The 93,700-nt window shown below is 47.9% G+C and carries 77 protein-coding genes and 1 tRNA gene; 42 read left to right on the forward strand and 36 right to left on the reverse strand.

What is annotated here, in order from left to right; genetic code table 11:
• Positions 1-773: 773 nt before the first annotated feature.
• The 12 genes from POREN0001_RS07010 to POREN0001_RS07065 all read right to left on the reverse strand — a co-directional run bounded on the left by POREN0001_RS07010 (position 774) and on the right by POREN0001_RS07065 (position 11,010).
• Positions 774-1,055, reverse strand: a complete 282-nt coding sequence (locus POREN0001_RS07010) for an HU family DNA-binding protein (protein ID WP_262501044.1) — start codon at positions 1,053-1,055, stop codon at positions 774-776.
• 227 nt (positions 1,056-1,282) lie between these two features.
• On the reverse strand, positions 1,283-2,212 hold the full coding sequence (miaA, locus tag POREN0001_RS07015) for a tRNA (adenosine(37)-N6)-dimethylallyltransferase MiaA (RefSeq protein WP_169307835.1): 930 nt from the start codon (positions 2,210-2,212) through the stop codon (positions 1,283-1,285).
• Positions 2,193-2,735 carry an IS1096 element passenger TnpR family protein gene (locus POREN0001_RS07020; protein WP_004334617.1) on the reverse strand — a complete coding sequence of 181 codons (543 nt, stop codon included), beginning with the start codon at positions 2,733-2,735 and terminating at the stop codon, positions 2,193-2,195. Before POREN0001_RS07020 ends, miaA begins: the two co-directional genes overlap by 20 nt.
• Before the next feature lie 8 nt (positions 2,736-2,743).
• Positions 2,744-3,301 (reverse strand): GTP cyclohydrolase I FolE, encoded by a 558-nt coding sequence (folE, locus tag POREN0001_RS07025; RefSeq protein ID WP_040581283.1) that lies wholly within the window; start codon positions 3,299-3,301, stop codon positions 2,744-2,746.
• A gap of 44 nt (positions 3,302-3,345) precedes the next feature.
• A complete protein-coding gene (locus POREN0001_RS07030; protein WP_169307836.1) occupies positions 3,346-3,840 on the reverse strand; it encodes an SPOR domain-containing protein in 495 nt (164 codons plus the stop codon).
• A 122-nt stretch (positions 3,841-3,962) separates the two neighbouring features.
• Positions 3,963-4,724, reverse strand: a complete 762-nt coding sequence (gene tpiA, locus POREN0001_RS07035) for a triose-phosphate isomerase (RefSeq protein ID WP_004334456.1) — start codon at positions 4,722-4,724, stop codon at positions 3,963-3,965.
• Between the two features lie 40 nt (positions 4,725-4,764).
• Positions 4,765-6,042, reverse strand: coding sequence for a BT_3928 family protein (locus POREN0001_RS07040; protein ID WP_004334445.1), 1,278 nt, complete (start codon positions 6,040-6,042; stop codon positions 4,765-4,767).
• Positions 6,039-6,590, reverse strand: coding sequence for a DUF1599 domain-containing protein (locus tag POREN0001_RS07045; protein ID WP_004334604.1), 552 nt, complete (start codon positions 6,588-6,590; stop codon positions 6,039-6,041). Before POREN0001_RS07045 ends, POREN0001_RS07040 begins: the two co-directional genes overlap by 4 nt.
• 32 nt (positions 6,591-6,622) lie before the next feature.
• Positions 6,623-9,103, reverse strand: a complete 2,481-nt coding sequence (gene lon / locus POREN0001_RS07050; RefSeq protein WP_004334607.1) for an endopeptidase La — start codon at positions 9,101-9,103, stop codon at positions 6,623-6,625.
• Between the two features lie 181 nt (positions 9,104-9,284).
• Complete coding sequence (locus tag POREN0001_RS07055) at positions 9,285-9,839, reverse strand: nitroreductase family protein (protein WP_004334458.1); 555 nt, start codon at positions 9,837-9,839, stop codon at positions 9,285-9,287.
• A 14-nt stretch (positions 9,840-9,853) separates the two neighbouring features.
• Positions 9,854-10,456 carry a riboflavin synthase gene (locus POREN0001_RS07060; RefSeq protein ID WP_004334450.1) on the reverse strand — a complete coding sequence of 201 codons (603 nt, stop codon included), beginning with the start codon at positions 10,454-10,456 and terminating at the stop codon, positions 9,854-9,856.
• Positions 10,457-10,695: 239 nt separating this feature from the next.
• Positions 10,696-11,010 carry a winged helix-turn-helix transcriptional regulator gene (locus POREN0001_RS07065; protein WP_004334513.1) on the reverse strand — a complete coding sequence of 105 codons (315 nt, stop codon included), beginning with the start codon at positions 11,008-11,010 and terminating at the stop codon, positions 10,696-10,698.
• 130 nt (positions 11,011-11,140) lie between these two features.
• On the opposite strand from POREN0001_RS07065, the gene POREN0001_RS07070 reads away from it, so the two are divergent.
• Complete coding sequence (locus tag POREN0001_RS07070) at positions 11,141-11,545, forward strand: nuclear transport factor 2 family protein (RefSeq protein ID WP_004334444.1); 405 nt, start codon at positions 11,141-11,143, stop codon at positions 11,543-11,545.
• 45 nt (positions 11,546-11,590) lie between these two features.
• Here POREN0001_RS07070 and POREN0001_RS07075 read toward each other — a convergent pair whose 3' ends face one another.
• Positions 11,591-11,836: a site-specific integrase gene (locus POREN0001_RS07075; RefSeq protein ID WP_052296702.1), complete on the reverse strand. Its 246-nt coding sequence runs from the start codon at positions 11,834-11,836 to the stop codon at positions 11,591-11,593.
• Between the two features lie 389 nt (positions 11,837-12,225).
• On the opposite strand from POREN0001_RS07075, the gene cysS reads away from it, so the two are divergent.
• The 14 genes from cysS to POREN0001_RS07145 all read left to right on the forward strand — a co-directional run bounded on the left by cysS (position 12,226) and on the right by POREN0001_RS07145 (position 32,563).
• Positions 12,226-13,701 (forward strand): cysteine--tRNA ligase, encoded by a 1,476-nt coding sequence (cysS, locus tag POREN0001_RS07080; RefSeq protein WP_004334543.1) that lies wholly within the window; start codon positions 12,226-12,228, stop codon positions 13,699-13,701.
• Between the two features lie 43 nt (positions 13,702-13,744).
• Positions 13,745-14,785 (forward strand): glycosyltransferase, encoded by a 1,041-nt coding sequence (locus POREN0001_RS07085; RefSeq protein WP_004334569.1) that lies wholly within the window; start codon positions 13,745-13,747, stop codon positions 14,783-14,785.
• A 3-nt stretch (positions 14,786-14,788) separates the two neighbouring features.
• Positions 14,789-17,329, forward strand: a complete 2,541-nt coding sequence (locus POREN0001_RS07090) for a glycosyltransferase family protein (RefSeq protein WP_004334507.1) — start codon at positions 14,789-14,791, stop codon at positions 17,327-17,329.
• 29 nt (positions 17,330-17,358) lie between these two features.
• Positions 17,359-19,044, forward strand: coding sequence for a tetratricopeptide repeat protein (locus tag POREN0001_RS07095; protein ID WP_004334481.1), 1,686 nt, complete (start codon positions 17,359-17,361; stop codon positions 19,042-19,044).
• Positions 19,041-19,601 carry an isochorismatase family protein gene (locus tag POREN0001_RS07100; protein ID WP_004334525.1) on the forward strand — a complete coding sequence of 187 codons (561 nt, stop codon included), beginning with the start codon at positions 19,041-19,043 and terminating at the stop codon, positions 19,599-19,601. Before POREN0001_RS07095 ends, POREN0001_RS07100 begins: the two co-directional genes overlap by 4 nt.
• Before the next feature lie 15 nt (positions 19,602-19,616).
• Entirely contained in the window at positions 19,617-20,462 is an 846-nt protein-coding gene (locus POREN0001_RS07105; RefSeq protein WP_004334466.1) for a cation efflux transmembrane domain-containing protein, read from the forward strand.
• A gap of 43 nt (positions 20,463-20,505) precedes the next feature.
• A complete protein-coding gene (locus POREN0001_RS07110; protein WP_004334549.1) occupies positions 20,506-22,551 on the forward strand; it encodes a M3 family metallopeptidase in 2,046 nt (681 codons plus the stop codon).
• Between the two features lie 29 nt (positions 22,552-22,580).
• Positions 22,581-24,038 carry a bifunctional metallophosphatase/5'-nucleotidase gene (locus tag POREN0001_RS07115; RefSeq protein ID WP_040581245.1) on the forward strand — a complete coding sequence of 486 codons (1,458 nt, stop codon included), beginning with the start codon at positions 22,581-22,583 and terminating at the stop codon, positions 24,036-24,038.
• Positions 24,039-24,166: 128 nt separating this feature from the next.
• Positions 24,167-26,281: a TonB-dependent receptor plug domain-containing protein gene (locus tag POREN0001_RS07120; RefSeq protein ID WP_147286661.1), complete on the forward strand. Its 2,115-nt coding sequence runs from the start codon at positions 24,167-24,169 to the stop codon at positions 26,279-26,281.
• 192 nt (positions 26,282-26,473) lie between these two features.
• The gene (gene proS, locus POREN0001_RS07125; RefSeq protein WP_040581248.1) at positions 26,474-27,955 is read left to right on the forward strand and encodes a proline--tRNA ligase; all 1,482 of its coding nucleotides are present in this window, start codon (positions 26,474-26,476) and stop codon (positions 27,953-27,955) included.
• A 78-nt stretch (positions 27,956-28,033) separates the two neighbouring features.
• Positions 28,034-28,711 (forward strand): 7-cyano-7-deazaguanine synthase QueC, encoded by a 678-nt coding sequence (gene queC, locus POREN0001_RS07130; protein ID WP_004334440.1) that lies wholly within the window; start codon positions 28,034-28,036, stop codon positions 28,709-28,711.
• A gap of 66 nt (positions 28,712-28,777) precedes the next feature.
• Positions 28,778-30,769, forward strand: a complete 1,992-nt coding sequence (locus POREN0001_RS09620) for an AAA family ATPase (RefSeq protein WP_004334579.1) — start codon at positions 28,778-28,780, stop codon at positions 30,767-30,769.
• Between the two features lie 371 nt (positions 30,770-31,140).
• Positions 31,141-31,620, forward strand: a complete 480-nt coding sequence (locus tag POREN0001_RS07140) for an HU family DNA-binding protein (protein ID WP_040581252.1) — start codon at positions 31,141-31,143, stop codon at positions 31,618-31,620.
• Between the two features lie 103 nt (positions 31,621-31,723).
• The gene (locus POREN0001_RS07145) at positions 31,724-32,563 is read left to right on the forward strand and encodes a hypothetical protein (RefSeq protein ID WP_004334436.1); all 840 of its coding nucleotides are present in this window, start codon (positions 31,724-31,726) and stop codon (positions 32,561-32,563) included.
• Between the two features lie 98 nt (positions 32,564-32,661).
• On the opposite strand, the gene POREN0001_RS07150 is transcribed toward POREN0001_RS07145, so the two are convergent.
• The 7 genes from POREN0001_RS07150 to POREN0001_RS07180 all read right to left on the reverse strand — a co-directional run bounded on the left by POREN0001_RS07150 (position 32,662) and on the right by POREN0001_RS07180 (position 42,770).
• Complete coding sequence (locus POREN0001_RS07150) at positions 32,662-32,994, reverse strand: DUF2149 domain-containing protein (RefSeq protein WP_004334439.1); 333 nt, start codon at positions 32,992-32,994, stop codon at positions 32,662-32,664.
• Positions 32,995-33,001: 7 nt separating this feature from the next.
• Complete coding sequence (locus POREN0001_RS07155) at positions 33,002-33,586, reverse strand: MotA/TolQ/ExbB proton channel family protein (RefSeq protein WP_004334552.1); 585 nt, start codon at positions 33,584-33,586, stop codon at positions 33,002-33,004.
• Positions 33,587-33,590: 4 nt separating this feature from the next.
• Positions 33,591-34,367, reverse strand: a complete 777-nt coding sequence (locus tag POREN0001_RS07160) for a hypothetical protein (RefSeq protein WP_004334463.1) — start codon at positions 34,365-34,367, stop codon at positions 33,591-33,593.
• Positions 34,360-38,685 carry a cobaltochelatase subunit CobN gene (locus tag POREN0001_RS07165; RefSeq protein ID WP_004334473.1) on the reverse strand — a complete coding sequence of 1,442 codons (4,326 nt, stop codon included), beginning with the start codon at positions 38,683-38,685 and terminating at the stop codon, positions 34,360-34,362. The genes POREN0001_RS07160 and POREN0001_RS07165 overlap by 8 nt, the downstream gene beginning before the upstream one ends.
• Before the next feature lie 74 nt (positions 38,686-38,759).
• The gene (locus POREN0001_RS07170; protein WP_004334615.1) at positions 38,760-40,769 is read right to left on the reverse strand and encodes a TonB-dependent receptor plug domain-containing protein; all 2,010 of its coding nucleotides are present in this window, start codon (positions 40,767-40,769) and stop codon (positions 38,760-38,762) included.
• A 42-nt stretch (positions 40,770-40,811) separates the two neighbouring features.
• Positions 40,812-41,492, reverse strand: coding sequence for an HmuY family protein (locus POREN0001_RS07175; protein WP_040581261.1), 681 nt, complete (start codon positions 41,490-41,492; stop codon positions 40,812-40,814).
• 54 nt (positions 41,493-41,546) lie between these two features.
• Positions 41,547-42,770 carry a hypothetical protein gene (locus POREN0001_RS07180; RefSeq protein WP_004334432.1) on the reverse strand — a complete coding sequence of 408 codons (1,224 nt, stop codon included), beginning with the start codon at positions 42,768-42,770 and terminating at the stop codon, positions 41,547-41,549.
• A 258-nt stretch (positions 42,771-43,028) separates the two neighbouring features.
• Here POREN0001_RS07180 and POREN0001_RS07185 point away from each other — a divergent pair, with 258 nt between their 5' ends.
• Positions 43,029-45,707, forward strand: a complete 2,679-nt coding sequence (locus POREN0001_RS07185) for a thiol protease/hemagglutinin PrtT (RefSeq protein WP_004334484.1) — start codon at positions 43,029-43,031, stop codon at positions 45,705-45,707.
• Positions 45,708-45,795: 88 nt separating this feature from the next.
• On the opposite strand, the gene POREN0001_RS07190 is transcribed toward POREN0001_RS07185, so the two are convergent.
• A complete protein-coding gene (locus tag POREN0001_RS07190; protein ID WP_004334516.1) occupies positions 45,796-46,335 on the reverse strand; it encodes a shikimate kinase in 540 nt (179 codons plus the stop codon).
• On the reverse strand, positions 46,332-48,458 hold the full coding sequence (locus tag POREN0001_RS07195) for an HD family phosphohydrolase (RefSeq protein ID WP_004334555.1): 2,127 nt from the start codon (positions 48,456-48,458) through the stop codon (positions 46,332-46,334). The genes POREN0001_RS07190 and POREN0001_RS07195 overlap by 4 nt, the downstream gene beginning before the upstream one ends.
• 128 nt (positions 48,459-48,586) lie before the next feature.
• Between POREN0001_RS07195 and POREN0001_RS07200 the strand changes: the two genes are divergently transcribed.
• The 18 genes from POREN0001_RS07200 to POREN0001_RS07285 all read left to right on the forward strand — a co-directional run bounded on the left by POREN0001_RS07200 (position 48,587) and on the right by POREN0001_RS07285 (position 72,588).
• A complete protein-coding gene (locus tag POREN0001_RS07200; protein WP_004334443.1) occupies positions 48,587-51,208 on the forward strand; it encodes a valine--tRNA ligase in 2,622 nt (873 codons plus the stop codon).
• A 42-nt stretch (positions 51,209-51,250) separates the two neighbouring features.
• Positions 51,251-51,706, forward strand: a complete 456-nt coding sequence (locus tag POREN0001_RS09095) for a hypothetical protein (protein WP_004334447.1) — start codon at positions 51,251-51,253, stop codon at positions 51,704-51,706.
• Positions 51,707-51,796: 90 nt separating this feature from the next.
• Positions 51,797-51,869, forward strand: a tRNA-Thr gene (locus POREN0001_RS07210).
• Between the two features lie 145 nt (positions 51,870-52,014).
• A complete protein-coding gene (locus POREN0001_RS07215) occupies positions 52,015-53,763 on the forward strand; it encodes a phospho-sugar mutase (RefSeq protein ID WP_004334471.1) in 1,749 nt (582 codons plus the stop codon).
• Between the two features lie 36 nt (positions 53,764-53,799).
• On the forward strand, positions 53,800-55,092 hold the full coding sequence (locus tag POREN0001_RS09100; protein WP_004334532.1) for a DUF5715 family protein: 1,293 nt from the start codon (positions 53,800-53,802) through the stop codon (positions 55,090-55,092).
• Positions 55,093-55,320: 228 nt separating this feature from the next.
• Positions 55,321-57,096, forward strand: a complete 1,776-nt coding sequence (locus POREN0001_RS07225) for a DUF4365 domain-containing protein (RefSeq protein WP_004334494.1) — start codon at positions 55,321-55,323, stop codon at positions 57,094-57,096.
• Positions 57,097-57,322: 226 nt separating this feature from the next.
• Positions 57,323-58,804, forward strand: a complete 1,482-nt coding sequence (locus POREN0001_RS07230; protein WP_004334460.1) for a THUMP domain-containing class I SAM-dependent RNA methyltransferase — start codon at positions 57,323-57,325, stop codon at positions 58,802-58,804.
• A 26-nt stretch (positions 58,805-58,830) separates the two neighbouring features.
• Positions 58,831-61,047, forward strand: coding sequence for a S9 family peptidase (locus POREN0001_RS07235; RefSeq protein WP_004334479.1), 2,217 nt, complete (start codon positions 58,831-58,833; stop codon positions 61,045-61,047).
• A 62-nt stretch (positions 61,048-61,109) separates the two neighbouring features.
• The gene (gene purD, locus POREN0001_RS07240) at positions 61,110-62,414 is read left to right on the forward strand and encodes a phosphoribosylamine--glycine ligase (RefSeq protein ID WP_224208874.1); all 1,305 of its coding nucleotides are present in this window, start codon (positions 61,110-61,112) and stop codon (positions 62,412-62,414) included.
• A gap of 158 nt (positions 62,415-62,572) precedes the next feature.
• Positions 62,573-63,553, forward strand: coding sequence for a DUF6427 family protein (locus tag POREN0001_RS07245; RefSeq protein ID WP_004334563.1), 981 nt, complete (start codon positions 62,573-62,575; stop codon positions 63,551-63,553).
• A gap of 118 nt (positions 63,554-63,671) precedes the next feature.
• On the forward strand, positions 63,672-64,625 hold the full coding sequence (locus POREN0001_RS07250; RefSeq protein WP_040581266.1) for a glucosaminidase domain-containing protein: 954 nt from the start codon (positions 63,672-63,674) through the stop codon (positions 64,623-64,625).
• Between the two features lie 16 nt (positions 64,626-64,641).
• Positions 64,642-65,808: an AIR synthase related protein gene (locus tag POREN0001_RS07255; protein ID WP_040581304.1), complete on the forward strand. Its 1,167-nt coding sequence runs from the start codon at positions 64,642-64,644 to the stop codon at positions 65,806-65,808.
• Positions 65,809-66,897, forward strand: coding sequence for a peptide chain release factor 1 (prfA, locus tag POREN0001_RS07260; RefSeq protein WP_004334461.1), 1,089 nt, complete (start codon positions 65,809-65,811; stop codon positions 66,895-66,897). It begins immediately after the preceding gene.
• Between the two features lie 44 nt (positions 66,898-66,941).
• A complete protein-coding gene (gene pyrF / locus POREN0001_RS07265) occupies positions 66,942-67,772 on the forward strand; it encodes an orotidine-5'-phosphate decarboxylase (RefSeq protein WP_004334597.1) in 831 nt (276 codons plus the stop codon).
• Between the two features lie 28 nt (positions 67,773-67,800).
• Positions 67,801-68,853, forward strand: a complete 1,053-nt coding sequence (gene lpxD / locus POREN0001_RS07270; RefSeq protein WP_004334452.1) for a UDP-3-O-(3-hydroxymyristoyl)glucosamine N-acyltransferase — start codon at positions 67,801-67,803, stop codon at positions 68,851-68,853.
• Positions 68,835-70,214: a bifunctional UDP-3-O-[3-hydroxymyristoyl] N-acetylglucosamine deacetylase/3-hydroxyacyl-ACP dehydratase gene (locus tag POREN0001_RS07275; RefSeq protein WP_004334624.1), complete on the forward strand. Its 1,380-nt coding sequence runs from the start codon at positions 68,835-68,837 to the stop codon at positions 70,212-70,214. Before lpxD ends, POREN0001_RS07275 begins: the two co-directional genes overlap by 19 nt.
• A 16-nt stretch (positions 70,215-70,230) precedes the next feature.
• The gene (lpxA, locus tag POREN0001_RS07280; protein ID WP_004334601.1) at positions 70,231-71,022 is read left to right on the forward strand and encodes an acyl-ACP--UDP-N-acetylglucosamine O-acyltransferase; all 792 of its coding nucleotides are present in this window, start codon (positions 70,231-70,233) and stop codon (positions 71,020-71,022) included.
• Between the two features lie 39 nt (positions 71,023-71,061).
• Positions 71,062-72,588, forward strand: coding sequence for a bifunctional ADP-dependent NAD(P)H-hydrate dehydratase/NAD(P)H-hydrate epimerase (locus tag POREN0001_RS07285; protein ID WP_004334610.1), 1,527 nt, complete (start codon positions 71,062-71,064; stop codon positions 72,586-72,588).
• Here the strand turns inward: POREN0001_RS07285 and POREN0001_RS07290 are convergent.
• The 11 genes from POREN0001_RS07290 to POREN0001_RS07340 all read right to left on the reverse strand — a co-directional run bounded on the left by POREN0001_RS07290 (position 72,585) and on the right by POREN0001_RS07340 (position 83,114).
• Complete coding sequence (locus tag POREN0001_RS07290; protein WP_004334558.1) at positions 72,585-72,914, reverse strand: hypothetical protein; 330 nt, start codon at positions 72,912-72,914, stop codon at positions 72,585-72,587. The genes POREN0001_RS07285 and POREN0001_RS07290 overlap by 4 nt on opposite strands.
• A gap of 366 nt (positions 72,915-73,280) precedes the next feature.
• On the reverse strand, positions 73,281-73,874 hold the full coding sequence (locus POREN0001_RS09105) for a hypothetical protein (RefSeq protein ID WP_004334528.1): 594 nt from the start codon (positions 73,872-73,874) through the stop codon (positions 73,281-73,283).
• A gap of 129 nt (positions 73,875-74,003) precedes the next feature.
• A complete protein-coding gene (locus tag POREN0001_RS09110; RefSeq protein WP_004334537.1) occupies positions 74,004-74,600 on the reverse strand; it encodes a hypothetical protein in 597 nt (198 codons plus the stop codon).
• Positions 74,601-74,753: 153 nt separating this feature from the next.
• The gene (locus tag POREN0001_RS09115) at positions 74,754-75,350 is read right to left on the reverse strand and encodes a hypothetical protein (protein WP_052296705.1); all 597 of its coding nucleotides are present in this window, start codon (positions 75,348-75,350) and stop codon (positions 74,754-74,756) included.
• Between the two features lie 153 nt (positions 75,351-75,503).
• Positions 75,504-76,103, reverse strand: coding sequence for a hypothetical protein (locus POREN0001_RS09120; protein ID WP_004334534.1), 600 nt, complete (start codon positions 76,101-76,103; stop codon positions 75,504-75,506).
• Between the two features lie 154 nt (positions 76,104-76,257).
• Positions 76,258-76,851, reverse strand: a complete 594-nt coding sequence (locus POREN0001_RS09125; RefSeq protein WP_052296706.1) for a hypothetical protein — start codon at positions 76,849-76,851, stop codon at positions 76,258-76,260.
• A gap of 154 nt (positions 76,852-77,005) precedes the next feature.
• Positions 77,006-77,599 (reverse strand): hypothetical protein, encoded by a 594-nt coding sequence (locus tag POREN0001_RS09130; protein ID WP_115321353.1) that lies wholly within the window; start codon positions 77,597-77,599, stop codon positions 77,006-77,008.
• 106 nt (positions 77,600-77,705) lie between these two features.
• Positions 77,706-80,042, reverse strand: a complete 2,337-nt coding sequence (locus POREN0001_RS07325; protein ID WP_040581275.1) for a zinc-dependent metalloprotease — start codon at positions 80,040-80,042, stop codon at positions 77,706-77,708.
• 60 nt (positions 80,043-80,102) lie between these two features.
• Entirely contained in the window at positions 80,103-80,570 is a 468-nt protein-coding gene (locus POREN0001_RS07330; protein ID WP_052296707.1) for a PAAR-like protein, read from the reverse strand.
• An 18-nt stretch (positions 80,571-80,588) separates the two neighbouring features.
• The gene (locus POREN0001_RS07335; RefSeq protein WP_040581277.1) at positions 80,589-81,227 is read right to left on the reverse strand and encodes a hypothetical protein; all 639 of its coding nucleotides are present in this window, start codon (positions 81,225-81,227) and stop codon (positions 80,589-80,591) included.
• A gap of 105 nt (positions 81,228-81,332) precedes the next feature.
• On the reverse strand, positions 81,333-83,114 hold the full coding sequence (locus POREN0001_RS07340; protein ID WP_224208839.1) for a phage baseplate assembly protein V: 1,782 nt from the start codon (positions 83,112-83,114) through the stop codon (positions 81,333-81,335).
• A gap of 590 nt (positions 83,115-83,704) precedes the next feature.
• Between POREN0001_RS07340 and POREN0001_RS07345 the strand changes: the two genes are divergently transcribed.
• From POREN0001_RS07345 to POREN0001_RS07360, 4 genes are read left to right on the forward strand one after another with little or no spacing between them, the layout of a single operon-like run.
• Positions 83,705-84,271 carry a hypothetical protein gene (locus POREN0001_RS07345; protein WP_004334435.1) on the forward strand — a complete coding sequence of 189 codons (567 nt, stop codon included), beginning with the start codon at positions 83,705-83,707 and terminating at the stop codon, positions 84,269-84,271.
• Positions 84,272-84,306: 35 nt separating this feature from the next.
• Positions 84,307-84,816 (forward strand): RNA polymerase sigma factor, encoded by a 510-nt coding sequence (locus POREN0001_RS07350; protein WP_004334431.1) that lies wholly within the window; start codon positions 84,307-84,309, stop codon positions 84,814-84,816.
• A gap of 23 nt (positions 84,817-84,839) precedes the next feature.
• Positions 84,840-85,388, forward strand: a complete 549-nt coding sequence (locus POREN0001_RS07355; protein ID WP_004334540.1) for a hypothetical protein — start codon at positions 84,840-84,842, stop codon at positions 85,386-85,388.
• A gap of 26 nt (positions 85,389-85,414) precedes the next feature.
• Positions 85,415-85,939 (forward strand): DUF4252 domain-containing protein, encoded by a 525-nt coding sequence (locus POREN0001_RS07360; protein WP_004334434.1) that lies wholly within the window; start codon positions 85,415-85,417, stop codon positions 85,937-85,939.
• A gap of 277 nt (positions 85,940-86,216) precedes the next feature.
• Here POREN0001_RS07360 and POREN0001_RS07365 read toward each other — a convergent pair whose 3' ends face one another.
• The 3 genes from POREN0001_RS07365 to POREN0001_RS07375 form a co-directional block, all read right to left on the reverse strand.
• A complete protein-coding gene (locus tag POREN0001_RS07365; protein WP_004334438.1) occupies positions 86,217-88,742 on the reverse strand; it encodes an NAD(P)(+) transhydrogenase (Re/Si-specific) subunit beta in 2,526 nt (841 codons plus the stop codon).
• Positions 88,743-88,745: 3 nt separating this feature from the next.
• Positions 88,746-89,042 carry an NAD(P) transhydrogenase subunit alpha part 2 gene (locus tag POREN0001_RS07370; RefSeq protein WP_004334446.1) on the reverse strand — a complete coding sequence of 99 codons (297 nt, stop codon included), beginning with the start codon at positions 89,040-89,042 and terminating at the stop codon, positions 88,746-88,748.
• Positions 89,043-89,185: 143 nt separating this feature from the next.
• A complete protein-coding gene (locus POREN0001_RS07375; RefSeq protein ID WP_004334483.1) occupies positions 89,186-90,346 on the reverse strand; it encodes an NAD(P) transhydrogenase subunit alpha in 1,161 nt (386 codons plus the stop codon).
• A 359-nt stretch (positions 90,347-90,705) separates the two neighbouring features.
• On the opposite strand from POREN0001_RS07375, the gene POREN0001_RS07380 reads away from it, so the two are divergent.
• From POREN0001_RS07380 to POREN0001_RS07395, 4 genes are all read left to right on the forward strand, one after another.
• Positions 90,706-92,073: a C10 family peptidase gene (locus tag POREN0001_RS07380; RefSeq protein ID WP_004334451.1), complete on the forward strand. Its 1,368-nt coding sequence runs from the start codon at positions 90,706-90,708 to the stop codon at positions 92,071-92,073.
• Between the two features lie 12 nt (positions 92,074-92,085).
• On the forward strand, positions 92,086-92,322 hold the full coding sequence (locus POREN0001_RS07385; RefSeq protein WP_004334497.1) for a hypothetical protein: 237 nt from the start codon (positions 92,086-92,088) through the stop codon (positions 92,320-92,322).
• A gap of 100 nt (positions 92,323-92,422) precedes the next feature.
• Complete coding sequence (locus POREN0001_RS07390) at positions 92,423-92,782, forward strand: hypothetical protein (protein WP_004334477.1); 360 nt, start codon at positions 92,423-92,425, stop codon at positions 92,780-92,782.
• Positions 92,783-92,794: 12 nt separating this feature from the next.
• Complete coding sequence (locus tag POREN0001_RS07395; RefSeq protein ID WP_004334546.1) at positions 92,795-93,505, forward strand: hypothetical protein; 711 nt, start codon at positions 92,795-92,797, stop codon at positions 93,503-93,505.
• Positions 93,506-93,700: the final 195 nt, after the last annotated feature.

Raw genomic sequence — 93,700 nt, forward strand, 5'->3', positions numbered from 1 at the left:
GCAGATTCCAGATTCCATGTATTTTCCAGTTGTAAGTACAATGCTTAGATAAACAAAAACCACCCTGGGGCTAGCCCTAGGGTGGTTGAAGTCGAAAAGTTTATATTTGCGTTGTTATGAAAAAATACAACTCCCTTTCTTATCCCCAGATATCTCCAAAGTGCAGAGTTAATAGGAAAAGGGGGTATTCGCCATAGGTAGAAAATCGGAAAGAGAAAAAAGGGGTTCCGTTGCGGGGCATGGTGCTCGGGAATTACACGAAAGCCGAATTTGTGGAGCATCTAGGGCTTTGTAAGGTTTGGGGCTAAACGAAAATATTTCTTAGGCAGTACTCCACCCTCTTATTGCCCTAAAAATAAAAAGAAATCAGCCTACACGGCAGATCAAAATAGGCCAAAAGGGGAAAGAAAATCAGGGAGAAAAGATTTTGGATCTGCCATCCTCCTGATAAACGTGAAGTCCCGGACAAGAAAGTTCCCAATGAGGGTTCTATCAAAGAGAGGCTTAGAAGCTCAAAAACAGCCCTTTCTTCGCCCCCTTAATATCAGTAAGAGAAAGGTAAAAATAATGAGCGAAAATTGACATTTCCCTCAGCAAACAATCACACCCCATCCCGCTCATCTAAAAAAAGAAAACACCCCGAGGCAAATAGCTATTGCCTCGGGGTGTCTCTATAAAAAGAGAAGTTTTCTTCAATTGCCTTGGTAGCGGACTACACGACTTTTGGGGTTCCTCAAATCAATTCGTAGCTGCGAAAGGCAACGAAACAACTTTTACTTAAGATCAAGATTAGCACCCGGCTTAAAATGTACTACCTTGCGAGCAGCAATCTTGATAGTTTCTCCTGTGCGAGGATTCTTTCCTTCACGAGCCTTTCTCTGAGAAACAGAGAATGTACCAAAGCCCACGAGAGGAAGTCTATCCCCCTTTTCCATCGTTTCTTTTACAACTTCAGTAAAAGCGTTGACAGCTCTTTGAGCATCAGCCTTAGTAAGGCCGGCCTTTTCTGCAACAGCAGCGATAAATTCAGTCTTGTTCATTGTCTTCGTATTAATCTTATTCTGTATTTCAATCTTTATCTCCCCTACCTCTTTGGCTAAATTACCCTGTACAAAAGAGAGTTACAGAGTCCTTCAGTCCAAAAGAAGAGAAGACTACTCTCGCCCCCAAAAGTACTAATAAATATGATTCACACCACCTTTTCCATGGAAATATTTGTCTAAAAACAGCAATTTGCCCCTAAATAGACTTTTACAATCCCCATCAAAGGGATTTTCTAGGACTAAAAAGGTAGAAGGGTAAGGATATCAGCAAGAGAAGACATAGAAGCATCCACTCGATGATAGTCGTGCTGTTTCTTAAACCACGTCATCTGTTTTCTTGCATATATACGCGTATTGCGCTGTATTTTATGGATAGCTTCGTCGAGGGAAATTGTCCCATCAAAATAGCAAAATAGCTCCTTATAGCCGATTGTGTTTAGAGCATTTAAGGCTCGATGAGGGTAGACGGCTCGAGCTTCGTCTAGCCAACCTTGTGCGATCATCTGCTCTGTACGAGCATTGATCCGTTGGTATAACTCTTCCCGAGGAGAGGTCAATTCAAAGGGGATAATGGTAAAGGGACGCTCTTTGCTCGTATTGGTTCGGAAAGAAGATAGGGGTTGCCCCGTAGTGCGGAAGACCTCCAATCCATGAATTACCCGTTTGGGATTACAGCGGTCTACTATGTGATAATACTCAGGATCCACAAGTAATAGCTCCCGGAGCATACCCTCCAAACCCTCTGCAGCGTAGCGTTCGTTGAGCTCTTCTCTAATGGCACCATCTACATCCGGCATATTGTCTATACCCTGAGTAATAGCGCTAATATAGAGCATTGACCCACCCACCAAAATAACTATGGGATGCGCCTTGAGAAGGTCTTGAATAAGGGGAATAACTTCACTCTCGTAGCGCGCCGCATTGTAGGGATCATGTATAGTAGCATTCCCCACCATATAGTGTGGGATAGCGGCTCGCTCCTCCATAGAGGGAGCCGCGGTGCCAATAGGTAACTCCCGATAGATCTGCCGAGAGTCTACAGATACAATGGGAGCGGAAAAGTGATGTGCCAGAGCAAGAGAGAGACGCGTCTTACCAACGCCCGTAGGGCCCGCCAAAAGCAGGACGTGCCCCCTCTTTGTGGCAGTATCAGTAGTCCGGATTATCACTATAGAAATCGCTATCGTCGAAAGAGGCGTCTTCACCAAAATCCTCTTCGTCCTCATCACAAGAGAAGTCTTCAAAAGAAGATTCATCTAGCGGATTTTCGAAGAGAAGAGCATCCATCTCGGCGTCAGACAGAATCGGGCTGGGGGCATTCCCATTGCTCTTCACAACCTTAGCCTCCTCATCACATGAGGGAGAAGTCCCCACGTACTTGACAAAGAAACAACGCTCCGTAAGAGTATCGAAGATATAGACAAGCTGCCGGTCTTCCTGATTTATTACCTCACCGAGTGATGTAGTCTGCATGCTACTCGGCTCCTCTTCGGAGGTCGAATCGTTGGTAATCTCTTGCAGCACGTTGTAATCCTCGTCACACAACATAAAGGAGGTAAAGAGGTTGGAGGGATAGTCCACAGCCTGCAAGATCAGCTGATGAAGATCAAACAAAGTTGCCGATTCGGGGATCTCTAGAAGGCGCTCGAAGTCCTCTATTTCAGGAGAAAGGAGAAGTAGTCTAAAAGCCATCTCTACTATTAATTGCGACGAATTCGAATAAGATTCATAAACTCTTCTCGAGTGCTAGCCTCTTCAAAAGCTCCCGTAAAGTCACTCGTTGTAGTAAGCGAATTTTGCTTCTCTACCCCACGCATTTGCATACACATGTGCTGCGCCTCTATAACCACGATAGTACCAAGCGGATTGAGAGTGGCTTGTATGCAATCTTTTATTTGCGTAGTAAGGCGCTCCTGCACCTGCAAACGACGAGCAAAGACATCCACGACACGAGGGATCTTGCTGAGTCCCGTTATATATTTATTGGGGATATAACCAACATGAGCCTTGCCAAAGAAAGGCAGCATATGATGCTCACACATGGAAAAGAAGTCAATATCTTTTACAATCACCATCTGCCGATATTCCTCACGGAACATGGCAGAGCGCAATATCTCCTCGGGGTCTTCTCGGTATCCTTTAGTAAGGAATCGGAGAGACTTTGCTACCCGTTCGGGTGTTTTAATCAAACCTTCTCGGTCGGGATCTTCGCCGATCAGTTCAAGGATACGACGCTGAAGATTTTTCATCTCAGCCATCTCTTCGGGAGAGAGCTGAGGATCAAATGTAGATTGTCTGTTCACTAGTTTGAAACTCTAATGTTGTCTCGTACAATGTATAGCTCCGGAGCAATAGCAGGGATCGCTCTCTTGAGATCTTGCATAGCCTTCTGAGCCTCTTCTCGGGTTCTGAAGTCGCCTACCGATAAGCGCCAAAAGGGTGACTTGTAGGTTACATAGCAACCCAATGCAGGATTGGCAGCATTTACAACCTTAGCTCGGCGGTAGGCTTCTTCTTTCGATTTTGCAAGATTGCCCGTATAGGCTTGTATGCGGAATCCCTGCTGAGTGTGGACTCCACTTCTCTCGCCCTCTGAGTGTCGGGCTTGCTTTTGATGTACTAGACCAACTTGGTTTTTGATGTCTTCGGGCTGAGTAATATCAATTGTTCCCTGCCCTTCTCGTTGGGCAGAAAGAGCCTCAAAAATACCGTTAGCACCATGGCTCAAAGATTCTTTTTCTGTCTGAGCATATCCTTGGATACAAGATACTAAGGAGATGAATAGCACTAGTGCCATACCCCTAAAGAGGGTACGGCCACTAGTTGTATTTGAGATCGAATAACGAACCATCTTACATTGTATTTATTGGGAGAAAAGCGACTCTTCCCGCCCTACTGCCGGAGAGGGGAGAGTATGTATTATTTATCAAAAGCCCGGATGATGGGGAGGAATGTATCTGCGGCAAGAGCAGCACCTCCAATCAAACCGCCATCTACGTCGGGGTTGGCAAAAAGCTCCTTTGCATTAGAAGCCTTACAGCTACCACCGTAGAGGATTGAACAATTATCGGCTACCTCTTGACCATACTTTGAGGCAACAAAAGAGCGGATACGAGCGTGCATCTCTTGAGCTTGTTCGGGAGTTGCCGTACGACCGGTACCGATAGCCCAAACAGGTTCGTAAGCAAGGATTAACTTAGAGAAGTCCTCTGATGAGAGATGGAATAGAGCTTCTTTGATCTGCTTTTCAACCACATCAAAATGGCGATCTGCATCCCGATCCTCAAGCTGTTCCCCAACACAGAAGATGGGTGTAAGCCCTTCTGCAAGAGCCAAATTAACCTTTGTTGCGAGAGTTTCGCTATCCTCGTGGTAGTAAGCACGACGCTCAGAGTGGCCTATAATTACGTAACGAACACCACTAGCCGATAGCATGGGGGCAGCTACTTCTCCCGTATAAGCTCCACTTGTATGATCGGCACAATTTTGAGCGCCTATACCTATTATGGATTGGTCTACACGCTCAACCATAGGTACAAGATGCAAGAAGGGAGGTGCAACAATAACACGACAATTCGGACGCTGTTCCTTCAGCTCCTTTTGGAGAGTTTCTACTAGTTCGAGACCTTCGGCAACGCTCTTATTCATTTTCCAATTGCCTGCTACAATTTTTGTTCTCATAATGGTGTTGTACGTATTTTAGGTAAAACAATATTCTTTGCTATGCTGAGGGGGGAATAGGTAGTGTGCGAGACTTGGTAATCTCACGACGCGTAGAAGTAATGATCAAGGAGACAAGGGTATATAAAAACCAAATAATCAAAAGAAGGGAACGCAGTAAATACCCCTCGTGACGTACCCCTTGTGCATATGTATTCTCGAGCAATGCACCCATTTCTTCCCTACTACTGGGGAGGTCGTGTCCATTCATCTTTCGATAGATCACGCCATCCTTTATAAAGATGATAGAAGGCACCCCTCGTGCCATTGTCTTGATGGTTGTGGCATCAAGGAATAGGCACTCATAAGAAGCTCCGGTGCTCTCTCTCCAATCCCTTTCTTCTTCAAGCGTAGAGCTAGAGAGGGCATACAACGTAGCAGAACGCTCCTCAACGGCTTCCTGTAAGAGGTTTAGTTCCTGCCCCAATGACCTTGAAACCTTCTCCCAATTAGGAGTGGTTATAAAGATAACTTCTCCCTCGCCGGCAAGTACATCGTTCGTGACATCTTCAGTCCCGGAGAAGAGAATAAAGTCCGTGATAGGAGGTGTATAGCCTTTGGATATAAGCTTGTCGTGCCTATCTACATAGCTCCAAGAGCTATCGGGGAGATTGTCCATATCAAACGTTTTTTGCACCCCATCCTTTTCGTAGATAAACTCATAGGCGTACTCATCTTGAGGAGCATCCTCGGGCACAAGCACCAAGGAGCGAAGATTTTCTCCCACCTTATAGGGGCGGAAGTCAAGCATCGGGAGGTGCCTATAATTAGCAAAAGTAAAAACCAGAATACCCAATAAGGCAAACAAACTAGGGATCCATACCGCCTTGTATGTAAAGGCTCCGGATATCTGTTTCGAACCCAAAAGGAAGACAAGAGCCGCAGAGAAGAGGACTACATTCTTCTCAAAGGTTTGCCAGTTCGTTAGCTTAAAAGCATCCCCAAAACAGCCGCAATCTGCAACCGGATTGTAGAGGGCAAGGTAGAGTGTAAGCAGCGTCATAAAGCCCATAAGCAACACCGTTCCCCAGGCTGCGAGTTTGCGCCACACCCCCATAAGAAGCAATGCCCCCAACATGAATTCGAGGGTGGAGAGAGCAATAGCAACAGGCATTGCAAAGGAGGTCATAAAGGGCATTTGGAAGGAGGTAAAATACTCTCCCACCTTGATACCTGCCCCCACAGGATCTATTGCCTTTACCACCCCCGAAAAAAGGAAGGTAAGGGCGAGAAGGTATCTTGCGACCTCTATCAGAATATGTTTTGTAGCTGATTTCATTCTACCATGAGCCTTATGAGGGCGAAGATAGCATAATTTACTATATCCATATAATTCGCCTCAATGCCTTCGGATACCAGCGTAGCTCCATTATTATCCTCAATCTGTTTGGTACGTAATACCTTAGACAAAATCATATCGGTAAAGGAGGTCGTACGCATGGAACGCCAGGCCTCTCCATAATCATGGTTTTTGTCCATCATGAGACGGAAAGTGCGCTGGGCAACCGCATCGTAGAGGCGCAAAGCATCCTCCACCTCGAGATCGACGCTATCAGCTTCTCCCAGCTCTAACTGTATCTGTCCCATAATGGCGTAATTGACAAGCCCGATAAACTCAGGAATAATCCCCTCGTCCACCCTAGCCTCACCCGTTCTCTCAATGCTACGGATACGCATCACCTTGATATACAATTGATCCGTAAGCGACTCGTGACGGAGGATACGCCATGCCACTCCGTAGTCTTGTAACTTTTTGCTGTAGAGTGTACGGCATACGTTAAGCACCTCTTGGTACTGACGAGTGGTAAGGTCTACATCTTGTATCATAACTAGGAATGGTTGTATGAGTTAGGACTAAATCATTTCTGTTTCTTTCCCTTGGGCAACAAAGCAAAGTCTAGGACTTGGCGTATATCATCCACGTAGTGGAATGTTATCCCCTTGGTGTATATCTCGTTAATCTCGTCGATGTCTTTTTTATTTTCCGACGAGAGTACAATATCGGTAATGCCGGCACGCTTAGCGGCGAGGATCTTTTCCTTCACACCACCCACGGGCAATACCTTCCCACGTAGGGTAATCTCCCCGGTCATGGCAATGCGCTCCCGTACAAGACGCTGAGTAAATGCCGAAACAATAGAGGTGACCATCGTGATACCTGCCGAGGGACCATCTTTGGGGATTGCCCCTTCGGGCACGTGGATATGCAACTCATTGCTGGCAAATAGCTCCGGGTCAATATCCAACTCCGCAGCATGCGCCCGTGTGTAGTTAAGGGCTATAATGGCGGACTCCTTCATTACATCGCCAAGATTTCCCGTAAGGGTGGGACGACTATCCTTCCCCTTATGCAGACTCGACTCTATAAAAAGAATCTCTCCACCCACACGCGTCCATGCAAGCCCGGTTACCACACCAACATACTTATTACCTTGGTACATATCGCGAGAGAAAGGCGCAGGGCCGAGATACTCTTTGAGTTCACTCTCTTTGATAGAGACATTGTAAGGCTCCTCTGCAACTACCTTTTTTGCAATTTTACGCATGGCAGCGGCAAGTTGCTTCTCAAGCGCACGCACACCACTCTCACGAGTATATTGCTCGATGATCTTCTCTAGAAGGCGATTACTAAACTTGGCTTGCGTCTTCTTCAATCCATGCTCCTCTAGTTGGTGAGGCACGAGGTGTCGCTTAGCAATCTCTATCTTCTCTTCGGTAATATATCCGGATAGTTCTAGCAATTCCATTCTATCCAAAAGAGGGCGAGAGATGGTGCTAAGAGTATTTGCCGTAGCTATAAACAAGACATTGCTGAGGTCGAAGTCTAGGTCAATATAGTTGTCGTGGAATGTATTGTTCTGCTCGGGGTCTAACACCTCTAAGAGGGCAGCCGAGGGATCTCCCTTGTAATCGCTGCTAACCTTATCTATCTCGTCAAGCACGATCACCGGATTCGCAGTTCCTGCCTTCTTGACGGCTTGGATAATACGCCCCGGCATAGCCCCTATATAGGTACGTCTGTGGCCTCGTATCTCAGCCTCGTCGTGTACCCCACCAAGGGAGATACGTACATATTTCCTCCCCAAACTCTCGGCAATACTCTTACCTAAAGAAGTTTTCCCTACTCCGGGAGGACCCCAGAGGCAAAGGATGGGAGACTTCATATTTTTCTTTAAACGAAGCACAGCCAAATGCTCTATGATGCGCTCCTTTATTTTCTCAAGACCAAAGTGATCTCGATCTAGTATTTTTTGCGCCTGAACGAGATCGAAATGATCTTCGGAGTACTCGTTCCAGGGGAGCTCCAGCAACGTCTGTAAGTATTGGTACTGAACGGCATAGTCGGGGCTCTGCGGATTATAGTTATCGAGTTTGCGTAGCTCCTTTGCAAAAACTTGGGCCGTCTCCTCGCTCCACTTCTTATCTTTTGCCGCCTCTATCAGCTCGTAGAAGGGAGAGTCCATTGCGTCTCCGCCCCCCAATTCTTGCTGCATGGCACTAATCTGCTGCTGCAAAAAGAAATCCTTTTGGTTGCGATCTATAGCCTTGCGAGCCGTTCTACGAATGTCTTCTCGAATAGAAAGGAACTGACTCTCTTTGTCAAGAATCTCAAAGATACGCTCCCCCCTTGCCTTGATAGACCTTAGCTCGAGTAGCTCCTGCTTAACGTAGGGAGTGAGCGATGAGCTCTGAACGGCAAAATTGATGATGAACTGCAGATCATTGCTATCCTTTAGGTTTTTGAAAATCTCCTTGGATAGGTTATCGAATGCCTTAGATACATTCTTTTGCGAAGCGACAAGGATATTATCTACAAGCCCCATCAGATAGACATTCTCCCTTTCATTGCTAGAAGCAAGCGCCTCTTGGTAACTATTTACCTCTGCAAAGGAGAAGGGCGATTGGCTATTTATCGTATGGATACGTACTCGTCTCAAACCCAAAACTATGGTTTGAGTACTATCTTCGTCCATGGCAATGACGCGCACAAGACGGCATAGCACGCCCACTTTGTAGCAAAACTTGTCGTATTCGTGCTCTTCGTGCCCCTTTACATCGGGGGTAGTAGCGGTTGCGATAAAGTAACCATCGCCATCATGCAGGTGCTTAAGCAAAGCCTGCTCGCGTGGAGTGGAAAACTCCATCGGCATAGTCACGTGTGGAAACATCACGGCCCCACGCAATGGAAGAAAGGGTAAAGGCTCTGAAAGGACCTTGGTATTGTGGGCATCTTCCAAAAACTCTTCCATGATTTGGTACGGGAGAGGGAATGGAATCGTTATTGTTGATAAAAAGTCGAAATAGCTCGACCAGTGCAGAAGGTTATCTTCTTTTTTCATGCTTTGTCAGTACAATCTCTATCTCTATAATAGGATGTAATAAATAATCGTTTGTCTCTTTTGTAAGGGGAATGCGCCACTGTAGAATACCTCTAAAAGGAGGGGCAGAGGATAAAACCCTGAGGTCTGTATCTACAAAAACATTCTCTAAAATGATTTGTTCACCGGATACTCTAAAGCCCTACCACCCATTATAGTGAATGCAATCTTCGGGCTTCTTTCTCTTCTTAGGACGCTTGGAGTCTAGGGAGTACCCTACGGAGATATCAAAGAGCACCTTTTTAGTCTTTGGGATACCCAACACCTTTGCCACCTTGCGCCCATTAAGCCACCCCACAATACAAGACCCAAGCCCCTCAGCCTCCACGGCGAGCACCAAGTGCGCAATGAGAATGCCAAGATCGTAGGGCACATAATTGATGTCGCGAAACGTCTTCCCCATTGTCGCGGCTAAGGCTCCGGGTCTATCACCTATGATCAGGATATGAACAGGAGCCTGGAGTAGAAATTTATTCTGACCCAACATCCCCGAACGCGCCGCCGAAGCTACCTTCTGAGACAAGTCCGGAGTATCTACTACCACAATCTGCCAAGGTTGCTGATTGGTAGCTGAGGGAGCAAGAAGAGCATTCTCTACAATACGCTGTAGCACCTCTCGAGGGATAGTGCGCGTCGTATCGTAGTGCCGGTCGCTCTGCCTTGAGCGAAATAGATCATAAAGCGCCTGAGCATCCATGTAGAGACTCGCCTTTAGTCAAAGTTTTTTAGCTTGGCAAGATACTTGCCAATGATGTCGAACTCAAGGTTTACCACACTCCCCTTTTCTATACGGCAGAAGTTGGTATGCTCTAGAGTATAGGGGATAATGGCCACTTCGAAACTCGTATCGGTGGAGTTACATACGGTCAGGCTCACACCATTGACGCACACAGACCCCTTTTCTACCGTAGTGTATCCCTTACGAGCCATCTCTTTGGGGACGCTATACTCGAAGCGGAAGTAATGGCTACCATTGGCTTCGCGGCGGTCGACACAGCGAGCCGTACAATCTACATGCCCCTGCACGATATGCCCATCGAGGCGGCTATCCAGCAACATGCTACGCTCTACATTCACGAGGTCACCCTCATGCAAAAGACCTAAGTTTGAGCGATCCAACGTTTCTCGGATAGCTGTTACCGTATAATTATTCCCCTCAAGGGCAACTACCGTGAGACAAACTCCGTTATGCGCTACACTCTGATCGATAGTCAGAGCCTCCTTAAAAGGAGAAGTGAGTGTAAGGTGGATATTGTCTCCATCTTGACGAATATTTTTGACCTGGGCAGTGCCCTCTACGATTCCTGAAAACATACGATTAGTCTCTATATAATCTACTTATTCAAGTACAAAGGTAACGAATCTGGCGCAATGCCATCCGGATTCACTTTAACAAAGAGGCTCCGCCACGAGGACAATCATGCACAACGCCTCTTTACTTACGCCCCCTCCTTGAGAGAAGCCCCCCTACCCAAAAATCCTCTTATCCGGGAGGCGGACAAATCTCAGGCCTATTTTTTCTCAGGAGGTTCACAGAAAAAGTAATTGACGGATTATAAATTCTCTATGCCAAACTTGGCTATCTCATCTATAATCGGCAGTACTTTCTCCCCTAATGGTGTAAGGGAGTATTCCACTCTTGGAGGGACTTCGGCATACTGCTTCTTTTTAATCAGCCCTTTAGCACACAGGAATTTCAACTCGTCAATAAGCATCTTCTCACTGATGCCGGGGATAGCACGTTTGAGTTCTCCGTAACGGATTATTCTTCGGTTGATTTGAAAAATAATGAGCAGTGTCCATTTACCAGCAAAAATCTGCATTGACTTTCGTACGGGACATTCTGTATCTGAAATTTTCCTTTCCATATAAAACTTTTCTTATTGACAATCAGCATTTCTAACAATATAGTATGTATCATACAATATTGTATGTACTTGTTATTTGTAGTGCGAAGGTATAACTTTGCAGTGATTTAGACAATTAAAATACCGATTTATGGAAAAGAAAACAGAAAAAGTGAGCCAGTTCTATGCAGCTTTGGCACAAGGTGATTTTGAAACGGTGGGAGCATTGCTCTCCGATGATTTGGTATGGCATCAGCCGGGAAAGGGTGCATTATCGGGCATCTACAATGGTAAGCAGAGTGTCTTTACCCATTTGGGAAAGATGGCTCAATTAAGTAATGGGACATTCGCTATTGACCAAGTGGATTACGTAACGGAAAATGGAGATTTAGTTGTGGCTGCAATTGGATTCGCAGTGTCGGCAAGTGGGCATTCGATGGAAATGAAAGGAGTAGACCTTTTCCGCTTTGAGAATGGTTTAATAAAAGAAGTTTGGCTCTTCTCCGAGCGAATTGACGAAGAAGACCGTTTTTGGACAGCTCTAGCACAAGGCTGATTGTTTATCAAACTCACTAAAGACAGACAGTAAGACGCATTTATCTTACTGCCTGTTCTCATATTCAGTTGTACCATCCGCCTTTGTTATAACACACAAGAGTCTGTCCAGGTATCTTGGAAAAGTTTCGATGGCCACGCCATTGATCAAGCAGACTTCCGTCGCCATAGTATGGTGGCTGGTATGCCATGTAACCTCCTTTTCAACACCGCAATACCCGATGATTTTCTTGATGTTTTTACAAGCAGTAATATACCTCGGAATGGGCAGAAGGAAATTGTCTTTCGCCATACCATCGTACTCTTCTCGATAATCTACTTCAGAATATCCAAAGGCGTGATGTTGGACCCTACACCTATTTTATCCCTTGGTCATAAGCCAGAAAAATTCCGGGAATCAGCCAGTTTTCCCTCCCCTTTCTAGCCAAAACTTTTTGAAAAATCAGCCTGTTTTACACCTCTATTCTGCCCAAGAAAAAGAAAAATTCCAGCCAACGATTTTCCGCGCTCTACACGCAGGCTGTAAAGTGTACAGAGATAGAGGGGGGCTCCCGAGGTCATCCTCTCCCCCTTTGCCGGCTGATAACGAAGCAGATCCTGCCCACAAAGAGAATGGAGGGTTGCTGGGTATTCGTTACCTTTGTGACTAGAATTGTAATATACTTAAGCGAAAGAAATAGAATGGAACACCCTTTTTACCTCTACAATACACTCTCACGCAAGAAGGAACAATTTATCCCGGTGGCTGCTCCCCATGTAGGCATGTACGTTTGCGGCCCTACGGTATACGGAGATGCACATCTCGGTCATGCTCGCCCTGCCATTACCTTTGATATACTATACCGCTACCTAACGCACCTTGGCTACAAAGTGCGCTATGTACGCAACATCACAGACGTGGGGCACCTCGAAGCCGATGCCGACGATGGCGAAGATAAGGTGGCAAAAAAAGCTCGTCTAGAGCAACTTGAGCCTATGGAGGTGGTGCAATTTTACCTTACTCGCTACCGCCATGCCATGGAGGCTCTCAATGTGCTCCCCCCAAGCATTGAGCCAATGGCAAGTGGTCATATCATCGAACAAATCCGATTGGTAGAGGAGATCCTCAAAGCCGGATATGCCTACGAGAGCAAAGGCTCTGTCTACTTCGATGTGGAAAAGTTTAACCGAGAAAAAGGGTACGGAAAGCTCAGCGGACGTAACATTGAAGACATGCTCTCCAACACCCGTACGCTAGATGGGCAAGACGAAAAGCGGAACCCCTTGGATTTTGCTCTCTGGAAGTGTGCCAAGCCTGAGCACCTGATGCACTGGCCAAGCCCTTGGAGCGAAGGATTCCCCGGCTGGCACTGCGAATGTACAGCCATGGGGCGTAAGTACCTAGGAGACCTATTCGACATACACGGGGGAGGGATGGATCTCGTATTCCCCCACCACGAGTGCGAGATAGCCCAAGCCGAAGCCGCTATGGGGCACGAGCTGGTACGCTACTGGATGCACAATAATATGATCACCATTGAGGGTAAAAAGATGGGCAAAAGCTATGGCAACTTTATCACGCTCGACGAGTTTTTTGCCGGTAGTCACCCCAAGCTTACAGAGGCTTATTCGCCCATGACCATTCGCTTCTTTATCCTAGGGGCACACTACAGAGGAACGGTAGACTTTAGCAACGAAGCTCTACAAGCAGCTCGCAAAGGGCTGATGCGTTTGCTCGATGCGAATGCCCTTCTTGATAAACTCACCCCCGGGGCAACAAGCACTTTTGATCCAAAGGAAATCGAGAAGTCGGCTCAAGAGGCGATGAACGACGACCTAAATACCCCCATCGTGATAGCAACCCTCTTCGACGCAGCCACCAAGATTAACCGACTACGCAACGGAGAAGAGAGCCTTACCCAAGACGACCTCGCAGAACTTAAGCGCGTATTCCGTCTCTACCTCTTCGATATACTCGGGCTGCAAGATGAGCGCGAATCCTCGTCTTCGGGGGCAGAAGCCTACAAGGGAGCTATGGACCTCCTGATGGAAATCCGCAAGACAGCCAAAGACAATAAAGACTGGGCAACAAGCGATAAGATACGCGACCGCCTTGCCGAACTAGGGTTCATCGTAAAGGACACCAAACAGGGGGCTGAGTGGTCTCTCGGGGAGTAAATATCCCCACCTCGGACTAGAAGCAACATACGCAAGAGGTGCTATGGAGGATTTTTTACTCTCGATAGTTGTACCGGTCTACAATCGCCCCGACGAGATTGAGGAGCTACTAGCCTCTCTCGTTGGGCAGAAACCTTTCTGTTATGAGGTTATTATTGTGGAAGATGGATCGGCTATTCCTTGTAAAGAGGTGGTAGAGCGTTACGAGGGTGCATTCCCTGTTCAATATATTGCCATCTCCAACGGCGGACCTTCCAATGCCCGCAATGTGGGAAGCTCCCAAGCCCAAGGGCGTTACCTTGTGATACTAGACTCGGATGTTGTCCTCCCCCCGGATTACATCAAAAACGTTGTAGCGGCTATCAACTACTACGATGGCATAGGCAAGCCTTTGGATGCCTTCGGAGGGCCCGATGCTGCCCACGAGCATTTCTCCAGTGTACAAAAAGCTATCAACTATTCGATGACAAGTTTCCTAACAACCGGGGGAATACGTGGGGGGAAACGCCGAGTCAGTCACTACTTCCCTCGGAGCTTCAATCTCGGTTGTAGGCGAGCTCTCTACCAAGAGGTACACGGCTTCGATACCGGCATGCGCTTTGGCGAGGACCTCGACTTTAGTATGCGACTCCATGAGCGCGGAGCCCATGTACGTCTAGTAGAAGATGCCAAGGTGTACCACAAGCGGCGTGTGGACTTTCGCAAGTTCTTCCGCCAAGTATTCAATAGTGGCATAGCTCGTATTCACCTAAGCAAGAGGCATCCCAATAGCCTAAGGCTAATTCATTTGCTTCCCTCCATAGCTACCCTAGGGATTGTCGCCCTGTTGCTTTTGGGGCTTATCCTCCTACCCTTATTGGGAGCTTGGGCTACTCTTGCCTGGTTACCCATCCTGTTACTTGCTCTACTCTTCTTTGTAGACGCCCTTCTCAAGACCCATTCTTTCACCATCGCCCTACTTGCCATCAGGGCTTCGTTTACCCAGATAATTGGCTACGGCTCGGGGCTTCTTATTGCCGCTTGGCGTTGCGTAGTGCTCCGCCGCCCCGAATTCTCTGCCTTCAATCAAACATTTTACAAATAAACTATGGCTCTCTCACTACCCCATTGGCTTCGTAAAGCCCTCCCCTACATAGGTATTATACTGCTTTTTGCGGCTATTACCTTTGTCTATTTCGCCCCTGCCAATCTAGAGGGAAGAGGGCTTTTCCAACAAGACATTGCAGGAGCCTCGGGCACCGCCCAAGACGTACGAGACTTTGAGGCGGCCACCGGAGAGCATTCCTACTGGACCAATAGTCTCTTTGGGGGAATGCCTATGTACCAAATAGCCCCCTCGTACCCCTCCACACGCCCCTGGATGAATCTGGAGAAACTATATGGTTTGAGGGCATTCTTGGGTAGCCTAGGGTGGCTTCTCTTTGCCCTAATGGTCGGTTTTTTCATCTTCCTAAAATCGTTGCGAGTTCGCAACCTTCTTGCTGCCATTGGGGGGATAATGTGGGCATTCTCCAGCTACTTTGTAATCCTAATTGCCGCCGGGCATATTTGGAAGCTCACCGCCCTAGCCTATATCCCACCCACTATCGCAGGTCTTGTTTGGATATACAGAGGCAAGTGGCTCTCAGGGGGTGTTACGATGGCTTTCTTTACGGCGATGCAAATCCTCGCCAACCACGTACAAATGACCTATTACTTCCTGTTCGTTATGGCAGCACTGGTCATAGCGTGGGGTGTAGAGGCAATACGCACGAAAAAGATGGCTCATTTTGCCAAATCTACTGCCGTAGCTCTTATTGCCGGACTAGTAGGTGTGGCTATCAACGCAACCAACCTATACCATACTTATAGGTATGCCAAACAGACGATGCGTGGGGGTAGCGAATTGACCATCCCCGACCCCACGGCTCCGCAAGGCTCATCGTCACAAGCCAACCCGGAAGGTTTGGAACGAGAGTACATCACGCAATGGAGCTATGGCATAGGAGAGACGATGACCCTACTCGTGCCCAACGTGCGAGGAGGAGCCTCCGAGGCTATCGGCAGCAAACCTGCAAGACTATCGAAAGTAAGACCGGAATATCGGGAGGTAATAGCCGGGGCATCTTCCTACTGGGGTGAGCAACCTTTCACCTCCGGGCCCGTGTACGTAGGAGCCTTCGTGCTTTGCCTTTTCCTCTTAGGGTGTTTTATCGTAAAAGGCCCCGTCAAATGGGCGCTCCTTGCAACTACCCTCCTCTCCATTCTCCTCTCGTGGGGCAAAAACTTTATGGGATTGACCGATCTTTTCATCGACTACTTCCCCTTGTACAACAACTTCCGCGCAGTCTCCTCTATATTGGTCATTGCGGAGCTTACCATTCCCACACTTGCCATTCTTGCCCTAGTAGAAGTAATTCGCGCCCCTCAGGAGGTCATCAAGAATCGCCTCGCCCTTGGCATTTCTCTAGGGATACCTCTCGTTATTTGCCTCATCTACGCCTTAGCCCCCGGCCTACTGGTAAGTTTCTTATCTCATGCCGAGCAGGAGCAACTATCCGCTCTCGTTTTGCAAAACCCCGAGTATGTAGGACTTCGAGACGCCCTTGTGTCGGTACGTAGTTCTATGCTGCAAGCTGATGCTTGGAGGTCTCTTCTTTTTATCGTGCTATCGGGAGGCACCCTACTTGTCTACTGCCGAGGAAAACTCAAAGCACTCCCTGCATTTGCCCTCATAGGTGTACTCTCCCTTGTGGACTTGTGGATGGTAGACAAACGCTACCTCAACGACGGCATGTTCCGCCCCCAAAGGGAGGTCAGCGCCATGGCTGCGCCCAAGACGCCTGCGGATGAGACAATCCTAGCGGACAAGACCTCCGGATTCCGAGTTTGGAACCAATCTGTCAATACCTTCAACGATGCCACAACCAGCCGATGGCACCACAGCATTGGAGGGTATCATGCTGCCAAACTACAGCGTTATCAAGACCTGATAACGCACCAATTAACGCCCCAGAGGGCGGGGCAATACGATGCCTCTGCTATCAACATAGAGGTAGTAAACATGCTCAATACACGCTATGTGATACAGCCAACTCCGCAGGGACAGCCTCAGGCGATACTCAACCCCAATGCGTATGGAGCGGCTTGGTTTGCACAAAAGGTAGAGATCGTGCCCGATGCCAATAGCGAGATGCAAGCACTCCGCAAGGTAGACCTTCGCACTACGGCGGTGGTAGATGAGCGGTTTGCTAGCGACGTTTTGCGCTCCCTCCCAACACAGCAAACAGATAGCACGGCCTCTATTTCGATTGTTAGTTATACCCCAAAAGAGATTGTTTATAAGACTCAAAACAAGGGAACGGCCCTTGCTGTCTGCTCCGAAATCTACTATCCCGAGGGGTGGCATGCCACAATCGATGATAAAGAAACAGAGATCCTGCGAGCGGACTATGTATTGCGCGCAGTCATTGTCCCCGGCGGAGAGCATACTCTGCGCTTCACCTTCTCGCCTAGGAGTATCTCCACACTCGAAGCCATTGCTTGGTCAGCAAGCATACTTCTTTTACTCATGGCTTTACTCTCAATTGTGCTCCCTATCGTCCGTCGTAAGAGAGCCGAGTCTACCCCCACTTCGCTACAATCCTAAATAGAATAATCCCTATAATCGCTCTAAAAATGATCCGTTGTCAATCTTTTTTCCACCTTGCAGTTGGACTTTCTTCCGTAGTCCTTATTTCGTCGTGCGCTGCTAAGCTAAAACCTCTAGCCTCAGAGCATATTACCGCAGACCCACGCCCTCTAGAGTTAGTGGGTACAGAAGTGCCTGCTTCCTTCACAATTAATATTCCCTCTAAGTGGATGAATAAGAATGCACAGGTCAGCTTCGTGCCCGTACTGCGCTACAAAGGAGGAGAGAGCTGGGGAGCAACCTATACCATACAGGGCGAGAATGTACGAGATAATAACTCCGTCGTCCCTTACGAAGCCGGTGGTACTACCCACTTCTCTACTCGCTTTGCCTACACTCCTCGCATGCAAGAGAGTGACCTCTATCTCTCTTTTAGAGCTACGATAAAGGGCAAACAGGTAACACTACCCGATGTAAAAGTAGGAGAGGGAGTACTCTCTACGGTAACGCTTGCCGGGCTATCGGGCTGTACTCCTGTAATTGCCCCCGATGCCTTCCAAAGGATAATCAAAGATCGCTACGATGCCGATATTCTCTTCTTAATACAGCAGGCCAATGTACGCTCCTCTGAGCTAAAAAAGCAGGAAGTAAGCGACCTACGAGAGCTCATCGAGAATGCACACGAAGCACCCAATCAGCGTGTATCTGTAGAGGTACAAGCCTATGCCTCCCCCGATGGTGGGCTCGCGCTTAACGAAAGGCTATCGGCTCAGCGCGAGAAAAACACCAGCGAAGCATTGCATCGTGCTCTAGCTCGTGACATCCAAATAGCGGCACACTACACCGCCGAAGACTGGGAGGGATTCCGCACCTTTGTAGAGCAAAGCAACATTCAGGACAAAGACCTTATCCTGCGCGTCCTCTCTATGTATACCGACCCCGAGGAACGTGAGCGCGAAATCCGCAACATCAGTCTCGTGTTTAGTCAGCTTGCCCAAGATATTTTGCCCAAGCTGCGTCGCTCTCGTGTATCGGCACTCGTAGAAACTATCGGCAAGAGCGACTTAGAAATTGCCGAGCTAGCTCAGACAACACCCCAAAAACTGACCATCGAAGAGCTTCTCTACGCCGCGGCTATCGCTAAAACCGACAAAGAAAAAGAGCAGATCTACCAAAAGGCTACCGGGCTATACCCCAAAGATGCACGAGCCTATAACAATATAGCCGCCCTACAAATCTTGCAAGGGAAGACAAGTGAAGCTAAAACCTGGCTAGAGCGGAGCCAATCGGTAAACGACACCCCCGAGGCTCGTCTCAATCTTGCCCTTCTTGCCCTAGAAGAGGGTAAGACATCGGAGGCAGAAGAGCTCATCGGGCAATCGTTGCAAAGCGACAACGGCGAAGTTCTCGCTCTACTCTACCTCAAGCAAGGGAAGTACGAACAAGCTCTCAAGGCGTTTGGCTCTACCAAAAGCAACAACGCTGCCATTGCGCAATTGCTCAATCGCCAGTACGATAGTGCTATGGAAAGCCTAAACAACGTAGTACGCACCAATGCCATTACAGACTATCTGAAAGCCATTGTTGCCGCACGGATGCAAGACGACCGCAGTGCTATCAACTTCCTCTCAGAAGCTATCAGAAGAGATCCCTCTCTACGCTCTCGAGCCATCTTAGACAAAGAGTTCGCGTCGCTTATCAATAACGAAAGATTTGTTCAGCTCCTCAAATGAAAAATCCCATCACGTTGGTAGTCATCGACCCTCAAGTCGATTTCGTAAGCGGGTCACTTGCCGTCTCTAGTGCGCATGAGGCAATGAGCTATCTTGCCCAATGGGGGCTGGAGCACATTGAGGAGATAGAGAGTGTCGTTTTCACGAGCGACCAACACCCTTTTGACCATTGTAGTTTTACGTCTCAAGGCGGAGTTTGGCCCTCCCACTGCGTGCGTTATACCGAGGGAGCTGCCATCACACCGGAGCTACTCCCTCTGGTGCACGAAGTGTATCGGCGTCATATCCCTTTCTGCATGGTAGAGAAAGCGACAACGCCGGAGCGAGATAGTTATAGCGCATTCCCCGAGTCCGTTCCCCCTGCTATCGAAAGGGCACAAGAGATTGTCCTTGCCGGTATCGCAGGGAATTATTGTGTTTTACAGAGTTTGCAAGATCTCATTCGTCACGGTTATACTTCACGTATTACACTTCTCTCCGCTGGTATCGCGCATATTGACGACGGCACCACCCTACGGCAATTCATTGCCACACAACCTCGACTCCGTACTTGTTAGATCTCCATAAAAATCATGAGACAGACTATTTATCGAGTAGATGCTATGGATTGCCCCTGTGAGGAGCAGTTAATCCGCATGAAACTGGCCGGTATAGAGGGAATCCACTTGATGCAATTTGATCTTGAGAAGCGAGAGGTAACCCTCTACCACGAAACCGAAGAGGGGCGTATCACCACAGCACTGGATACCCTCCGGCTGGGGAGTCATCTCCTATCTTCAACAGAATCAACCACCATACCTAACACCATGGTCCCCCATGAGGCTGCTTGCAGTTGCTCTTGTGTGGAGGGGAATGAAACGAAGGAAAAAACGGAACGAAGAGCTCTTTGGTTCGTTCTGATCATTAACTTCGGGTGCTTCCTTCTCGAAAGCATTACGGGATATATCGGAGAATCCATGGGCTTGCTGGCTGATGGTATGGATATGCTTGCCGATAGCGTTGTCTACACGCTAGCCCTTCTTGCCGTGGGAACATCCGCACAAAGGCAAAGGCGGGTAGCAGGTATTGCCGGAGGCATACAACTCATACTGGCCCTTTGGGGGATCTATGAAGTTACCATGCGAGTTATCCATTTTAGTGGAATCCCCTCTATGTGGCTGATGATTGGCATTTCACTCATAGCTCTCACGGGCAATACGGTTTCACTCCTCATCCTAAATCATTCTAATCGCAAGGGTGCTCATATGGAAGCCTCTCGGATCTTTACCTCTGCCGACATACTTGTGAATATCGGTGTCATAGCCTCTGCCGTATGCGTTACTCTCACGCACTCTCCCTACCCTGATCTGATTATCGGGATACTCATATTCTTACTTGTGCTACGCTCAGCATGGCGCATCTTCCGTCTTGCTTGTTAGAACCGTTGGGAAAGAACAAGAAATATCTAAAGGATAACAAACAATGAAAGCCTCTTCAACAGCCCAAACAATCTTAGATCAACTCTTTGTAAACCCCTCAACACCCTATGGAGCCTTCCCCTTTGATCGGATTAAGGATGAGCACTTTGCACCCACCTTTCGGGCTGCCATCGCTCAGTATCGAGCGGAACTGGCCGCCATTATAGAGAACCCCGATCCTCCCACTTTTGCCAATACAATTGTAGCACTGGAGGAGATGGGGTCGGCCTTGGATGCTGTAGAAGGCGTCTTCTTCAACCTACTCCATGCCAATAGCAATGCTCAACTGATGGCTCTTGCCGAAGAGCTTTCGCCCGAACTTACGGCTCTGGGCAACGACACGAGCCTTTCGCCCGAATTGTTTGAGCGGATTCGCATTGTCTATGAACAGCGAGAATCCCTCAATTTAGACGAAGCAGATCGGCGTCTTCTAGAGAATTGCTATGATGGCTTTACCCGACAAGGCGCATTGCTCCCCCCGGAGAAGAAAGAGATTTTGCGCACGCTGCGCGAGGAGTTAAGCCTTGCCACGCTCACCTTTGGCAACCACGTTATTAAGGAGGAGAACGCCTTTTCGCTTTATATCGACCAAGCGGATGCCGTAGCTCCCCTCCCCCAAGCCATACGAGAGAAAACCGCCTCTGCTGCCCTAGAGAAAGGACACAAAGGCGGGTATCTCTTTGACCTATCCTTCCCCTGCTACACGGCTATCATGAAGTTTTGTCCCGACCCTAATATCCGGCAACAAATGTACCTAGCCAAGGCTACTCTTTGCTGCCATGGAGGGGAAACGGACAACCGAGCTATAACCCAAAAGATCGTCAATCATCGTCTACAGATAGCCCAACTCCTCGGCTACAAAAGCTATGCGGACTATGCTCTAGAGAAGCGAATGCTCAACACCCCTGAGCAGGTAATGCAACTCCTTACCGACCTACGGGAGTCTTACAAGCCCACGGGAGTAAAAGAGATGGAGGCTATCGAACGACTCAAAGGTGCCCCCTTGGAGCCATGGGACGTCATGTATTACATTGAGCAATATCGGGAGCAACATTATGCCTTTAGTCAGGAGGAACTCCGCCCCTACTTCCCTCTCCATCGTGTGATAGAGGGTGTTTTTGGCTTAGCCTCTCGCTTGTACGATATTTCATTTATCCCTACCAAAGAACTCGCTATCTACCACCCCGATGTACTTCCCTACCGAGTGCAAGACAATAAAACAAAACAACTACTCGGACTTTTGTACCTCGACTTCTTCCCTCGCGAAGGCAAAAGAAGTGGTGCGTGGATGAACAATCTCAAAGAGCAACGGGGCGAGCGACGCCCTCACATCCTGCTTGTGATGAACTTCACTCAGGCTACCAAAGACCTCCCCTCGCTCCTATCACCCAACGAAGTCAATACCTTCTTGCACGAGTTTGGGCATGGGCTGCATGGGCTCCTTACCCAAAGCAAATACACCTCCCTCAGTGGAACCAATGTAACGCGCGACTTCGTAGAGCTACCCAGTCAGCTCATGGAAAATTGGCTTTTACAGCCTGAGTTTGTCAAGACTTTTGCCCTACACTTCCAAACGAATCAGCCTCTACCGGAGGAACTCTTGGGCAAGATGATCGAAGCCGAAGGCTATCCCGCAGGATACAATACCCTACGCCAACTTTCGTTTGGGCTCCTCGATATGGCCTACCACACCCTAGAGGCACCTCTACCCGAGGGGTGCGACCTAGAGCAATTTGAGCGCGACGCCACGGCCTCGGTACGCATTGTGCCCCCGGCTCCCAAGGGCTGTATGGGCTCGACCTCCTTTGGGCATCTCTTCTCGGGAGGCTATGCGGCAGGGTACTATGGCTACAAATGGAGCGAAGTACTCGATGCCGATGCCTTCTCCCTATTCCAAGAAAAAGGGATATTCAACCCAGAGGTGGCTCACGCCTTCCGCACCCATATTTTAGAAAAGGGCGACCTACGAGAGGCCATGGAGCTATATGTAGCTTTCCGTGGACGCAAACCCGAGATCAATGCTCTCCTCAAGCGAGATCATATCCTATAAATAGATTAAAAACTAAGCACTATGGAGTTATGAAAAAACACCGTACCTACATTCAAATCCTGGTCTCCTTATTATTGGGGATTCAGTTCCTTTTTGCCCAAGAGAAACCTACAACCATTACGTTTCTCTCTGTAAACGACATGCATGCAACCCTCGACCGCTTCCCTCGCTTTGCCTACATGGTGGATAGTCTACGCGGTCTTTACCCCGATCTCGTGCTCGTATCGGCAGGAGACAACCAAACAGGCAACCCCATCAACGACCAGTTCTCTCCTAAGGGATACCCCATGGTCGCTCTTATGAATGCCGTTGGGTTTAATTACTCCACGGTGGGGAATCATGAGTTCGACTCGCGTCCCTACGGCTTTGCCCTCCTCACACAAGAGGCTCAATTCCCCTTCATCTGTAGCAATGTAGAGGTAGAGCCCTATATCGGTATACGTATACTCCCCTCTACCGTGCACACATTCTACGACAAGGGGGTACGCGTTGCCCTCCTCGGTGCCGTACAACTCGAAGCCGACGGCAAGCCGGCTACGCACCCCGATTGGCTACATGGGATCAAATTTGAGCTCGCAAGAGACGTCCTCCCCAGGTATAAGGATATGCACGACCGGTGCGATGCGACCGTTCTCATCAGCCACTTGGGGCTCGAAGAAGACCAAGTAGTAGCTGCTCAGAACCCCTGGATAGACCTCATCATCGGGGGGCATTCGCATACCTATCTACCTGCCCCCATCGAAGTCGGTAGCGTCTCGATCTCTCAAAGTGGATGCAAACTCCAGCACCTCAACATGATGCAAATGACCCTGCATAAGGGTAAAGTAATTGCCAAAGAGGCGCACTCTCTACCCATTGACCCCAAGGCAGGGAAAGAGAAGAAAGAGGTACGCGCTCTCGTGGATCAGTTTAATAACAATCCCGTCTTCTCCGAAGTAGTAGGGACAGCCCTCGACAACTTCACTTCGTACGACCAGCTCGGTTACTTTATGGTAGATGCCTACCGATCGATGACAGAGAGCGACATTGCCGTTCAAAACAACGGAGGTGTGCGTATATCCAAGCTCCCCAAGGGAGATATAACCCGTCGGGACATACTCACACTCGACCCCTTTGGCAACGAAATGATGGTGGCAGACCTATCGCTCGATGAGCTTAAAGCACTACTTCTATCCGGTACAGTGCGAGAAGAAGAGCACCGACCCTTCCTTATCTCCGGCGCTACTGCCCACTACGTCTTCACCCCCGACAAAAAATGTACCTCCATCGAACTGCGCGATGCAAAGGGTAAACCCCTTAGCCCAAAGCGTCGCTACAAAGTGGCTTATAACTCTTATATCAATGCAGCTTACCCCTACGAACACAAGCAGCCGGCTGTAGGACAGGGCTACAACACGGCAGAGGCAATTATGCGTTACATTGGGCAACTAAAGAAAGTCCCCTCGTACCAAAAAGCGTCCCCTCGCATTCATATCAAGGTAAAGTAAAAGAAATGCAACGTTAATCACTAAAATAGGATAGAGAGAGTGTGTGTGTAACAAGCGTACCACACTCTCTATCGTATAGCACGATAGTATGATACTCTCAAATAACAACTCTCAATCCCTAAGAAGAAATGTTTAGAAGATTATTCCTCAGCATGGGCTGCCTCGGTCTCTTGTCGCTCCCCATGTACCTCATGGCGCAGCAGGATAGCACAAGTCTTGCTGTCCCTAGCAAAGAGCTCGAAACCGTAGTAATCAAGGCAGAGCCTGTACGAACGAAAAGCGACCGAGTTGCTTTTTCGATTCCCGAAGTAGCGCGCAAAAAAGCGGCCAACGCTATGGATCTCCTTACCGTACTACCGGGTGTGGCTATGAATCCCGAGACGCGCAAACCCGAGATGATGAACGGGGAGCGTTTTCTTATTCTCATCAACGGAGTACAATCGGACGTAAGCATCTTACGATCCATGCCCGCCGAAGAGATAAAGCGTCTAGAGATCCTCGATATGGTACCCATGCGCTATCGTGAGTATGACAAGGTGATTAACGTACTTACCTATGGCAACTTCCGCGGAGGGAGCCTCGCCGGAGACCTTGTACAGAGCGTCTCTCCCATGCTTGGGATGAGTGATGTATGGCTGCAAGGGGCAGCCTTTGGCAAAAAGGATATGTTTGCCGCAACTTACTACTTCTCTCGCCGAGAGTATAAAGAACGCATCACCGATAAGGAGCAGAGTTTTACCCTCCCTAGCATTGGCAAGATCTCTAGAAAGAGCCGCCTCGAAGATGCCTTTGGCTATCGCCTGCACCTACCTACCCTAACCTATCAGCGACAAGAGACCGGCAACTATACCCTACAACTGGTATCGGCCTCCTCTATCATACCCGACCATGCTGTGGGAAGTGGTACGATAAATGAGAATGGAACAGAGCTTTCGACGAAGAGTAGCAGTCAATCTACAAAGGTAAAGTCTTCTGTGGATCTCCTCTTTATCAAAGAGATAAACAAAAAAAATTCGCTCTCGTTTAATGCTGTATGGACGGGGATCTTCACCGATAGAACAGATACCAATCACGAAGAGAAAATCAGCAACAAAGAGGTGGTCTTTAGTGACAAAGTAGTACAAGACCTCAAGAAAAATTCGCTCATCTTGCAAGCGGACTATGCACATACCTTTGAGTCTCCTACCCAACTCTCTCTTGGGTATCGCTACTACGGAGCAAAGCTAAACTCCATCGTAACCAACTCTTTTTTCGAGAATAAACCGAGTGTAACAACGCAAAACAACCACTCGCTCTATGGGGATTTCTCCTACAAACTCGGGCAGGTAAACCTCTCCCTTAAGGGTACATTGGATTACCTACACAGCAATTACTATGGAGCCCGCCAATCCTCTTTAAGTCCCCAAGTGTACCTCAATGCCAAGTACATAATAGACAAACATAATGCCCTACGTCTGCGCACAAGCTATACCTATTACGAGTCTCAGCTAGGCTCCCATGCTGAGAATATGCGCTATCTAGAGCAATACATTCTCTATCGAGGGAACCCCAATCTCAAGCCAACCCGTAGCCTTGGAGCGAGGGTAACCTATAGCCTGACCTATCCCAATCTCTATGTAGAACTAGCCCCGATAGCTCACTGCAATTGGGGAGACGAATACAACGATTACTTCTTAGAGAAGGACCCCAAAACGGGGCGTGAGTACCTGGTCACCACTCCCGTGAATGCGCGCTATCGTAGAGGCTATGGTACGAGCTATAACCTGCAATACGCTCCGTGGATGAGCGATAAAGGTAGCTTGGTATTCAAGACCTCCGGCGATGTTTATAACATACGCATTGATAGAGGTGACGACCGTGCTGCCATCCAAAAGTGGCTTGTTCCACTCAACTACTCGGTGGAGCTCAATTATGGCAAATGGGGCATCTATTACAGGGGTAATCTCCTAAGGAATGGTATGGACGGCTTAGTGGTAAGCAGTAAGGAGAATCAATCTTCTCTAGGGCTTAGATACACCACAGGGCCTTGGACGTTTAGGACCGATTGTCTTTGGTTCTTGACCGAATGCGAGTACCTCTCGCACACAGTGCCTCAAAGCCTGGTACAGAGCAGGGCTCGTACTCATATCCGCGACGACCGCTCGGTAATTCGCCTCAATGTTGCTTTCGACTTCTCTTGGGGCAAGAGCCGCAGCGTATCGACTCAAAAACTCAACGAGGATAGCGACTCAGGGGCATTCTAACCCCTCCCCTCTCCTTCTCTCGGGCAGGCTTCCCCATTCATCAAGCGGGAGGTCTGCCCTATTTCTTTTGTTCCGCCTCACCGCAACCAGCCCTTTACCTCCACTATCCACAGGGCATTTGTGCAAGGGGGGCGATACTTTTTGACTACCTTTGCGGCAGAAATAAACGAAAAATCAGCAGTAATTGCACGTATGGCAAAAGAGATTAAGGAGCTTACTCCCCGCAGCGAAAACTATTCGCAGTGGTATCAAGACTTGGTGACTAAGGCAGATCTTGCAGAGAACTCTGCCGTTCGAGGCTGCATGGTCATTAAGCCCTATGGCTATGCTATTTGGGAAAAAATGCAAGCCGAGCTAGACAAACGATTTAAGGAAACAGGGCACGTCAATGCCTACTTCCCTCTATTCATACCCAAGAGCTACCTAAGCCGCGAAGCAGACCACGTAGAGGGGTTTGCCAAGGAATGCGCCGTAGTAACTCATTACAGACTCAAAAACAGCCCGGATGGAAGCGGCGTAGTGGTAGACCCCGAGGCTAAGCTCGAAGAAGAACTCATCGTACGCCCCACCTCCGAGACCATCATTTGGAGTACGTATAAGAACTGGATCCAAAGCTACCGAGACCTACCCGTGCTCTGCAATCAGTGGGCAAACGTGGTACGTTGGGAAATGCGCACACGTCTTTTCTTGCGCACTGCCGAATTCCTCTGGCAAGAGGGACATACAGCACACGCTACTCGCGAGGAGGCTGTAGCCGAAGCCGAGAAAATGCTCGAGGTATATGGCGACTTTGCCGAGAAGGTGCTTGCCGTACCCGTGATCCGTGGGGTCAAGAGCGAGACAGAGCGTTTTGCCGGAGCCGTAGATACCTACACCATCGAAGCTCTTATGCAGGATGGTAAGGCCCTACAATCGGGGACTTCTCACTTCTTGGGGCAGAACTTTGCCAAAGCCTTCGATGTGTACTTCCTCAACAAAGAGGGGCAACGCGAATTGGTTTGGGCTACCTCATGGGGTGTTTCCACTCGCTTGATGGGGGCTCTTATCATGTCGCACTCCGACGATAACGGGCTCGTGCTCCCTCCCTCTCTCGCTCCTATACAGGTAGTAATTGTGCCTATTTACAAAACAGAGGAGCACCTCGCTACCATACGTGAGCGTGTAGAGCCGCTAATCAAAGACCTACGCGCTAGAGGCATAAGCGTTAAGCTCGACGATAACGACAACAAGAAACCCGGTTGGAAGTTTGCCGAGTACGAACTCAAGGGTATCCCTGTACGCCTTGCCCTCGGCGCACGCGACCTGGAGCAGGGTACGGTAGAGGTAGCTCGTCGTGATACGCTTACCAAAGAGACGGTTGCCTTCGAAGGCATTGCCGATCACATCGAATCGCTCCTCCAGAGCATCCAAAAGAATATCTACGACAAGGCTCTCGCCTTCCGCGAAGCAAGCACTCGCACCGTAGATACCTACGAGGAATTCAAGACAGAGATCGAGAAGGGCGGGTTTATCCTAGCACACTGGGATGGCACCCCCGAGACCGAGGCACGTATCAAAGAGGAGACCAAGGCGACTATTCGTTGTATCCCTCTTGGCGGAGACCCAACGCCCGGGGTATGTATGGTAACGGGCAAACCCTCTAAGCAACGTGTACTCTTTGCACGAGCTTACTAATCCCCAATAACAACAAGACCTTAGAGGGTCACTGCCTTGGTGCAGTGACCTTCTAAGGCTTTCTTTTTCTTTGTACGTATGCTGACAACTGCGCATAATGGCGCCCGAGATGGACTTATCGTACTCTCCGGAGGGCTGGATAGTACCACCCTGCTCTACGACTATCGCGATGAGATTGCCCTAGCCGTTACCTTCGACTATGGCTCCAAACATAACCAAAGGGAGATACCATGCGCCCAACACCATTGCCGGCAATTGGGCATCGAGCACCTAATCATTCCTCTTGGCTTTATGGGGCAATACTTCCGTAGCGACCTACTTCTCTCGGGCGGAGAGATCCCCTTGGGGGCATATAACGAAGAGAATATGCAAGCCACGGTGGTACCCTTTCGCAATGGCATCATGCTAAGCATTGCCGCCGGACTTGCCGAGAGCCGAGGGCTGAAACGCCTATTTATTGCCAATCACTTTGGCGATCACAACATCTATCCGGACTGCCGAGCCACTTTTGCCGAACCTATGGCAGAGGCCATCCTGCAAGGGACCTCCAATAGTGTAGAGCTTGCTGCCCCCTATACCCACCTCTCCAAAAGTGAAATTGTAGCTGTAGGGATGCCCCTCGGGCTGGACTACGCCACCACCTGGAGCTGCTATGTAGGCGGAGAGACGCAGTGTGGCGAGTGTGCCACGTGCCGTGAACGCAAAGAGGCCTTTGCCCTTGCAGGCGTCCCCGACCCCACCTCCTACCTCCAATAAGGCAAGCTGTGCCCTCCCCCTTCTTTGTAAGGAAAGGGGGAACACCCCAAACCCAACCGACCCACAATGAGCGACCCACTAATCCGTATCCCCGACCCCGAGAATCTGGAGATGCAATACCTTCTACAACTTGTAGAGGAGACCAACCGCAATATCTTTCTCACGGGGCGAGCCGGCACGGGTAAAAGCTCACTTCTGAGGCATGTCAGTGCCCACACCAAAAAGGAGCACGTCATACTCGCCCCTACGGGTATCTCCGCACTCAATGCCGGGGGGCAAACCATCCACTCCTTCTTCCGTTTACCCTTTAGTCCCATTCCGCCGAGCGACAAGGAACTCCTCCGCAATTCGCTCAAACGCATTCGTAAGGAACAACGTAAGCTCATCAATAAACTCCAATTGATTATCATAGACGAAGTATCTATGGTGAGGGCGGATATTGTGGATGCCATAGACTATTTGCTAAGGGTAATCAGGGGGCTTATGTCTACGCCTTTTGGGGGCGTGCAGATGCTCTTTGTGGGCGACCTCTTCCAACTCGAACCCGTGGTAACGAGGGGCGAGACGGAGATCATCAACCGCTTCTACGCAACGCCCTTTTTCTACGGAGCTGCCGCCTTCGATACCCAAAAGCCCCTTATGATCGAACTCAACAAGGTGTACCGGCAGACCGACCGCACCTTTGTTTCCATCCTAGACCATATACGCACCGGCAACACGTCCGACCAAGATGTAGCTCTCTTGAATGAGCGGAGCGGACAAAACGCAGCCCTTGCCTCCTCTTCGGACTTCAACATAACCCTCACCTCGCGGCGAGATCGCGCCATGGCTATCAACGAGAGTCAGCTGGCTGAGCTGGAGAGTAAGAAGTCCGAATTTAAGGGTTCGGTATCGGGCGAATTCCCCGAGAGTAGTTTACCCACAGATCTTGCACTTGCCCTCAAAGAAGGCGCGCAGGTGATGTTTATTGCCAACGATCCCAACCACGAGTGGGTCAATGGCACGCTGGGGCGATACCTAGGGGCAAATGAGGAGTTCGGCTTTATAGAGGTGGCATTGGAGGATGGGAGAGAGTGCCAAGTAGAGCCTTACACGTGGGAGAACAAGCGATATTCGCTCAACGAGGAGAACAACACCATAGAAGAGGAGGTGATAGGACGCTTCACGCAGTACCCTCTGCGTCTCGCCTGGGCTATTACCATACACAAGAGTCAGGGGCTAACGTTCGACCACGCCACTATCGACTTCTCCGACGGCACTTTTGCGGCAGGACAAGCCTATGTAGCCCTTAGCCGATGCCGCTCGCTCGAGGGAATGAATCTCCTCCGCCCCTTCCGCAAACAGGATGTAATCACCCGTGCTTCTATCATCGAGTACTACCGCGCCGCCGCCAATCCGCAGCAACTACAGGTAGCTCTGGAGGAGAGCCATGCCTACTCTCTCTACCAATCCGCCCTCATGCTACTCAATAAGGGCGACCTCCATCAAGCCATTACGCTCTTTGGTCAGGCTCTTAACGAGAAAAACATCTTCGACTCACCCCAGGCGCGCAGACTTCTACTCCACAAGCTCTATCAGGTAGAGGGCGTAATCGAACAGCAGAAAAAGAAGACGAAAGAGACGAAGAAGGATAAGGCGCAGCTCGAGAAGTTGGCTCTTGAGTACATAGAAATGGGCGATCAGTGCCTTGATGAATATGACGATCCGACTTCGGCGCTCAACAATTACGACAAGGCTCTCGCGCTCAATCCGCTCCATCCCACAGCCCTAGCACGCAAGGGCTTTGCACTACGCTCTCTCGGACGCATCAAAGAGGCCCACAAGCTACTCAAGGAGGGGTACGAAAAACTATTCCGACACCTAGAGGTGGCCATGCAGTTTGCCTTCACCAATCTAGAGATGGGGGCGGATAAGGAAGCCTATAAGATAATGAGCCGATCTGTGGTGGAGCATCCCGGTAATAAGCCCCTCTTGACCAAGCTAATCGAAGTGTCCGAACAACTCGGCTACTCTGAGGAGGCGCACCGCTACCAGACGATGCTCAACAACCTCGACTAACCCGCCCTACAGAGCCCGAGAGACATCTCCCCTCCCCCCGAACCTCCCCTAAAAACACGACTTCTTTACCGATAGCTCCTGCCCTTTCGTCCCCTACTTTTAGGGTTGCAGGAGAGCTATCAACGACCCTACAGAAAATTCCTCATTAGCTTTCAAGAAAAAGCTAATGAGCTTTTACCGGATTCCTAATGAGCTTTTTGGAGAAAGCTAATGTGCTTTCTGATGACACCCAATTAGCAGCCAAGAAAATGCCTATTGCGTTTTTCTAATAAATTAATTACCTTTGCATCATCAAATGAAAATATTAACTCACAAAGCGAACTCCTCCGACTTTGTGAGCTAAAAACAAAGGAGGAATATCTTACTAAATCATGGCAAACAAGCCTTTACAGTTCGTTCTTGTAGAACGAAAGATGACTATTGGTCCTCAAGCAGGAAAAATTGTGCAAGTAGCCCAGCCTACGGGCAGACATCGTGTGGATTTTCGCAGTTTCTGCGAGCGTGTGGCAAAGTCTACCACGTTTAATCGTCAGGAAGTGGAAGCAGTTTTGAACTACGCCACCGAAATTGCACGCGACATTGTAGCCAATGGCGACATTGTTGAGTTCGGCGACTTAGGTACGCTCAAGCCCTCTTTCAAGAGCAAAGCAATTGAGAAAGGGAAGACTTTCCGTGCGCAAGAGCACATCGAGAAACCTGTAGTACTGCTCTCTCCCTCTAAGAAGTACTTCACTCTTACCGACGTGAGCTATGAGCAGACAACAGCCAAGGCTAAGAAAAGTACGAAGCCCGGGGAAACTTCCAAGCCCAAACCCAAGCCCAACGAAGGCGGCGGCAATGCTAATGAATAAGTGACCTCCCCAAAAACAAATGAACGATGCGGAGCGACTCCATTAGCAGGCAGTCGCTCCGTGCATATCTTAGAACCAAAACGAACCTTATTCTGATAAGAATATGAATGAAAAGAAGAGAAACAATGCTGAAAAGAAAGCAGAAGCCCGAGCACCTCGCCCCACTAAGGTGAATAAGAAGAATACAAACAACGATGAAAAATACGTACTATACGCCGATATAATGGGCTTCAAAGAGAAGGTCATGAGGACAAAGCACGCCGATCTAAAGAAAGAACTAAAGGGGCTAAGGGCAAAGTTAGATGACTGGTTTTCCCCTTTCCTTGAGAATGTAAAGACATTCAAAGTTTCTTTCTTCTCAGATTCTATCCTTATTGTTGAGGAGAGTTCACCCCTAGGATTCCAGCGCATATCCATAGCTGCAGTAGGATTAATGCAGTTGTCTTTACATCATAAATTCCCCATCAAAGGGGCGATAGCAAAAGGGGAGTTTACCTATGAAGAGAAGGAACAATTGTTTTTTGGACAAGCTATCATTGACGCTTTCCTACTAGAAGAGCAAATTCACTACTATGGAATTGTAGCCCATCATACTATGGAGGAAGACATCAAAAAATACTCTAATGGAATGGAAATAAATGCCCTCAGACATAGAGAGGAAAGCAACCCCTATATTCTAAGTCCCATTCCACTGAAGAATGGAAAGATAACTCACTATCATTTGGCCTGTAATCTACTAGGAAGTGTACTAAAAATAGAAGATGCAACAATAACAAACAAAAGATTTATCTCTTGGTTAGAGGGAATCTATGGAACAGTTTCGGGGGCTCCTCGCATCTATGTAGATAATACGCTACGAGTTCTAGAGGAGGACTTGCGTCTTTACGAAAAAAACCTAGAAAAACTAGGGGATGTGGAATTTCCTCTCAAAGCTTTCCAGTAAAAGACAATCAAGAGGGAATAAATCAAGGGCTGACTCCACACACACGATGAAGTCAGCCCTTTTGCGTTATGCTCTTCGGAGCGGGAAAGGAGGGATCGCTACTCTTCGGGGATGTAGATAATCTCGCCGTTCTCTAGCTGGTAAGCAACGCCTACACGCTTCCCTTTGTTGCCATCCTTCGGATTGGCGGTGTCGTTGCTTGGCGTGTACTTCTCAATCTTTTCCCCCTTCTTCATGATGATCTCCATATTCTCTTTCCCAGGGTTCTTTACGATAGTGTAGTCCTCTTGGCTGAAGACTTCCGTCATATTGAACTTGGTCACCAGAGCCACCATGAGAGCCAAGGCAAAGACCATGGCCACATCGAATAGATTGGATACGAGAGAAGAGGGATCCGCCTCTTCTTCCTCAAAACGTCTGCGCTTCTTCATGATCCGATTATTCGTTGTCGAGCTTCTCGTTTACATAATCCAACCAAATAAGGTCGTGGTGGTGATAGCTGCGCAGGATATGTAGCGCAATGTAGCCCACAGCGGAGGTAAACATCCCTATCACGGTAGTGGCAAAAGCCACCTGCATATTGTACGCCATGCTGGCAATGTCTCCGGAAGAAAGCCCAACCAAAGCAGGCCCCATAGGGATAAGTGTACCCATAAGCCCGAGGATAGGGCCGAACTTAGTGAGTATCTTGGCAGCCCCGAGGCGATGCTCCACGGCTAGGTCATACTCCCCGATAAGAAGATCCCGACGCGCACGATCACTCGTAAGCAACGTACCAAGGAGAAGATCGAAGGGGCCCTTTCGTTGCTTAGCAAGAACGGATTGCAGAGCCGTTACATCAAATTGGCTCTCTTTGCTGATTACCTTTGAGTAGGCATCTTGGCGTCTGCGGTGCGTTTGCCACGTACCAAACAAAGTCCCCAGCATCAGCAGCGAACGGATAAACAGATAGAGCAGAGCTACTACTACGGGTACCAATAGTCCATTGGAAACCCAAAACATAGCGTTGGATAGATAGTGCATACTTTTATTTAGAGTTATTAGTTGTGCGTTTTTTCAGTTTAAGTTGGATATAGGGAATAACCCAATGTGAGAAGAGATAGCCGACGACTCCCATACTCAAGACAAAGAGAATGAGATAAACAACCATCAGCCAATCCACGTCGGCTCCGGTTCCTCGCACGGCACTATCGGGGTGCAATACTCCGGCAGCCACCACCACGAAGAAAAGCAGAAGGGAGAGCAAAATAGCAAGTTCTCTCAGTAGTTCGTCGCCCATCCCTATGGCTCGCAATAGGTAGGGAGCAGCAAGGGTCAGCAAGGCCACTACGGCCATCAGCGCAAGAGTTACCCCAAGGAAAGAAGCCCCCGGGAAGACGTAAAACAATCGTAGACGTACGTAGAAAAGTGTAGGGAACATCATAATGGGGGCGAAGCTACGAGAGAGCGTACGCCACCACTTCTGCGAGTAGGTACTACGGTGTACGCAGAGATAGACCACATAGAGAAGGTCTACCATTACCAAAAGGGACATATCTTGCAGAGCCTGTGGCGTGTAGAGCAGTTCCTCTAGAGCGTGGAGTTTACTATTCATCGTAATAGAATGCACCACAGCCAGGAACGCCACATACAGCAAGGCATGCCCTCCACGGACGATAAGCCCTAGGTAGTTCCCCCTCTTAGATGCCCCCGAAGGCGAGCCCTCCCTTTTTGCTAAGAGAGAAGCTGCCTTCGAGTGTATCCCCTCCTCTATCATCCATTTGAGGATGGCAAGAAGAGCAACAATCAATAGTATTTCACTCATTACTCTGCTGACGTAACTTGCGCCTACGATAGATCACAAAGATGATAATGAGAACCACCACTACCCCAATGGCCACAAACAAGAAGAGCTGAGAGGGGCGTTCTATGACTGATGTATCATCGGCGTTTAGTTCCTCCTTCTTGAGAAGTTGGGCATCCTTGCTTTGCTCGCTCGAGAGATTGCGCACCTTCTGAATGGCTTTTTGGTAGTTCTGTTGCTGTTCGGCAGGGATTTCCTTGGCAATGAAATCTCTCAATTTTGCATTGTCGCAAACAAATCCACTGCACCCCGCTCCAAACTTTTCTATTTCCTCAGCGTGTAGCTCGGCAATTGCCTTTCGCTGTTCGGGCGAGGCATTCCACATTCCCTTGCGGATGGTCTCCATCATCACCGCCGTGATCTCCTGGAGGGCAGCAGGGTTGTTTTGCTCGAAAAAGTCTCGGATCCCCAAGTCCTTATCATCCTTGATATAGGTATTGTATATATCGTCCCAGAGTTCCTTGTCTATGGCAGAGGGTTTCATTACGTTCCATCCATAGGTATTGCGGATGGTCTCGGCGAGAGCAGATGCAGCTCCTTGCCCCTCTTTGGTTACCTCTTTGATGTAGGTAGGATTGAGTATGGTAGTACGTGCCTCTACACCTATGGCTTGCTTCATCTCCTGTACGCGAGTACGATGATGGTTGCGCAAGTCGTTGAAATATCCATCGGGGTCTTTCCCTGTTACTTGGCGCACGGTAAGGGTCAGACCTCCCATAAATTCGTAGATATGGTCGAGGCTTAACGGACCCCATGAGTTGCTTTGGCGCGGTTGTACCACAGCGTCTACATTTTGCAGAGCCGCCTCAAACAATCCGGCTTCGAAGTCTCCCCATTGTTCACTGCTACCGTATATGGCTCCCATGTTATTGAGGTATACGTCGGCAATCTCCGACTCCTTTTCCCATCGGTCGCCACTCTCTACCATCTCTTGTATCCCTGTGCCATAATTGCCATTGACACCGCCAAATACACGCTGCGTACTCAGGGAGCGAGCCTCGTTGGGCGAAAGTCCCTTCTCGAGCAGTACCTTTTCGGCATCAACAGCCCCCTTGGCTACCTCGTTGTCCTTCTCTCCGGTCTCCTTGGCAGCTAGGTCTACCGCCTTCTGTATAAGATAGAGACGAGAGGCGGCAAGATCGCGCAACTGACCCGAGGTTTGTACCACTACGTCTATACGTTTGCGGTTGAGTTGCTCCATGGGGATAAGCCTAATATCCTGTACACGCCCCATCATATCTCGCACAGGTTCACACCCGAGTAGATAGATGATTTCTGCTATTGTAGCCCCTTCACTCTCGATAAAGCTACTACTCCAAAGAGAGAAGCTAACCTTTTGCGGTAGCTCTCCATTGTGACGCTTTTTATAGTCCGCAAGGAGGTCTTCTGCCAGCTTCTTTCCCTTATCCCAGGCCGCCTTCGTAGGCGTAGTCTCGGCATTGATGGAGTAGAGATTGCGTCCTGTGGGGAGCGTCTCGGGGTTGGCAATATAGTCACCACCCGGGGAGGGCGCAAGGTAACCGCCATTGAGAGCATTCACAATAGAGGATAGCTCCCTTTGGGGGCTTTGCATGAGTTTATCGTAGTAGCCTACAATGGCATTGATGGAGTGACGGAGCTGTTGCATGCTGGCAACAAATGCTTTTTCGTCGGGCGATAGAGCCTCTTGCTGCATTGCCTTCATTGCCTCCATCATAGCAGGGGGCATCTTGCCGCTCCCCTTCTTGTCCATTCCTTGAGGCATACCATCCGGGTGACCACCCTTCTTGTCCGCCCCTTGAGGCATACCGCCCGGGTGACCACCCTTCTTATCCTTTCCTTTCGCTCCCATGGAGGCAGGTTTCTTGCCACTCATTGCCCCCATCGGCATACCCATACCACCGCCTTTCATAGCTCCCATAGAGCCCATCATAGCGGCATTATTGGCTTCCGTTTTGGCAATAAGTTGCTCGGCAAGGCGACGCTCCTCAGCCGTAACGCCTAAAGAGGTGAGCACAGCCTCCGTATTTACTTGATGCGCGGCTAGGGCTTGACGCACTACACGCTCGGCAGGTTCTCGGTAATGCTGAGTAAAGAACCGTTCATTATCTTGCTGCTTTTGGGTGTACTTGCCTCTGTGGCGATCGAGTGCAGCAAGGGCATAGGCAATAGGATCGGTAGCAATGTGTAGCACCGAACTATGGATCTTCTCACGAGAGAAGGCAATACCCGTACGGTACATCCCTCCCGGTATTTTGCTTACGGCAAGCTCCTCGGCAAAGTCGGATAGACTCTCTATTTCTTCCCTACTGTAGGGTTTTGTACGAATGGAATCTAAATGAAGATCTCTGTGGAATCCCTTTTTGATCGCCAGGTTTTTGATGCGAAGAGATAGCTCTTGGTTATCTGTTTCGCTTGCTAAGTATTGATCCGTTAGTTTTAATAGATCGGCCACATCGCCCCGAAGTCTTGTTTCGATAAAAGGAGGTGCGAGATACGAAACCGTCTCTCCATAGCTTCTGCGCTTCGCTATCATCGCCTCCCCAATGTTGGCAATTGTATAGTAATATATATGGGGGAGATCGTTGATCATGCGGTCTGTCCAATCCTCTTGCGAGAGGGCAATTTGCTTGCCGTTGATAAACTCAAGACTACCATGCGTACCAAAGTGCATAATTGCATCGGCACGGAATCCTTTTTGCACCCAAAGGTAGGAAGCCACATAGGGATAGGGGGGAAGAGGATTAGCACCATGCACTGCCTTGAAGTCATTATCGCCGACTCCTTGACCCGGCTGAGGGAGAAGCACCACATTACCAAAGGGCACGGCCGTAACGGCAATACCCTCTTTGTCACCTTTTCGCATGGTATAGTACTCCCCGGGAGCAGCTCCATACTTTTTGGCAAGTGCCTCTCTTTGGTTGGGGGTAAGGACGGCATTCATCCAGCTTTGTAGGCTATCCGTAGAGACGAATTGGGGGTATCCCTTAGCAATAAAGTCCGCAAGAGCCCCCTCTGCATAGCTATTGAAGAGCGCGCCTTGGGTCATCACCATTTTCTCAAATTCGGCTTCCGTAGAGGGCAGACCCGTGACCTTGTACCCTTGGTTGCGTAGCTCTAACAACACGTTATAGAGCGAGGGAAGCACCTCTATCCCCTGAGCAACGAGGCTATTCTGTCCCGGACCTTTGAAGTAGTAGATGGCTACGCGCTTCTCACTGTTGGGTTTGCGCTTGAGCGATATATAGTTATTGACCAGTCGGGTAAAGGTCTCCAGACGATCCGGGATAGCATGGAAGTATTGCAATCCACTCTTACTATCGCGCTCCAAAGCCACAAGAGCAAAGGGTATCATAGCCCCGTCAATCTCGGGCGTGGAGACGCTTTGCGAGAGGAAACCTCCCACCAAACCTTGTTTATCGGCAAGCCAATCTTCCCTCTCGGCAACAATGGTAAGAGGGGCTATAATAGGTATATTCTGCTGCTGGAGGTAGCTGATAGCAGGGTCTGTATTGCCCGATAGCATTTTGCCATGGGGCATGTAAATTAGGAGATCCGGGTTAATCTCTTGGATTATTTTTAGGCGATCTCCCCCGGCAGAGAAGGGATACACGTTGAGCCCACTCTCCTCCAAAGAGGATACTATTTCATCTATATGCTCTCGGTTGGAGTTGGTGGGAGAAGCGAAACTAATGAGCATGGCAACCTTAGGAGCTCCCTCTTTGTAGCCATTGCTTTTGTAGTAGGCTTCGTACTCTTTGAGGGAAGAGAAGAGATCATCGTCCGTCTTTCCGTAGAATACATTTTCTCCAAAACTAACGGGTTTTTCTATGCTCCCCTCTCGGAGTGATTTACCCAATATCTCCTTACGGATATAGTTGAATCCCGATCTATAATTCTTAGCCCCTCCGTTGCTGAAATAGGAGACTACGAGAGAAGATTGCTCCTCGGTGAGGGAGGAGATCTCGTTATCGGGGCTTGTCGCCATGAATACTTGCACATGGCACTTCTTCTCTTCGATGAGTTTTTGTACCAGCTCTCGATCTTCGGGAGCCCACTTAAGCCCCATCCCAAAAGCGAGTACAAAATCATAATTCTCGAGTTGGGAAAGGTCGTCTTCTACCTTAACGGTTGCATTCTTTTCGTCGGCAGAAGAGATGGCACGAGCCACCATAAATTGGGGGAAGTTTACCAAAGCTACCCTGATAGGTTTGGGGCGGAATATCCCCCAAAGCACTGCAACTGCCACAAGAGCAATAGCTGCAAAGAGTAGCGTTTTTGTTCGTTTCGATAGTTTCATAGGAGTTTATTTCTTTTACGGGAAGTAGGGCGTTTTGAGGATGCCATCTAGATGGCTAAACCAAGGGAGCTACATCAGAATTGGAGACGAAGGGTCGCCGAGTAGACTCTCCCAGGCGTGGGCAAAACATTGGTATTGATAACCTTAACACGATAGTTGAAGAGGTTGTCGATACCCAAATTGAGATGGAAATTTCTGAAGAATCGTTGCTCTATACCAATACGAGCTGTGGCATAACCGGGCGTACGTTGCGGTGTAAGCAATGATTTGTCGTCATACTCCGACGAGGTAAAACCAGACATCCAACGCATCATAAAGAAGGCGTTAAGAGAATAGTTATTACTGAAGTATTTCCCATAGTCTAGTGCTAGCAAGGCAGAGTGTGGGTGGGTGGCCGTACGCAGTCCCTCATTACCCGCTTTGTCTTTTACCTTATGCCAGTCATGCGTATAGGAGTAAGAGCCACGCACACTAAACCCCCAGGGTAGGGCTTGCTGCCCCTGGAGCTCAAGACCAAAGATGCGACTCGTACCCTTAATGTTGTCATAGAATTGTTCGCTTTTCCCATCCCGTACCCTCGCTACAGTCTGTATGCGATTGTCTACTTTATTGAAAAAAGCATTGAACATTAGACTTGTCTCTTTGGCTTTATACTCAGTAGAGAATGAAACCATATGGCTCTCCTCGGGCTTCAGCGCCTCATTCCCATAGATCATAAACATGCCCAAGTGATCAAAAAACATATAAAGCTCTTGCATGGAGGGTGCACGATACCCCTGCGCATCGGTTAAGCGGAGAGCCAATTCTTCGGTGGGTTTGTACATGGCAGAGATACGAGAAGTATAATGCGCTCCAAAACCGGAATGGAGGTCGAGCCGACCACCATAGCTCAAAGTAACGTTATCAAGGACCGAGAAGATACCCTGACCATAGATTACCCCGCTCTGTATATGCTTAGGTTTCCCGTTGTTTAGCGTACGGAGGCGATCCGAAGCGACCTCGTCAAATAGGTACTCCCCCCCAAGATTGATGTGCTGTATCTTATCAATATCGTAGTTGTATTGTGCACGAGCATGGTGCATCTGCTGACGAAATACGGGTGCTTTGGGCTCCGTTGGGGCTAGAGGGAAAATAGAGTCTCTAGAATAATTGTTGTAGTGGTACGAGAGGTCAAGCCCCTGCTTTTCGCTGATCTGCCAGCGAACACCTGCTATACCATCGTAGGAGTGATAGAGGTAATTGATATGTTTTTCCCAAAGCTGACGACGCAGGTTGGCACGCCCTGTAAGGGAGAATTGTAGTCTCTCGGATGGTGTTATAGTGAGCTTTTCGGAGATATTCCAGGCTCTATTGCCCGTGATTTCGACCTCTCGTTTACTCTGCTCATCACGTACCGTATAGCCGTTGTCTTTTGTGAATTGTACCCCGGTTTGGCTTGTGAAGATTCCTTGTTTAAGCCCAATAGAAAGGTTCTCTTTGAGGTCTCGCCTACTATCTATCGTACTCGACACCCCCACACGCAAAGGCACTTTGGCTTGTCGGGTTATAATATTGATTACACCTCCAATAGCATTGGATCCATAGAGTGCAGACGATGCCCCTCGCAAGACCTCTATGCGCTCTATATCATCCGGATTGATACGATTGAAATCGATGTCACTCCCCGTACCTGCTGAAATTAGCTCCCCATCAATGAGGAATAGCAAGGAACTGGAGTTGAATCCCTGCATATTGATACGATCTTGTGACCCATGCTTTGTAAACTCTACCCCAGGAAGTACATACTGTAATAGATCCCGAAAGTTTTGTGGCGCAAGCATTTCTATTTCTTTTGCCTTGATAAGGCGTACAGGGATGGGCTCATTCTTCATGAGCCGAACAGTGCGACTACCCGTGCAAACTACGTTGTCTAGGGTATTCTCTTTAGCAATACTATCAAGTTGGCTTGCGTGAGTTTGGTGCTTCTCCTGCCCTGTTCCCTTTTTTTTATAGGTCTGTTGTGCAAGGGCTATAGGGCTAAAACTTGAGAATAAACACGCAAAAAGCAGGCCTTTTACAGCCTGCTTTAGGGTACAATAATTCATAGTCTTATTATACAAATAGTTAAAGAGAAGGGAGAATGGTTGTTACTTCACACTCACATTATAGTCGTAAGTGAAAGAGATAAAACCATTCTTGCGTCCCGTTTTGTCTTTACAATCGGTAAACTGAATGCGAGCGATCTTGCCATCGGCACACTTTACAAAGAAAACTTTGCCCGACAAACGAACGCGGGGAGGCATGTTGCCAAGGTCGTAATCAAGCCAACCTCCAGACATATCTCCTCGCTCGGTCTTCTTTCCTGTAATCAGATGATTGTAACCTGTTTGCTCGTGATTACTATCGTGAGAGCCACCTCCCATGCTAAACTTAATGGTTATAGTACCTATGGCATCAGTAACCCATCCTTCTGTAGGCACTTTGGTTGCCTTTTCCATCTCCGTTACACCAGAGAAGACGGCAGCACCTTTACCCTTACCACTTTCGCCACAATTGAGACGGATGTCAAAGCGATGAAAAGCGATATCCCAAGCGTCACTATTCTTGTAGTCACTCACTTCTACCTCTTTATTGTCCTTAAGCGAATAGTATACCCACTTCTCATACTTAGAGGCATCAACATAACCTTTCAATCCCTTTACCTCTTCTTGTGCGGGAGGATTAGGAGTTGGGGTAGGACCGGGTTTAGGAGTTTGGTTCGGGCGGCATGATGCAACCCCCAAAACCAAGCTAGTAGCTATAAGTGCCAAGAAAAATCTAGTTTTCATACTTCTGTAGTTTTGTTTTGCGATTATTATTGTGTTGAGTTCTCTTTTAGATCCTTAAAGGAGGACTTTTGCGTTTTGGTTCCCTGCCTTTAGGAGGTAGGTTCCATGAGATAGATCGCTTACCTCAAGAGTGAGGAGCTCAGAGGAGATAACGCCACGCTGTAGTAGGGCGCCTTCTGCATTGCAGAGGAAATAGGGCTCGCCTACAAGTTCGCTGGGAAGTTCTACAGAGAGACGTCCTCCGGCAACAGTGGGTTTAAGATTGTTCCCTACTGCAGGTATCAAGACGTTACTCATCGGGACGGATTCGTAGACAAACATTCCTTCGTTTTCGTCCTCATCTTCGCCATCATCTCCGGCCATCTTCATGACTTCTTTGCTAGGAGCTGTAGTGGGAAGGGTGTAAAAGAGAGGGAATCCGAGAGAGAAAATAAGGTTATTACGCAACTCGTAGTAGAGACTTCTAGCCATGGGAGGGACTGGGAAGAATACCTTATCACATACCAAACTCTTGTTCTCGTAAGTATAGGTAACGGGGAAGTCCGGGTCGCCACTTTCTAGCAAATTCCCTTCGTTGTCATATTTGAAAAGAAGTTCCCCATTTTTATTTCCGGTGTAAGAATTGTACCCAAGTTTTGTGATTTGTCCACGTTCGTTGTACTCAAGCACTTCGTCCATCAACTTCTCCCCTTCTTCGGGATAGGCAACTTGATCCAGCTTTATGATACGATCCTGCGCATCATACACAACCTTACACTTACGGAAAGGTGCCCAATTGGCAGTTCCCTCTACTCCTGCAGTAAAGATAGCCTCACTCTCTAGACCCTTTTCATTGTAGGTAAACTTACCTTCTACTGTTTTAGAAAGAGTCTCATCATCTTTATCCTCACCTAGTAGCTGATATACAGAGAAAGTGACAACCTGTCCTTGCTCATTACGCTTGTACTCGTTCCGCCTACTTACAATATCAAACTCACCTGTAGCCATCCTAGGACGACCATAATCATCGAGTCTAACGAAGTAGCCCTTTTCGTTGTAGTAGAAAAGAGTTCGAGACTCTAGAGAGCCGTTGTCATTGGTAACTTCAAGAGATTTTACATATCCCTTTTCGTCATAATTGTAGGTAAAGAGCTGACCATAATGCTTGTAAGACTTCAAGCGATACTGATACTTTGCAGGATCGCAGAAATACTCACGCTTCACGGCATGCTGCGCCCATGCCCCTACGATACTACTAGCACCTAAGAGCAGCGATAAAAATAATTTGTTGGCATTCATATTGTAATGGATTCATTCTATTCGTTTGTGTAGTTATCGCGAGAACTGAGTGCAAAGATAGCTACACTAATCTCCCTTCTACAATACCAACCTGTAGGTATTTTTAAGCTATCAATGGTCATTTTTCGGTATAGATAAAAGTTTTTTCTTTCATTCACACAGTGTTTTAAGGCTAGTTCTTTCTAACTTTGCAGAGAATAAGAGATAATGGTCTCATATAAAACAATACAACAAACAACTAAATCATTTCCTTACAAGATGCTTAAAAGATTTCTTTTGCTGGCTCTAGGCTCTCTTCTGTGCCTGGGCAGTGTGTGGGCAACTCCTATCTCTCCGGAGGTTTCGTTACGTATTGCTCAACAGTTCTTCCGCGGTAGCTCACTACGATCTTCGGAGCCCTCGCTCACACTTTCTTATATCCATCGCCCTCAAAATACTCAAGCGAAGCAAACACACCTCCGTGCATCTGAGGTGATTGCTCCTACCTACTACTATATATACAACAGAGGAGAAAATGACGGCTTTGTGATTGTTGCCGGAGATGATCGTCTGGAACAAATACTTGCCTACTCGTACGAAGGGCACTTCTCTGTGGAGTCTGCTCCTCGCGAAGCTCTCTACTGGCTCAAGGGGATTGACAAGGAGATAGAGACCTTCTATCGAACTGATATGTTTTACTCCACTAGCCCAAAGAGCACTAGGGAACTCCCTCAAAAGCAAGTAGCCCCCCTCCTCGAAAAGGAACAAATCCGATGGGACCAAGGGTATCCATTCAATAGCGAGTGCCCCGTCGATCCCTTTACAAGCCGAAAGTGTGTTACAGGATGTGTAGCTACCGCTCTAGCTCAAGTACTGCGGTTCCACAAATGGCCCGACGTAGGTACCGGTAGCCACTCTTACATAGACTCTATGTACACTCCTCACATCACTCGCTCTGTAACATTTAACACTCACTACGACTGGGCAAACATGCCCGGGACCTACGACCCCAATACGATAGAGAACAAAGAGATGGTGGCAAAAGCGTATGGTCTTTTGATGCGTGATGCCGGACATGCTGTAGATATGACCTACTCCTCTCGCGGCAGTGGTGCATTAGACACCTATATAGTGCGTGCACTCCGAGATTTTTTCAAATATAGTGGAGAGACACATCTACTCTATCGCGGACAAGTAAACCAAGAAAAATGGGAAGGAACAATCCGCACAGAACTCGACAATGAGCGCCCGGTCATCTTCTTCGGTCAAGGGGAAGGTGGTCACTGCTTTGTTTGTGATGGTTACGATGATAAAGGGCTATTCCACTTCAACTGGGGTTGGGGAGGAAAGGCCAATGCCTACTACCGACTCACGGCATTGCAACCTAGTTCATTAGGGACAGGTGCCGGTATGGGATTCTACGATTATGCTCAATCCATCGTGGTAGGAGCTGCTCCTTGCCGAGATGGAGAATGCGGAGAAAAAGCTCCTCTCAGTACGCCCTCCGTATCCCTTCGCGCTAAAATTCTCCCCAACTCCGGAGGAGAAAAAATAACTATGGCCGGGATTTACATGCAAAGTGCCCAAACACTGATGCATTGCACCCTACGCTTTGCAATATATGATGGTAAAGAAACGCGAGTAAAAGAGGGGCAACCTGATGTTGGGAATCTATCTGTGTATATTCCCTATATAAGTAGAGATACCTTCGAAGTCAAGGATCTCGCCGATGGCACCTACACTCTAAAGCTAGAGTATGCACTCGAGGGGAAAGACTACAAACCCCTACACTTCCTCTACGATGAGCCCTCCATTGCATTTATCACCATCGCAGACCATAAAGTAAGTAAGATAGAGTACGATGTCCCCATTGATTGGCTCTCGGTAGACCCCAAGACTGTAAAGGCGGACAAACTCTACAGCTACGAAAAGAGCGAAGTCTCCTTTACAGTACACAACTCAAGCAAACGCGAGATGTACCTTCCCGCACAGCTCTTCTGTGTAGACGGCCAGACTTTTAACAGAGAAGAGGGTACCCCCGACTATCGCTACTCCGCCGGAGTACAGATGATAACAGTACCTGCAGAAGGGGATGCTGAGATTACTTTTTCCGGATTCCGCCCCATTCTCCCCAAAGACAGCAAAGCAAATTTGTATCTCCGCATACCCCGTCTCAATCCCGATGAGCCCGGTACTGACTTCGGTTTCTATAACAAACGCATGGCTCGCTCCGCAGCTCGCCGCATTGCCAAGGATTGCATCGTAAAACTTCCCGGCTCCTATACAGATGCCACCTTGGTCTGCGAACTAGTCACCGAGGGGCCTATACAAATTGTATGTACCGACAACAACGTACGCCCCTGCAAGTTCGAAATACGCAACGAAGGCTCTCTCTACGATCCAACGGGGTCGAAAGCGGCTATTAGAGCTCTTCTAACAACCGGATACAACGATCAGGAAGGGAATGTGGAAGTGCTAGCAGTTTCTACAAACGCCCTCTCCGGGAAAATCGGAAAGGGAGAGAAGAAATATTTTGTTCCTATGTTCTCGTTGGGGAGAGAGTTCAGTTTCCTTGCGGGGAAAGATGGACTATTGCGTATCCTCACCGTAGTATCGGATCAATTTGGATTATCAGACTTCGGACAGAAGATTTTTGGTACAATAAAAGTGCCCGTACACTTTATTCTCAAAAACTCTAACGAAGGGGGGATTGAAGTTATACCCCAGGAGATTATGCTCTATCCCAACCCTGCAACCACCGAAACAACCCTACGTACCATCCTGCCTATGGAGCAAATCTCAATAGAAGCCATGGATGGCAAGCATATCGCTTCGTACAAAGTTGATGGAGTTCAGAGCTTCCAAATCCCGACCAACCAGCTAATGGCCGGTGAATATATCGTACGCTGCGCGACAAGTAATGGGAAAACTCTAATGACAACCCTACTCGTTCGATAAATCTCCTCCCCTCATTCGTTTGAGGACAAAGGGTAGATGACTCTCCGCAAAGGAGCGCCATCTACCCTTTTTATTTATACCATGGAGACTACCGAGTTAGGAGAAGAGCAATCTGCTCTGCCACCCGATCTTCATCTTTAGGTGTACAAATTTCGTCGCAGGGAATTGTGTATTGTGCTTGCCGATAAATGGGGAGCCTCACCTCCATTGCTTGCCGTATATGCTCCTCGAGAGCCTCTCCCGAGAGATGGCGTACAGTGGGGCGCGTTCTCTTACATAGCTCAATACGTTTGGCCAAATTATCCAAAGAGACTTGTAAGAAAACCGTAACTCCACACTGATTCATGAGCTCCATATTCCCATGATGACAGGGCAGACCGCCCCCCGTTGCAATCACGGCGTTTGGAAATCCGGATAGCTCTTCTATTACCACCGCTTCGCGTCTTCGAAAGGCCTCTTCGCCTACCGAAGTGAACATATTGGCTACACTCTCGTGAAATCGCCGTTCGATAAAAATATCCGTATCAATAAATTCCCTTTCCATTCGGTCTGCGAGCCTCCGTCCTATGGTGCTCTTGCCCGAACCCATATAGCCGACCAAAAAGATAGGAGTATCCCGATTTATCATTTCTCGTCCCTCTTTTCTTCATTGGAAGTAGAGGCTGTGGCTTCCTCCCGATTGAGCTTCGGATACGCGATTCTTGAGTGATTCATCGTGAGCAGTTTACTCACAAAAGTCTCTTTAATGGTAGTAATCTCACGGAACGTAAGAGGGGTATTGTCAAGAAGTTTTTCTGCCACAATACCATCTACAATACGCTCTACCAAAGCGGTGATAGACTCCACCGTGTACTCTTTGAGGCTACGGCTACTCGCCTCCACAGCATCGGCAAGCATCAAGATCCCGGTCTCCCGACTAAAGGGATTGGGGCCGGGGTAAGAAAAGGGAGCACGATCAACAATTTCTCCGGGATGCTCATTGCAGTACATCGTATAGAAATATTTGGTATACCCTCTGCCGTGGTGAGTACGAATAAAATCAATTACCTGAGGGGGCAGTTTGTACTTTTGAGCAAGAGCCACGCCCTCTGTTACATGCTTTATAATAATGGCAGCACTTTCTTTGTAGGATAGATCTTCGTGAGGATTGCGCCCTCCTTGATTATTTTCTGTGAAGAAGGGAGCATTAAGCATCTTACCAATATCGTGGTAGAGAGCCCCTGTGCGAGTGAGTTGTACATCGGCATTGATACTCTGCGCGGCATCCGTTGCCAAGATAGAAACCTGCATAGAGTGCTGGAAAGTCCCTGGAGCATTCTCCGATAGCTGCCGCAATAGGGGTCGGTTTATATCACTCAACTCTACCAAACTGATATTACTGATATACCCAAAGAGCTTCTCCATGGGATACACCAATACATAGGTAAACATCAAGAAAATCATATTGATACCAAAGCTCAACGTGTGCAAGGCATCGACATTTTCTAGAGCTCCATTGCGCATGAGAGAGAGAGCAACAGAGAGTATGGAGTAGCTCAAGAAGGCAAGGAATGTGGTACGTATAAGCTGAGAGCGAGAGGTCAAGTTATTCAAACTGAAGATAGCAACCATACCTGCTACCATCTCAAGAAGAATAAACTCAAGAGGCAGGGCAACAAAAAGTGCCGACAGCAAAATTGTAATGGTATGGGAGAAATAGGCCGTACGCGAGTCGAAGAATATACGCACCAATAGGGGTAGTATCAGATAGGGAATGATGTATACATCGAACTGGAATAGCGTGACCGTTAGCTCCGTAAGCAGGACAAAGAAGAAAATACTGGCGGCAATAAATACCGTATTTTTAAGCTGCCGGAAGATCGAGGGGCGGAAGATAAGCCAGTAGAGCCAAAGCCCAAGGAGCAATACAATCACAATGAGCAACAGCCCCCCTACACGCCCTATGTAGGTACGATCGTTGCCCGACCTCTCTTCGTACATCTTCTTATAGCTCGCCAGCACATTATAGGTAGCATCGTCTACAATATCCCCCTTGTCTATGATGCGTCTGCCTGCTACCACAATGCCCGTAGAGTTGGAGATCTTTTTCTGCTCCTCACGAATGACGCTATTACGAGTTGCCACATCTTCAGAAACGTTGGCTCTCAGATAATTCTCCAGATTGATTCTTCTCAGAATATCGGGGTTGTATCCTGCCTCTACACAGCGGTCGATAGCTTGCTGGTAGGCTTCTTTTACCGTAAGAAAGAGTGTGGTTGGATGCTTACGACTCTCATTTTGGTCGTACAATAGGTTGACTTCATTTATGGGCATCTCCTCGTCCTCTCCCTCTTTGGATTGGAGAAGCCTTTGATATAGGGCATCATCGATAATCCCATGGTCGTAGGTCTCCTCCAGATAATTACGCACAAACACCTCAATATCGGGCGAGAGCTCTTTTTTCCAGCGACTGGCGTAATCATGACTCCAAAGCAAAATCTTCTCCTTTGCCACGGACTTATCCATCCGGCAATAGGGAAGGATATTCCGTGCAACACTATCTCGCTCCGCTTGCAACTGCTCTTGAGGTTTTAGGATGGTAATATCATACGGAGCAATAAGGAGCTCGTATTGCCACACCTGTCCACGTTCAAAATTGTACATAAACTTGTGGTCGCGTGGCGAGAATAGCAGCACAACAAATGCAACTGCCAGCAATACAAACAACGACTGTGTACGGAGATTGGTATGCTTAGGTATCGTTATCTTCATAATCTTCTAATCAAAACTTGCCCTATAACATAAGGAGGAATAGGTCACAAAGATAGGGGTTTTTCCTACCTTTGCAGTCAAATAGGCAGCTGTTTTGCCTCTTTTTCCGACTCTGACGACATAGTAAAATGAATAACGAGACTGTATATAACCCCTCCGAGATAGAGAGTAAATGGTATCAATATTGGCTGGAGCAGAAGCATTTTGCCTCCACTCCCGATGAGCGAGAACCCTATACCGTGGTAATCCCACCCCCCAATGTTACGGGGGTACTCCACATGGGACACATGCTCAACAATACCATACAAGACGTGCTTGTACGCCGTGCTCGTCTGCTAGGGTACAACGCATGTTGGGTACCGGGTACAGACCACGCCTCTATTGCAACCGAGGCCAAAGTAGTAGCGCGTCTTGCCGAGCAAGGAATCGACAAACGCACCCTAACGCGGGAGACCTTCCTCAAACATGCTTGGGACTGGACGCACGAGCATGGAGGCATTATACTTGAGCAGCTCAAAAGACTAGGAGCCTCTTGCGATTGGGATCGCACCGCTTTCACGCTAGACGAAGACCGCTCGCGCTCCGTTATAAAGGTATTCTGCGACCTCTACGAGAGTGGACTTATCTATCGTGGGGTACGTATCGTCAATTGGGACCCTAAGGCGCAAACAGCCCTTTCGGACGAAGAGGTTATCTACCGAGAAGAGCACAGCAAGCTCTACTATCTGCGTTACAATATTGAGGGAAGTGATGACTTCTTGACCATCGCCACCACACGCCCCGAAACCATAATGGGCGATACTGCCGTATGCGTATACCCTGAGGATCCTCGCTATCAACAGTACATTGGCAAGCACGCTATTATCCCCATTGTGGGGCGTGCCATACCTATTATTGCCGATGAATATGTGGATCGCGAGTTTGGTACGGGCTGCCTCAAAGTAACCCCGGCTCACGACATTAACGACTACAATCTAGGACAAAAGCACAATCTAGAGACCATCGATATATTCAACGACAACGGCACCCTCAACGAAAAAGGGGGAGCTTATGCCGGGATGGATCGCTTCGATGTCCGTCGCAAGATAGCCCAAGACCTACAAACAGCAGGGCTACTAATTAAAGAAGAAGACTACACCAATAAGGTAGGATGTAGCGAACGTACACAAGTGCCCATCGAGCCCAAGCTCTCAATGCAGTGGTTCCTAAAAATGGAAGAGCTTGCCGGACCGGCTCTCGAGGCGGTAGAAAAAGACGAGGTACGGCTCATCCCTGCCAAATTTAAGAACACATACCGCCATTGGATGGAGAATGTAAAAGACTGGTGCATTAGCCGCCAGCTTTGGTGGGGGCACCGCATCCCTGCCTACTACCTCCCTCAAGGTGGATTTGTCGTGGCTCCTACTCCCGAAGAAGCTCTAGAGAAAGCAAAAAAAGAAACAGGCTGCCCCTCACTTACGTTGGCAGATCTGCGCGAGGAAGAAGATTGCCTAGATACCTGGTTCTCTTCTTGGCTCTGGCCTATCACAGTCTTTGGAGATATAGACGACAAAGACAATAAAGAACTCAACTACTACTACCCCATAGAAGTCCTTGTTACGGCCCCGGATATTCTTTTCTTCTGGGTGGCAAGAATGATCATTGCAGGCTATCGCTATCGTGGCCAACGCCCCTTCCGCGATGTGTATCTTACGGGTATTGTGCGTGATGCTCAAGGGCGTAAGATGTCCAAGTCCTTGGGTAATTCGCCCGATCCGCTCAACCTCATTGAGAAGTATGGTGCAGACGGCGTACGCGTAGGTATGATGATGGCAACCTCAGCCGGTAACGACCTCCTTTACGACGAAAGCCTTCTAGAGCAGGGACGCAACTTCTGCAATAAGATTTGGAATAGCTACAGACTTATCTCCAACTGGCAGGCCGATGCCTCGGCAAAGCCCGGTGAGGCCAACCTCTTGGCCGTGGAGTGGTTCCGCCACCGCTTGGCAGAAGCACTGCTCGAGATTGACGACCTTATGAGCAAGTACCGCATCAGCGAAGCTATGACGGTGGCTTACAAGCTCTACCGAGACGACTTCTCGGCCTTCTACCTAGAGGCTATCAAACCTCCTTTTGGGGCTCCGATGGACGCTCAAACTCTTGCAGCTACACACCATTATCTAGAGGTGCTCCTGCAAACATTGCACCCCTTTATGCCCTTTATCACTGAGGAGCTTTGGCAAGATATGGCTCCTCGTAAGGCTGGGGAAACCATTATGTACACCCGCATGCCCAAGCTAGAAGAACCAAACAAAGAGCTTCTGTCCACGGTTGCTGCGGCTCGCGAGGTTATCACCCAAGTGCGCAACGTCCGTACAACGCACAACATAGCGCGTGCCGAGTCTCTCACCCTGCAATGTGGCAAGGGGCACCCGGCTATGGCAGATTGCCTCATCACCAAACTCGCAGGCGCTACCTGTACCCCTCTCGCCTCCTCCACAGAGGGCGGCTCTTCTGCCACCTTCATCGTAGGTACCGTGTCGTATGCAATCCCTATTGATAGCTATATAGACAAGGGAGCTCTAAGAGAGAAACTCGAGGCAGACCTCAAGCATCAACAGGGCTTCTTGATGGGCGTACGCAAAAAACTCTCTAACGAACGATTTGTCTCCGGAGCCCCACAAGCAGTAGTGGATCTAGAACGCAAGAAAGAGGCCGATGCCCTCGCTCGTATTGCAACTCTTGAGAAGCAACTAAAAGATCTTGAGTAATAAGATCGTTTATCATAAGTACTTTAGACAAGAAAAGAGATTATGACCCTAGAGAAAACGGCTCTCATCTTGGAGAAGACCTTCCGCCAAGCCTTGGCTACTTGCCACAAGCGAAACAAGATCTACTACGACCTCTTTGTAGCCATAGACTACACAGAGGGGCGTTTTACGATCAGTGACGAAGACGATAATATCTTGGCAGAAGAGATACTATTCGACTATGCCCAAGGTGGAGAAAAGGAGGCTCTAGGCATTGAGAGTAATACTCGAGAACTAAAAAAAATACTCCGAAGTATTGTAGAGCAACTCTACGACGAGAATCTCTTTGACGACTCTTTTGGGGAGCCTCTCTCGATTGTCTACTTGGCTAACAATAAGGAGGATAGTGACGAAGAGCTCCTCTTTGTACACGACGATCAGACGCTACTAGACACCCCTCTTCTGGAGCATCTAGACGAAGATTTAGACGAGTTCTTCCGTACTTTGCTTGACGAATAAGATTTAATTACTACCTTTGCACCGCGTTGTTCGGAGGGGGCATTGTTTTCCTCCGTCACGCAGGAAGAGAGTGTGTGCTCACGCTCTGTTGCCGAAATAGCTCAGTTGGTAGAGCAACTCATTCGTAATGAGTAGGTCGCCGGTTCGAGTCCGGCTTTCGGCTCTTTTTTGAGTTGATGTTACAATAGAGAAACCTAAGACCCCTCCCACAAGAGGACTTAGGTTTCTTCTTTTTTGCCCTGAAACACCATTTACATTGACTATCTTTGTGGAAAAGTAAGACTCAATAGTTAGTAAATCAGACAGCTATGGACAATAAGGAATTAATCTCAAAGGTGACAGAAAAAGCCCAAAAGTGGCTCTCTCCCGAATATGACGAAGCAACGCGCAAAGAAGTAAAAGCAATGCTCGAAGAGGCAGACCCCGCCGCCCTCATTGATGCTTTTTACAAAGATCTTGAGTTTGGTACCGGGGGGCTACGCGGCATTATGGGAGCCGGTACCAACCGCATGAACCGCTATACCGTGGCTATGGCAACGCAGGGGCTTGCCAACTACCTCCACAAGGCTTTTGCAGATCTCGATCAGCTCTCCGTGGTCATTGGTTACGATTGTCGCAATAATAGTCGTTACTTCTCAGAGATAACGGCAGCCGTCTTCTCGGCAAATAACATCAAAGTATACCTATTCGAATCTCTCAGACCTACTCCGGAAATCTCTTTTGCCATCCGCCACTTGGGTTGCCAAAGCGGCGTAATGATAACGGCTTCGCATAACCCCAAGATCTATAATGGCTACAAAGCCTACTGGAGCGACGGCGCGCAAATGATTGCTCCTCACGATGTGAATACCATTGAAGAGGTGGCACGTATTCGCTCTATGGCCGAGGTAAAAGAGACCGCCCGCCCCGAACTTATCATTCCCATTGGCGAAGAGGTGGATCGTGATTTCATCACAGCTGTAAAGGGCTTGTCGCTCTCGCCCGAGTCTATTGCACGCCACCACGATATGCCCATTGTGTACACCCCTATCCATGGTACAGGGCGCTACATGGTACCACGTGCCTTGGAAGCTTTTGGGTTCGACAATATCATACACGTAGAGGAGCAGGACGTAATTAGCGGAGACTTCCCCACGGTAGAATCTCCCAACCCCGAGGAGCCTGCAGCGCTTACCTTGGCCATGGCACGAGCCGAAGCCACCAAAGCCGATCTTGTACTCGCCTCAGACCCCGACGGAGACCGCATCGGCGTAGCCGTTAGAGGGAAGAATGGAGAGATGCATCTCATCAACGGCAATCAGATTTGCATGCTGCTGACCTACTACTCCATCATCCGCCGCAAAGAACTTGGCGACCTCCGAAGTGACGATTACGTTATCAAGACCATCGTTACTACCGACCTTATCAAGTTTATCGCACAGCAAGAGGGGGTAAAGCTCTACGACTGCTATACGGGGTTCAAATGGATTGCCAACGTAATACGAGAAAACGAAGGTAAGGCTCGCTACATAGGTGGAGGCGAAGAGAGCTACGGCTACCTCTGGGAAGACTTCATCCGCGACAAAAGCTCCGTCTCGGCTTGCGCTATTTTTGCAGAAATGACGGCTTGGGCTCTCGACAAGGGGCTAAGCATCGACGATCTCCTAGCCAAAGTATATACAACCTACGGCTACTTTGCAGACAAAGGTCACTACATCATTCGCAAAGGCAAGACAGGCGCCGAAGAGATCCTAGCTATGATGGTGAATTATCGCGAGCATCCCCTTAGCAATATAGCAGGTAGCCCCGTAGTAGAAGTACTGGACTATTCCCTTCTCGAGCGGCGCGAAGTTGCCACCGGCAAAGTTACCCCCCTTGTAATGCCTGCCACCAGCAACGTATTGCAATACATAGCCGAAGATGGCTCCAAACTCTCTATTCGACCCTCGGGTACAGAGCCGAAGATCAAATACTATGTAGGCATTCGTGAGACGGTAGCCTCGCCCGAAGAGCTGCCTATGGCAGAGCAACGCGCCAATAAACGTATAGTCCAACTCTTTGAGCAGCTTGGTATCTAATCTACACTACCCCTCCCTATACATTTATCTCAGATTATGACTCCTATGCCGATGCTACCTCCCTTTATCTCTCGTATCGTCCGTAAGTTAGAAGATCTTTTTTCCCTCGTATCCGAATGGTTTAGCCTTACACTGAAAAAACTTCGTAAGCCCCATTCGCAAAAGACGTCCGAGGATGGATACTATCCCAACTCAATGGAACGCAACGAAGTAAGAGAGGGCTCTGCAACGGGAAGTCGATCCGAAAAGATGCGTGCAACACTCCTCAGGTGGGGTGTTGCCCTTAAGAAGGCAGGTAGTCTATTGTGGCATTATTACCTCGTACTAGAGGGAGCTTTCCTCAAGGCAATGAGGTGGGTTGGTAAGAAAATAGCCCCCCTCTTTGCCTTCACCCAAAAGATTAACCTTCCTTTCCTATCCTCAGTAAAAGCATTCTTTAGGAAACTTTTTGCTCCACTCTCCCCCTATAAAGAGTGGATTTATCGCTCGTTTGCTTGGTGTGGTATTCTCCTTGTTGGGGTATTTATTGGAGTCTCCCAAGGGAACAATCGCAATAAGATTACTCCCGAAAAGAGCCATATAAATACAACGAGTATAGACTATGCGGCATCCTTCAAACTCGACTATGGCAAGACATTTAACGACGAGAATCCCGTGCATATAGAGGCGGCTCAACGCTTTGGCATTGTACCTATCGCAGACTCTGCCTCTCGTGCGAAGGCACTGGATGCCATGGTGGAAATTTTCACATGCGACCACTACAAGGTAGACTCGCTTGAGCACTCCATCCCCTACCTTGTGCCCGAAGCTAAAGACCTACTCGACGACCTCGGAGCCGACTTTGCCGAGACGCTCAAGGCGCACCACCTGCCCCCCTACAAATTTATCATTACAAGTGTAACTCGCACCTTGGCACAGCGCGACGAACTTAGCGGCAAAAATGTGAATGCAGCCAAGGAGAGTTCGCACTGCTACGGCACCACTATTGATATTAGTTGGAAGCGTTTCGACCCCATCACGAAGCAGACAGAAGCACTCAAAGAGGGCTCCAGCATTATGTTACCACAGGGGAGTTCGGAGCAAGACGAAGCATCAGAAGACAAAACAGAAGAGCTAAAGCGAGCCCTCGCCTCCCTACTTCATCAGTATCGTGCGGCAGGGCGTTGCCTCGTCAAATATGAGCGGAAGCAGGCTTGTTTTCACATCACGGTAGATTGTCGGAGACCCTCGCTAAAGGACTTCGCTCGGGATGCTTACGAAACCCTGCTCCAATCGGGCAATAGCACCCAAGAGAGCAACCCAAAAGAGCGCTCTACATCTGTGCGTTAATCCTCTCGTCCTCCCTTCCCTCACATCGGGGCACCAGCCCCTCTCTGCTACACACAAAGCCAGTCTCCAATTTTGTCCCTTAAATCTTAAAATAGAAGAGCCCCCCCTTCTCTTGGAAGACTCTGAAAATGTCAGACACCCCCAAATGAGATTAGAAAAGTTACCTCAAAAAGGTTGTCTTACAAGAAGAAGAAGAAGAAGTCAAAAGAGTTATAAAGTTAGTCATAAATGAAAGTAACAAGTCATCAGATAGAAACATGGGCTGTTGGAAAGGTTAAAGACGTTTTCAGTAGAAGTAGCCGCATACAATCATTTATTCCATCTGGGGATAAGGAACCTGCGTGGGATGGTTGCATCCATATAGAATCTGATGATAAGTCAAGAAGGAAGATTTCCATTCAAGTAAAGGGAAAGACATGCAGATCATTACCAAAAAATCCATCTTATCCTGTCAAAGTATATAATCTAAAGAGTTACTTGAAAAATGGAGGGGTTCTCTATTGCGTAGTTTTTATCTTGAAAGAAGAAAAGCTCTTATACTATGCAAAACTAACCCCTATCAAACTTAAAAAAATCATCGAGAAAGCAAAAGATCAAGCTACCATCTCGATTCCATTATGTAAGTATGACAAAGATGTGGCTGAAATGAAAATGGAAATGATTGCTTTCGATGATGATTGTAAGAAGCAGACTTCATTTGTAGACGCTCCAATTATGACTCTTGATGAAGCTATTAAAAACGGATGTAAAATTAGCTTTAGTAGTTCATTTATACAGAAAGAGAATGGCAATTGTGTTTTTTCGGAGGAACCAGTGTATCTATATGCTGTTATGGAGGGAGGAGGTGCTAAAGCGTATTATCCAATAGGAGATCAGCGCTATAAAATTGCAGTTGGACCTCATATAAAGGAGGATGTAGTCGCAAATGGGAAGACATACTATAAAGAGTATACTTTGTTCAGTTCTGGAGATGAACGCACGCTTTGTATTGATAATGTTGTGAACATTCATTATCACCATATTGATGGTAAAGCGCAGCAAGCTGCAACTAAAATAAGCTCTAAAGCAAGAATGTTATCATCAAAAATTTATGAACTACGCTTTATTCAGGACATGTTTATATCTGGTAAGGTGAACTTTGGACAAAATCTATTCGAGCTCAAAAACACTACAAAATCACAAATAAATCTAGTTTCGACAGAACTTGATTATTGGATAAAGGCAAGAGAATTGTTTAATAGGCTGAATATAACAGAAGACATTGAAATTGGCAGATTTTCAGAGGTAGACATAGGTAATCTCACAATACTGATTGATGCTATTTTAGATTCTAAGCCCATAAGCAATCAGCAGGACCTTAACACGGTCGCTTGCATGGATATAGACAAATACAAAATTCTTCTTCTAACTGAAAAGAACAAGGATGGAACATACACCATTAGTGATTTCTTTGGTGCCGCCGACAAAATGTATTGGGCTTATAAGGAAGGAGATGAAGAAAGGCTAAAGACTTCTATGTTTACAGTTGTCTTTAATCATCCAGACTTTAAGTATTTCTCTAATGTTGACTATTCAAAAATTCTTTTATCATACGAAGAAGCAGTAAGCCATAACCCATCTCTTCCTAAAAGAGCAAATGATGATATGCTGATGGCTTTAAAAGCTTACGATTCAATCCCAAAAAAAGACGACAAGATGTATAATGCAATCCTTTCCCTTAATAGCTGGATCATTGAAAAAAGTCTCATCACAAACAAACCTCTTCACATCGTCAATAAATATCAGATTATCAAAAGAAAGAGATCTTTAACTAAAGATGAAGCACAAGAGTTATGCAATATCCTCTTACTACCTAATCTTGGAGCTGATATGAAAACAGCAATTCATTTGTTGCTCGACAATAAAACCATGGCAAACATATCCTATGAAGAAATGAATGCAGAGCAACAAGATCTCTTCGATTCATTTCCAATTTCTATATTTAGGAAAGACAACATATTATAGATATAAAACTAAGGCTTTTATTTGCCACGTAGTTTCGCTCCGGATTGCTGCCCAGGAATAAAAAAAATCTCAGGCAGAAGTGCACTCCCTTTCTGGGTGAAATAAAAAAATTTTCTAGGCAGTAACCCACTCACTTTCCAGCCGAGACTTTTTCCATAATAGGCAGGGACTATGCAGGTATAGGGGATTTGCGTACTTTTGTAGGAAAGAGAGATCAAGCGATTATATGGGAAACAAAACAACATCCACCCCCAAGCAACAAAGGGATGCACATGCTACCCAACATCACCTCTCCTCCTACGTGGCAAAGACCCTGTACGGATTGGAGGACGTGCTAGCCGATGAACTAGAAGCCCTCGGAGCCTATGACATAGAGGTAGGGCGTCGTATGGTGCGTTTTAGAGGAGATAAGCGTATGCTATACCTTACCAACTACCGTTTGCGCACGGCTCTACGCATCCTCAAGCCCATCTACGAATTCAACTGTGAAAGCATCGAAGATCTCTACGAGACCCTCCGCCAATTTGAGTGGGCTCAATACATCCGATGCGACCAAACATTCCTCATAGACCCTGTGGTTTACTCCGATAGATTCAGCAATAGTCGCTACGTAAGCTATCGAGTAAAAGATGCCATTGCAGACTACTTTGTAGCCAATACTCCCGATGGGAAACGCCCTTCGGTACGCATGGACACTCCCGACGTTCGTTTTAATATTCACATTGCTCAAAGGCATGTTACCCTCTCTCTAGATAGCTCGGGGGATAGCCTCCACAAGCGCGGATACAAAGTAAAACAAACCCCGGCTCCACTCAGCGAAGTACTTGCCGCAGGCATCCTACTCAAAGCCGGTTGGCAGGGGCAATGCGACCTTATAGACCCGATGTGTGGATCGGGCACCTTTGCCATTGAAGCAGCTCTGATTGCTCGAGGGGTAGCAGCAGGCGCATGGCGCACCAAATACGCCTTCGAAGAGTGGGCGGACTTTGATGCCGACCTTTGGCGAGAAGTACAAGAAGACCCCAACTTCGAGACACCTTTTGAGCACCACATCTACGCTAGCGATATTGCCAACGATGCCTATACGGTAACGAATGCCAACGTGCAGCATATGGGATTAGGGCACGACATTACCGTAGAGCATATGGCCATGCAACGCCGCAATGCCCCCGAAGCTCCCGTACTGATGGTACTCAACCCACCCTACGGAGAGCGGCTCACGCGATTCGATCTAGAGGCGCTCTATAGCATGATCGGTAGTGAACTCAAACACAAATATACCGGCTCTAAGGTTTGGATTATAGCCCCCAAGAGCAAGCTATTCCATGCCATCGGTCTGCGTCACTCCTCTCGTCTCGATTTGCTCAATGGTGACCTCGAGTGTGAACTGAGGAGTTACGAACTATTCGAGGGCAAGCGCGACGATTTTAAGCGCGACCTAGCCGAGGGGAAAACACGCACGTATGCATCCTCTCGTCCCTACCGCGAACGCAAGCAGGAGCGCACCCCGAGGGAGAAATGCCCCGAGAGGGAAAAGACATTCAAAAACACCTCTCCCGCGACAGAAGAAAAGACACGTCGCCCCCGATTTGGAGGGAAAGGGCAACATGGTTCAAATAGCCCCAAAGACAGATTCGGTAGGCGTGGAGATGAAGAACGCCCCTCACGCAAATCTCGCATTCAAGTCTTCGACGATAGTAATCAGTAGTGAAACCAAACGAAATATACAAGTATATGAGAAACAGAACTCTGCATACCCTATTTCTCGCCACCCTGCTTACCGGGAGTGCAATCTACGGCTATGCACAAGATGCCCAAGGGCTCTATAGTCTGGAGGAGGTAACCCCGGGAGGGCAAAAGTTCATCAGCAACTACTACCCCAAATATATCCCTCGCTTGCAATGGATAGGAGACCGTTGTACCTATCTAGAGGGGGATAAACTGATGGAAAGCAATGCCAAAGAGCAAAGCCCCAAGGTATTACTTACTGTTAGTGAGATACAAAACCTAATCACAGGAGAGGATCTCCTACACATGTATCATGGGCAACTACCCCATTACTACCCCATTGAGGGAGAGCCATCTCTCCTTGCGGTGCAAACATGGCGTGCCATTTACATTATAGACCTTTCTCAGAAAAAGCTTCTTCGCAGCCTTTCGCTCCAGAGCCAAGGGGATACTGCCGATGAGCTTGTAGAGCTATCGCCCGATGCCAAGTGGCTTATCGCAAGAAGCAGCGATGGCACTCTTTACATGCAGCAACTAGAGGAGGCAGGGAGAGACAAGCGCACACAACGCCTCGTTATCGCCCAAAACGAAGGGGATACAATCGTCTATGGGGAGTCTGTCCATCAGCGTGAGTTTGGTATAGAGAAAGGGATCTTCTGGAGCCCCAATGGCAGCAAAGTTGCCTTCTACCGCATGGATCAATCCATGGTAGCTCCCTATCCTTTGGTAGACATCACCCCACACAAGGCAAAAGAGGTGCCTGTGCGTTACCCCATGGCTGGCGAGCCCTCACACCACGTTACCCTGGGAGTATTCGATCGCACTACGGGGCAAACGGTCTATATGCAGACGGGAGGCGACCCCGAGCACTACCTTACCAACATTGCTTGGGATCCCGACAATCGTTCGCTCTACATTGCCGAAGTGAATCGGGGACAGAACCACAACGAAGTCAATCGCTACGATGCCCAATCGGGAGCTAGGCTTGCCACTCTGTTTGTGGAGGATGACCCCAAATACATTGAGCCGCAATCTCCCATGATTTTCCTCCCCACCAACGATGGTCGTTACCTCTGGCTCTCTCGCAAAGATGGCTACAATCACTTCTATCTGGGCTCTACCCGTAAAGCAAACTCTCTACAACAAATTACAAGAGGAGAGTGGGAGGTGACAGAATTCAAGGGCTTCTCTCAAGACGGCAAGACCATCTTTTTTGAGGCAACAGCGGCTTCTCCTCTAGAGACTCGTCTCTACAGCATCGGCATTAATGGCAAAAATTTTGTAGACCTAACCCCCATAGAGGGAGTACACCGCACAAGCCTCAACGCCTCTAAGACAGCGTTTATAGATACCTATTCGTCCCCCTCTACACCTCGTATCAGCCGCATCGTTAGCACGAAGGGAAAGGAAGAAAAACAACTACTCAAAGCGGAAGATCCCACAAAAAATGCCATCATGCCCGAGATTACGCTAGGTACTCTTACGGCACGCGATGGCAAAACCACACTGCACTATCGCCTCCTCAAACCGATTAACTTCGACCCGAACAAAAAGTACCCGACCATCATTTACGTTTATGGCGGTCCGCACGCTCAACTTGTGACCAAAGACTGGTTAGCCGGAGCCGGCGGCTGGGATGTGTATATGGCACAGCAGGGCTACGTCGTCTTCACCCTCGACAATAGAGGGAGTGCTCGCCGTGGGCGCGACTTTGAGCAGGTGATTCACCGCCAAGTAGGGACGGCCGAAATGGACGACCAAATGCGTGGAGTGGAGTTCCTACAAAAGCAACCTTGGGTAGATACCGAGCGTATGGGTGTCTACGGATGGAGCTTTGGAGGCTTTATGACTACTAACCTGATGCTCACCCATAGCGACGTTTTCAAAGTAGGTGTAGCAGGAGGCCCTGTAATGGACTGGAGCCGTTACGAAGTAATGTACGGCGAACGCTACAACGATACTCCGCAAGAAAACCTCGAAGGGTACCAACAAAACAACCTCACACTCCGTGCCGGCGACCTCAAGGGACGCCTCCTTCTCATCCATGGTACCGTAGACAATGTGGTACTTTGGCAGCACGCACAAGCCTTTGTACAAGCATGTATTAACCAGCGTACATACCCCGATTGCATGTATTACCCGGGACACGAACACAACGTACTGGGTAAAGATCGCGTACATCTAAACCAAACAATAACAAGATACTTCCAAGATCACCTATGAGCAAGATATATTATATCCCACAAGATGAGGAGCAAAAAGACCTCCTCCAATTAGATTCGATTATGCAAGAAAAACGAGCTAGCGAACGCCTCATCGTACTGCTCCTAGGCTCCGGGGGGCGCGAGTCTGCCATGGCTTGGCGCATTGCCACCTCTCCCGAGGTAGAGCAACTCTACATTGCCCCAGGCAATGGAGGGAGCGAAAACTACGGCATCAATGTACCGGAACTCTCGGGCAAAGACTTTGACGCAATCGCAGACTTTATTGCAAGTCATGGGGTCAACCTCTTGGTTTCCGGCCCCGAAGAGCCCCTTGTACAGGGCATTGCCGACTATTTTGCCGAGCGCAAAGAAGACTTCCCTCACCTCATGGTCGTAGGGCCCAATGCCCAAGGAGCACAGTTGGAGGGGAGCAAAGACTTTAGCAAAGCCTTTATGCAACGCTACGGCATCCCAACGGCAAGTTACCGCACCTTTTCAGCCAACGAAAAGAGTGAAGCCGTAGCCTATCTGCAAACCCTGCATCCTCCCTTTGTGCTCAAAGCCGATGGTTTGGCAGCCGGTAAGGGGGTACTTATTGTTCCCACACTAGAGGAGGCTGCCAAAGGCTTCGACGACCTTGCCGAAGGCATTTGGGGGAGTAAGGGACAAAAAATAGTCATTGAAGAGTTCCTACAAGGCATTGAATGCTCCATATTTGTGGCAACCGATGGGCTCAATTATAAGGTACTCCCCGCAGCTAAAGACTACAAACGTATTGGCGATGGCGACATGGGACCCAATACGGGTGGGATGGGGTCTGTTAGCCCCGTACCTTTTGCCGACGAGGCTTTTATGGAAAAGGTACGCCAACGTATCATAGAACCAACCCTACAAGGGCTGCGAGATGAACATATAGAGTACCGTGGATTTATCTTCCTCGGGCTAATGAATGTAAAGGGCGATCCCTATGTTATTGAGTACAATTGTCGCCTAGGAGACCCTGAGACGGAGACTGTAATGCTCCGCATCTCTAGCGATGTAGCTCTTCTCCTCAAGGCTATAGCAAACGGCACACTCGACGAATACACATTGAGCGAAGACCCTCGCCCTGCCGCTAGTGTAATGCTCGTCTCCCGAGGCTACCCCGGAAGCTACAAAAAGGGGTACGAGATCACACTCCCCGATCCTCCCCACGACACTTGCCTCTTCCATGCCGGCACGCGTAAACTAGACGGCAAGATTGTAACCGATGGAGGGCGAGTACTCTCTGTAAGCTCTTATGGAGCAACCCCCGAAGCCGCCCTCAAACGGTGCTACACCATAGCCCAGCAGGTGCTATTCGAAGGGAAGAATTACCGTCACGATATTGGGCAAGATCTTCTCTAAGTAAGATACAAAGCTCCCTATCCCCTCTCTAATAAAAGTATGGGGGTAGGGACTTTGCTATATATATTAGGATACTTCTAGTAAGATACTCCCCCCTTCCCTATACAGTACACTCTCCCTAGGCTTATACTTCGGATCGCCGTCTCTTACTCCTTTAGATGCAGTACAATACCTCTCCCTCCCCCGGCAAAATGCGAGGAGCCTTGCCACTCTCCTTTCTCCTAATCCTAGGGGCAGTGGTAGCTATCACTCTCCTTTTTACTCCCTCGCAGCTCTCCTTTTGGATGATGGAGACTCCCCTAGAAGTTCCCGGATGGGCTCTTTCTGTAGGAGCAGGAGTACTCATCATCCTAGCCTGCCTACTCGTACGATTTCTCACAAATAGCTTTGTCCTTTGTAACGAAGTAGACCGCCGCTGGTGTACCTTGCTGGCAACTCTTCTTTTTCTACTCTACCCCTCCGCTTGGAGCTCTAGCACGGCTCTCCTCACTCTCTTACCCTACCTCGGGATTGTCTTCAACCTCTACAATAGTTACCGACATCCCGATCACCCTCTAGACCTCACGACTGCCGGAGTATTTATGGGCTTGGGAGTATTACTTTACCCCCCATTTATAGCCCTACTGCCCCTGATCCTTTTCACAGCCATTGACCTCCGTGCCCTCTCTTTGCGTAGCAGTATCGGCTTTTTCTTGGGACTTATTAGCATCTTTATTATTGCTACCCCTATTGTATTGTACAGCGAGCGTCTTCCCCATCTACAGCAGGCACTACAAGAGATAGTCACCCCTCGCCCCATCTGGCAAGAGGGCAATATGTTACCTCCTCCCCTACTCATAGCCGTAGCAGTTAGTACCTCTCTCTACGCTATCGCTACATTATTTGGCGTAATACGCTTGGGTGAAAAGAAAGTGCGAGTACGCCAACTTATGGCAGCACAGATGCGCCCGGCACTCATGCTTCCTCTGGGGATTTTTTATTCACAGCACCTCGTTGGGCTTTCGCTCCTGAGCCTCATCCCGGCCTCTATGGTCATGGTTCTTGCCTTCCCAGCCCACGAGCGTAAGGTACGCTCCTTCTGGCTCATTGTACTCATCCTCAGCCTCCTTGTTGTTTGGAGTCTGCCATTCTTCCCATAGCCCCTCTACTCTTCTCTAAGAGAAAGCCCCTCTGTCTCGGATAGGTAGCCGCAGAAGCCGACGATGGCAAATCCGCGGCAAAATTGTACCTTTGTAGAGATAAGATACGAAACAGGCAATGCGAGCAAACCAGTTATTACGCGGGGTCATAGTGCTACTATTCTCCCTCACTTCCTTACCACTCCTGTATGGACAGCGCATGAATGCCGCCTATCAAGCCTATATTCGTAAGTATGCCAACGAAGCCATACTCCAGATGAAGCGGCACAAAATACCCGCAAGTATCACAATCGCACAGGGGTTGCTCGAGTCGAACGCAGGAGCAAGCACGCTAGCAAGTGTGCACAACAATCACTTTGGTATCAAGTGCCACAAATCTTGGCAAGGCAATAGAGCCTATAAAGACGACGATGAAATGGGAGAATGCTTCCGCAGTTACGACTCTCCATTAGACTCCTATACCGATCACTCCTACTTCTTGCAACAACCTCGCTACAAGTCTTTGTTTCAGCTTTCGCTGGACGATTATCAAGGATGGGCCAAGGGATTGCAAAGGTGTGGATACGCCACGGACAAAGGATATGCCAATAAACTTATTGCTCTTGTAGAGCTTTATAGTTTGTACGAACTCGACCGAGAGGCCTCCCCCTCATGGATGAGAGGGAAAGCATCATCGCCCTCCTCCACTCGGGAGAAGAAGCGAGAAAAGCAAACGACTCCCAAGGCCCCCCAAAAACGAACCCAGTACAATTGCTACGGACTTGAGTACGTGTTGGCAGAAGAGGGAGACTCCTTTGCAACAATAGCTCGCGACGTAAACATTGATGAAGAGAAGCTGGCAACTTTCAACGACGCCACTGTAGACTTCCCCCTCAAAAAGGGAGATGTGATATATCTACAACGCAAAAACAAACATGGAGATAGCACTCCGGATCATGTGGTGAGCGTAGGAGAGTCTATGCACAGCATCTCACAACTCTACGGCATTCGCGTAGAGTATCTCTACAAAATCAATGGTTTAGATATAGAGAGTTACGTGCCTCTAGAGGGAGATGTACTCCGGCTTTGGTAAAACGACAATCAGCACTATGAGCAACGAACGATACATGCAACGTGGCGTCTCTGCGAGTAAAGAAGACGTACACAATGCAATCAAAAATGTAGACAAGGGGCTATACCCTCAGGCATTTTGCAAGATCATCCCCGACCTCTTGGGTGGGGACCCCGACTATTGCAACCTAATGCATGCCGACGGAGCCGGTACAAAGTCTTCTCTTGCTTACATCTATTGGCGCGAAACCGGCGACCTCTCCGTTTGGAAAGGGATAGCCCAAGACGCCCTCGTAATGAACCTCGACGACCTCCTCTGCGTAGGAGCAACCGACAACATTTTGCTCTCCTCCACCATCGGGCGCAACAAGTCTCTCATCCCGGGAGAGGTGATTGCAGAAATCATCAATGGTACAGAAGAGCTACTAGAGAACCTCCGCCAGCTAGGCGTAGGCATCTACTCCACAGGAGGAGAAACAGCAGATGTGGGCGACCTCGTACGTACCATTATAGTGGATAGTACCGTAACCTGCCGAATGCGCCGCAGTGATGTCATAGACAATGCACGCATTGCCGGTGGAGACGTAATAGTAGGGCTGGCTTCCTATGGTCAAGCCTCCTATGAACACCAATACAACGGCGGAATGGGGAGCAATGGGCTTACCTCTGCTCGCCACGACGTCTTAGGGAAATATCTTGCAGAGCGATTCCCTGAGAGCTTCGATGCTGCCATCCCTCAAGACCTTGTCTACAGTGGGTCTCGTTCTCTCTTAGAACCTGTGGAGGGTACACCTCTTAATATGGGACAATTGATACTCTCTCCGACTCGCACCTATGCTCCCGTAGTGGCTGCTGTGCTCCGAGAGCTTCGCCCCCAAATACATGGTATGGTACATTGTACCGGGGGTGCACAGACCAAGGTACTCCACTTCGTTCGAGGGAAGCATGTCGTAAAAGACAATCTTTTACCCGTACCCCCACTCTTCCGTATCATTGCAGAAGAGAGTGGCGCCTCGGGAGAAGAGCTCTATAAAGTATTCAACATGGGGCATCGCCTAGAGTTTTACGTACCTCAGGAGGTGGCTAGCGATGTTATCGCCATCAGTCAGAGTTTCGGTATCGAAGCCCAAATAATAGGGCATGTAGAAGACGCGGCAACGAATAGTCTCACCATACAATCGCCCTACGGCACTCTACGCTACTAAATGAACGAAGAGAAACTATTACTACACCTCCAGAACCTCGAAGCCCGATTCGAAGAGGTTGCTTTGCTCATCACAGACCCCTCTGTAATAGCGGACGATAAGCGTTTTGTGCGTCTCAGCAAAGAGTATCGCCGTCTAGAGGAGTTGCACCAAGCCCACGAGGAATACAATCGCCTCAAACTCAATCGCCAGGAAGCGATGGAGCTACTCAATGGGACAGATGATGAGGAGATGAAGGCTCTTGCCAAAGAGGAAATTGCCTTTGCCGACGAGCAATGCCCTCAATTGCAAGAAAAAATTGCCCTATTGCTCCTACCCGATGACCCCGAAGATGGGAAGAATGCCATCATGGAAATCCGTGCAGGTACGGGGGGAGACGAAGCCGCTCTATTCGCCCGTGACCTCTTTAAAATGTACACTCGCTTTGTAGAGGGGCTCGGCTGGCGTGTAGAGGTGAGTAGCTATACCGAGGGCACCCTTGGTGGGTACAAAGAGATCGTTTTCTCCGTAACGGGAGATAATGCCTATGGCACCCTCAAGTACGAGTCCGGTGTGCATCGCGTGCAACGCGTACCTGAGACCGAGGCTCAAGGACGCATCCACACTTCGGCTGCCACGGTTGCTGTATTCCCAGAAGCCGACGAGTTTGATGTAGAAATAAAGGAGAGCGATCTACGTATTGACACCTTTTGCTCCAGCGGTGCAGGGGGGCAATCTGTAAACACGACCTACTCGGCGGTGCGTATCGTACACGTACCTACCGGGATTACCGTGCAGAGCCAAGACGAGCGTTCACAGCTCAAAAACAAAGCAAAAGCCCTCACAGAGCTGCGTAGCCGCATCTACAATCTAGAGCATCAGAAGTACCTCGATGAGGTTGCCTCCCGCCGTAAAACGATGGTATCAACCGGCGATAGAAGTGCTAAAATACGGACCTATAATTATCCACAAGGCAGGCTAACCGACCACCGAATCGGGCTCACTCTGTACAACCTACAAGCCGTGCTCGATGGTGACCTAAAGCCCATTATCGATGCCCTCTCTGTGACAGAAAATAGCGAACGATTGCAGGAAGCTGCCCTTAGCTAATCCCCGACTCCTATTATTCAAAAGGCATGTAATACATAGTTGCAATGACTAGACAAGAACTCATAGAAAACATAAAGCGGAAACGCTCCTTCCTCTGTGTAGGACTCGATACAGACCTCCGAAAGATACCCGAGCACCTCATGCGCACGGAAAATCCCATGCTCACCTTCAATCGTGCCATCATTGATGCCACCGCGGGCTCTTGTGTAGCATACAAGCCCAACGTAGCGTTTTACGAATCCATGGGAGCCTTTGGAGTGCAAGTATTGGAGCATACAGTGGCTTACATACGCGAGCAATACCCCGATCAATTCATCATCATAGACGGTAAGCGAGGAGACATAGGCAACACCGGTATGCACTACGCTCGCTCTTCCTATGAGTACCTAAAAGCCGATGCGCTTACCGTGGCTCCTTATATGGGACAGGATAGCGTAAAACCTTTTTTGGAGTACAAGGATAAGTGGGTTGTACTACTTGCTCTTACCTCCAATCAGGGGGCTAGCGACTTCCAACTGACCAAAAACGAAGAGGGAGACTTCTTCTTTGAGCAAGTGCTCAAGACCAGCAGCCAATGGAGTGACGACGAGCATATGATGTACGTAGTGGGGGCAACCCAAGCCGAGTACCTGCAACGCGTGCGCAACATTGTTCCTAATCATTTTCTTTTAGTGCCGGGCATCGGCGCACAAGGTGGGGATTTTGACCAACTCATAGAGCATGGTATGACGCCGGAGTGTGGCCTCCTCGTAAATTCTTCCCGAGGGATTCTCTATGCCGATAGTTCTGAGCATTTTGCATCTGCCGCAGCCAACGAGGCAGAGAACCTCCGCCGCAAAATGGAGACGGCTCTAATCAAACAAGGAATCATATAAGCCCTAGTCTTAAGAGGGAAATAGAGTTATGCAGTTTACACTACAGAGTATTGCCACATTGCTGGGAGGTACTATTGAGGGAGATCCCCAAGCTATAGTATCCTCATTTGGACGTATAGAAGAGGCCATTGAGGGGCAACTCACCTTTCTTGCCAACCCAAAATACGAACCCCATATCTACACAACCCGAGCAACGGCTACTCTCGTTTCTGATCACTTTAGCCCCTCGGCTCCCGTCACTACCAACTTAATACGCGTTGCCGATCCCTATGCCGCTCTAGCTCAATTGATGCAATTGGCAACAGAAGAGATAGCTCCACGCTACGAAGGCGTAGCTAGTGAAGCCTTTATCCACCCCTCCGTAGAGCTTCCCAAGCACTGCTACATTGCTCCTTTTTCCTACATTGCCGAGGGGGTAACCTTAGGCGAAGGCTGCTCCGTTTACCCATATACATACATCGGTAAGGGATGCAAGATTGGCGAAGGGAGTACCCTCTATCCCCATGTTACTATCTACCCGGGATGCGAGATAGGAGCACGCTGCACTCTCCATGCCGGAGCCGTAATCGGGGCTGATGGATTCGGCTTTGCTCCCTCCGAGGAGGGGTACAAGAAAATCCCCCAATTAGGCAATGTAGTCCTTGCTGATGACGTAGAGATCGGTGCCAATACATGTATAGATCGTGCCGTAATGGGCAGTACAATCATCGGTAAAGGAGCCAAACTCGACAACTTAGTACAGGTAGCACACAACTGCTCCGTAGGCGAGCACACGGTAATGGCAGCCCAAGGCGGCATGGCAGGTTCTTCCCACATAGGGTCCTGGTGTCGCACAGGTGGGCAGATTGGCATCGCCGGTCATGTTTCCGTAGGCAACCATGTTGATATGGGCGGCCAGACCGGTATCCTTGGCAATGTTGCGGACGGACGTAAACTCCTTGGCTCCCCGGCCATGGATCTCTCCACCGCAATGCGAGCCTACACCGTAGTGCCCAAATTGCCACAACTACTCAGAAGACTCGAAGAGCTCGAAGATAAAATCAACAAATTATCCTCCACCCCATGCAACAGCAAACACTAAATGAAGCCCTCCACTTCGAAGGGATAGGGCTCCACACAGGTCTCCAGATTACAATGACCCTACAGCCTGCTCCTATCAACACAGGATACCAAATCAGGCGTACCGATGTAGAGAATGCTCCTCTTATCCCGGCACTGGCAGAGCTGGTTTGCTCTACCGACCGCAGTACTGTACTCAAGAAGGGAGACCTCTCAGTAAGCACTATCGAACATACCCTGAGTGCCCTGTATGCCCTTGGAGTAGACAATTGTATTATAGAAGTTAATGCCCCTGAGTGCCCAATCCTCACGGGTAATTCTCAGCCCATTGTAGAGGCAATACAGCGAGTAGGTCTTGCCGAACAGAAGGCCGAACGCGAGTACTACATCATCAAAAAAAGGATGGAAGTAAGTGACCCTGATACGGGAGCTCGTATTATCCTCCTGCCCGATGACGAATTCGGTATTGATACACATATCTCGTACCCCTCGCCTCTTTTGGGCAATCAATTCGCCTCATACGACAGCCATACAGACTATGCTTCGGAGATTGCTCCGGCTCGTAGTTTTGTCTTTGTTCGCGAGCTTCTCCCCCTCATTCAGAAGGGGCTGATACAAGGCGGGCAGCTATCGAATGCTCTCGTTATCAACGACAGAGAGCTAAGCAAAGAAGAGAAAGAAGAGCTAGGGAAAGTACTACCTCAGGGGACAGAAATACCCACTACAATAGGATTCCTCAACCCCAATGAAGCGCTATCCGGAGAGCCGGCTCGACACAAACTCCTCGACATCATAGGAGACCTTGCTCTCGTAGGGAAATTCATCCGTGGGCACGTTTTGGCCTACAGCCCCGGGCATGGCATCAACAATAAGATGGCACGCCTCCTGCGCAAAGAGATCAAACAGATCGAAGCCCAAGCCCCGGTATATGATCCCGATAAGGAGCCCATACTTGATATAAATTGCATCAAAGAATTGCTCCCTCACCGCTATCCCTTCCTCCTTGTAGATAAAATTATCGAGATCGGGCAAGATAGTATCGTAGGGGTAAAAAGCGTATCGGGCAATGAGCCTTTCTTTGTGGGGCATTTCCCCAACGAACCTGTAATGCCCGGAGTACTCATCGTAGAAGCCATGGCACAGACGGGAGGATTACTCGTCCTTAGTGCTATGGAAGAGGGAGGCGATTTCTCCACTTACTTCTTAAAAATCAACAATGTAAAATTCCGCCAGAAGGTTGTTCCCGGCGATACCCTAGTATTCCGTCTGCGCATGATGAGCGAGATAATACGAGGGATTGCCAACATGCGCGGTCTTGCTTATGTAGGAGAAAAACTCGTATGCGAGGCTGAGTTTATGGCACAGATCGTAAAGAACAACTAACTTTCTTTCCTATAAAATGAACACAACCACCATACACCCCACAGCCCTTGTTGCCCCCGAGGCTAAACTAGCCGACGGAGTACAAATAGACGCCTTTGCCATAGTAGAAGGAAATGTAGAGATAGGAGAGGGAACTCATATCCACAGCCATGCTATCATACGCAGTGGTGCTCGTATAGGGGCACACTGCGAGATCCATCCGGGAGCTGTGATAGCGGGAGTTCCCCAAGACCTAAAATTCCAAGGAGAGGAGACCCTTGCCTATATAGGGGACTACACAACCATCCGCGAATATGCTACAGTCAATCGAGGGACAGCCTCCCGTGGTTATACCAAAATCGGAGACCATTGTCTCATCATGGCATACAGCCACATTGCCCACGACTGTGTACTACAAAATCATATCATTATAGGGAATGCCTCTCAAATAGCAGGAGAAGTGGAGATTGACGACTATGCTATACTAAGCGGAAGTGTACTCGTACATCAGTTTGGTCGCATCTCACAGCACGCAATGATACAGGGGGGAAGCCGTGTTACCAAAGACATCCCTCCCTACACCTTAATCGGTCGTGATCCCATTGTGTACTGCGGCATCAATATCGTAGGACTGCGGCGTAGAGGATTCTCCAATGAGCAAATTTTTCTCATTAACGACGTATATCGCACCCTCTACCAACGTGGACTTAACAATACAGAAGCCATTGCCACTATCGAAGAGGAGATCCCGGCCTCTCCTGAGCGTGACTTGATTCTCAATTTTATTCGCTCTTCGGAGCGAGGTATTGTACGGGGGAGTATGGACTAAAGCCTCAGCCCTCTCCTCTCTAGCCTTTGGTACAGTTATATGATAAAGATATTCTCCGGCGAAGAAATTAACGCCCTCTATACGCACACCATACAGCACGAGGGGTTACCTCTCCTCACTCTTATAGAAAATGCAGCAACCAAGCTCGCCGAAGAGTTTTTGCATGTTTATAAGAATTGTGGACGCCCCATTGTTTGTATTGCCGGGAATGGTGATAATGGAGCCGACGCCCTAGCTCTCTCCCTTGAGCTTGCGAGTAACAACTATGCGGTCTCGGTCTTTTTGATCCAAGGGAAGCAGTCTCTTTCCTCCGCATGTGAGACTATGAGGAATCGCGTTGCCAATCACCCCAATATCAAACTACAAGAGGTAATTAGTGGCAAAATTGAGTTCCCCGTATTAACGCCCAAGCATATCGTTATTGATGGTCTCTTCGGTACAGGACTCAATCGCACCCCGGACGGAGCTTATAGAAGCATCATACAATACATCAATCAATCGCAGTGCGAGGTTATATCCATAGACCTTCCCTCGGGCTTGTATCCCAGCGAAAATCTTATGGTAGACCGTGATGCCATTATCAAAGCTACCTATACCTATACTCTAGAGTACCCCAAGCGTTGTTTCTTTTTTGCAGAAAATGCTCCCTTCATTGGGCATCCCAGTGTCATACAACTTGGGTTGAGTAGTAGCGGTAAAGACAACCTACCTACGCGCCACTATCTGATTGAGGAGAATACGCTAGCTACGATATTCCGCCGTCGCGATCGCTTCGCACACAAGGGGCTTTTTGGTCATGGACTACTCATTGCAGGCTCTCAAGGGAAAATGGGCGCAGCGATACTTGCCAGCAAAGCGGCTCTTAGGAGTGGTATCGGCAAGCTTACCTGCCATATACCCTACCGCGGAGAGACGGCCTTGCAGGCGGCAGTACCCGAGGCCATGCTCGACCTTGACGTGAACAGCAATATCACGACAATGGTAGACAACCTACGGCAGTACGATGTGATTGCCATAGGCCCCGGACTGGGGCAAGAAGAGGAGACAGCCGAGATGCTCATCGACCTATTCTCCAATGCAAGTGACAAGACTTTTGTGATAGATGCCGATGCTCTCAACTTGATTGCACGCCATAAGTCGTTACTCGATCTCGTGCCCAAAGACAGCATTCTCACCCCTCATGCAGGCGAATTTGACCGACTTACAACCCATTGGGATACGGACGAAGAACGCCTTGAGCAGGCTACCTACTTTGCTCGTACACACGGACTAAATATTATCTTAAAGGGTGCTTATTCCACCACGTGTACCCCTGCCGGGAGCATCTACTTCAATAGTAAGGGCAACCCGGGTATGGCAACAGCAGGCAGTGGCGATGTGCTCACAGGGATTATCCTAGCCCTACTGGCGCAAGGGTACGACCCCTCTACGGCGGCAGTACTCGCCAACTATTTCCATGGGGAAGCGGGCGACCTCTTTGCAGCTAGGTCTAGCGAAACGGCCCTCATTGCCTCCGATATTATTGACAACCTCCCGGAGGTATTCAAAAGCTTCGAAGACCGCTAACGGGCTCTAAATAGGAAACGAAACCACGCAAAGCGACCTCTTCTACTTAGGTAGGATAGGTCGTTTTGGTATTTATACGCCTCTCGCTCAAAAGAGATATTGCGATAGGCATTACCTGGGAGGAGCAAGCGCAGGAGCCACTCCAAGAGATACCATATATAGAAAGGGATGTAAAGCATCTCTCGCATCTGGGCAGAATGGATTTTTTCGTGATTGAGGGTATAGGATGAAAGTTCCGCAGCCTCCCGACGTACACAGAGTACCCCAAAAAGATTCATGGCGGTAAATCCTCGAAAAGGGATATAGGAACTACGAATAATACGCATACGAAGCCTTCTCTCTCTAATTCAAGACACAAAGGTACAATATCACCACATCCTATCCATAAAATCAAGGACAACAGGAACCTTTATCAAGAGCGATGGGGATATGAAGTAGAGGGGGCGGGGATTCCAGGCAGGAGAGGAGGGGAGGATTTTTCGCCCAAGAAGTTTTCTTTTTCTACCTGAAAAGTCTCTTCCATTCTAGCTGAATTTTTGAGAAATCCTACCCTAGAAATTTTCAAATCTAGGGCAAGAGCGAAAAATATTTCACCCTCAGATGCAACAAATCCTATCTCAGTTCGTCTTATGGATAAAGGGCTCTAAGCGAGAGCCCAAACAGAGAAGAAAGTATGAAACAGAATAAGAGAACTATTCATATCTCATTTCAAACGTCTTCTCTTTGGTAAATTCTCCCGTCTCTCCATCTACGATATAGGTAGTAATCCACATCATAAATCGAGGTTCAATCACGATTTTCCAATATGATCGCTCTCCTGTCGCTTGTTTCGGAACATAGCGTATCTGCACATACTTTATGATTTCTCGATAGAACTCCCCCGTAGTGGGCAAGACCTCTTTTTCGGTAATCTTGTTCTCTCCGGTCTCTCGGTTAAACCACCCCTCTTTTTCCAGAAGCTCGACGATGTCCTTCGGCTTGATCTTCCCGAACTTCTTGTCTTCGTCCACCACCTTGATGGGATTACCGGCCTCGTCGTATTCTTCACGGATACCAATTACTACATCGCCCAATAGAGCTATTTTTTTTCCCATTGTTCCACTTGTATAGAACCATTTATGTATTTGATAAAACTCCCTTGCCGGAACATACTCATCATAAAAGGGGCCACTTGCCAACATATGTGTTTTCTCCAATATCCATCCATCTTGCTCTGTGATAACATCAATAGTTCCATTCTTCGTCGCTTCGAAATCATATCGCTCGACTTCTCCCTGTTGTAGCATGATTGTATCCCTCTTTATCAATTGTTTACTAAGGGGCTGTGCACAACCTACTACTGGGACAAAGCAAAGTAGGAAGATAATTAATGTTGTCCTTTTCATTGCCTAGCTAAGTCTTATGTTCATGGGATGCTACTCGTATTTCATGACGAATTTCTCTTCTTTAGTAAATTCGCCTGTATCTCCATCAACGACATAGATCGTGGTGTACCCCCAAAAACGGGGATTGATACGAATCCTCCAATGTGCACGCCCCGTCCGGGAGCGTTCCTGGGGAATATAAGTTATCCGCGTATACTTTATGATTGCCCGATAGAACACTCCCGTAGTGGGCAAGACCTCTTTTTCGGTAATCTTGTTCTCACCGGTCTCTCGATTAAACCATTCCTCCTTTTCTAGAAGCTCGACGATGTCCTTCGGCTTGATCTTCCCGAACTTCTTGTCTTCGTCCACCACCTTGATGGGATTACCGGCCTCATCGTACTCTTCATAGATTCCAATTGCTACCCCACCGAGCAATACTATCTTACTTCTCATCGTTCCACTTGGGTAGAACCATTTATGTATTTTGTAGAAATCCTTTGCCGGTGCATACTCATTATAGAAAGGTCCACTTGGCCACATTGATGATTTCTCTATTAGCCAGCCGTCCTGCTCGACAATGGCAGCATCTGTTCCGTTCTTTGTCGCTTCGAAATCATATCGCTCGACTTCTCTCTGTTGTAGCATAGTTGTATCCTTTTTTGTTGGCTGTTTACTAGAGTACTGTGCACACCCTGCCATTGGAAGGAAACATAAGAGAAAAGTTGTTATTGCTATTCTTTTCACGACTCTATCTGAGTTTATATTCATTGCATACCACCATTGACGAGAGGATGGAGGCTACTCGTATTTCATTACGAACTTCTCTTCCTTAGTGAATTCGCCTGTATCTCCATCAACGACATAGATCGTGGTGTGCCCCAAAAAACGGGGATTGATGCGAATCCTCCAATGTGCGCGCCCCGTCTGGGAGCGTTCCTGGGGAATATAAGTTATCCGAGTATATTTTATGATTTCTCGGTAGAACTCTCCCGTAGTGGGCAAGACCTCTTTTTCGGTAATCTTGTTCTCTCCGGTCTCTCGATTAAACCATCCCTCCTTTTCTAGAAGCTCGACGATGTCCTTCGGCTTGATCTTCCCAAACTTCTTGTCTTCGTCCTCCACCTTGATAAGATTACCCCCTCTATCGTACTCTTCATAGATTCCAATTGCTACCCCACCGAGCAATACTATCTTACTTCTCATCGTTCCACTCGGATAGAACCATTTATGTATTTTGTGGAAACCCTTTGCCGGAGCGTACTCATTATAAAAAGGTCCACTTTCCCACATGTGTGATTTCTCTATCAGCCAGCCGTCTTGCTCGACAATGACAGCATCTGTTCCATTCTTTGTCGCTTCGAAATCATATCGCTCGACTTCTCTCTGTTGTAGCATAATCGTATCCTTTTTTGTTGGTTGTTTTCCGATAGTCTGCGCACAACCTACTACTGGGAGAAAGCAAAGTAGGAAGGTAATTAATGTCGCCCTTTTCATTGCCTACCGAAGTCTTATGTTCATGGGATGCTACTATTGGGAAGAGGATAGAGGCTACTCGTATTTCATGACGAATTTCTCTTCTTTAGTAAATTCACCAGTATCTCCATCAACGACATAGATTGTGGTGTGCCCCAGAAAACGGGGATTGATGCGAATCCTCCAATGTGCGCGCCCCGTCTGGGAGCGTTCCTGGGGAATATAAGTTATCCGAGTATATTTTATGATTTCCCGATAGAACACCCCCGTAGTGGGCAAGACCTCTTTTTCAGTAATCTTGTTCTCTCCGGTCTCTCGGTTAAACCACCCCTCTTTTTCTAGAAGCTCGACGATGTCCTTCGGCTTGATCTTCCCGAACTTCTTGTCTTCGTCCACCACCTTGATGAGACTACCGATCTCGTCGTATTCTTCGTAAATACAGATTGGGACACGCCCAAATGACCTGCCCTTAGAATGAAGACTTCCATTAGGATAAAAAGTTTTACCCACAACATAAAAGTCATGGGCAGGACTATATTCTGCGCTCCGAGCTCCACGATCATCTAGCTTACTTAGTGTGATTAGCCAGTCTTTTTCAAGAAAACCAACTTCACCAATTCCATACCTTTGGGCGGAAACGGAGTCATATTTTTCGACTTCTCTCTGTTGTAGCATAGTTGTATCCCTCTTTATCAATTGTTTACTAAGGGGCTGTGCACAACCCACTATTGGGACAAAGCAAAGTAGGAAGGTAATTAATGTTGTCCTTTTCATTGTCTACCTAAGTCTTATATTCATGGGATGCTACTATTGAGAAGAGGATAGAGGTTCATTCCTCCCTCATTTCAAACGTCTTCTCCTTGGTAAATTCTCCCGTCTCTCCATCTACGATATAGGTAGTAATCCACATCATAAATCGAGGTTCAATCGCGATTTTCCAATATGCTCGCTCTCCTGTCGCTTGTTTCGGAACATAGCGTATCTGCACATACTTTATGATTTCTCGATAGAACACCCCCGTAGTGGGTAAGACCTCTTTTTCGGTAATCTTGTTCTCACCGGTCTCTCGATTAAACCATCCCTCCTTTTCTAGAAGCTCAACGATGTCCTTCGGCTTGATCTTCCCGAACTTCTTGTCTTCATCCACCACCTTGATGAGATTACCGGCCTCGTCATATTCTTCATAAATGCCGATTACAACGCCTCCAAAAAGAGATGTTTTTCGTCTCATTATCCCATTTGGATAGAACTTTTTTTGGATCTTGTAAAAATCTTTTGCCGGTGCATACTCATCGTAAAGAGCACCATCTTCCCACACTGAACCTTTTTCTATTCTCCATCCATCTTCCTCTGTGACAACATCAATAGTTCCATTCTTCGTCGCTTCGAAATCATACCGCTCGACTTCTCTCTGTTGCAGCATAATTGTATCCTTTTTTGTTGGTCGTTTTCCGATAGTCTGCGCACAACCTACTACTGGGACAAAGCAAAGTAAGAAGATAATTAATGTTGTCCTTTTCATTGCCTACCTAAGTCTTATGTTCATGGGATGCCGCTATTGAGGAGGGGATAGAGGTTCATTCTTCTCTCATTTCAAACGTCTTCTCTTTGGTAAATTCTCCCGTCTCTCCATCTACGATATAGGTAGTAATCCACATCATAAATCGAGGTTCAATCACGATTTTCCAATATGATTTCTCTCCTGTCGCTTGTTTCGGGACATAGCGTATCTGCACATACTTTATGATTTCTCGGTAGAACACCCCCGTAGTGGGCAGGACCTCTTTTTCGGTAATCTTGTTCTCTCCGGTCTCTCGGTTAAACCATCCCTCCTTTTCTAGAAGCTCAACGATGTCCTTCGGCTTGATCTTCCCAAACTTCTTGTCTTCGTCCTCCTCCTTGATAAGATTACCGGCCTCGTCGTATTCTTCACGGATACCAATTACAACATCGCCCAATAGAGCTATTTTTGTTCTCATTGTTCCGCTTGGGTAGAACCATTTATATATTTGATAAAACTCCTTCGCCGGAGCGTACTCATCATAAAAAGGGCCACTCGGCCACATTAATGATTTCTCCAATATCCATCCATCTTGCTCTGTGATAACATCAATAGTTCCATTCTTTGTCGCTTCAAAATCATATCGCTCGACTTCTCTCTGCTGTAGCATAGTTGTATCCTTTTTTGTTGGTTGTTTACTGGAAAACTGTGCACCCCCTGCCATTGGAAGGAGGCACAAGAGGAATATTATTACAGTTGTTTTCCTTTTCATCGCTCTATCTGAGTTTTATATTCATAGTGTGCCATTGCCAATGGAAGAAACTGTGCCGAGCAATACCCAAAAGATGGCTATAATCCATTATGTTGTCGGTCATTCCGTCTTCATAGATGTATTTGGCTCGTGACGTGCTCCCATCAAAGGTATGTGGAAGCCCTAAGGCGTGCCCCAATTCGTGAGCCGGTGTTGAGGGTATAGCAGAACTGAAACATACAGTAAACTTCTCCCCTAAAGAAAATCCATTACTTCCCGGACAACGATCCCCGATGAAGAAAATCTTGAAGCAGTTATCATATTTCTCTTCCGTTGCTTGGAGAAGGAATTTTTTCAAATCATTTTTCTTGTCAGGATCAATTGATGTGTATGCTCCTTGAACTGTTGTATCCTGAATACAGCAGGCAAGATAGTCTGCATCCGTTACTTTGGTTGTCTCATCAACCAAATCCAGTTCTACAGTTGTGATTTCCGGAATAACATATGCCTGCCCAAGGTATTTCTTCAATATATCAGACTTAGAGGTGTCATCTTTTGCTATTCCAGAACGTGGTTTGCCTCCATTTATTTTTGTTTTTACATTAAAGAACACCACGTTAATCTTCCGCTGATGCAGCAGATCGTTGGGGAAGATATACACCGCTCCACAGAGGTGTTCATCCTCTGAGTCTTTTGCTTTGGCATATACCTCAAACCACAGCGGTTTGGAAAATTCTTTCAAGCATTTTATTTTGATGGTTTTAGTCATATCGGGAGTCTCTCCTGTTTCCGAAGGAGGAGAGATATCTTCGTAAGGAGCTGCAGCACCATTGATGGTCATATAGCCTTCGGATAAAGCAGCGGGATTGTCAAACCGGTAAATAAGTTTTTCCGGCTTTTCCCTAACCGAGATATGTAGGCTCAGCTCCGCCTCTACATCTTTTCGGATAGTCATATAGGGGATATGGTACTTTTGCTCGTCCATATTTTTCATCAGGATACGGTAATAGTCAAGGCTATGATTGTGATACATCTGAGTATCTTTCTTAAACAGACTGTGTGTACTGGAGCTATTTCCATCCTGTACGATATACTCAACCATCTGCCCGCCTACAGTCTCCGAGGCGTAGTGATGCCCCATAATTTCGGCAAAGTCATGATCATTAGAGGGACGATTTAGAGTGTCGATCTTTTTTTCTAAGCGCTCACTTTCCTGAGAATACACTCCGTATCTTGACTGCAGATCGCCTTTTCTGAACCATGAGAATCCGAAATCCCCCTGATACTCAGGAGTTGGACGAAACTCCACCATACAATGTGCTTCGCCATAAATCTCCGGCTTAATTTGTCCACCAGCAGAAACCGCAACAGCTGTAGTCGATGGCGAGATCGGACTAATACGATTGGGCACGTAGGTCAACTGAGGGGTCGCATATACGATTGACTTGGTGACAACCTTTGTTGTATCCAGGCTTCCATCTTTGTTTTGGGGATACAGACCGGCATAACACTCTATCCGCTTGTCTGTGGCGTTGAAGAAAGAAGTTATACCTCGTGATATCCAAAACCATAATGCCCCTACACAAACTGCCGTATTGTCTTTTATTCTGACTTCTATCCTGACATTCCCAATTAATGTGGGAATTACATGTCCATACAATCCATGTGTCTGAATGTGTAGGAAGAGGGTTTCATTTTTACCCACCTGAGTTTCGGTACGTTGCTTGGAGGGCTTCCCAAATGAGATTTCTTCATCTACCCCCCAGCACACACTCATAATCTTTGGAGCTTGAGAGTCACTGCTCGTTACTTTAATATTCGACTGGAAATAATTCCTCTTCACGTCGTAACATTGAAATGGGAACGTCTGAGTTCTCGGCATTGGTGACGAATCTGAAAGCGAACGTTTCAAAAGTTGATCTATATCGGCTATCATCTTTTTCTTGAAATACATTCTTACCGGCTCATCCCGTTTCTCCATTGCAATTTCGTACGGAGTGCAATTGGCGGCGAGATCATCCGGGGAGCTTTGTATCAAGAATTCGATCCGAAAAGTGCCACCTGCCAGCTCTTCCGGGAATTTAAGCTTCGCTATTCGAACGTGTGGTAAATAAGTCGTATCTATCGGCATCCAACGCAAAAGCCCCTCTTCCAATTTGGGGACTTCGAGAGAACCGATAGAGATGTCCGGGAGATAGTGATCTATATTGAATATCTCGTCATAAAGATGACACCGTAATATCGTCTTATCTGTCTCCTCTATGGGCGCATCGAAAAACAGAGGAATGCGAACTTCCGTCTCTGCCTGTATCTCTTCGGGGAAGTGTATTCGTCTTAATACGCTCGGCCTTGGAGACTTCAAACTGCTCCCGATCTTTTCTTCGGGGGAATCTATTCGTCTTAATATCACTACACTATCCTCTCACCTTAAAGTTATCTGTTTGAATGCCTCTATCTGCTCTTCGTGCAAAGCCAACGAATCCCCCAAAGGATCCATGTCTCCCAGGAATTCTGATTGGACTTGTTTCAGATGTTCGATACCGGGCATGGCTACCTGCCCCTCATTGATAAACTCAATACAATTAGGGCATCCTAACGCGCATGTTCCTTTACTGGTTACGAGAAGAGGAGAAGCTACCCGATTAAATTTGATTTTATCAAAAGCTCCACTCCATTGGGTTATGGCGGGGACACATGGTTTGGGTGGGTACGTGCTGTTGCACATAGCAAACCCCGGGGGATAGAATACGTTCCCGAGATTCATTGTGTCGGCAATTGCTTTTGCTCCATTCATATGAGCACGATCGGGGACTAAGACAAGCAGCCGAGCCGGGGCTGTTCCGAACTTACAGGTACACAATGCTCCTTCTACAATAAATTTATCAGCCATAATCCATACTTTTTGGGGTCATAATATAGGGTCTCCGTCTAACATAGAAATTTCTATCTCGCGCTTATACACATCCATATCTTCTTGAAGTTTGAATTCTGCTTTAATGCCAACAAGCTCCCTTTTCGCAGATATATCACTCACGACACTCCCTCCCATGACTACATGAGACGGGGTTGGGAATGCTGGTTGAGCAATGTAAAGGCAAGTCCCTATGTCCTTCTTGTCAATTTCACAATAAAAACTATTCTTCTCCCCCTTCCGAGGGAAATTGTCGCAAGTATAGCAAAATGGAGACTCTGAGGCACAAGAAAAAAAGAGTTGTATGAAACTATCTCTTACCAATACACTCCGGAAGACCTCTTCCTCCTCAAGATACCCTTGTGACATTTCGATATACCTTCGAAAAGGAATGGTCGGGAAAGTGGAAAGAAGTTCTTTTGCCTTGTTTGTTCGACGTTCTTTTATTTCTTCGAAGTTTGTAATGCTGTCAATTTTCCCATCCAAAGTGATATTTAACTCTATCGGGTACAGACTCTCTCCAAGCTCAATCAGCAGCCTATTCGCAAGCAACGGTTTTACTTGCTCAATCTGAACATCACATCTTTTTTCGAGTAGGCATTTATACCCCTCCGACTTCGTCTCTACGAGTTCCATCAGGGTTTTACCTGTATAGCAAGTAAGTACCTTATCCGGCATTATTTGCCGAATTCGTGTAAGATACGCCCTGCGGGATGATTGGAGTAACGACATTTTTCGACTTTACTTAGAGATAAAAACATCTGTCCCACTCTCCATTGTGAGATCGGACTGAGAGGAAATGTCTGTCTTTCCTCCGGAAACAATCCGAATACGATTCGAAGACTCTTGCCGCATATCTCCTCCCGAATTAAGAGCTACATCTCCCATAGCTTTTGTATCTAAATTTCCACCAAGTGATAAAGCCATGTCCTCTTCAACCTTGATTTGTGTCTTTCCCCCGATAACGTGAGTAAAGTCTCCACCAGTACTTTGTTGAGTCCTCTTTCCGGACGATAAAAACATTTCATTCTGAGCTTCCATCACGATATCCTTAGCCGAAATTTTAATCTGTTCGGGAGCTGATATTTCTATATTTTTCCCTTTTGTATCCAAGTGGATAGCATTCCCTCCTTGGTCTTTGATGGTAATACTCCAATCTCCTTGTTCATCATCGTTGAACACAATGTGATGCCCACTGCGGGTAGAGATGCTTTTCAAATGGTTTTCCGTATCCCCACCCTTTCCGCTCTTTCCGTGGAAAAGACTTCCCATGACAAAGGGGCGGTGCGGATCACCATGCTCAAAGCCGATCATCACTTGGTCGCCCACCTCTGGGATTGTCACCCAACCGCGGTTGCTTGACACCTTGTCACTGCTACCCGCATCAGGAGTCTGGATCCTCAACCAATTGGTCGCGAGACTGAGCGGTTTCTGCCAATAAAATTGGACCTTCACTCGCCCCTGCCCTCGCGGGTCATTGTTGTCCGATACTATGGCGACCTCGGGATAGGCGATGAGCTTGTGCATGAAGCGTTCGGGAACATATTCGTACCGACTCGGCATCGCCATGAAATGATTACTGTAGTTCCCTCTCTTATCAACACGATGAATAATTTGGACTATACGATACTGCCCTAACCAAGGAACATCCATCTTGAGCGGGAAGAATATATTCACCAACCCTCCCAACTTGATACGGCAGGTGCGGGTCTCGCCCTCAATATTCATCATCCTCCCCGCAGCATCCGATCGCCGGTCACCCGCCATATCATAGATATGCGAATCGTAGTACACAGGAGTTCCAGCTTCCACCATACCTTTGTCTGGGAATAAATAGTCTGCTCTCTTCGTGATGGTATCAACCATCCAGTGCTGGTCATTACACTCGAAGCTTTCGGGAGTGCGCACAAATTGATCTTCCATCGGCAGATAACCATACCCGATATACTTCCGAGGAACAGCCGAAGAGTAGGTGCGCAGACTCGTCAAATCCTGATCCACGTAAAGATCCTCGGAGCTCGGGTCATCAGGAGTTCCAAAGAAGAGAGCCCGACCATCGTAGTAAAAAGGTTCTCCGTACGTATAGGAGAGCCGATTGAGAAACTCGAATTTACTCTCTCCATACTGCATAGCATAAGAAAGAAGCCCCTTATACTTAGGGTTACACTTGACATCAAGACGAGAGTCTTTAGTCGTCTGTACTACAATATCACTTAATGAACAATCAACAAAGGAGTTCATCGTTGCGGCACCATCCAGTTTGACCACATCGCCCTGACCAATGATACGCACCTTATTAGAGCGGTGCTTGCAGTCAGGATTGTCCGTAAAATCTTCCCACGAATCAATCTGCACATCGGTGACCCAACCCGAAAACTCATAGGGATGACTTCCATCCAAATGCTCCAAATAGATAAGGACACGAGAACCGATCATCTCGACCAATTCCCCGGGCTTGGCCTGCCACATCTCATCCTGTGAAAAATATTCCTTGACCACCTCAAAGTTGTGACAGGAATTCATCTTCTGCTTCAATATTAGAGATTCAAACAAAAACTCTTCCCCATCGAAACGAACCTTCGGTTTTACCGGATTGAGCGGTAAAACCCTCTTGCTTTCAGTGTCTTTCGTATATCCGTACCTCATAAGCTAATACCTTCTACTTTACAAAGATACCGATTCAAAGTTATTCAACGTAAGGATTGAAAGAAAAATAACAGGAAGTCAACAATATCGATTAATTCTTTCATGAAATCCACATCTTTCGACACATATAGAAACCTATATCAGGAGCGATGGGGATACGAAGTAGAGAGAGTGGAATCTAGTCAAGAATGGACAGAGGAGGATCCTTCGCCCAAGAAGTTTTCTTTTTCTACCTGAAAAGTCTCTCCCATTCTAGCTGAAAAATTGGGAAATCCTGCCCTAGAAATTTTCAAATCTAGGGCAAAAGCGAAAAATATTTCACCCTCAGATGCAACAAATCCTATCTCAGTTCGTCTTATGGATAGAGGGCTCTAAGCGAGAGCCCAAACAGAGAAGAAGGAGGAACGAAAAAGCGCAATGCGTAGTGCCCCCTCTCTCAAAGGACTCACATGACAAAGAAATAAAAGATGATTCGACACCTTCTGGTTTCCCTCTTGGGGTTTGCCGGTTGCCTAAGTGCAATGGCTCAGTCTACCACTACTTCTATTGCGAATCTATTCGAGCAATGTGCTCGCATAGAGGGAGTGGAGTGTAGCTATTTTGGAGCTGAAGCCTTGGCTCAGCTGTTTAGTAGTTCAGCCCCCGTGATAGATGGGGACTTCCTAGACGCTTTGGCAACATCAAGTTTCAAGAGTGATAGCAGTACTTTACCTCTTACTCTCAAAGAAGCGGAAGAGCAAAGTCTTTTCATACTCTCTATACCTCGTTCGCTAGCACTCACCCAAGAAGAACAGAAGGTTGTCGCATCTCTTTTCTCTCCCCTCCAGTTTGAGGATTGTGAATTGATCACTCTTGCCAGTGAGGGTAGTGACAAAGTACGTATCTTTGGCATACAAAATCCTCAGGCTCCTACCTTTACAGGCATGTATATCCTGTACACAAACGAAAAGCGGCAACAAGTGATCCGCCTACTAGGTCACTTTAGACTTAATAGTTCTATTCATTTAGCCCCTGCTCAAACGGAGAATAAATAGCCCAATAGGCACCATCCCTTCTACTCTCTATCTGTATGAATAAGGCTACATTCAACCAAACTTACCTCCCCCTCAGGCAGGTGATATTTATGGTATGTGTGGCTCTCCTTACAGATCAAGAGGTTGCCAACGATATCACACAAGATGTTTACCTCCGCCTATGGGAGCAGAGAGATGAGCTAGACAACGTGCAATCACCACAAGCCTATGCCGTACGTATTGCACGCAACCGATGCCTAGACCACCTCAAGAGTGCCGGAGAGAGACTGCGCACGAGTGGCAAAGAGGCAGAGACGGCTCTGGCTCTACAGATAGACAATAGCGCCGATCCCCATAGTACGCTTGTGGCAAAGAGCGGAGAAGAACGCCTTGCACATTGGGTAGAGCAACTACGCGAACCCCAAAAAAGTATATTCTCACTAAGGCACTACGAGATGCTATCCAACCAAGAAACAGCAGAGCGCCTCGGCCTGCAAGAGACGACAGTACGAAGCACCCTATCTCGCCTTCGTAAAGAAGTGCGAGCCCTGTTTGAAAAAGATTGATCACCCCTAGAGCGATAAAAAGAATGACTACTCCACGCCACCTTGAGGAGCTACTCCGGAAGTACTACGATGGCTCAACCTCTCCCGAAGAGGAGGTGTCCCTCTATATCTCTCTGCTCGAAGAGCCCGAAGACAGCCCCTATCGCCCAGACTTAATCGCCATGGAGCATATGATGATGGCTGCCGCCCAGCTCTCTTTGGCAGAACAGAAGGAGCAAGCAACTCAAGAAGTGAAGGTACAAAAGCGTTGGCGCATTATCCCGAAACATATTTGGACTGCCGCTGCTGCCTTGGCTCTCCTTATCGCTATCGGCACCTCTATCTGGCAACCCTCCACCGAACCCAACGGCTCTTGGCGTAACACTCGCCCCATAGATCAAGAGGAAGTGGATCGCGAGATGGCGCGCGCCTTTGGGTTACTCGACGATTGCCTCTCAGCCGGCAACGAACATTATACCAAAGCCCACTCTACCCTAGAAGAAGTATCCAACTTCTTAGATGCCTCTTACCAACAATTAGAGCCAATGAGCTCCTCCACACCCTTTGCCACACCCTTTGATATCGCCTATTAGTCTCTCTAGATATACCCTTCTACGATATGAAACTCCTACCCATCGTCACCGCCCTATTTGCACTACTACCTCTTACCTTTCGCCCTGTGCAGGCGCAAAACAACACTACACTGGAGCGTCTAATGTCTACTGATGGCATCACGGTAGTTTACCTATCCTCCTCCATGCTTTCGGAGTCTTCCCTTCGTTTTTCGGGAGGAAACGGACACTCAGCCTCTCTGCACGGATTGATACAAGCGGTGAACTCCGTATACATCTTCTCGGCAGCAGACCGTAAAAACATCCAGCTCATGCGCTCCATCTTTACCCCTATGATCAAGATGGATTCACCCACCTACGAGCAACTTTTCTTTGTAAAAGAGGATCAAAGAACCATGCACCTTGTGGGCAGGAAAAAGGGTAACGAAATACACGACCTCTACCTCCTAGTAGACTCTCCGGAGGAGTACGTAGCGATTTCGTTCATCGGCAAATTCACTCGTAAACAAATAGAGGAAGCGGTACAATCTCCGGAGCAACCCTCTCGCAAGGGTCCCCTTCGCAATCGGTAAGATCACGCCTCTACCTCATAATAAGAGAGACTAAAACAACATTACCTTTTCATATTCTTCTATTAAACTCGGGGCTTCCAGAAATGCGGGAGCACGTTAGGAAGCCCCAACCCATTTCCCTCTAAAGACAACTAATTTGAATCTGTTTTATATAGAGCACCTCGCGCGAAACATCATCTTCTCGCGAGGTGCTCACTTTTTGTAGGGAGAGAGGGAAAAGAAAAATCCCCACTAGAAGGATCTAGTGGGGATGAAAAGATTTTAGGGAAAGTCTCTCCTAGAGAGCAAGAAGCTTTTGGAGAGACTCTTTGGCGTCTCCCGTAAGCAGAGCTACTCCCTCCTCACGTGTATAGAGGGGATTTTCCACCCCGGCATACCCCGGTTTGAGGTCGTAGTTGCAGATAATCACATGAGGCGCTTGATCCACATTCAAGACAGGCATGCCGTAGATGGGCGTGCCTTCGGCGTTACGAGCAGCAGGATTCAAAACGTCGTTAGCCCCAATCACAATCACCAAATCGGTAGAAGCGAAATCATTATTGATAGCCTCCATCTCAAAAAGATCTTCGTAAGGCACATTCGCCTCGGCGAGGAGCACATTCATATGCCCCGGCATACGACCGGCCACAGGGTGGATAGCAAAGCGAACCTCTGCCCCTTGCTTTGCAAGTTTATCGGCGAGTTGCTTCACTTCGTGCTGGGCTTGAGCGAGTGCCATACCATAACCGGGTACGATAATCACCTTACGCGCCTCCTTCATCCACTGAGTGTAGGATGGGGTACTAGGGCAGGATTTCTTTGCCCCCTCCCCCTCGGGAGTAACGATCTGATCCATCTCTTCCATGAGACGAGCAAGACTCTCTTTGGCATCCCCCGTAAGGAGAGCTACGCCCTCTTCTCTCGTGTAGAGCGGATTCTCTACGCCGGCATAACCCGGTTTGAGGTCGTAGTTGCAAATAACCACGTAGGGAGCTTGGTCTACATTCAGTACCGGCATGCCGTAGATGGGCGTACCCTCGGCATTGCGGGCTGCGGGGTTCAAGACGTCGTTTGCCCCAATTACGATAGCGGCATCTACCTTGGCAAAATCGTCGTTGATAGCTTCCATCTCAAAGAGATCTTCATAGGGAACATTCGCCTCGGCAAGGAGTACGTTCATATGCCCCGGCATACGGCCCGCCACGGGGTGAATAGCAAAGCGAACCTCTGCACCCTTCGAACGAAGTTTATCAGCAAGCTGCTTTACCTCATGCTGGGCTTGAGCCAGTGCCATACCATATCCGGGTACGATGATTACTCGCTTGGCTGTGGAGAGGATAGCCCCTACCGTGGGCTTATCATTAGCTTCGGTTTTAGGAGCTGCTGCGCCATTACCTGCCAATGCTTTTTGGTAATCAGTAAGAAGAGCTGAGACGGTTTCTTTAGCATCTCCCGTAAGGAGTGCCACGCCCTCTTCTCTCGTGTAAAGCGGATTCTCCACGCCGGCATAACCCGGTTTGAGGTCGTAGTTGCAGATAACCACGTAGGGAGCTTGGTCTACATTCAGCACAGGCATGCCGTAGATGGGTGTACCCTCAGCATTGCGAGCTGCGGGATTCAATACGTCGTTAGCCCCGATTACGATAGCGGCATCTACCTTGGCAAAGTCGTCGTTGATAGCCTCCATCTCAAAGAGATCGTCGTAGGGAACATTCGCCTCGGCAAGGAGTACGTTCATATGCCCCGGCATACGACCGGCCACGGGGTGGATGGCAAAGCGAACCTCTGCGCCCCCCTTGCGGAGAGCATCGGCAAGTTGCTTTACCTCGTGTTGAGCCTGAGCCAGCGCCATACCATAGCCCGGTACGATGATTACTCGCTTGGCTGTGGAAAGTACCTCACCGGGGGTTTTCTTCACTTCAATTTTGGGAGCAGCAGCCGGTGAAGCCGTTGCCACAGATGAGGGCGCAGGCGTAGCTACCTTTTTCTTTGTACCAAGTAGGATGGAGAGAAGGCTACGATTCATGGCTCGGCACATAATCTGTGTCAGCAACAATCCAGATGCCCCTACAATACCACCCACTGCAACGAGCAGGACATCCCCAATAGCCATACCGGCGATAGCTCCGGCTACACCACTCAAAGAGTTGAGTAGCGAGATGGTGATAGGCATGTCGGCTCCACCCACACGGATAGAGAAGTAAAGCCCAAACAGAGAGGAGAAGATAGCCACCCCGGCAATCAACCAGAATACGGGCATCCCCTCGTATTGAGAAAAGGTACCAATAAGAATCAGTATCGCCATTACCACAAGCGAGAGTACAGTCGCCATCGAATGGAAAGCCCAAACCTGCGGCTTTTGTGGAAGAAGGCGATGCAATTTACCGGCAGCAACAAGACTACCAACGAGGGTAATAAGCCCTATGCCAATAGCAAGATAGCCGGTAAAATTGCTAAATGCAGTAGCTGCCAGGCGTTCGCCAATGCCTGCTACGGAGAGAATCCCCACAAGCGCAGATGCTCCTCCCCCTAGTCCGTTGAGCAAAGCAACCAACTGGGGCATCTGTATCATTTTTACGCGCGTGGCAAATAGCCCACCAATCAAAGCCCCAATAGCGAGAGAGGGATAGAGAGTCCAAGCCGTAATGATAGGAGTACCATTATTTTCCTTTGTAAGTAGAGTAAAAACAATACCGGCAAGGATGGCCAGAGCACTAAGAGAATTACCCAAAGAGGCATAACGCACCTTACTCATAAGGGCAATACCCACCATCACAAGCAGTGAAAGAAGGGCACTAATTACGTATATAAGCGTCTGGTCCATAGTTTATTTCTTCTTTTTTTGTTGGAACATACGCAGCATGCGGTGAGTCACACCAAAACCACCTACTACGTTAATCGTTGCAAGGATAATGGCCAAAGCCCCTAGCACCTGCCCCCATAGCGGATCACGCACGAGCAGAGCAAGACCTGCAGCAGCCAGTGCCCCAATAATCGTAACTCCCGAGAGGGCATTCATCCCCGACATGAGGGGCGTATGCAAAAGGCTCGGGACATTTTTGATAAGAAAGTACCCGATAATCGTGGCCGCCACGAAGATCAGTACCAAAATAAGAGGATTCATAATATGTGATTGAGTCTAATGTATAGATAGAGAATAGTTACCAATCGGAGTAGCGAATGCAAATAAGGGGAAGGCTTATCCTTGTAATAAACCTTCCCCTCTGTAGGGGCAATGCCCAATTATTTCTTTCGGGGAGATCTCAATTACTTCATCCCCATTGCTTCGCGTGTACCCTCATGTACAATTTCGCCATCGCGAGTAACAAGGATCTTTTGGCAGATTTCGTCGCTCATATCGAGGTTCATCTTACCATCCTTTACGAGGTACTTCACTAGGTTGTACATGTTCTGAGAGAACATCCATGTAGAGCTCTTGGGGAGCATACCGGGGATGTTCTTAATACCCTCAAGTACTACACCATGCTTTACTTCGCGGCGACCGGCGGGGGTGATTTCGCAGTTACCACCTTGGTCGATAGAGATGTCTACGATAACGGATCCGGGCTTCATCCCCTTCACCATCTCCTCTGTAATGATTACCGGAGCAATCTTACCGGGAACAAGAGCACTACAGAAAACGATATCCATATCTTGGATGGTAGACTTCAAGAGTTCGCGCTCCTTAACCAGGACGTCTTCGGGGAGGTGCTTAGCGTACCCTCCCTCGGCAATAGCAAGCTCTGGGGCAACACCCGTATCCACAAGCTTAGCACCAAGGCTAGTAGCTTGCTCTGCAGCAGCAGGGCGGATATCGGCAGCATAGAGAACAGCTCCCAAACGCTTAGCCGTAGCAAGAGCCTGAAGACCGGCTACCCCTACCCCGATTACCATCACCTTCATGGGGTCGATCTTACCCACCGCGGTGAACATCTGAGGCATGAAGCTGGCGAGGTCGTTGGCTGCCATAAGGATACCTTTGTAACCTGCACAGGTACTCATTGAGGTAAGAGCATCGAGATTTTGTGCGCGAGAGATACGGGGCACGCCATCAAGAGTTAAGCCAATAACACCCTGAGCAGCCATCTTGCGAACCATGTCGTGATTTACCGGAGAGGCAGGGTGAATAAAGGTGATGATATACTGCCCCTTGTGCATCATATCAATCTCATGAGCCCCCAATTGCTCATTGAAAAGAGGCTCTTTTACCTTAATAATGATGTCGCTACGGTCGTAAATCTCCTTAGGACCATCAATAAGTTCGGCTCCTGCCTTTTTGTACTCTTCGTCGTGATAGAAAGCACCTTCGCCGGCACCTTTTTCAAAAAGCACGGTAAAACCATCTGCTACATACTTGGCAACGGCTTCGGGGCTGGCAGCTACGCGAGCCTCATCGTGCATAATCTCTCTGGGAACACCAATGATCATGATTATTTGTTTTTTAGAATGAAGTTAGTGATCGTTTTCCTAACGCAGCTTCCATCGAGCCCTACCCCCAACCGACATCCCCACTAAAACGAGGAAATGTCAATAAGTAAAGTACCCAATACTGCGCAGGAGCAAAGATACTATTTATTCCTATATAGGTGGTGCAAATATCCATAATATTTTAGCTATATACTCTCAAGAAGGCACTAATTAAAGGAGCTTCCTCGGCTATGGATACTGCCTAAGCCCCTTTTTCTCCACAGCAATCGGCTCTGCTCAAAGGTGGTAACTAGAGAAGTTGTTTGTATTTTAGAATTATCATACCTTTGTGCTAGATTATAAAATAAAAACAACACAGAATGAAAGCAAAAATTACTATCCTCTCTTGGAGTATTGCGGCATTAGGAGCTGTTGTACTCACTAGCTGCAACTCCCAGCCTAAAGGAGATCTTTCTCCTCAAACTCATAATTCACCAACCCTCGTAGAGCAACAAATTGCCAATTTGTACCAATCTATCTTCAATGAACTTCCTCAGGGAGGACTTCGTGCCGCCTCCAATGAGAAAGTAGGTAATGGAGAAACTTATATTACCAATTTCGCCAAAGGAGGATTTATGCTTTACAATGTGGATTCATTGGGTGAAGTGATACTGCTTGGCATCTCAGAGGGAGGATCTCTTTCCACTCAGGACACTATCCATCAACCGATGCTTCGGAATATCCTAAATCAAGCAGCAATACTCGGGGAAGAAGTAGCTCCGAAGATACACAAAGATCTAGAAGAAAGCAATCATGGGGATCCCTCAAGGTCTCCCCTTCCATGGATTCGAGAATATTTTGGGTTCCCTAGATACACTTTAGACACAGAAAATTTTGAGAGCAAAAAGCCCATGAAACCCTCAACCCTAGAGTTTGGACAATATGCTCCATTTTTCAACTACCTACCTAAGAACAAAGAGACCGAACACGACTTGTTGGGGTGCGCCAATACAGCTCTTGCCGCCTTCTTTTCATTCTATAAACTTCCCAAAGCAATAGTATGCAACAACAAGACCACAAAAATGGACTGGGAAAACCTGTGGGACTCAAATAGAGAGGTTTACAACCTTAAAAAGGCAACAGGAAAAAAATTCTATTGGAAAAGCGTCTTGGAAGACGATCCCGTTTTATCAGACCAGATAGCTCTCATGTGCATGTACATCTATTACAAAACTGGGCATATTTGGTCAGGCAGCTCTGGCACTGCAGTAGAAAACTGGAGAGTAAAACGTTTTTTGAAAAAACACAATTTCAATCCGGATGTAGTTGATTACGATGAAAAGACCCTTTTGGCTTATCTCCAAAAATATAAGCGACCTGTACTAGCTTATGGAGAAGGGGATAACACATTCGATTCTTGGCACTACTGGGTTTTTGATGGATATATGGAGAATCGGTGCGATCTCATTTCTGTACGGCAAGATTACGAGGGAGGCCCTTGGGTAAAAGACAAGGTTATCAAGAAGAATGTAATCTCTCGTTTCTACCATTGCAATTGGGGATGGAGTGGTGATAACAATGGATACTTTCGCAGCCATTTACTGAGACCATTTTACCGCTATGGTATCGTTTCTCCAACTACAGAACTAAGAACCGATCTACCGGACAGTGAAGAGAATTATGCTCGCCATGGCAAACTGTTTCTAACCTATCCTAAGGAACTGGCAGAGTATTGGACTATAAAATAGAGCAGTAAAAATATGAATAGATATAAGAACACACTGGCATTGGGGAGTGTATTGCTCCTCTTTCTCCTAGGGATTTTGGGCTGCTTCGAGAAACCCAAGTACTACCCCCACTATCTCACGGGCTTTGTGGAGCCGGATACATTTCAGCTCGTGGATATAAGACTTGAAAGTCCTTGGTACCAAACGACAGTCTGTACGATTATCCTGTCCAACAAAAATCAAAAAAAAGGTCTCACACTTTGGCTATGACGGAAGTGACCCAAAAATTAAAAGTTTTCTCACTCTCATCGGGGATACTCATTACCCTAGCAGGGGTAGGGAGGGGCGTCTTGGAAATCGCAAAACAGGTGTGATAACGTCCCCTAAAAGTATTGCTGTCACGTGCGACCACGACTATAACGAAACACTCAAAGCCGGGATGCCACTGAATGAAGTGGCTTTTATTTCATTCAGCGATTATCTAGGATTCATACAAAGTGGCTACAAAAATGACAATTATAGAGCCCAGATAAACCTTGGCAAGCAGGAAAACCTCAAGCGGCTATTGGCGTCAAAGCCTCTATGGAGACTCCAGTTGAATACGATTCCCAAAGCGTGGAATGCCGAGACCGTCCGCTTTACAGTCACCATGGTACTCCCCACGGATAAGGGAGACAAATCTGTTACCAACAGCATTGATGTGAAGTTCCCTATTCAGCCTATGCAATAAAAAACTTTGGTTATGAAAAAATACAAGAACACACTGACATTAGGGAGTGTATTGCTCCTCTTTCTCCTAGGAATTTCGGGCTGCTTTGAGAAACCCAAGTACTACCCCCACTTTCTCACAGCGTTTGTAGAACCCAATGATTTTCGTCTAGAGGCTATAGACTCTGATACAAAAGGAAGAGCAATACACCCTTTGCTACATGAGGAAAAGTTTGTAGAAATCTGCAAGATAGAAATGCAAGGCAGTAGAGTAGAATACAACAGTTATGATAGGCAAAACTCTAAAATTGTACACTTTCTATCCTCTATAGGCGATACATGCTACTTTAAGCACACACAAAAAGGCGGGCGTATCATAAGTAGGCACGTAGGTATCATAAGTGTCCCAAAAGAGATAAAGGTAACGTGTAATACAGCCTACGACAAAGATCATGAGAAAGGGGCTTCCCTTAATGATGTTGCAGCTCTATCATTCTTAGATAATCTGAGCTATATCAAACGTGGATATGACGATAGTTTTAAATTCTTAGCCATGCTAAAAATGACAGATCCAATGGATCTGAATCGGCTTTTAGCGTCTCATCCTTGGTGGATATTGTACATAAAAGAACCCCCTACAGCATGGATGGACAAGACGATAACTTTCACTGTCTCCATGACGCTATCCAATGGCAATACTATATCTAGGCAAGTGGATATAAAGTTTCCTCTTCACAGCAAGTAATTTTGCCTACACTTTCTAAAGAGGAGAGAAGCCTATCTCTAGCAAAGAGGGCTTCTCTCTTTTTATCTTTCTCTCTATTCTACTGGGGAGAGCAAGTAAGAGGGAGATAAAAGAGGTCGTACACACAGCCCCATAAAGGTAAATAGGTAGTCTATACCAAGACCTAGATAAACGCAAAAACATCTGACTTAGGAT

Origin of the sequence: Porphyromonas endodontalis ATCC 35406 (assembly GCF_000174815.1) — a bacterium.
GTDB lineage: Bacteria > Bacteroidota > Bacteroidia > Bacteroidales > Porphyromonadaceae > Porphyromonas > Porphyromonas endodontalis.

What these genes read in the sequence shown, in the direction of transcription:
- POREN0001_RS07180 (WP_004334432.1), bottom strand. Translation starts at nt 42,770, where the DNA reads ATGAATGCCAACAAATTATTTTTATCGCTGCTCTTAGGTGCTAGTAGT.
- POREN0001_RS07145 (WP_004334436.1), top strand. Translation starts at nt 31,724, where the DNA reads ATGAATGAAAAGAAGAGAAACAATGCTGAAAAGAAAGCAGAAGCCCGA.
- POREN0001_RS07120 (WP_147286661.1), top strand. Translation starts at nt 24,167, where the DNA reads ATGTTTAGAAGATTATTCCTCAGCATGGGCTGCCTCGGTCTCTTGTCG.
- POREN0001_RS07115 (WP_040581245.1), top strand. Translation starts at nt 22,581, where the DNA reads ATGAAAAAACACCGTACCTACATTCAAATCCTGGTCTCCTTATTATTG.
- POREN0001_RS07245 (WP_004334563.1), top strand. Translation starts at nt 62,573, where the DNA reads ATGCAGTACAATACCTCTCCCTCCCCCGGCAAAATGCGAGGAGCCTTG.
- POREN0001_RS07285 (WP_004334610.1), top strand. Translation starts at nt 71,062, where the DNA reads ATGATAAAGATATTCTCCGGCGAAGAAATTAACGCCCTCTATACGCAC.
- lpxD (WP_004334452.1), top strand. Translation starts at nt 67,801, where the DNA reads ATGCAGTTTACACTACAGAGTATTGCCACATTGCTGGGAGGTACTATT.
- POREN0001_RS07155 (WP_004334552.1), bottom strand. Translation starts at nt 33,586, where the DNA reads ATGCACTATCTATCCAACGCTATGTTTTGGGTTTCCAATGGACTATTG.
- POREN0001_RS07385 (WP_004334497.1), top strand. Translation starts at nt 92,086, where the DNA reads ATGAATAGATATAAGAACACACTGGCATTGGGGAGTGTATTGCTCCTC.
- POREN0001_RS07350 (WP_004334431.1), top strand. Translation starts at nt 84,307, where the DNA reads ATGAATAAGGCTACATTCAACCAAACTTACCTCCCCCTCAGGCAGGTG.
- POREN0001_RS07200 (WP_004334443.1), top strand. Translation starts at nt 48,587, where the DNA reads ATGAATAACGAGACTGTATATAACCCCTCCGAGATAGAGAGTAAATGG.
- POREN0001_RS09120 (WP_004334534.1), bottom strand. Translation starts at nt 76,103, where the DNA reads ATGCTACAACAGAGAGAAGTCGAAAAATATGACTCCGTTTCCGCCCAA.
- POREN0001_RS09620 (WP_004334579.1), top strand. Translation starts at nt 28,778, where the DNA reads ATGAGCGACCCACTAATCCGTATCCCCGACCCCGAGAATCTGGAGATG.
- POREN0001_RS07185 (WP_004334484.1), top strand. Translation starts at nt 43,029, where the DNA reads ATGCTTAAAAGATTTCTTTTGCTGGCTCTAGGCTCTCTTCTGTGCCTG.
- POREN0001_RS07070 (WP_004334444.1), top strand. Translation starts at nt 11,141, where the DNA reads ATGGAAAAGAAAACAGAAAAAGTGAGCCAGTTCTATGCAGCTTTGGCA.
- POREN0001_RS07060 (WP_004334450.1), bottom strand. Translation starts at nt 10,456, where the DNA reads ATGTTTTCAGGAATCGTAGAGGGCACTGCCCAGGTCAAAAATATTCGT.
- POREN0001_RS07340 (WP_224208839.1), bottom strand. Translation starts at nt 83,114, where the DNA reads ATGAATTCCTGTCACAACTTTGAGGTGGTCAAGGAATATTTTTCACAG.
- POREN0001_RS07020 (WP_004334617.1), bottom strand. Translation starts at nt 2,735, where the DNA reads ATGGCTTTTAGACTACTTCTCCTTTCTCCTGAAATAGAGGACTTCGAG.
- POREN0001_RS07380 (WP_004334451.1), top strand. Translation starts at nt 90,706, where the DNA reads ATGAAAGCAAAAATTACTATCCTCTCTTGGAGTATTGCGGCATTAGGA.
- POREN0001_RS07255 (WP_040581304.1), top strand. Translation starts at nt 64,642, where the DNA reads ATGAGCAACGAACGATACATGCAACGTGGCGTCTCTGCGAGTAAAGAA.
- tpiA (WP_004334456.1), bottom strand. Translation starts at nt 4,724, where the DNA reads ATGAGAACAAAAATTGTAGCAGGCAATTGGAAAATGAATAAGAGCGTT.
- POREN0001_RS07170 (WP_004334615.1), bottom strand. Translation starts at nt 40,769, where the DNA reads ATGAATTATTGTACCCTAAAGCAGGCTGTAAAAGGCCTGCTTTTTGCG.
- POREN0001_RS09095 (WP_004334447.1), top strand. Translation starts at nt 51,251, where the DNA reads ATGACCCTAGAGAAAACGGCTCTCATCTTGGAGAAGACCTTCCGCCAA.
- POREN0001_RS07040 (WP_004334445.1), bottom strand. Translation starts at nt 6,042, where the DNA reads ATGAAATCAGCTACAAAACATATTCTGATAGAGGTCGCAAGATACCTT.
- POREN0001_RS07225 (WP_004334494.1), top strand. Translation starts at nt 55,321, where the DNA reads ATGAAAGTAACAAGTCATCAGATAGAAACATGGGCTGTTGGAAAGGTT.
- POREN0001_RS07175 (WP_040581261.1), bottom strand. Translation starts at nt 41,492, where the DNA reads ATGAAAACTAGATTTTTCTTGGCACTTATAGCTACTAGCTTGGTTTTG.
- POREN0001_RS09130 (WP_115321353.1), bottom strand. Translation starts at nt 77,599, where the DNA reads ATGCTACAGCAGAGAGAAGTCGAGCGATATGATTTTGAAGCGACAAAG.
- POREN0001_RS07030 (WP_169307836.1), bottom strand. Translation starts at nt 3,840, where the DNA reads ATGGCACTAGTGCTATTCATCTCCTTAGTATCTTGTATCCAAGGATAT.
- POREN0001_RS07330 (WP_052296707.1), bottom strand. Translation starts at nt 80,570, where the DNA reads ATGGCTGATAAATTTATTGTAGAAGGAGCATTGTGTACCTGTAAGTTC.
- POREN0001_RS07195 (WP_004334555.1), bottom strand. Translation starts at nt 48,458, where the DNA reads ATGAAGATAACGATACCTAAGCATACCAATCTCCGTACACAGTCGTTG.
- POREN0001_RS07335 (WP_040581277.1), bottom strand. Translation starts at nt 81,227, where the DNA reads ATGGAACTCGTAGAGACGAAGTCGGAGGGGTATAAATGCCTACTCGAA.
- POREN0001_RS07370 (WP_004334446.1), bottom strand. Translation starts at nt 89,042, where the DNA reads ATGAATCCTCTTATTTTGGTACTGATCTTCGTGGCGGCCACGATTATC.
- POREN0001_RS07160 (WP_004334463.1), bottom strand. Translation starts at nt 34,367, where the DNA reads ATGAGTGAAATACTATTGATTGTTGCTCTTCTTGCCATCCTCAAATGG.
- POREN0001_RS07165 (WP_004334473.1), bottom strand. Translation starts at nt 38,685, where the DNA reads ATGAAACTATCGAAACGAACAAAAACGCTACTCTTTGCAGCTATTGCT.
- queC (WP_004334440.1), top strand. Translation starts at nt 28,034, where the DNA reads ATGCTGACAACTGCGCATAATGGCGCCCGAGATGGACTTATCGTACTC.
- proS (WP_040581248.1), top strand. Translation starts at nt 26,474, where the DNA reads ATGGCAAAAGAGATTAAGGAGCTTACTCCCCGCAGCGAAAACTATTCG.
- POREN0001_RS07230 (WP_004334460.1), top strand. Translation starts at nt 57,323, where the DNA reads ATGGGAAACAAAACAACATCCACCCCCAAGCAACAAAGGGATGCACAT.
- POREN0001_RS07045 (WP_004334604.1), bottom strand. Translation starts at nt 6,590, where the DNA reads ATGATACAAGATGTAGACCTTACCACTCGTCAGTACCAAGAGGTGCTT.
- cysS (WP_004334543.1), top strand. Translation starts at nt 12,226, where the DNA reads ATGGAACACCCTTTTTACCTCTACAATACACTCTCACGCAAGAAGGAA.
- POREN0001_RS07375 (WP_004334483.1), bottom strand. Translation starts at nt 90,346, where the DNA reads ATGATCATTGGTGTTCCCAGAGAGATTATGCACGATGAGGCTCGCGTA.
- POREN0001_RS07250 (WP_040581266.1), top strand. Translation starts at nt 63,672, where the DNA reads ATGCGAGCAAACCAGTTATTACGCGGGGTCATAGTGCTACTATTCTCC.
- POREN0001_RS07275 (WP_004334624.1), top strand. Translation starts at nt 68,835, where the DNA reads ATGCAACAGCAAACACTAAATGAAGCCCTCCACTTCGAAGGGATAGGG.
- POREN0001_RS07110 (WP_004334549.1), top strand. Translation starts at nt 20,506, where the DNA reads ATGAAAGCCTCTTCAACAGCCCAAACAATCTTAGATCAACTCTTTGTA.
- POREN0001_RS07290 (WP_004334558.1), bottom strand. Translation starts at nt 72,914, where the DNA reads ATGCGTATTATTCGTAGTTCCTATATCCCTTTTCGAGGATTTACCGCC.
- POREN0001_RS09125 (WP_052296706.1), bottom strand. Translation starts at nt 76,851, where the DNA reads ATGCTGCAACAGAGAGAAGTCGAGCGGTATGATTTCGAAGCGACGAAG.
- POREN0001_RS07190 (WP_004334516.1), bottom strand. Translation starts at nt 46,335, where the DNA reads ATGATAAATCGGGATACTCCTATCTTTTTGGTCGGCTATATGGGTTCG.
- POREN0001_RS07150 (WP_004334439.1), bottom strand. Translation starts at nt 32,994, where the DNA reads ATGAAGAAGCGCAGACGTTTTGAGGAAGAAGAGGCGGATCCCTCTTCT.
- POREN0001_RS07065 (WP_004334513.1), bottom strand. Translation starts at nt 11,010, where the DNA reads ATGGAAAGGAAAATTTCAGATACAGAATGTCCCGTACGAAAGTCAATG.
- POREN0001_RS07095 (WP_004334481.1), top strand. Translation starts at nt 17,359, where the DNA reads ATGATCCGTTGTCAATCTTTTTTCCACCTTGCAGTTGGACTTTCTTCC.
- POREN0001_RS09100 (WP_004334532.1), top strand. Translation starts at nt 53,800, where the DNA reads ATGACTCCTATGCCGATGCTACCTCCCTTTATCTCTCGTATCGTCCGT.
- POREN0001_RS07075 (WP_052296702.1), bottom strand. Translation starts at nt 11,836, where the DNA reads ATGGCGAAAGACAATTTCCTTCTGCCCATTCCGAGGTATATTACTGCT.
- POREN0001_RS07365 (WP_004334438.1), bottom strand. Translation starts at nt 88,742, where the DNA reads ATGGACCAGACGCTTATATACGTAATTAGTGCCCTTCTTTCACTGCTT.
- POREN0001_RS09110 (WP_004334537.1), bottom strand. Translation starts at nt 74,600, where the DNA reads ATGCTACAACAGAGAGAAGTCGAGCGATATGATTTCGAAGCGACAAAG.
- POREN0001_RS07235 (WP_004334479.1), top strand. Translation starts at nt 58,831, where the DNA reads ATGAGAAACAGAACTCTGCATACCCTATTTCTCGCCACCCTGCTTACC.
- POREN0001_RS07360 (WP_004334434.1), top strand. Translation starts at nt 85,415, where the DNA reads ATGAAACTCCTACCCATCGTCACCGCCCTATTTGCACTACTACCTCTT.
- lon (WP_004334607.1), bottom strand. Translation starts at nt 9,103, where the DNA reads ATGAAAAAAGAAGATAACCTTCTGCACTGGTCGAGCTATTTCGACTTT.
- POREN0001_RS07345 (WP_004334435.1), top strand. Translation starts at nt 83,705, where the DNA reads ATGATTCGACACCTTCTGGTTTCCCTCTTGGGGTTTGCCGGTTGCCTA.
- purD (WP_224208874.1), top strand. Translation starts at nt 61,110, where the DNA reads ATGCAAGAAAAACGAGCTAGCGAACGCCTCATCGTACTGCTCCTAGGC.
- POREN0001_RS07055 (WP_004334458.1), bottom strand. Translation starts at nt 9,839, where the DNA reads ATGGATGCTCAGGCGCTTTATGATCTATTTCGCTCAAGGCAGAGCGAC.
- POREN0001_RS09105 (WP_004334528.1), bottom strand. Translation starts at nt 73,874, where the DNA reads ATGCTACAACAGGGAGAAGTCGAGCGATATGATTTCGAAGCGACGAAG.
- POREN0001_RS07355 (WP_004334540.1), top strand. Translation starts at nt 84,840, where the DNA reads ATGACTACTCCACGCCACCTTGAGGAGCTACTCCGGAAGTACTACGAT.
- POREN0001_RS07085 (WP_004334569.1), top strand. Translation starts at nt 13,745, where the DNA reads ATGGAGGATTTTTTACTCTCGATAGTTGTACCGGTCTACAATCGCCCC.
- POREN0001_RS07215 (WP_004334471.1), top strand. Translation starts at nt 52,015, where the DNA reads ATGGACAATAAGGAATTAATCTCAAAGGTGACAGAAAAAGCCCAAAAG.
- POREN0001_RS07395 (WP_004334546.1), top strand. Translation starts at nt 92,795, where the DNA reads ATGAAAAAATACAAGAACACACTGACATTAGGGAGTGTATTGCTCCTC.
- POREN0001_RS09115 (WP_052296705.1), bottom strand. Translation starts at nt 75,350, where the DNA reads ATGCTACAACAGAGAGAAGTCGAGCGATATGATTTCGAAGCGACAAAG.
- POREN0001_RS07090 (WP_004334507.1), top strand. Translation starts at nt 14,789, where the DNA reads ATGGCTCTCTCACTACCCCATTGGCTTCGTAAAGCCCTCCCCTACATA.
- prfA (WP_004334461.1), top strand. Translation starts at nt 65,809, where the DNA reads ATGAACGAAGAGAAACTATTACTACACCTCCAGAACCTCGAAGCCCGA.
- POREN0001_RS07100 (WP_004334525.1), top strand. Translation starts at nt 19,041, where the DNA reads ATGAAAAATCCCATCACGTTGGTAGTCATCGACCCTCAAGTCGATTTC.
- lpxA (WP_004334601.1), top strand. Translation starts at nt 70,231, where the DNA reads ATGAACACAACCACCATACACCCCACAGCCCTTGTTGCCCCCGAGGCT.
- POREN0001_RS07105 (WP_004334466.1), top strand. Translation starts at nt 19,617, where the DNA reads ATGAGACAGACTATTTATCGAGTAGATGCTATGGATTGCCCCTGTGAG.
- POREN0001_RS07140 (WP_040581252.1), top strand. Translation starts at nt 31,141, where the DNA reads ATGGCAAACAAGCCTTTACAGTTCGTTCTTGTAGAACGAAAGATGACT.
- folE (WP_040581283.1), bottom strand. Translation starts at nt 3,301, where the DNA reads ATGGCTGAGATGAAAAATCTTCAGCGTCGTATCCTTGAACTGATCGGC.
- pyrF (WP_004334597.1), top strand. Translation starts at nt 66,942, where the DNA reads ATGACTAGACAAGAACTCATAGAAAACATAAAGCGGAAACGCTCCTTC.